Genomic DNA, 112,845 nt, shown 5'->3' with positions numbered 1-112,845 from the left:
TCAGGACGTCTTCGTACACGCTTTCTGCGTCGATCAGGACTTCGCCGATATCCTGGCGGAGGTAGTCGCGCACGGCGCGGATGATCACGTTGCTTTCCTGGTGAATCAGGAACGGAGCCTTGCGCTCACCGGCCGCCTGGGTAATGGCTTCCCAGAACTGCACCAGGTAGTCGAGGTCCCACTGGAGCTCTTCGGTGGTACGGCCGATGCCGGCAGTACGCACAATGATGCCCATAGACTTGGGCACCTGGACGCCGTTCATGGCTTCTTTCAGCTGGGCCCGCTCTTCACCTTCGATACGGCGGGAAATGCCGCCGGCACGGGGGTTGTTCGGCATCAGCACCAGGTAGCGGCCGGCCAGGGAGATGAAAGTGGTCAGGGCTGCGCCCTTGTTGCCACGCTCTTCTTTATCTACCTGTACGATGACTTCCTGGCCTTCGGAGACCACATCTTTGATGTTGATCTTGCCTTCGATCTGGCCCGGGGACTTCTTGAAGTATTCCTTGGAGATTTCCTTCAGGGGAAGGAAGCCGTGGCGGTCGGCGCCGAAGTCGACAAAGGCAGCTTCCAGGCTGGGCTCTACGCGGGTGATGCGGCCTTTGTAAATGTTGGATTTTTTCTGTTCGCGGGTGCTGGATTCGATATCCAGGTCAAACAGCCGTTGGCCGTCTACAAGCGCTACGCGCAACTCCTCGGGGTGAGTTGCATTGATCAGCATTCTTTTCATGGAAAGAAAGGGTTCCTGTCGTTTGTTAGTGACAGAAAACCGGAGGGTTCACATCAGCGAAGCAGGATGTGCGTGCCGCAGGCCCTGTTACAGCAGGGAGGGGCCGGCGGCCAGACGGATCATACCCTTATGGGGAGAGATCCTGTAAGTCTGAGACCACCGCCTGTGATTCGCCTGCCTGTGGGCAGGGAGAGTTCGTTCAGGTTGAGTGTCTGTTGACGCATAATATCCGTTTTCAGGTTCACACAAACTCCTGGGTCTCACGTCGTATTGGTTTGCAGACGGCCCGGGTTCGCGTGGCAATGATTCTTCGCGATGTCGCCCGACGGTTTTCCGTTCGGTTGTTTCAGCTCCCGGTCAGGTGCAGCCTCTCTGGGTCTGGCCTGTGAGTCCGGAAGTTTGTCTCCCGCCGTGCCCGGTAATGATTGGGCTTGCGGCGTTCAATCTCTTAATCAGTGTCGGTATACTGCTGCCGCTCCGGCTTCTGACCAGAGTTCGTCAGGCCGTAGACAAACGGCAGAGCACGCCGGAATATAACAGTAAAGGGCTGATCATTCAATCCTGCATTCATCCACCGCAAAAGGTTTCCCATGGCGCGTAATTCTGGTTCCCGTAACAAGCCGTCCAGGGCTGGCAAACCGGGCCGGCCGGGCTCTTCCCGGGCAGGGCAGGGCAGGGCTGCGGCACCTGCGCCGGCTGCCGCGCCGGCGGAGCGCGCGGTGCAGAAGGGGGTGCAATGGATCAGCGTAGATGAGGATATGGCCGGCCAGCGGGTGGATAACTTTCTGATGGCCCGCTTGCGGGGTGTGCCCAAAAGCACGGTGTACCGGATTGTCCGCAAGGGCGAGGTGCGGGTTAATAAAGGGCGCGTGAAGCCGGATACCCGCCTTCAGGCCGGTGATGTGGTACGTATTCCGCCCATGGTGCAGCAGGCGAAAGCGGAGCAGCCAAAGCCCGGTGACCGGGTGCAGGGCGTCATGGAAGCAGCCGTGGTGTTTGAAAACGACGATATGCTGGTGGTGAACAAACCCTCCGGTATTGCCGTGCACGGCGGCAGCGGTTTGAGCTTCGGGCTGATCGAAGTGCTCCGTTCTTCCCGGCCACAGGCGAAGTTCCTGGAACTGGTGCACCGGCTTGACCGTGATACTTCCGGGCTGGTGATGGTGGCGAAGAAACGATCAGCCCTGCGTTTTCTGCAGGATGAACTGCGCCACAAGCGGATACGTAAACACTACCATGCGCTGGTGGCGGGCACCTGGCCGGAAAAGCTGGCGCGGGTGGCCGAGCCGCTGTTGCGTTACGAGATGCCTAACGGCGAGCGCCGGGTGAAGGTGAGTGGCGAGGGCAAGGAATCGCTCACGCTGTATCGGTGTTTGCAGCGGTTTGAGGGTTATTCGCTGGTTGAGGCTTCGCCGGTTACCGGCCGTACCCACCAGATTCGCGTACATTGTGCCTGGGCGGGCCACCCGATTGCCGGAGACGACAAGTATATGGATGACGCCAGCCTGAAGGCGTTTCGGGCCGTGGGTGGTGAACGGTTGATGCTGCACGCCCGGGCACTGGAGTTCACATTGCCCGGTTCAGGTGAAGCAATGCGGCTGGAAGCTCCGTATGATACCCCTTTCGGCAAGCTGGTTGATGCGCTTGCCCGTCGCAGTAAAGGTAAGTTCTGATGAATGTAAAAGTAGTGATTTTTGACTGGGACGGAACCCTGATTGATTCCGTAGACCACATTGCTGACAGCCTGCACCAGGCCGCCACCGAGCTTGGGTATCCGGAACTGGAGCGTGAGGCCTATCGGGATATCATCGGCCTGGGCATGATCGAGGCTCTGGAAAAGCTGTATCCGGGGCTGACCCGCGACGAAATGCAGCGCATCCGCGATGGTTACGCAGGGTATTTCTTCCAGAAGGTGACCACCCCGCAGAACGTATTTGACGGTATGGCCGACGTGGTTACCGATATCCGGCGTTCCGGGCGCGGCTGCTCTGTGGCGACCGGCAAAAGCCGGCGCGGCCTGGCGAGGGCCCTGACCTCCAGTGGCTTGGGCCCGCACTTCGATATCACCCGGTGTGCGGACGAAACCCGTTCCAAGCCGGATCCGCTGATGCTGGAGGAGATCCTGGCGTTCTACGGCTATGAGCCGGAAGAGGCGGTGATGATTGGTGATACCCGCTACGACCTGGATATGGCCCGGCGTATCGGTATGCCGTCCATTGGCGTTGAGTGGGGTGTGCACCAGCGGGATGTGCTGCAGGAATACGACCCCCACGCGGTCGTCACGTCGGTAGACGAATTGCGTCGGGTTCTGGGGCTTTAATGGTTTTGTTACCGCATTGATCGGTTAAGGGATAGCGGATGAGCGAGTGGGATTCGGACAAGCAGCCCGGCTGGGGCGATGAGCCGGCGCAACCTGAAGAAAAGGGGCAGGGTGCGTCTTCCGGTAAGAAAGGCTGGTTTGGCAGGAAGCAGCCGGCTATGCCGCCGGAGTCTGGCCGGGACTGGCGGCTGATCGAGAAGCTGGTGATGTCGTTGCAGGCGGAGCAGCGACGCAGCCGGCGCTGGGGCATCTTTTTCAAGTTTCTGACCTTCGGTTACCTGTTCGCGTTGCTGTTCCTGATCCGGTCTCCTATCGGTGATGGCATGGCGGGTGCCACCGGTGCCCACACGGCATTGGTAGAAGTGAATGGCACCATTGCGGCGGATGAGCTGGCCAGTGCCGACAACCTGGTGGGTGCGCTGCGCTCGGCTTTCGAGGCCGAGAACTCCAGGGCGGTTGTGCTGCGCATCAACAGCCCGGGTGGCAGCCCGGTGCAGTCCGGGTATGTCTACGACGAGATCAAGCGCCTGCGGGAAGAGTACCCGGATAAAAAGCTGTATGCGGTGATTTCCGATATTGGGGCTTCCGGTGCCTATTACATTGCCGCGGCGGCTGATGAAATCTACGCCAACCGGGCAAGCCTGGTGGGTTCTATCGGCGTGGTTGCCGGTGGTTTCGGTTTCACCGGCCTGATGGAGAAGCTGGGTGTTGATCGGCGGCTTTATACCGCTGGCGAAAACAAGGCGTTCCTGGATCCGTTCTCACCCGAGCGTGAAGGCGAGGTTGCCTTCTGGCAGAGCGTGCTTGAAAACACCCACAAGCAGTTCGTGGAAGCTGTTAAGGCTGGCCGGGGTGACCGCCTGGCGGATAACGAAGAATTGTTCTCCGGCCTGGTGTGGAGCGGCGAGCAGGCGCTGGAGCTTGGCTTGATTGACGGGCTGGGTAGCACCTCCTGGGTGGCTCGCCAGCTGGTGGGCGAAGAAAAACTGGTGGATTACAGCCGCAACCGTTCGCCGTTCCAGGAGCTGGTGGACCAGCTTGGTGTTGCGGTGGGTGAGGGCGTGGCCAGCCGCATGCTGGAGTCCCGCCTGGAGATTCGCTGAGCCAGGCTTTTCGGGTGAAGCAGTCCTGGTCCGGCTTGATCAGGGCTGCAGCAGCGGATTAACGCCCAGTTCCCTGAGTAGGTCGATCAGCGCAATCAGTGGCAGGCCGATCAGGCTGTTCGGGTCTCGCCCTTCCATGCTTCGGAACAGGGCAATACCGAGCCCTTCCATCTTGAAGCTGCCGGCGCAGTCGTAGGGCTGTTCCTTATTCAGGTAGTTTTCGATTTCTTCAGCTGTCAGTTCCCGGAAGTGGACCTCGAAAGGTTCGCACCGGGTTTTCAGGGTGCCGGTACGGGTGTCCAGTACCGCAAGCCCGGTCAGGAATCTCACGCTGTTGCCGCTGCTGAGGCCTAGTTGTTCCCGGGCCTTCCGGTGGCTGCCGGGTTTGTTCAGTAAGGTGCCGTCCGGTAGTGTGGCCACCTGGTCGGAGCCGATGATGATTGTGTCCGGGTAGTGTTCTGCCAGCGCCCGGGCCTTGCCGGTGGCCAACCGGAGCGCGAGTTGTTCGGCGGATTCGCCGGGAGCCGGCGTTTCATCAATGTCCGGGCTCGCACTGTTAAAGGGTAGCCCCAGCCTTGCCAGCAGCTCTTTGCGGTAAGGGGAGGATGAGGCGAGCAGCAGGGGCGGTTGGTTCATGAATGCCTTCTGGTTCCGGTGTATGGTGCGGTGATTCAGGCGGAAACGCCGGAGGTTATCGTAAAATACCCCTACTTAAACGGGAAGGGGTGGGTTAAAAGCGATTAAGTCTTTGACAGCAGGCGGTCTCGCCCCTAAAATTGCGCGCCTATGTCTGAAGCACCGAATGCTCAACTGCCAAAATCCGTAGACCCTAACCGGCTGGCGGAACAGAACACGACCCTGGAGGGAATTATTCCGCTCGCGGGGCTTGTTCGTTTCTCCGAAGCGGTTCCGGGGTTGCCGGAAGGCAGCGAGTGCCACGTTAAGCTTTCCTTTTTTATGGATAGCGAACGTCGCCGGTTGGTGTCGGGTGAAGTATCCGCACCGGTGATACTGGAATGCCAGCGTTGCATGAATAACATGCAGACAACGCTGGAATCCCGTTTTGATTTGGGGCTTGTGCTCAACGATGAGCAGGCTCAGAGGTTGCCCAAGGCGTTGGAACCCTTCCCGATGGAAGACTACAACGCAGATTTGTGGGCCATGGTGGAAGATGAACTGTTGCTGGTTCTGCCGCCGTTCCCCCTGCATGAACGCCAGGATTGCCCGGCGAGCAAGGAACTGGAAGCACTGGAACCACAGCAGGCCACCGAGAAGCCCGAGGCAAAGAAACGCGAGGATAACCCGTTCAGTGTTCTGGCGGGCCTCAAGAACACCAAGCACTAACGTTTTCGTAATCAGGTCAGGAGCATAATCATGGCTGTACAGCAAAATCGCAAGACCCGTTCCAAGCGCGGCATGCGCCGTTCACACGATGCCCTGAGCACTGCTGCTCTGAGCACCGACGCAACTACTGGTGAAGTGCATCGTCGTCACCACGTATCTCCGGACGGTTTCTACCGCGGCAAGCAGGTTGTTGAAGCTCGCGACGAGTAAGATCGTCGGGAAACTCTTCTGACCTGTGTCGCATGGACCCGTGGTGAGTAAACCAGTCACCATAGCCATTGATGCCATGAGCGGTGATCGTGGCGCTTCAGTGGTGGTCCATGCAGCGCTGGAAGCAGTGCGCGAAAATGAGGCCTTGAGTCTCGTTCTGGTAGGTATCCGGAGCGAGCTCGAGGCCTTGTTGCGTGATGGGCATGCCAGAATCCGCATTGTTGAAGCGGCGGATGTGGTGCGCATGAACGAGCGCCCCTCCCATGCGCTGCGACACAAGAAAAACTCCTCTATGGCCATTGCGCTCTCCCTGGTGCGCGACGGCGAAGCCCAGGGCTGTGTCAGTGCCGGAAATACCGGTGCGCTGATGGCTTTCGGGCGATCTATTATCCGCATGTATCCCGGCATTGAGCGGCCGGCCATTGCCAAGCTGGTTCCCTCGTTGCGGGGCCGTTGCCACGTGCTCGACCTTGGCGCCAACGTGGATTCCAGCGCCGAAAACCTCTACCAGTACGCCTTGATGGGATCGCTGATGGCCACCGCCATCTGTAGCCTGGCCGAACCTCGCGTGGCCCTGCTGAACGTGGGTGAGGAAGAGATCAAGGGCAACGAACAGGTTCGCCTGGCCTCCCATATGCTTGCCCAGTGCGACACTCTGAACTACATAGGGTATGTCGAGGGCAACGACCTTTTCCGTGATGTGGCCGATGTTGTAGTGTGTGACGGCTTTGTGGGCAATATTGCCCTGAAGACCGGTGAGGGTGTTGCGGGGTTGCTGATCGAACTGCTGGAGCAGGCCTTTACCCGCTCGCTATGGGGGCGCTTTGTGGGGCTCCTGGCCAAGCCGATTATCGGCCGGCTTTTGCAGCTGATGGACCCTTCACGGCATAACGGTGCCAGTTTGCTGGGGCTTCAGGGAGTCGTTATCAAGAGCCACGGCAACGCCAACGAGCGTGCGATGCTGGCGGCAATCCGGCAGGCAGTTCGCGAAGTGGAGCTGGAAGTGCCCCGTCGCATCAACGAACGGCTCGATGACCTGATGTTATAGGTCGCCAACGGCTGCTGAGACTAAAGTCTGCCCGCATTTGCGCCCTTATTCGCGGATAATTGGCCTGAGTTGTACTATTGGCTAATCTCCACCCACCCTTCAATGACGATAAGATTCCGCCCATGAAATCAGCGTTTATTTTCCCCGGACAAGGCTCCCAGTCGGTAGGCATGCTTTCTGCTGCTGCCGAGGCGTGGCCTATGATCAGTGAAACCTTTGATGAAGCGTCTAATGTTCTGGGCTATGACTTGTGGCACCTGTGCCAGCATGGGCCGGCTGAAGAGCTGAATCAGACCATGGTAACCCAGCCTGCGTTGCTGACCGCCAGTGTCGCCTTGTGGCGCCAGTGGTGCGTGTCTGAAGGCCCGCGCCCGGACTTCTTGGCTGGCCACAGCCTGGGTGAGTACAGCGCCCTGGTGGCGGCTGAGAGCCTCGACTTCATTGAAGCTGTAAAGCTTGTTCAACTGCGCGGCGAGCTGATGCAGGATGCCGTGCCTGCCGGTGAAGGCAAGATGGCAGCCATCCTGGGCCTGGAAGACGCCGATGTGGTTGCGGCCTGTGAAGAAGCCGCCCAGGGCGACGTGGTTGCAGCAGTGAATTTTAACGCACCCGGCCAGGTGGTGATTGCCGGTTCCGCTGCGGCGGTAGAGCGCGCAATCGAGGCTTGCAAGGCAAAGGGTGCCCGCAAGGCTATGCCGCTGCCGGTCAGCGTGCCTTCCCACTGTTCCCTGATGAAAGGCGCTGCCGAGCAGCTGGCTGAAGCACTGGAAGATGTCCGCTTTAACGATGCTGTCATTCCGGTGGTTCAGAATGTGAATGCGGCCGTGGTTAAAGATGCCGATACGCTCAAGGCAAACCTCCTGAAGCAGTTGTATTCTCCGGTGCTTTGGACAGACTCTGTGCGGGCGTTGGTTGCCGAGGGCGTTAACGTGTCGGTTGAGTGTGGTGCCGGCAAGGTTCTGGCCGGGCTGGCCAAGCGCATTGATCGCCAGTTGGCGGTGAACAGCATCGAAGATCCCGATTCTCTGCCAGCCGCCCTGAAGGCGTTTGGCCAGTCCTGATAAACGGAGTTGTTTATGTCTTTGGAAGGCAAAGTTGCACTGGTAACCGGTGCTACCCGGGGGATTGGCAAGGCCATTGCCCATGAGCTGGCCCGGCAGGGCGCGGAAGTTGTGGGTACGGCTACCAGTGCTGAAGGTGCCGAATCCATTACCGAAGGCCTGAAGTCTGCTGGCTTCAAGGGCTACGGCATTGTGATGAACGTGGCCGATGCCGACAGCATCGAGGCGGGCCTGAAGCAGCTGACCGAACAGTCTGGTGCTCCGCAGATCCTGGTCAACAATGCGGGTATCACCCGTGATAACCTGTTGATGCGCTTGAAAGACGACGACTGGACGTCGGTGCTGGAAACCAACCTTTCCAGCGTTTACCGTACCAGCAAGGCCGTTTTGCGTGGTATGGCCAAGGCCCGCTGGGGCCGGATTATCAATATCAGTTCCGTGGTTGCCGGCATGGGCAACCCGGGGCAGGGCAATTATTGCGCTGCCAAGGCCGGGGTTGAGGGCTTCACCCGCAGCCTGGCCAAAGAAATGTCTAACCGCGGCATTACCGCTAACTGTGTAGCGCCCGGTTTTATTGACACCGATATGACCAAAAAACTGGACGACAAGCAGCGTGACGCTATGCTGGAAATTATTCCGGCAGGGCGTTTGGGCGAGCCGGAAGAAGTAGCTTCTGTGGTGGCTTTCCTGGCCTCTGAGGGCGCAGCTTACGTTACCGGAGAAACCATTCATGTGAATGGCGGCATGTACATGGGTTGAGCCCGTTTCGGGCTGTAGTGCAACCCCTTGTCGCACAACATGTTTAACTGAATCCCTGCTTGTTTGCAGGTAGGGTTTAAACTAAACTGGCAGCCATTGAGTTGCTTGGTTGACACTAAAGTGAGGACATTATGAGTACAGTTGAAGAGCGCGTGAAGAAGATTGTTTGTGAGCAGCTGGGCGTTAAAGAGTCCGAAGTTCAGAACACATCTTCTTTTGTAGAGGATCTTGGCGCTGACTCACTGGACACTGTTGAGCTGGTTATGGCCCTGGAAGAGGAATTCGAAACTGAAATTCCTGATGAAGAGGCTGAGAAGCTGGGCTCCGTTCAGGACGCAATCGACTATATTGTCGCGCATACCTGATACTCAGCAGATCAGATAGCCAGGCTAAAAGCCGTCCTTTAGGCTTCTTGAAGGACGGCTTTTTTATTGGCTGAATATCAGCATTTCGGTTAAAAACGACACGGAATATTCAGGTGAGTGGGGTTATGAGCAAGCGACGGGTTGTCATTACAGGCATGGGGATGTTGTCCCCGGTAGGGAACGATGTCAGTACCTCCTGGAACGCAGTGTGTGCCGGGCGCAGTGGCATTGGCCAGATCGACCGGTTCGATGCCAGCGAGTATGGCACGCGTATCGGCGGGGCGGTGAAGGACCTGGACATCGAACCCTGGCTGTCTTCCAAGGAAGCCCGCAAGCTTGACGCCTTCATTCACTATGGCCTGATTGCCGCCCAGCAGGCGGTGGACGACAGTGGCCTGGAACAGTTCGACAAGCTCGACAAGGAGCGGGTGGGCATTGCCATCGGTTCCGGTATTGGCGGCCTGGAGTACATCGAAAAGAACATTATCCAGATGGAAAAGGCCGGCCCCCGCAAGGTATCTCCGTTCTTTGTGCCGGCGTCTGTAATCAATATGATTTCCGGTAATGCGGCTATCCGGTTTGGCTACAAAGGCCCGAACATCGCCATTGTGACCGCCTGCACCACCGGTACCCACAACATTGGCTATGCGGCCCGCACCATCGCCTATGGCGACGCTGACGTGATGCTGGCCGGTGGTGCCGAAATGGCCACCACCCGTTCCGGCATTGCGGCATTCTCTTCCGCCCGTGCCCTGTCGACCCGCAATGATGAGCCGGAAAAGGCCAGCCGCCCCTGGGACAAGGAGCGCGACGGCTTTGTGTTGAGTGATGGGGCTGGCGTGCTGGTCCTGGAAGATCTGGAACATGCAAAAGCCCGTGGCGCGACGATTTACGGCGAAGTGGTCGGCTTTGGCATGAGCGATGACGCCCACCACATTACCGCACCCCCTGCAGACGGCGACGGCGCTGCCCGGTCCATGGCCAATGCCTTGCGGGATGCGGGCCTGAAGCCGGAAGAAGTGGATTACATCAACGCCCACGGCACATCGACCCTGGTGGGTGATGTAGCCGAAGTGGCTGCTGTTAAATCGGTATTTGGTGGCCATGCGGAAAAGCTGGCCATGAGCAGCACCAAGTCCATGACGGGCCACCTGCTGGGCGCTGCCGGTGCCGTTGAGGCCATTTTCTCGGTGCTGGCCCTGCGCGAAGGCATTCTGCCGCCAACCATCAACCTGGATAACCCGGATGAAGGTTGCGACCTGGACTTCGTGGCCAATCAAAGCCGCCAATCCGATGCCCGGGTAGCGCTGTCCAACTCCTTCGGCTTTGGCGGTACCAACGGTACGTTGATTTTCCGCCGTTACGAAGGCTGAGACCTCTGTGGTAAAGCGCTTCTGGGCTGATGAAGCCGGTTTGCCAGCGGCAGACCGGGGCCTGGCCTACGGTGATGGCCTGTTTGAAACCATTCGTGCAGAAGGGAGTTCAGCCCCCTGGCTGGATTACCACCTGGCCCGGCTGGTGCGGGATGCTGCCCGGCTGGGAATTGAGGTGCGGCTGGACGAATTGCTCGCGGCTAGCGGCGAAGCCCTTGAGCGTTACGGAAGCCCCGGGAAGGTGTGGGTCCTGAAACTGATCCTGACCCGTGGCGCGGGTGGGCGAGGCTATCGCCCGGGGGCCGGCATGGAGCCCAACCTGCTGGTTTCCTGTTCCGATGCGCCGCCGATGCCCGATTCTGCCGGCGTGGTGGCGGAGTTCTCGTCAGTACCCCTTACGGTCAATCCCTTGCTGGCCGGTATCAAATCCCTCAACCGCCTCGAACAGGTGATGGCAGCCCGGGAGCTCTCCGGCGACTGTTTTGAGGTGCTGATGGCAGATGCCGCAGGGCATATTGTCGAGGGCACCCGAACCAATCTGTTTGTACTCACTGATGAGGGCTGGATAACACCCCCCGCGAATTCGGTGGCCGTGGCCGGTGTTATGCGCCAGCTGGTTATCGAGCGCTTGCAGCAGGCCGGGGAGGCGTTCCAGGAAACACCCATCACCAGGGAACAGTTGCAGCCGGAAGTATGCCGGGGCCTGTACCTCACCAACAGCGTGCTCGGGGTAGTGAGGGTTCGCAACCTGGCGGGCCAGGATTTGCCTGCAGAGCGGTGCCTTGCGACAATCTGCCATCTCTCCACAACTTTGGAATAATGCGTGTGTTCAGGAAGTTACTGATTCTGATTGTGGCCCTCGCGGTTCTGGCGGCGGCTGGCGCTGGTTTGTGGCTATGGCAGGGCCTGCAGACCCTGAAGCAACCGGTTGCCCTGGATGAGCCGGTGTTGTTCAGTGTAGAGCAGGGCACCTCCTTTGGCCGGCTGGCGCAGAAGCTGTCGGACGACGGCCTGGTCAGCGATCCGCTCTGGTTAAAGCTATACGGCCGCCTGAACCCGGAACAGACCCGTATCAAAGCCGGTGACTACGAACTTCAACCGGGGATGACGCCACTGGCCATGCTCGACACTATGGTTGAGGGCAAGGTGAAACTCTGGTCCGTCCAGTTTATTGAAGGCTGGACCTTCTCTGACATGAGAACCGCCCTGGCCAACTCCAGGCAGCTCCGGAAAGAAACCACAGACTGGACTGACGAGCAGGTTATGGAAGCCGTTGGCGCCGAAGGCCAACACCCTGAGGGTTGGTTCTTCCCGGATACCTACATGTTCAGTGGCAGCGAGACCGACCTGGATATCCTCAAACGCGCCTATAAGCGGATGACGGCTGTCCTTGAAGAAGAGTGGGAGAACCGGGAAGAAGGCTTGCCCTATAGCTCCCCCTACGAAGCATTGATCATGGCCTCGATTGTCGAGCGGGAAACCGGTGTAGCCTATGAGCGGCAGCAGGTGGCCGGTGTGGTTGTGCGCCGCTTGCAGAAAGGCATGCGCCTGCAGACCGACCCGACGGTGATCTACGGCATGGGTGACAGCTACGATGGCCGTATCCGTACCCGGGACCTGCGCGCCTACACGCCCTATAACACCTACCGGATTGACGGCCTGCCACCCACGCCCATTGCCTTGCCCGGCCGGGATTCGGTACATGCCGCCTTGCACCCGGACGACGGCGACGCCCTGTACTTCGTAGCCCGTGGTGACGGCAGCCACACGTTCTCCCGCACCCTGGCCGAACACCAGAAAGCGGTCCGGGAGTTCCAGCTGAACCGCAGAGAAGATTACCGATCCTTCCCGGCACCGGATGCCGGCGCAGATGACAACGAGGAAAACTGATGGCTGCCAGAGGCCGCTTTATTACCTTTGAGGGCACCGAGGGGGTTGGTAAATCCACCCAGTTGCAGAACGCGGCAGACACGCTGACATCGCTGGGGATTGATGTGGTGGTTACCCGTGAACCGGGCGGCACGCCCATGGCGGAAAAGATCCGGGAGCTGTTGCTGGCCCCCAGGGAAGAACCGGTGCATGAAACCACCGAACTGCTGCTGATGTTCGCCGCCCGTGCGCAGCACCTGCACAACCGGATTCTGCCGGCACTGGCCGCAGGCAAGTGGGTGCTGTGTGATCGCTTTACCGATGCCACCTTCGCCTATCAGGGCGGGGGCAGGGGAGTGCCTGAGGAGCGCATAGCGCTGCTGGAAACCCTGGTGCAGGGCGATGTTCGGCCGGACCATGTTGTCCTTCTGGACGCACCGGTAGAAACCGGCATGGCCCGCGCAAAGAAGCGGGGCGAACTGGACCGGTTCGAGCAGGAAGAACTGGCCTTTTTCCAGCGGATTCGCGATACCTACCTGGCCCGGGCGACCGCTGCACCCATGCAATACCATGTTGTGAATGCCGCCTTGCCCCTGGCGCAGGTTTCGGAAAGTGTGACGGGATTGCTGTCGGCCCTTGCCCGCGTTGATAGTTGATTTCGTGCACTTTCTGTCGCGATCTGCTTTAATTGCAACACATTCTCGATTAAAGGCGTGCAGCTTGAATGCTTGACGCAAAGCTTCTGAAACTGCCGGTCAATTCACACCAACACCATCACGAACATCACCAGATTGTGGTGGGCGTGCGTGGCGCTGCCGAACTGAGTGTCGACGGCGTGGGTTCGTTTCTGGACACCTGGAAAGCCTGCCTGGTGCCAACCGAAGCCCGGCACGACTACTGCGGGGACCACGAGAACCACGTGCTGGTGATTAACCTGGACCCGCTGAGCCCTGTCCTGGATTCCCCGGCCCATGCCGACTACGAACGCATGGCCGGGGTCTTCGAGAGGCCCCGCACTATCCAGATGGACAACCGGCTGCAGGGCCTTGTGCAGTTTGCCGCCGGAGAATTCGACCGCTCCCCAGATAACGAACCCCTGCACCGGCACCTTGCGGCCAGTATCCTGTATTCCATGGCCGACCGGATTGTAGACGGGCAGGCCACCCGTGCCAGCCGGCACAGCATCAGCCCGGACGCCATTCGCCGGTATATCGTCGATAACCTGCACCGGAAGATCACCGTGCAGGACCTGGCCCGGGAAGCCTGCCTGAGTACCAGCCGTTTCCACGAAGTGTTCCGAGAAGTGTCGGGCATTACCCCGCATCAGTTTCTGATACAGACCCGACTCGACCAGGCCGTGCGCCTGTTGTCGTCAACGTCCCTCTCGGTGTCTGAAATCAGTTACCGGACCGGCTTTTCCTCCCAGAGCGCACTCACCAATGCCCTGCGCAAATACAAGGGAACGACCCCGTCCCGGTTACAGATTGGTGACCGGGTAGCTTGATCTGCCCGTAAAACCGACAGTCCCGTAGGATTGTGCAAAACAATCGTAGGATTTTGTAAGCCGGGAATCCGTAGTAATACTAACTTATAGCGTCTGTATTCCCGCCTTGCGGAAGCAGGGTAGGCGATTGTCGCAAACCAGCGGCGGTCGACTATAGTGAAGGAGTATCCGTGCGGGTAAGTCCCGCTCCAGTCAGGAAGATTTCAGGTAAACAAGAAAAACAGTGCAGTCCGCAGGCCGGGTGCCGGCGCTGTGCTCTGAGAGCGGACCGAGGTCCGACTCACTTAAACCGGAGGAGCCTTATGGCTATTGGCGTTTGGATCAGTCTATTTGCGTACTTTGCAATCATGATTGCCATTGGCATTTATGCAATGCAGAGATCTACGTCTTCATCTGAAGATTACATGCTCGGTGGGCGGGCACTCAGCCCGAAAGTAGCGGCACTGTCTGCCGGTGCTTCCGATATGAGTGGCTGGTTGCTTCTGGGTCTGCCCGGGGCATTGTATGTATCCGGTCTGGCTTCAGCCTGGATCGGTATCGGCCTGTTTGTGGGCGCATTCTTTAACTGGGTTCTGGTGGCACCCCGCCTGCGGGAACAAACCGTTCACTACGGTAACGCCATCACCATCCCGTCTTTCCTTGCAAACCGGTTCCCGACTCAGGCTCTGTCCCTGAGAACCGTGTCTGCCATTGTTATCGTTATCTTCTTTGCGGTTTACACCGCATCCGGCCTGGTTGCCGGTGGCAAGCTGTTTGAAAGTGCCTTTGCCGGCATCTTCAACTTCGGCGGCCTGAGCGATTATGCAGTGGGTATTGTAATCACCCTCGGCGTGGTTCTGGCCTACACCGTAGTAGGTGGCTTCCTGGCAGTGAGCATGACCGACTTCGTGCAGGGCTGCATCATGATGCTGGCACTGGTGATCATGCCGGCAGTTGTGCTGTTCGGTGAAGGTGGCGGTGGCTTTGCTCAGGCGTCCCAGACCTTGAATGAAGTTGATCCGACCTTGCTGTCCTGGACAGAGGGGCTCACCTTTATTGGCTGGCTGTCGGCCGTCACCTGGGGCCTGGGCTATTTTGGCCAGCCGCACATCATCGTGCGCTTCATGGCTATACGTTCCCTGAAAGACGTTCCGACCGCCCGTAACATCGGTATGGGCTGGATGGCGATCTCCCTGATCGGTGCCATCTCACTGGGTATCTTCGGCCGTGCCTACGCCGTTCGTAACGGTATGGACATCGCAGACCCGGAAACCATCTTCATCATCCTGTCTGATCTGCTGTTCCACCCGCTGATCACCGGCTTCCTTTACGCAGCCCTGCTGGCGGCGGTCATGAGCACCATCTCCAGTCAGCTGCTGGTATCGTCTTCCTCACTGACTGAGGATTTCTACCGCCTGTTCCTGCGCAAAGAAGCGACCGACAAAGAGTGCGTCAACGTCGGCCGTGCCTGCGTTGTTGCAGTTGGCCTGGTGGCGGCAGTTATCGCCTCTGACCCGAACTCCCAGGTTCTGGCCCTGGTCAGTAACGCCTGGGCAGGCTTCGGTGCCGCCTTCGGCCCGCTGATCCTGCTGTCCCTGATGTGGTCCCGCACCAACGGCGCCGGTGCCATTGCCGGTATGGTCGTGGGTGCTGCGACTGTAATGATCTGGATCTCCCTGGGCTGGAACGGCAGCTTCATGGGTGGCCCGGGCGTATATGAAATCATCCCTGGTTTCGTTGCCGCCTTCATTGCCATCGTAGTGGTCAGCCTGGCCACCAAGGATTCTGGTGAGTACCAGCATATCCAGCGGTAACAGAATCCACTGATTCACATCAGTGTTCTGACAAGGGCTCCCCAAGGGGAGCCCTTTTTTGTACCTGAAACCCACACATGGTTCTGCGCTGGCCACGGGGTGGGGGAGTCTTTTCTGCAGGGAAAAAGATGTCTGAGCGAAGCGAGTTGTTTTTCCCTGCAGAAAAGACTCCCCCGCCGCGGGGCCGGCAAAACTCCCGAGCCTGAGTTTAGGGCCGGTAATAGCGGCACTGGGTTTCCTGAAAAAGGTAAACCTGAGGCATAAAAAAACGCCAGCCCGAAGGCTGGCGTTTCAGATCAGAGGTAAAGCTACCTCAGAGGGTCTCAGGCTACGGAAGCCTCAGATGCCTTCTGGGTGTACTCTTCCATCTGGTCGAAGTTGAGATACTTGTAGATCTCTTTGGACATGCTGTTCAGGTCCTTGGCGTACTCCATGTACTCCGCAGGAGTCGGGAGTTTGCCCAGTACCGCGCCCACAGCTGCCAGTTCCGCAGAGGTCAGGTACACGTTGGCACCATCACCCAGACGGTTCGGGAAGTTACGGGTAGAGGTAGACAGAACCGTAGACTTGGCAGCTACACGTGCCTGGTTACCCATGCACAGGGAGCAGCCCGGCATCTCGGTGCGAACACCGGCGGTGCCGTAGGTGTTGAAGTAGCCTTCTTCCATCAGCTGCTGCTGGTCCATCTTGGTGGGCGGAGACATCCACAGACGGGTCTTGAGCGGCTCTTTGTTCTGCTCAAGCAGCTTGCCGGCAGCGCGGAAGTGACCGATGTTGGTCATGCAGGAACCGATGAACACTTCGTCTACCTTGTCGCCAGCCACTTCGGACAGGAACTTGGCATCGTCAGGGTCGTTCGGGCAGCACACGATCGGCTCTTTGATGTCGGCCAGGTCGATTTCGACCACGTGGGCGTATTCTGCGTCTGCATCAGCACGCATCAGCTTCGGATTGGCCAGCCACTCTTCCATCTGCTGGGCGCGACGCTCCAGGGTACGCGGATCGCCGTAACCTTCGGCAATCATCCAGCGCAGCATCACGATGTTGGAGCGCAGGTACTCGGCAACAGACTCTTCAGACAGGTTGATGGTACAACCGGCAGCAGAGCGCTCAGCAGAAGCGTCAGACAATTCGAACGCCTGCTCAACGGTCAGGTGCTCCAGACCTTCGATTTCCAGGATGCGGCCAGAGAACTCGTTGATCTTGCCTTTCTTCTCAACGGTCAGCATGCCGTTCTTGATGCCGTACAGCGGAATGGCGTGTACCAGGTCACGCAGGGTGATGCCCGGCTGCATTTCGCCTTTGAAGCGAACCAGAACGGATTCCGGCATATCCAGCGGCATAACGCCGGTGGCTGCAGCAAACGCTACCAGGCCAGAACCGGCCGGGAAGGAGATGCCCATCGGGAAACGGGTGTGGGAGTCACCACCGGTACCCACGGTGTCCGGCAGCAGCATGCGGTTCAGCCAGGAGTGGATGATACCGTCGCCCGGACGCAGGGAAACACCGCCACGGGTACGGATGAAGTCCGGCATGGTGTGCTGCATTTTAACGTCAACCGGCTTCGGATAAGCGGCGGTGTGACAGAAGGACTGCATAACCAGGTCAGCCTGGAAGCCCAGACACGCCAGGTCTTTCAGTTCGTCACGGGTCATCGGACCAGTGGTGTCCTGGGAACCAACAGTGGTCATGTGCGGCTCGCAGTAGGTACCCGGGCGCACGCCCTGGCCTTCTTCCAGACCGCAGGCCTTGCCGACCATCTTCTGGCCCAGGGTGAACCCCTTGGTGCCGGCTTCCGGATCTTTCGGCAGGCGGAACAGGTCTGTCGGGCCCATGCCCAGTGCAGTACGCGCCTTGGCGGTCAGGCCACGGCCGATGATCAGCGGGATACGACCGCCGGCCTGAACTTCGTCCAGGATGACGTCAGACTTGAACTTGAACTCGGAGATGGTCTCGCCGGCTTCGTTCAGGATCTTGCCTTCGTACGGGCGGATTTCGATCACGTCGCCCATGTTCATGTTGTCTACAGGTGCTTCGAAAACCAGGGCGCCGGCATCTTCCATGGTGTTGAAGAAGATCGGGGCAACCTTGTTACCGATACACACACCGCCGGCACGCTTGTTCGGCACGCCCGGGATGTCGTCGCCGAAGAACCACAGAACAGAGTTAGTGGCAGACTTACGGGAAGAACCGGTACCGACTACGTCGCCTACGAAGGCAACCGGCAGGCCCTTGGACTTGATTTCTTCAATCTGGCTCATCGGGCCAGTTACGCCGGGCTCTTCCGGCTTCAGGCCGTCGCGCTCCATCTTATAGGCGGCGCGGGCGTGGAGCGGGATGTCCGGGCGGGACCAGGCATCCGGAGCCGGAGACAGGTCGTCGGTGTTGGTTTCGCCGGTTACCTTGAACACGACCATCTTGGTGCTCTCGGGAACCTTGTTCTTGTTGGTGAACCACTCGGCATTGGCCCAGGACTCAACAACAGACTTGGCAACGGCGTTGCCGGCGTCCATCTTTTCTTTAACGTCGTTGAACGCGTCGAACATCAGCAGGGTGTGCTTGAGTTCTTCACCAGCCAGTTCGGCCAGCTCGCTGTCGTCCAGAAGGTCGACCAGAGTAGCGATGTTGTAGCCGCCCTGCATCATGCCCAGCAGCTGGACAGCCTTCTTCTTGTCGATCAGCGGGGAAGCAGCTTCGCCTTTAACGATCGCGGTCAGGAAAGCAGCTTTTACGTAAGCGGCTTCGTCCACTCCCGGCGGAACGCGGTTTTCCAGCAGGTCAACCAGGGTGGCTTCTTCACCGGCCGGCGGGTTCTTCAGCAGCTCGATCAGACCAGCAGTCTGCTCGGGGTTCAGGGGCTTGGGCGGGATACCCAGGGCTTCACGTTCAGCAACGTGTTCACGATAGGCTTCTAACACGATATGGACCCTCATCAGTTGGAATGTTCCGCGCTGTGGGCGTGGTGCCCGGCGGGAGTTTTTTGGCGAAAAGGCCGCAGGAGCCTCTGAATAAGGCCTCAAATCACCGATGGGGTTTCAGGATTTATTCAGAGACTCCTTGATCTGGCGCTGCATTCTATAGGAAAGCCCTTATAAAGTTAAGTTGGACAGAGGTCGGAGAGATCTGTTAGGTGCGTTATACTCCCGCGCTTGTTGAACCGGACGGTTGCCAAAGCCATGAACGAAGCCCTGCAAGAGATACACGATTTCCTGCCCTGCCGAACGCCATCGCGCTGGATCGAGAACGCCCTGGCCAACCAGGACCTGATGCTGATTGACCACGCCCATTGCGAAAAGAAAGCAGCCTCTACGGCCCTGAGCCTGATGTACCGGTATGTGGACAACACCGACCTGCTGAACAAAATGTCCCGCCTGGCACGGGAAGAACTGCGGCACTTCGAGCAGGTGCTGGCGATCATGAACAAGCGGGGAGTGGCCTACACCCACCTGACGCCGGCCCGCTACGCCGCCGGCCTGCGGGAAGCCGTGCGTAAGGACGATCCGGGCCGCCTGGTGGATGTGCTGATTGTCGGCGCCATCATCGAAGCCCGCTCCTGCGAGCGCTTCGCGGCCCTGGCACCGCACCTTGATGAGAAGCTGGCGGAGTTCTACAACAGCCTGCTGAAATCCGAAGCGCGGCATTACCAGGATTACCTGAAGCTGGCGGTACAGGCCAACGGCGGTCCGGTGGATGAGCGGGTGGCGGAGTTTATGGCCATCGAGCAGCGGCTGATTGAAGAGCCGGATTCGGAGTTCCGGTTTCATAGCGGGCCTTTGGTTAACTGAAATTTTTGCCACGGAATCCACGGAAGGACACGGAAAAAGGAAAATGATTTGCCACTAAATCCACGAAAGAACACGAAAAAATAAGAACTATTTTGCCACGGACACTCACGGACGCTCACTGACAACAGATAAAATTCTCTGTGTTGTTGTCCGTGTAATTCCGTGAGTGTCCGTGGCTAAAAATCTTTAAAGCTTTTCTTTTCGTGTCCTTTCGTGGATTTAGTGGCAAAAAATTCTTTAATCTTTTCTTTCCGTGTTTTTCAGTGGATTCCGTGGCAAAAAAACAGTCTTTAAAGCTCCTGGCACAAGGCCATCCACCGGGCAATCCCCGCACTCCGGTACTTCTGCTTGTGCAGGATGAAGTAGAAGTGCCGGTCAAACTGCCGGTGGGGCACTTTCAGGGGCACCAGGCTGCCGCGTTTGAAGGCATCGGCCAGTACCACTTCTGACAGACATCCGATGCCCAGGTCCGCTTCCACGGCGCGCTTGATGGCTTCGGTGTGTTCCAGTTCCAGCAGTACGTTCAGGTCTGGCAGCAGGCCGTGCATGCCGCGCTCGAAGCTCTGGCGGGTGCCGGAGCCCTGTTCCCTCAGAATCCAGGTGGCGGCGCGCAGGTCGTCGTCGGTCAGTTCGCCCTTTGCTGCCAGCGGGTGGGTAGGGGAGCAGAAGGCCACCAGCCGGTCTTCCCGCCAGGGGATCACCTCCAGTTCCGATGCTTGTAGCTCGCCTTCAATCAAACCGATGTCCAGCTCAAAGTCCCTGACCCGCTTTGCGATGGTGCTGGTGTTAGCCACTTCCAGCGATACTTTCGGCCGGGTAGGGGTATTCATGTATTGGGCCATCACGCCAACGGCCAGATAGTTACCTATGGTCAGTGTGGCACCCACTTTCAGGGCGCCTACTTCCGAGTGCTTGCTCAGGGCCTGTTCCAGTTCGGTGGCCTGGGCCAGCAGGGACTCGGCCTTGGGCCGGTACAGCCTGCCCAGCTCGTTCAGCTGCAGGCGTTTGCCTACACGGTCGAACAGCTGGATGTCGAACTGGTTCTCCAGTTCCTTCAGGGCACTGCTGGCAGCCGACTGCGACATGGCCAGGGATTCCGCAGCCCGGGTGATGTTCTGGAAGTGGGCGGCGGCAAGGAAGACTTCGAGCTGACGGAAACTGTATTTCATGATTGGTCCGGCACTGTTGGGGCTTTTTAATGGGTGGGGCCATATTATCGATAAAATCGAACAGGTTTATGAGAACAGCCTGTTTTGTCGATTTCAAGCAAAAGGTTAAACTGGTTACCAATTGATGACTGACCGCAAATAATCTGGCGAGGGCTCCATGAGCAATATGATGAAAGAAACCGTGACCAGTGTGCATCACTGGAACGACACCTTGTTCAGTTTCAAAACCAGCCGGGACCCGGCCTTCCGTTTCAAGAACGGCCATTTTGTGATGATCGGTCTGGAAACCGATGGCAAGCCGCTGATGCGTGCCTACAGCATCGCCAGTGCCAATTACGAGGAAGAACTGGAGTTCTTCTCTATCAAGGTGCCCGATGGCCCGCTGACTTCCCGCCTGCAGCAGATCAAGGTAGGTGACGAGATCCTGGTCAGCCGCAAGCCCACCGGCACCCTGGTGCTGGATAACCTGCTGCCGGGCCGCAACCTTTGGCTGATCAGCACCGGTACCGGACTGGCGCCGTTTATGAGCATAATCAAAGACCCGGAAGTGTACGAAGCCTTTGATAAGGTGATCCTTACCCACGGCGTGCGCTACGTGTCTGAGCTGGCGTACCAGCAAGAGATCGACGAATTGCCGGAGAATGAATTCTTTGGCGAGATGGTGTCCGGCAAGCTGCTGTACTACCCGACCGTTACCCGGGAGCCGTTCCGCAACCAGGGCCGCCTGACTGAAGCCATGAAAACCGGCAAGATCACGCGGGATCTGGGCCTGCCGGACTTCGATATCGAGCAGGACCGCTTCATGATTTGCGGCAGCCCGAGCATGCTCAAGGATACCTGCAACATCCTCAACGACATGGGCTTTAAAGAAGCCCGTGGCGGCGACATGGGCCACTATGTCATCGAACGGGCATTTGTAGAGCAGTAATGAAGCCACTGATTTCGCTGTTGCTGACGGCCATGCTGCTGGCCTTGTCCGGGTGCGATGCGGACCGGGACCCGGTGACGGCGGACTCGCTGGCCCTCAAGCCTGCCCAGCTGGACTGGGTGGGCCAGAAAATCTTCGCCAACGAATGCGCCAGCCGGTTTGACTGCCTGGTGCATTGGAATGAAGGCGAAGCCTTTCCGTCTCTGGGTATCGGGCATTTTATCTGGTATCCGGAGGGGGTGGAGGGTCGATTCACAGAAAGTTTCCCTCAGCTTATCCGCTACATGGTGCAACGCCAGGCCAAGGTGCCGGACTGGTTGCGCAACCTCGAGCCCTTCGATGCGCCCTGGCCCGACCGGGCTGCGTTTCTCGCCCTGGAAGATTCTTCCAGGGTTGCCGAGTTGAGAGAGTTTCTGGCCGGAACCCAGGGGCTTCAGGCGGAGTTTATTTTTCGGCGGGCAGCGGAATCTCTGGGCAAGATCGTGGCGGCGGCTCCGGAGAATCGCCAGCAGCAGGTAAGTGCTCGCCTGGAAGCCTTGAGTGCCACCCCCGGCGGCGTATACGCCCTTATGGATTATGTGAACTTCAAGGGCGAGGGGCTGGCGGAAGGTGAGCGTTACCAGGGTCAAGGCTGGGGGCTGTTGCAGGTATTGCTGGAGATGGACGCGGCAGGCGATAAAACCGAACTGCAGTCGTTCCGGGAAGCCGCCGGCCGGGTGCTTACCCGGCGGGCAGAGAATGCCGAGAATCCGATTGAGCGGGAACGCTGGCTGCCAGGCTGGCTGAAGCGGCTGGAAACCTATCGGGAGCCGGCGGGCGGCCCCGAATCATAGCGGGACTTTCTTCAGTTCCGGTTCCTGTCCTGAACGGGCTTCCAGCCACCAAACGTGCGTGTCCCAGTCACCCAGAACAATCCTCCAGGCGGGTTCGCCGTTGGCTTCCAGGTCATGGATGGCCGGGCGGTGAGTGTGGCCGTGGATCATCAGCTGTACGCCATGATGTTCAAGCTCTTTCACCACTTCTTCGGGCGTGACATCCATGATGTCTTCGGCTTTGCCCTGATTCTTGGCCATGGACATCTGGCGCAGCTGTCGCGCCATCTGCTGGCGGTCTTCCAGTGGGCGGGCCAGCATCATTTTCTGCATCTGCGGATTACGCATGTTGGCCCGGAACTTCTGGTATTCCACGTCGGCGGTGCACAGGCTGTCGCCATGCATCAGCAGGGCAGGGGTGCCATACAGGTCGACCACAGTAGGGTCGTCCAGCAGGGTGGCGCCGGCCCGTTCGCAATAGTCATTGCCGATCAGGAAGTCACGGTTGCCGTGCATCAGAAAAATCTCTGTGCCGCTATCCCGCACTTCACGGAGAGCAGCGGCTACCTGTTCCTGTAGCGGCGTGCGTTCGTCATCGCCAATCCAGGCTTCAAAGAAGTCGCCCAGAATGTACAGCTGCTCCACACCCATGGCGTGGGTTTTCAGGAACCCGAGAAAGGCGCCCGTGATGTCCGGGCGCGATTCTTCCAGGTGCAGGTCGGAGATAAACAGCGTGGTCACGCGTCCTCCAGAACCTCGGCCTTCTCGATAACCACGTCCTCGAAGGGAACGTCCTGGTGGCCGGCGTTCATGGTGGTGCGAACGGCGCGGATCTGATTCACCGTGTCCATGCCGTCGACAACCTTACCGAACACGCAGTAACCCCAGCCTTCGGCGTTCTTGGCGGTGTGGTCCAGGAAGCCGTTGTCCTGCACGTTGATGAAGAACTGGGCAGTTGCGGAGTGCGGGTCCATGGTGCGGGCCATGGCGATGGTGCCGGTTTTGTTGCTCAGGCCGTTATCGGCTTCGTTCTGGATAGGCTCGCGGGTTTTGCGCGGAGTCATGCCCGGCTCGAAGCCGCCGCCCTGGATCATGAAATTGCTGATTACCCGGTGGAAGATCAGGCCATCGTAGAAACCTTCACGAACATACTGCTCGAAGTTCTTGGCGGTTTCCGGCGCGTTTTCGTAGTCCAGTTCCAGTTTGATATCACCGAGGTTGGTTTTCAGCAGAATCATCAGGGCTTCCTGTAGTTTGAGGTCGGAATGATCAAAGTCGCTATTGTACTGAAGAGTTTCGTTGTGTGCATGAGTCCTGAGACTATTTGTGAGTATAATAGGCGGTTTCACGGAGCCTTCGGATTGCTCCCATGTTTCATCCCCCGTTGACAGAGATTGTATGAGCGCCGAGTCGAAGAAAGCCCACAACTTTATTCAAAGCCTGATCGAAGATGCCATCGCCAAGGGCGAGCACACCGGCACGGTCGTTACCCGTTTTCCGCCGGAGCCCAATGGTTATCTGCACGTTGGTCACGCCAAGTCCATCTGCCTGAATTTCGGCATTGCCGAAACCTTCGGTGGCGAATGCAACCTGCGCTTTGATGACACCAACCCGGAAAAAGAAAGTCAGGAGTATATCGACGCCATCAAGCAGGATGTCGAGTGGCTGGGTTACAAATGGGCAGACGAAGTACTCTACGCTTCCGATTACTTTGACCAGCTGTATTTATTCGCTGAGGAGCTGATCCAGAAGGGCAAGGCCTATGTGTGCGCGCTGAATGCCGAACAGATGGCTGAGTACCGGGGTTCCCTGAAAGAGCCTGGCAAGAACAGCCCTTACCGTGACCGTCCGGTGGAAGAGAGCCTGCAGCTGTTCCGGGATATGCGCGACGGCAAGTTCCAGAACGGCGAACTGGTGTTGCGGGCCAAGATTGACATGGCCTCTCCGAACATCAACATGCGGGACCCGATCCTGTACCGCATTCGCTATGCTGACCATCATCAGACCGGCAGCAAGTGGTGCATCTACCCGATGTACGACTTCACCCATCCGATTTCCGATGCCCTGGAAGGCATTACCCATTCCCTGTGCACCCTGGAGTTCGAAGATCACCGGCCGCTGTACGACTGGGTGCTGGATAACATCACTATTCCGTGCCACCCACGCCAGATCGAATTTGCCCGGCTGAACCTGAACTACACCATTACCAGCAAGCGCAAGCTGAAGCGGCTGGTGGACGAAAACGTGGTAGACGGCTGGAACGATCCCCGGATGCCGACCATCTCGGGCATGCGTCGCCGCGGTTACACCCCGGAATCCATCCGGAGTTTCTGCGACATGATCGGTGTGAACAAGGCCGGCGGTACCGTGGATGTGGGCATGCTGGAATATGCCATTCGCGAAGACCTGAACGACCGGGCGCCCCGCGCCATGTGCGTGATGCGCCCGCTCAAGGTGACCCTGACCAACTACCCGGCCGACCAGGTTGAAACCCTGACCCTGCCGGTGCATCCGCAGAAGCCGGAGATGGGTGAGCGGGAAGTGACCTGGAGCCAGACCCTGTACATCGACCGGGAAGACTTCGTGATCGAGCCGCCACGCAAGTGGAAGCGGCTGGCCCCGGACCAAGCGGTGCGCCTGCGCGGTGGTTACGTGATGACCTGCAAAGAGGTTGTGCGTGATGACAGTGGCGAAATTGTCGAGCTGAAGTGCGAATACGATCCGAACACCCTGGGCGTGAACCCCGAAGGCTACAAGCCTAATGGCGTGATTCACTGGGTGTCGGCCACTGATAGCGTTGAGTCAGATATCAATCTGTACGACCGTCTGTTCAACCACGAGAACCCGGACAGCGACAAGGAAGGCGACTTCCTGGACCACCTGAACCCGGAATCCCTGGTGGTGCTGAAAGGCGCGCGGGTAGAGAAAAGCCTGGCCGAGCCGCGTACCGACCTGCCTTACCAGTTCGAGCGGGAAGGCTATTTCTTCTGCGACCAGGAACTGACCGCCAAGGCCGGCAAGCCGGTGTTCAACCGTACCGTGACCCTGAGGGATTCCTGGGGTAAGGGAGGCAAGTAATGCGCATCTACAACACGCTGACGCAGCAAAAGGAAGAGTTCAAAACCATCGAGCCGGGCAAGGTGCGCATGTATGTGTGCGGCATGACGGTTTACGACTACTGCCACCTGGGCCATGCCCGGGTGCTGGTGGCCTTCGATGTGATTACCCGGTACCTGCGCCACCGTGGTTATGATGTGCACTACGTGCGCAACATCACCGATATCGACGACAAGATCCTGCGTCGGGCGGACGAAAACGGTGAGGTCTACACCGACCTGACCGACCGCATGATCCACGCGATGCACGAAGACGAAGCGCGTCTGGGCGTGCTGGCGCCCAATGACGAGCCCCGGGCAACAGCTTACATCGACGACATCATCGCCATGATCCAGACCCTGATTTCCGGCGGCCACGCCTATGCGGCGGACAACGGCGATGTGTACTTTGCGGTGGATTCGTTCCCGGATTACGGCAAGCTCAGCAAGAAGAAGCTGGAGGACCTGCTGGCAGGTGCCCGGGTGGACGTGCAGGAAGCCAAGCGCAGCCCGGCGGACTTTGCCCTGTGGAAAGCCGCCAAGCCGGGTGAGGTGAGCTGGCAGTCGCCCTGGGGTGAAGGTCGCCCGGGCTGGCACATCGAGTGCTCTGCCATGTCCACCAAGTGTCTGGGTGATACCTTCGATATCCACGGCGGCGGCCCGGACCTGCTGTTCCCGCACCACGAGAACGAGATTGCCCAGTCCGAGTGCGCCACCGGCCACAAGTTTGTGCACACCTGGATGCACGCCGGCGCCATTCGTGTAAACAAAGAAAAGATGTCCAAGTCTCTGGGCAACTTCTTCACCATTCGCGAGATCCTGGAAAAGTACCCGGCGGAAGTGGTGCGCTATTTCCTGGTGTCCAGCCACTACCGCAGCCAGGTCGACTATTCCGAAGACAACCTGGCCGAAGCTGGCCGCACGCTGACCAAGCTGTATCACGCCCTGCGTGGCATCACGCCGGCGAAAGAAGCCGATGTGCCGGAATCCGACCATGATCGTCGGTTTGCCGAGGCTATGGACGACGATTTCAACACCGCAGGCGCCATTGCTGTGTTGCACGCGGTAGCTAATGACATTAATCATCAGCGCCGGGAAGGTGACGAAGAGGCTGCCAAGCGCAGTGCGGCCGTGCTGGTGCGTTTGGGTGCGGTGCTGGGCTTGCTGCAGCAGGACCCGGAAGCGTTCTTCCAGGCGGATACCGGCAGTGAGCTGACGGCGGAAGATATCGAGGCGATGATCCAGGCCCGCGCCGACGCGCGCAAGGGAAAGGATTTTGCTGAAGCAGACCGCATTCGCGATGAACTGCTGGACAAGGGCATTATCCTGGATGACAGCCGGGAAGGAACCACCTGGCGCCGCGCCTGAGATCCGGTTGATACACATAAAGTCGCATTGTGCTGAGTGGGAATGACCTTGTAGGGATTTTCACGTACAATGCGCCGCTCAAATACTAATGCCCCCGCACCTGGTGCGCTAAGGGGGAGTCGGGAAACATAACCCATCGAGGCAAGCAACGATGACAGAACGCGTTCAAGTTGGCGGCATTCAAATCGCCAAGAATCTGTACGATTTCGTAAACAACGAAGCGATCCCGGGTACCGGCGTTGACGCTGAAAAATTCTGGGCCGAGTTCGACAAGATTGTGAACGAGCTGGCTCCGCGCAACCGCGACCTGCTGGTCAAGCGCGACGAGATCCAGGAAAAAATGGACACCTGGAACCGTGACCATAAAGGCCAGAAGCTGGACATGGCCGAGTACAAGGCCTTCCTGAAAGAAATCGGTTACCTGGTTGACGAGCCGGCGGATTTCAAAATTTCTACCGCCAACGTAGACCCGGAAATCGCCACCATGGCCGGCCCGCAGCTGGTTGTGCCGATCATGAACGCCCGTTTCGCGCTGAACGCTGCCAATGCCCGCTGGGGTAGCCTGTACGATGCCCTGTACGGCACCGATGCTATTTCCGAGGAAGGCGGTGCCGAGAAAGGCCGTGGTTACAACCCGGTTCGTGGTGCCAAGGTTATCGAGTGGGCCCGCAAACTGCTGGACGGCTCCGCGCCCCTGGCTTCCGGCAGCCATAACGATGCTGCCAGGTACTACATCGACGGCGGCAAGCTGGCGGTGAAACTGCAGAACGGTGAAGTGACCGGCTTGAAAGACGAGTCCGGCTTTGTGGGTTACACCGGCGCTGCCGATGCACCTACCGGTATTCTGCTGGTGAAGAACGGCATGCACTTCGAAATCCAGGTCGATGCCAGCCATCCGATCGGTAAAGACGACGGTGCCAACGTTAAAGACGTTCTGATGGAATCAGCCCTGACCACCATCATGGACTGCGAAGACTCCGTGGCTGCCGTAGACGCGGATGACAAGGTGCTGGCCTACAAAAACTGGCTGGGCCTGATGAAGGGTGACCTGGAAGAGTCCTTCGAGAAAGGCGGTCAGATGATGACCCGTCGCATGAATGGCGACCGCAGCTACACCGGCGCTGACGGCAGCGAAGTTACCCTGAAGGGCCGCAGCCTGCTGTTCGTTCGTAACGTCGGCCACCTGATGACTAACCCGGCTATCCTGCTGAAAGACGGCAGCGAGATTCCGGAAGGCCTGATGGACGGCCTGGTTACGTCCCTGATTGCCATCCACGACCTGAAGGGTGACGGCAAGTTCCAGAACAGCACCAAGGGTTCTGTGTACATTGTTAAGCCCAAGCAGCACGGCCCGGAAGAAGTGGCCTTCACCAACGAATTCTTCGGCCGCGTTGAAGATGCCCTTGGCCTGCCGCGCTTTACCCTGAAAGTCGGCATTATGGACGAAGAGCGTCGCACCACGGTTAACCTGAAAGCCTGTATCCACGCTGCCAAAGAGCGCACCGTGTTTATCAACACCGGCTTCCTGGACCGTACCGGCGACGAGATTCACACCTCCATGGAGCTGGGTCCGTTTATCCGTAAGGGTGAGATGAAACAGGCGGCCTGGATCAGCGCCTACGAGCAGTGGAACGTGGACATCGGCCTGGAAACCGGCCTGTCTGGTGTTGCCCAGATCGGTAAGGGCATGTGGGCCATGCCGGACCTGATGGCTGGCATGCTGGAAGCGAAGATCGGTCATCCGAAAGCGGGTGCCAACACGGCATGGGTTCCGTCTCCGACTGCCGCTACCCTGCACGCCACGCACTACCACCAGGTGAATGTGTTCGACGTACAGAAAGAACTGGCTAACCGCGAGCGTGCGTCCCTGGAGGACATCCTGACGGTGCCGGTGATGGAAGATCCGTCTGCCCTGACTGCCGAAGACATCCAGCAAGAACTGGACAACAACGCCCAGGGCATTCTCGGCTACGTAGTTCGCTGGATCGATTCCGGTGTTGGCTGCTCCAAGGTGCCGGATATCAACGACATCGGCCTGATGGAAGACCGCGCAACTCTGCGTATCTCTTCCCAGCTGCTGACCAACTGGCTGTACCACGGTATCTGCACCGAAGAGCAGATCATGGAAACCATGAAGCGCATGGCAGCCGTGGTCGACAAGCAGAACGCCGGCGATGCCGGGTACCGCAACATGGCGCCGAACTTCGACGACAGCATTGCCTTCCAGGCGGCTGTGGACCTGGTTCTGAAAGGTCGCGAACAGCCGGCCGGCTACACCGAGCCGCTGCTGCACGCCTATCGTCAGAAGGCAAAAGCCAAGTACGGTCAGTAAGACCGGACACAAAAAAACCCCGCCTCGGCGGGGTTTTTTATGGGCCTTGCAGGCTACAAGGGGGTCGTACCCCCGGCGGGGGTACGACCCCACCCTTCTGTAAGCGCCGGTCTCCGAAGAATCTAGACCTCCGAATGCAGCACATCCGCCGCATACAAGGTGTTCTCCAGTAGCGTGGCAATGGTCATGGGCCCCACACCACCGGGAACCGGGGTGATGTAAGCGGCCCGCGCGGCTGCCGCCTCAAAGTCCACGTCGCCACACAGTTTTCCGTTGGCCATCCGGTTAATGCCTACATCAATCACCGTAGCGCCGGGTTTTACCCATTCGCCCTTGATGATGCCCGGTTTGCCCACGGCGGCGACCAGGATGTCTGCTTCGCTGACAAACTTTTCCAGGTTGTCGGTAAAGCGGTGGCATACGGTGGTGGTGGCGCCTTTGAGCAGCAGCTCCATGCACATGGGGCGGCCGACGATGTTTGAAGCACCCACAATCACGGCGTGCTGGCCTTTATAGGGTGTGCCAACGGAGTCCAGCAGGGTAATCACGCCAGCCGGTGTGCAGGGGCGCAGGGCGGGCTTGCGCTGCATCAGGCGGCCGATGTTGTAGGGGTGGAAGCCGTCCACATCTTTATCCGGACGGATTTTTACCAGGATCGGGTCTGCGTCCAGGTGTGAGGGCAGGGGAAGCTGTACCAGGATGCCGTCTACCGTCGGGTTTTCGTTCAGCTCGTCTACCAGGGCTTCAAGGGCCTGCTGGGAGGTGTCTGCGGGCAGGTCGTAAGACAGTGAAAGGATACCGGCCTGTTCGCAAGCTTTGCGCTTGTTGCCTACATAAACTTGCGAGGCGGGATCGTTGCCGACCAGTACCACGGCCAGGCCTGGTACACGAAGCCCCTTCTGTTTGCGGGCTTCCACGCCGGCAGCAACACGCTGCCGGACCTGTGCGGCAATGTCTTTTCCGTTAATCAGTTTGGCGCTCATGTTTCCGTCTTGTCGGTTGGGCATGAATAGTGGTGAAGTGAGGCCGCGCATTGTCTCATGCTTCGGCGTGAACGCCAATGTAGCTTCCCGGAGGGAACTTTTGCCGGGGCAGGCAGTCTTCTGAATCAACGTTATACGCAGGTTTTTTAAAATCCGTGTTGACGGATGCCTCAGGCGCCGGTAATATGCGCGCCAACTTTGCTGAGGCACTTGTTGTTCAGTTAACGGGGTATAGCGCAGTCTGGTAGCGCGCCTGCTTTGGGAGCAGGATGTCGGGAGTTCGAATCTCTCTACCCCGACCATTTTTCTGGATGTTCAGGTGGGCGAACGGTCAAGCGCCCGTAGCTCAGCTGGATAGAGCATCCGCCTTCTAAGCGGATGGTCGCAGGTTCGAGTCCTGCCGGGCGCGCCATACTGCTCGAAGCAGGTTGGCACCGGACTCGCCGAACCAGCAAAGTTGAAGTAAGCAGATGCGTACCGTAAGGTACCTCCCTGATGTGGTGGACGTAGCTCAGTTGGTAGAGCTCAGGATTGTGACTCCTGCGGTCGAGGGTTCGAACCCCTTCGTCCACCCCACTTTTCCCCTTGTTTGTTTCCGCGGTTCTGACCTTCCCGTTCCGGGATCGGTGCTGCGACGGATATGCGAGAGTGGCGGAATTGGTAGACGCACTGGATTTAGGTTCCAGCGGGGCAACCCGTGAGAGTTCAAGTCTCTCCTCTCGCACCACCCTTTCTTTTTCTGATTTGTCCCCATCTTTCGTCCAGTCCGGTTGTGGTACTGGTCTCAAACCGTTATTCCGTCGTGTCGGGTGATTCTCTCGGCAGGGTAAACCGTGATAAACTACCGGCTTTTAATTTTGCGTCCCTTTGAGGTGAACCGCTTCATTAGGGATTTTGTTTTAATTTTCATTCACATACAGAATCTGTAATTTGAGGATCTTCCATGCAAGTGTCTGTTGAAACGACCTCCAACATCGAGCGTCGCATGACGATTGGTGTGCCCGCCCAGGAAATCGACCAGGCGGTCCAGAAACGCCTGCAGGAAACTGCCCGTACTGTTCGCCTGAACGGTTTCCGCCCTGGCAAGGTGCCCATGAGCGTGGTCAAGCGTCGTTTCGGTGACAGCATCCGCCAGGAAATTGTTGGCGAGGTTATGCGCGACAACTACATCAAGGCACTGCAGGAGCAGGACGTTAACCCGGCTGGCTGGCCGCGGTTCGAGCCGAAGACCATGGAAGAGGGCAAAGACCTCGAGTTCGTGGCTATCTTCGAAGTGCTGCCGGAAATCGAACTGGGCGACCTGAGCAAGGTTGAAGTCGAGAAGCCGGTGTCTGAAGTGACTGACAAAGACATCGATACCATGATCGATAACCTGCGTCGTCAGCAGGCCACCATGAAGGAAGTGAAGCGCAAGTCCAAGAACAAGGACGTTGTGACCATCGACTTCAAAGGCTCCATCGACGGTGAAGAGTTTGAAGGCGGCTCCGCTGAAGGCCATCGCCTGACCCTGGGCTCCGGCCAGATGATTCCGGGCTTCGAGAAGGGCATTGTTGGCGGTAAGGCCGGCGAAGAGCTGGAAATCGACGTGGAATTCCCGGCGGATTACCACAACGAAGACCTGGCCGGTAAGCCTGCCAAGTTCGCTATCACTATCCACAAGGTTGAAGAGCCTCAGCTGCCCGAGCTGGACCAGGAGTTCTTCAAGCGTTTCGGTATCGAAGCCGAAGACGAAGCCGCCTTCCGTGAGGAAGTGAAGAAGAACATGGAGCGCGAGCTCAAGCAGGCGGTTTCCAACAAGGTCAAGAACGACGTTGTTGAAGGCCTGCTGGCTACCACCGAGCTGGACATTCCGTCTGCCCTGGTAGACCAGGAAATCGACCGTCTGCGCCAGGACGCTGTTCAGCGTTTCGGTGGCCAGGTTGACTTCCAGCAGCTGCCGAAGGAAATCTTTGAAGACCAGGCCAAGCGCCGCGTGAAGACCGGCCTGCTGTTCCAGGAAGTGGTCAAGAAGAACGACCTGAAAGCCGACGACGCCAAGGTTGAAGAGAAGATCCAGGAAATCGCTTCTACCTACGAGCAGCCGGACGAAGTTATCGCCCACTTCAGCAGCAACCCGGACCAGAAGGCCCAGGTTGAGTCTTCTGTACTGGAAGATGCCGTGGTTGACCACGTCCTGGCCCAGGCCAAGGTGAGCGAGAAGAAAATGAAGTACGAAGAAGCGGTAGCCGCTGGTCAGCAGCAGCGCTGATCAGGCCCGGGCCTGGTGCCCGGTGCCGCTTTCTGGAAACAGCCGGCGTGTCCGGCTGTTTTCATCTGGGCTTACTGCTGGCAGAGTATAAGTATTCAGGGGTGTCCTGATCGCCGATTCAGGATATCCTCCGCAGGAGTCCATGCCCATTGTCCATAAGGAGTTCAGGCGCACATGACGCAGAAACCGTTTGATGGCCCTACAATGATAACCAGCGCCGGTCTGGTGCCGATGGTAATTGAACAGACGGCACGTGGAGAGCGTTCCTTCGACATTTATTCACGTCTGCTCAAGGAGCGGGTGATTTTCCTGGTTGGCCCGGTTGAAGATCACATGGCGAACCTTGTGGTTGCCCAGCTGCTGTTCCTGGAATCCGAAAACCCGGACAAAGATATCCACCTGTACATCAACAGCCCGGGTGGCTCCGTAACTGCGGGTATGTCGATCTACGACACCATGCAGTTCATCAAGCCGGACGTTTCTACCCTGTGTATTGGCCAGGCGGCCAGCATGGGTGCTTTCCTGCTTGCCGGTGGTGCCAAGGGCAAGCGTGCCTGCCTGCCTAATTCCCGTGTGATGATCCACCAGCCGCTGGGCGGATATCAGGGCCAGGCAACGGATATCGAGATCCACACCCGCGAGATTCTGAAGATTCGCCATACCCTGAACTCCATTCTGGCCCACCATACCGGCCAGGACCTGGATACCATCGCCCGTGATACCGACCGTGATAATTTCATGGACCCGGTCCAGGCGAAGGAGTACGGGTTGATCGATACAGTACTTGATAAGCGCGTATCGAATAACTAATACTGAAAGTCATCGCATCATCCCTGGTCGGCGTACTGTTTGATTGCGCCGACCAACGAAGAACAGAGGTATTTCAATGGCAGATGAAAGAAACGGCAGAGGCGACGATAACGGCAAGTTGCTGTACTGCTCGTTTTGTGGAAAGAGCCAGCATGAAGTCCGTAAGCTCATTGCAGGGCCCTCGGTGTTCATCTGCGACGAGTGTGTAGACCTGTGTAACGACATTATTCGGGAAGAAATCCAGGAAAATGCCCAGGAAGAGGCCAGCGACCGGCTGCCCACTCCTGCGGAAATCCGGGAGACCCTGAACGAATATGTGATCGGCCAGGATCGCGCCAAGGTGGTTCTGTCTGTAGCGGTATACAACCACTACAAGCGTCTGCGTTATGGTGAAGGCAAGAGCGACGTTGAGCTGGGCAAGAGTAACATCCTGCTGATCGGGCCGACCGGTAGCGGTAAGACCCTGCTGGCTGAAACCCTGGCCCGCATGCTGAACGTGCCGTTTACCATTGCCGATGCCACCACGCTGACCGAAGCCGGTTATGTGGGTGAGGATGTTGAAAACATCATCCAGAAACTGCTGCAGAAGTGCGACTACGATGTCGACAAGGCCCAGCGCGGCATTGTGTACATCGATGAAATCGACAAGATTTCCCGCAAGTCTGACAACCCCTCCATTACCCGGGACGTATCCGGTGAGGGTGTGCAGCAAGCACTGCTCAAGCTGATCGAAGGCACGGTAGCATCGGTTCCGCCCCAGGGTGGCCGCAAGCATCCGCAGCAGGAGTTCCTGCAGGTTGATACCACCAACATGCTGTTTATCTGTGGTGGTGCCTTCGCTGGCCTGGAAAAGGTGATTCAGGAACGGTCCGAGCGCAGCTCCATCGGTTTCTCCGCTACGGTGAAGAGCCCGGACGACAGCAAGAACACCGGCGACATCATCCGTGATGTGGAAACCGAGGACCTTGTGAAGTTCGGCCTGATTCCGGAGTTCGTCGGTCGTTTGCCGGTTGTGGCAACCCTGACCGAGCTGGACGAAGAGGCCCTGGTGCAGATCCTGACCGAGCCCAAGAACGCACTGACCAAGCAGTACCAGAAGCTGTTCGATATGGAAGGTGTGGAGCTGGATTTCCGGGAAGACGCCCTGCGCGCGGTGGCCAGAAAGGCCATGGAACGCAAGACCGGTGCCCGGGGCCTGCGCTCCATCATGGAAGCCACTCTGCTGGATACCATGTACCAGATTCCATCGGAGCACGATGTGTCCAAGGTGGTGATTGATGAAAGCGTGATCAAGGGCGATTCCGAGCCCTTCAAGATCTACGCCAGCAGCGATCACGCCAAGGCAGTACCGGAAGACTGATTTCCGGACCGTCATGGTGCATCAGAAAAAGGGGCGGCAACGCCCCTTTTTCATTGGCCTGCTTTCACAAAACCGCATCATCCCGCCCGTGCTTTCCTTTCGTAAAAAGATTGCAATTTTTGTCTGTGCCCCAATGATGGGTGATATGCTGAAAGAAACGCTGTCAGAGGATTCCCTATGACCCGTATACCTGAAGAAACCGTGCAAGAATATCCGCTGCTCCCGCTGCGGGATGTGGTGGTATTTCCGCACATGGTGGTGCCACTGTTTGTGGGCCGAGAAAAATCCATCCAGGCCCTGGAAGCCGCGATGGAGGGCAGCAAGGAAATCCTTCTGGTCGCCCAGAAAGACGCTTCTACCGACGAGCCGGGCCCGAAAGATGTGTTCGACATGGGCACGCTGGCTACTGTGCTGCAGATGCTCCGGTTACCGGACGGCACCGTTAAAGTGCTGGTTGAAGGTAATGCCCGGGCCAGCATTACCGGCATTGAAGAAGCCGACTTCCTGACCGGCCAGGCTGTTCTGATGGATGAGGAGTCTTTGCCCGAGCGCGAAGAAGACGTTCTCACCAAGACCCTGATGGGCGAATTCGAGAAGTTCGTAAAACTGTCCAAGAAAGTGCCTTCGGAAGTGTCCAATGCACTCACCGGCATCAATGAGCTGGAGCGCCTGGTAGACACCATGGCCGCGCACCTGGATATGCGCATTCCGGAGAAGCAGGAACTGCTGGAAGCCCTGGATGTACGCAAGCGGGTAGACCTGCTGCTGGGCAAGCTGGACGGCGAGATCGACCTGATCGAGGTTGAAAAACGCATCCGTGGCCGCGTGAAGAAGCAGATGGAGCGCAGCCAGCGGGAGTATTACCTGAACGAACAGATGAAGGCCATCCAGAAGGAGATGGGCAATCTGGGTGAGGGTAACAACGATTTTGAAGAGCTGGAGCAAAAGCTCGAGCAGGCCGGCCTGCCGGAAGAAGCCCGCAAGAAGACCGAAGCGGAGCTGAACAAGCTGAAGATGATGTCGCCCATGTCTGCCGAAGCCACGGTAGTGCGGGGCTACATCGACTGGATGCTGGCAGTGCCCTGGAAAAAGCGCAGCCGCGTTCGCCATGACCTGGAAAAAGCGCGCGAGATTCTCGACCGGGACCACTACGGCCTGGATGAAGTCAAAAAGCGCATTCTTGAGTACCTGGCGGTGCAAAGCCGGGTGAAGAAGGTCAAAGGGCCGGTATTGTGCCTGGTAGGGCCTCCCGGTGTGGGTAAGACCTCGCTGGGGCAGTCCATTGCCAAGGCTACCAACCGGAAATACACCCGCATGGCCCTGGGTGGCGTGCGTGATGAAGCGGAAATCCGTGGTCACCGCAAAACCTATATCGGCGCCTTGCCGGGCAAGCTGTTGCAGAAGCTGGCCAAGGTAGAGGTGAAGAACCCGCTGTTCCTGTTCGATGAAATCGACAAGATGGGTATGGATCATCGGGGTGACCCGGCGTCGGCCCTGCTTGAGGTCCTGGACCCGGAACAGAACCACACCTTCAACGACCATTACCTGGAAGTGGATTACGATCTTTCGGATGTGATGTTCGTGTGTACCTCCAACTCCATGGATATTCCGCCGGCGTTGCTGGACCGTATGGAGATCATCCGGATTCCGGGTTACACCGAAGACGAGAAGGTCAACATTGCGCTGCGTTACCTGCTGCCCAAGCAGATCAAGGCTAATGGCCTGCGTAAGGACGAGCTCAAACTGCCGGAAGAGACCCTGCGCGACCTGATCCGCTACTACACCCGGGAAGCTGGTGTGCGCGGCCTGGAGCGGGAGATTGCCAAGATCTGCCGTAAGGTGGTGCGTGAGCACGTAGAGAGCAGTGATAACGCTTCTATTACCCTGACGCCGGACATGCTGGAAGATTATTCCGGCGTGAAGAAGTTCAAGTACGGCCTGGCCGAGGAGAACAACCAGGTTGGCCAGGTGACGGGCCTGGCCTGGACCCAGGTGGGCGGCGAACTGCTGACCATCGAATGCGCCCTGACTCCGGGTAAGGGCCGGGTGGTGAAAACCGGTTCTCTGGGTGATGTGATGCAGGAGTCTATCCAGACTGCGCTCACCGTGGTTCGCAGCCGTGCAGCAGGGCTTGGAATTGCTGACGATTTCCATGAAAAGCACGATCTGCACATCCACGTTCCGGAAGGTGCAACCCCGAAAGACGGCCCGAGCGCCGGTATCGGCATGTGCACCGCGCTGGTTTCTGCACTGACCCGAATTCCTGTGCGGGCCGATGTGGCCATGACCGGTGAGATCACATTGCGGGGCAGGGTACTGCCGATCGGCGGACTGAAGGAAAAGTTGCTGGCAGCCCACCGTGGTGGCATCAAGACCATTCTGATTCCTGATGAAAATGTCCGTGATCTCAAGGAGATACCGGATAATATCAAGGAGTCGCTGGAGATTCGTCCGGTGAAGTGGATTGACGAGGTGCTGGACATTGCCCTGGAATACGCACCGGATCCGTCTGCCGAAAATGCCCCTGGCAAAGCGGCGTCTTCGAAAGCAAAAGAAGATGCCAGTGATGTTACCGAGCGCATAAATACTCATTAATGACGGGATGAGTTGTTGACACGTCGGAGAGCCCATTGGTATAACTGTTTCGCCGTGAAGCAGCCAATACCAAGGGCTCCCGCGCAGTATGTGCCTATTCCGATCACCGGTGAAACACCGCAAGGAATAAAAAAACAGAAGAATGGAATTCTCCGACTGCTTATGCGATAGTCGGAAAAGTCCGCTAAAAAAATCCGACCTATAACATCTTCAACCTGAAATCGAAGGGGTTTAGTGTGAACAAGTCCGAACTGATCGACGCAATTGCAGAATCCGCAGATATTTCCAAAGCAGCAGCTGGCCGTGCGCTGGATGCAATGACCAGCTCCATCACCGGTGCTCTGAAGAAAGGCGACCAGGTTACCCTGATCGGTTTCGGTACCTTCTCTGTGAAAGAGCGTGCAGCCCGTACCGGCCGCAACCCGCAGACCGGCGCTGAAATCAAGATCGCGGCCTCTAAAGTACCTGGCTTCAAAGCAGGTAAGGCCCTGAAAGACGCCGTTAAGTAACGGTTCTTTCTTTGGCGGCTTTCGCACGCGGGAGCTGCCGCAGGAACTCGAGGCGCATTCCGTAAAGGGTGCGCCTTTTTGCGTTAAGAAGGGGCTGCCAGAACAGCTTCTCGCCAACAAAACATCCGCACGACCTTGAACAGGGATTCAGGAATAACATGCTTCAAGATATTCGGGATAATGCCCAGGGCACCATCGCAAAGGTTATTATCGGCCTTTTGATCATTTCCTTGTCGATCTGGGGGATGGACGCGATCATTGGCGGCTTCACCGGTGAACCGGAAGTGGCCACCGTTAACGGCAACGACATTACCGAACGGGAGTTCCTGCGCACCGTTCAGCTGGAAACCCAGCAACGTCTCATGCAGATGGAAAACCCGGATCCGTCACTGGTGGATGAAGACCAGGTTCGCCGGGATGTTCTGGAGGCTTTGATCCAGGAAGCCGTGCTCACCCAGGACGCTGCCAACCAGGGCCTCGAACTTTCCGATGCCGACATCGATTCCCTGATTACCCAGATGCCCCAGTTCCAGGTGGATGGCCAGTTCAACCGCGACCGCTTTGTGGCCACTGTGCGTAACCTGGGTATGGGTGTTGCTGAATTACGTGAAAGCCTTCGCAAGAACTACGTGGTTAACCAGATCCGTGCGGCGATTGCCCAGACCGGCCTTGCCGCTCCCGCCCAGGCGGAACAACTGCTGGCTATCCAGAACCAGACCCGGGACTTCCGCGTACTGACGATTGATGCCGATACGGTAGCTGACCAGGTGTCGGTATCGGATGCAGACATCGAGGCTTACTACGAAGACAACAAAGACCAGTTCCGTAAACCGGAACAGGTTTCTGCCGCCTACATCACCCTGTCACTGGATGCGCTGGCAAGTGCCATCGAAATCTCCGACGAGGAAGTGCGTGGCTACTATGACGAGCGCGCCGAAGACTTTGCCCGTGAAGAGCGTCGTGCCGCCCATATCCTGATTGAAGCGGGTGCCGAGGCAGAGCAAACCATGGCAACCATCCAGCAGCGTCTGGAAGAGGGTGAATCCTTTGCTGCGCTGGCGGAAGAGTTTTCGGTTGATACCGTTTCCGCCCGTGAGGGTGGCGACCTGGGCTTTGCCGGTCGTGGTGTTTATGACGAAGCTTTCGAGCAAGCGCTGTTTGCACTGGAAGAAGGTGAAACCTCCGGCCCGGTGGAAACCAGCTTTGGTGTGCACCTGATTCGCCTTGTAGAAGTGCGCCGTGCTGATGTGCCGGCATTTGCAGAGCTGGAATCCGAACTGCGTGACGAGCTGGCCCGTGCCCGGGCAACCGAGCGTTTCGCTGAAGTGCGGTCCCAGCTGGCTGATGCTGCCTATGCCGCGGATGACCTGGCGGGCCCGGCCTCCGAACTGGGGCTGGACGTTCAGGAAGTCTCTGGTGTAACCCGCGACGGCGGCCCGGGGCCGTTTGACCACGCCGGACTGGTTCGCCAGCTGTTCTCTGACGACGTGCTGACTGGCGGCTACAACACCGAACTGATCGATGTTGAAAATAATCGTGCGGTGGTGGCCCGGGTTCGCGAGTATCAGGAGCCGCGCCAGCTGGAGTTGGCGGATGTTGAAGGCCAGGTTCGTGACCTGCTGACCAGCCGTGCAACCCGCAAGGCCCTGGATGACCGTGCGGCCGAGCTGGTGGCTGCGGTAGAAGCCGGTGAGCAGCCGATGGCTGACCAGTGGCAGGGTTTTGAAGGCGAGGGCCGTAACGTGGCAGGACTGGATCCGTTCATTGCCCAGGCTGTGTTCTCCCTGCCGCATCCTGAAGGCGAGCAGCCGGTTGTCGGCAAGGCGCTGGGTGGTAGCGAGGCTGCGGTGATCGTGCTGAGCGCGGTTAACCCGGGTGAGGTTCAGGATGATAATCCTGAGTACCGCCAGCTGCAGCAGTTCCTGGCACAGCTTGAGGGACAGCGTGAGTACCAGGCCTATCAGCAGTACCTGAGAAACACCGCTGAAGTCGAGCGGAATTAAGGTCAGGCTTCAGACCGTAAAGGGTGCCCTCGGGCACCCTTTTTCGTATCCGGGGATCAGTTCTGGGGGAAGCGGGTAGCCTTCAGGCTTTCCTTGATCTTTTTCAGGTGATCCAGGAAATCCGGGCCGCGCTTGAGGGTGACTCCGGTAGCCAGGATATCGATGACCGTCAGGTGAATGATCCGGGAAGACATGGGCATGTAGACCTCGGTATCTTCCGGTGCAGTGACACCCACAACCGCGGTGCAGGCTTCCGCCAGCGGCGACTCCGGATTGGTAATGCCGATAACCGTAGCACCGTTGGCCCGGGCCAGGTGTGCAATCTCCACGGTTTCCCGGGTACGGCCGGTAAAGGAGATCAGCACGATGGCGTCGCCAACCCCGGAACCGGCGGCCACCATGCGTTGCATCAGGGCGTCGTCGTAAGAGGTTACCGGGATGTTGAAGCGGAAAAACTTGTGTTGGGCATCCAGGGCGACCGAGGCCGAACCGCCCATGCCGAAAAAGGCAATCTGCTTGGCCTGGATCAGGTAATCCACCACTGTGGCAATGGCCTGTGGGTCCAGCGCCTGCCGTGCCTTGTCCAGGTTGGCGATGGTGCTGAGCATGATTTTTTCGCCATACTCCGCCGGGCTGTCGTCCGGCTCTATATCCTGGCCCACGTAGGGGGTGCCGGTGGCAATGCTCTGGGCCAGCCGGATTTTGAAGTCCGGAAAGCCGGTTGCGGAGAATCCGCGGCAGAACCGGTTGACCGTCGGCTCGCTCACATCCGCTGCGCGGGCAAGGGCAGCGATGGAGTAACGGGTTGCCGCACTCGGGTCTTTGAGAATGGCTTCGGCAACCTTGCGCTCGGATTTATTCAGCGATTCCAGGCGATTCTGGATCTGCTCAAGCAGGTTGTCGTCTCTGCGTCCCGGGTTATCCGCCATGCAGCTATACTCCCTTCTGTTCTGGTGGTAAGGCGTCATTATACCTGCTGCGGGCAAACAAAAGGGTAGTAAATATGTCATATATCGGAAGTGCCCTTGGCTTGGCCCCGGGACAGTGCCATTATTTGGCTAAAGTTACGAAAAATCCGGCCTTGCGGTACGCCGGGCGAAGGAGACGCTGATGGTGGATCAACCTGTGTGTGCCTGCGATCTGATGCTGTTCGGAGCCTCGGGAGACCTGGCCCAGCGCAAACTGTTCCCGGCGCTGTATCAGCTTGACCGGGCCGGGTTGCTGGCGTCGGACAGCCGGGTGCTGGCCATTGCCCGGCGCGACACAGACACCGCAGCCCTGCGCAAAGCGCTGTTGGCCAGGCTGGAAGAGCAGATTCCGGAGCCGGAGTTCGACGCCACCGTAGCGCAGGGATTCGTCAGCCGTGTGGAATACCTGGAGCTGGATTTCACCGATACCGATGGTTTCCTGGTGCTCAACGACTGGCGCCATCCCGGTAACCAGTTAATTGTCTATATGGCCACGCCGCCATCCATGTATGGCGTGATTGCCCGGAATCTGAGGGCCGGTGGTTGCTGTACCGAACGTACCCGGGTGGTGGTGGAGAAACCCATCGGCCACGACCTGGAATCTTCGAAAGTGATCAATGACGAGCTGGCTGAAGTGTATCGGGAAAGCCAGCTGTTCCGGATTGATCATTACCTGGGTAAGGAAACGGTCCAGAACCTGATTGCCTTGCGGTTTGCCAACAACCTGTTTGCCTCCCAGTGGGACCAGAACCATATCTCCCACGTGGAGATCACGGTGGCAGAAAGCATGGGCATTGAAGGCCGCTGGGGTTATTTCGACCAGGCCGGCCAGATCCGGGATATGATCCAGAACCACCTGCTGCAGCTGCTGTGCCTGATTGCCATGGACCCGCCATCGGACCTGTCTGCCGACAGTATCCGGGACGAAAAGGTAAAAGTGCTGAAGGCGCTGAAACGGATTACCCCGGATATGATGGCGGAATACGTGGTGCGTGGGCAGTACACCTCCGGCACCAGTGAAGGCAAGCCGGTGCCCGGTTACCTGGACGAAGAGGGCGCCAACAAGGCCAGCGAAACCGAGACCTTTGTTGCACTGAAGGCAGAAATTGATAACTGGCGCTGGTCTGGCGTGCCCTTCTATATCCGCACCGGCAAGCGGCTGCCGGAGAAAATGTCGCAGATCATCATCCACTTCAAGCCGGCACCCCATTACATCTTCGATCCGGACCAGAAGCACCTGGCCAACAACAAACTGATTATCCGGCTGCAGCCCGATGAGGGCATGGCCCTGAAGATCCTCACCAAGGACCAGGGGCTGGATAAGGGCATGCGGTTGCGCCAGGGGCCACTGGAGCTGACGTTCTCCGAAACCTTTGATACCGATCGGATTCCGGATGCCTACGAGCGGTTGCTGTGGGAAATCATGCGGGGCAACCAGTACCTGTTTGTCCGCCGCGATGAGGTGGAGCATGCCTGGCGCTGGGTAGACCAGATCATCCGTAACTGGCACGACAGCGGCGAACCGCCGAAGCGCTACGCCGCAGGCACCTGGGGGCCGGTGGCATCGATTGCCATGATCACCCGGGATGGCAGGAGCTGGTATGAAGACGTGTGACCTGCCGCTACCCGAAGGGGTGCAGGCATTTTTCAGTGAGACAGCGCAGGAATGTGCGGGCCAGCTGGCGTTGCACGTAGCGGAAAGCCTGCGTGGCCGGCTCCGCCGGGGCGGTCGGGCTTCGCTGGTGGTTTCCGGTGGCTCTACGCCGGTACCCTTCTTTCAAACGCTGGCACAGCAGGAGCTGGCCTGGGCCCGGGTTACGATGCTGCTGGCCGACGAGCGCTGGGTGCCGGAAGGGGACCCCGCCAGCAACACGACCCTGGTGCGGCAGAGCCTGCTGCAGGGCAGGGCAAAGGACGCACGCTTTCTCAGCCTGCGGCAGCCGCTGTGCAGCGCCGAGCAAGCCTTGCCTGCTATCGAGCAGCTGCTGGCCGAGTTGAAGTTGCCGCTGGATGTGGTGGTTCTGGGTATGGGCAACGATGGCCATACGGCGTCGCTGTTCCCGGATGCGCCCCAGCTGCCGGAGGCAATGTCCATGCAGGCACCAGGGCGGGTGTGCGTGATGACACCGCCGTCCCAGGCCCATACCCGGGTAACCCTGACCCGGCCGGTGCTGGCGGGCGCCCGGTTCCTGGCGTTGCATCTCAGGGGTGAGGACAAGCTGGAAACCCTGGAGCGGGCCCTGAAGGCCCCGGATGACTGGCGGGAAATGCCAATCCGTGCTTTTCTGAAACCAGGCTTGCGAATTTACTGGAGCCCGTAACGGGCTGTTGTCCGGTTAGCGCCGGGGGAGACTTGAATGCCATTGCTGTCTGTGGAGCACCAGGAAAAGATCGAGTTTGTGATGGCGCAGTCGCCATTGATACCCGTGATCACCATCCGTCATCCGGACGATGCCATCCCGCTTTGTCGGGCGTTGTTTGACGGCGGTATTCGTGCGCTGGAGATCACCTTGCGCACAGAGCATGGCCTGGATGCCATCCGGCGGGTTCGGGAAGCGCTTCCGGACGCGATTGTGGGGGCGGGTACGGTGATCAGCATCGATCAGTACCGGGACGTCGAGCGAGCCGGGGCCGAGTTTGTTATTACCCCTGGTGTAACTGATGCCATCCTGGATTTCGGTGTGACCTCGGAATCCCCCCTGCTGCCGGGCATTGCCACCGCCTCGGAACTGATGATGGGGTACAGCCACGGCTACCGGCACTTCAAGCTGTTTCCCGCGGAAGTATCCGGGGGTGAAAGGGCACTGAAGGCGTTTGCCGGCCCCTTCCCGGATGTCTGCTTTTGCCCGACCGGCGGGGTTCGCCAGCAGACAGCCGCAGCCTACCTGGCTCTGGATAATGTCTCTGCGGTGGGTGGCACCTGGCTGACGCCGGATGAAGCCGTGGCCAGTAAGGACTGGCAGACCATTACCGGCATCGCCCGGGCCAGCCTGGCGGCCATTGGCCACCGGGGCTGACCGGCGCAGGCTACTGGATGTCGGACCCTACACGAACGATTTTCATGGAGTTGGTGCCACCCTGGGCGTTCACATAGTCGCCCTTGGTGATCACCACCAGGTCGTTATCCTGCACAACACCCCGGCTCTTCAGTTCGTCGACGGCCAGTGCATTGACCTTTTCATTGGCGTGGTTGGCAGAATCGAACGGAACCGTCTGCACGCCCCGGAACAGAGCCACCCGGTGCTGGGTGGAGTGGTGCCGTGAGAAGGCAAAGATCGGCAGGCTGGATTTGATCCGTGACATCAGGCGCGGAGTGGAACCGGTTTCTGTCAGGCAGATAATGGCAGACACACCCTGTAGGTGGTTGGCGGCGTACATGGCAGACAGGGCAATCGCCTCGTCTACCTTTTCCATGCTTTCGTGGATCCGGTGCTGGGACTGGTGCATGGACGGGTGCCGTTCCGCACCGGTGCAGATGCGCACCATGGCTTCCACGGCTTCTTTCGGGTAATCGCCTACGGCAGTCTCGGCGGACAGCATCACGGCATCTGTGTAATCCATCACCGCGTTGGCAACGTCAGACACTTCCGCCCGGGTGGGCATGGGGTTGGTGATCATCGACTCCATCATCTGGGTGGCGGTGATCACGGCCCGGTTCAGTACCCGGGCCCGTTTGATGATGTGTTTCTGAACCGCCACCAGTTCGGCATCGCCGATCTCCACGGCCAGGTCGCCCCGGGCGACCATTACGGCGTCTGACGCTTCGATAACGGCATCCAGTGCGTCGGTATCGTGGGCCAGTTCGGCCCGTTCAATCTTCGCCACCAGGCCGGCATCGGAGCCGGCTTCTTTCAGCAGCTGACGGGCCACGTGCATGTCGTCGGCTGTACGGACAAACGAGACGGCCACGTAGTCGGCGTCCAGCCGGGCTGCGGTTACGATGTCCTGCTTGTCTTTCTCGGTGAGGGCGTCCGCTGAGAGGCCGCCACCGCGCTTGTTCAGGCCCTTGTTGTTGGACAGCGGGCCGCCGATCAGCACAGTGGAGGTAATGCTGTGGTCGTCGACCGCAGTCACTTCCATTTCAATCCGGCCGTCATCCAGCACCAGGATATCGCCTGGGCTGACGTCGTTGATCAGTTGTTCGTAATCAATGCCAACTTGCTCCGATGTGCCAGCCTCTTTGTCCATGGTGGCGTCGAGCACGAAGGTCTGGCCCCGTTCCAGGGTGACCTTGTTGTCGGTGAAGCGGGCGATGCGCAGTTTCGGGCCTTGCAGGTCGGCCAGGATGGCCACAAAGCGACCCTGGGCGGCGGCCGCTGCACGAACCCGGCGGGCCCGTTCCATATGCTCTTCGGCGCTGCCGTGGGAAAAGTTGAGGCGGGTAACATCAACGCCGGCGGCGATGATACCTGCCAGCGATTCCTCACTGTCGGTGGCGGGGCCGAGGGTGGCGACAATCTTGGTGCGCCTGAGCATAGTGCGTGTCCTTGTCTGTAAAATTTGAGTGTTCAATTGAACCTGAAAGCCTCCGGTAAAGAAAGTACACTTAGGTCTGGAATAACCACGATACAGGGAGAAAGCCCATGCACTCCACGGTTCAGAAGGTGACCAACCGCATCATCGAACGCAGCAGGGCTTCCCGCGCGGATTATCTCGAGAGGATGGCCGGGCTGGCGGCAAAGGACCCCCATCGTGGCACCTTGTCTTGCGGTAACCTGGCCCATGGCTTTGCGGCTTGTAGCCAGGGCGATAAAGATACCCTGAAATTTCTGAACCGGGCCAATGTGGCCATGGTTTCCGCCTACAACGACATGTTGTCTGCCCATCAGCCTTATCAGCGCTTTCCTGACCTTATCCGCGAAGCGGCCCATGGCATGGGCTCGGTAGCCCAGTTTGCCGGCGGCACTCCCGCCATGTGTGACGGGGTCACCCAGGGCCAGCCGGGAATGGAGCTGAGCCTGTTCTCCCGGGACACCATCGCCATGAGTACGGCAGTGGCGCTGAGCCACAACATGTTCGACGCGGTTATGCTACTGGGTATATGTGACAAGATTGTGCCAGGGTTGCTGATTGGTGCCCTGAGTTTCGGCCACCTGCCGGCCATTCTGGTGCCATCCGGCCCCATGCCGTCCGGGCTGCCGAACAAGGAAAAGCAGCGGATTCGCCAGCTCTATGCCGAGGGCAAGATCGGCCGGGATGAATTGCTGGAAGCCGAAAGCCAGTCTTACCACAGCCCGGGCACCTGTACCTTTTACGGCACCGCCAACAGTAACCAGTTACTGGTAGAGGTAATGGGCCTGCACCTGCCCGGTGCGGCTTTCGTAAACCCCGATACGCCCCTGCGGGATGCCCTGACCCGCGCGGCGACCGAGCAGGTCATCAAGTTGTCCCGGCCCCACGGCGGCGAGTTGGGGCTCGGCCATATGGTGGACGAGAAAGCCATTGTGAATGCCCTGGTAGCCCTGCTGGTGACCGGTGGCTCCACCAACCACACCATCCACTGGATCGCCATTGCCCGGGCGGCCGGGATCCTGGTTGACTGGAACGACTACGCCGAGTTGTCGTCGGTGGTGCCCTCCATGACCCGCATTTACCCGAACGGCCAGGAAGACATCAACGCCTTTCACGAAGCCGGTGGCACGCCGTTCCTGATTCGGGAATTACTGGCACAAGGCTACCTGCATAACGACGTCAACACAGTGATCGGTAAGGGGCTGGACGCCTACGCCCGGATGCCGGAGCTGGAAGGGGAAAGCCTTCGCTGGCAGCCGGCGGTTACCAAGAGCCAGCGCCCGGATGTGCTGAGCAGCGCCGCAGAGCCCTTCGCCCCGGATGGCGGATTGAGGGTGCTGGATGGCAATCTCGGGCGCGGAGTGATCAAGGTGTCGGCGGTGGCGCCGGAACACCATAGGGTTGAGGCGCCGGCGGTGGTGTTCAACGACCAGAACGAACTGAAAGCCGCCTTTGAAGCTGGCGACCTGGACCGGGATTGCGTGGTGGTGGTGCGCTTTCAGGGGCCGAAAGCCAACGGCATGCCGGAGTTGCACAAGCTGACCCCGTATCTGGGCGTGCTGCAGGACCGCGGCTATCGGGTGGCGCTGGTGACCGATGGCCGGATGTCCGGTGCCTCCGGCAAGGTGCCGGCGGCTATCCATGTATACCCGGAAGCACTGGCGGGCGGCCCGCTGGCCAGGATTTGTGACGGCGACATTATTTGCGTGGATGCCGTTAGTGGCTTGCTGTCGGTGCAGCTCGGCGAGGCGGAACTGGCTGACCGCAGCCCGGCCAGTGCAGACCTGGCAGCGAACCATACCGGCTATGGCCGTGAACTGTTCGGCTGGATGCGCCAGGGTGTCTCGAATCCGGAGCAGGGTGCCAGTGTGTTCTGGAGCGCCGGCTGATGACGGAAGCTGTTCCGCACGCCATGGCGCTGGTGGGCGATGTTGGCGGCACCCATGCCCGGTTTGCGCTGGTGGTGCCGGGATCGGTGCAGTTGCAGTTGCTGAAGGTTTTCCGCTGTGCTGATTTTTCGGGGCCCGGGCAGGCCGTTGCGGCGTACCTGAAGCATGTAGGGCCGGTGACTGTCTGCGAAGCCTGTGTGGCCGTTGCCGCCCCGGTTACCGGTGACGTTGTTACCCTGACCAACAACCGCTGGCAGTTCGATACCGGGCACCTGGCGCAACGCTTCGGCCTGGACCGGTTCCGGCTGGTGAATGATTACACCGCCATGGCGCTGGGCGTAATGCACGTGCCGGCCAGCCAACGGGTGCCGGTGGGCGGGGGTGGCGCAGACCCGTCGCGCCCGGTACTGGTTCTTGGCCCGGGCACCGGCCTGGGCATGTCGGCACTGGTGCCGGCGGCGGATGGCTGGATACCGCTGGCAACCGAAGGGGGCCATGTGGACTTTGCGCCGCTGGATGACCTTGAGTGCGAGATTGCCCGCCGTCTTCGCGCCACCTATGGCCGGGTTTCTGTGGAACGACTGCTGTGTGGTGCGGGTATCATGAACCTGTATCGAACGCTGGCGCAGATTACCGGCAGTAAGCCGGTACACGAAGCCCCGGAGCAGGTTTCCGCAGCGGCCATGGCAGGTAATGACGAGCTGGCAGCCCGGGCGCTCAGCCTGTTCTGTGACATTCTGGGCCGGGTAGCCGGCAACAGCGTTCTGACCCTGGGCAGTTACGGCGGTGTCTATCTTTGTGGCGGCATTGTGCCGGCGATTCTCGACTTTTTCATGGCCAGCGGCTTTCGCGCCGCCTTCGAAAACAAGGGCCGTATGCGGCCATTATTGGAGGCCACGCCGGTTCAGGTGGTGCTGGATGGCAACACCGGGGTGTACGGCGCTGCAGCTGCCCTGACTAATGCCGGGAGGTGACCATGACTCAGACGGCTAATCATCTGGATAGCCTGGACTTTGACCAGCTGGTGCAGCAGGTAAGGGCCTGTACCCTGTGTAAAGATGTCTTGCCGGAAGGGCCGAGGCCGGTTGTCCAGCTGTCCCGGTCGTCCCGAATCCTGGTGGTCGGCCAGGCGCCGGGCCGCAAGGTTCACGAAACCGGAATTCCGTTCAACGATCCCAGCGGTGACCGGCTTCGGCAATGGATGGGCGTGGACAGGGAGCAATTCTACAACGAGGAACAGGTGGCTATTCTGCCCATGGGATTCTGCTTTCCCGGCACCGGAAAATCCGGCGACCTGCCGCCCCGGCCGGAATGCGCCGAAACCTGGCGCGAGGCCTTGCTGGCGCGGCTGGGCAAGGTTGAGCTGACCCTGGTAATCGGCCAGTATGCCCAGGCCTGGCACCTGCCGGACAGCCGAAAATCGGTAACGGATAATGTCAAAGCCTGGCGGGAATACTGGCCGGGGCTATTGCCCATGCCTCACCCGAGCCCTCGCAATATCCGCTGGCTGAAAAGCAATCCCTGGTTCGAGCAGGAGGTGATTCCCCGGCTTCAGGCCCGGATCGGGGAATTACTCTGACCCGGCGGCGGTGAACAGGCTCTGGTGCCGGGTTGCCGCCCGATGGATGTAGCTGTCCAGCTGCTCCCGTTGCTGCTCCGTGATATAGAGCCCCTGCTTGGTACGCCGCCAGAGCACATCTTCCGCGCTCAGTGCCCACTCGTGGGCAATCAGGTAGTCCACTTCACGCTGGTACAGGGTGGCGGTGTAGGCGTGGCCAAGATCCTCTGTGCCGGTACAGCCTTTGAGGATGTGGTGGCTGTCGGTGCCATAGCTGCGCACAAACCGGCGGATAATGGCGCGGTCCAGCCAGGGGTAGTGCAGTTGCAGCTCTTCTGCGAGCTGTTGCTGGCTGGCAAAGTCGGCCCCCGGTAACAGGGCGTTCCGGGTCCAGGATTTGCCCGCTCCGGGGAAGTAATCGCATACGGCATCGGTGACCGCCTCGGCCAGCTTCCGGAAGGTGGTGATCTTGCCTCCGAACACGGAAATCAACGGCGCCTGGTGATCCTGGTCGTCGACCTCGTAGGAGTAATCGCGGGAAGCGCTCTGGGCATTGCCGCCTTCATCGTCCATCAGCGGCCGGACCCCGGAGTAACTCCATACCACATCGCCGGGTGTCAGTTGCCGGCGGAAATACTGGTTCACCACGTCCAGCAGGTAGCGGGTTTCCTCTTCGGAAATTCGTGCTTCAGACGGGTTGCCCTCGTAGTCCACATCGGTGGTGCCGATCAGGGAGAACTCATCTTCGTAGGGGATGACGAACACAATGCGCTCGTCGGCATTCTGGAGAATGTAGGCTTCGGTATCTTGGTTAAGGCGGGGCACCACAATGTGGCTGCCCTTGACCATGCGGATCTGTTTGGGCGCAGCCATGCCCAGGCTTTCACCGAACAGACGGCTGACCCAGGGCCCGGTGGCATTCACTACCACCTTGGCGCTGAGGGTTCGTGTGTGCCCGGTGAGGGTATCTTCGAGTACCGCCTGCCAGCCAGAGCCCTTGCGTTCGGCCCGGACGCACCGGGTGCGGGGCAGGATACTGGCGCCTTTTTGCTGGGCCTTGCGAGCTGAGAGTACCACCAGCCTTGCGTCGTCTACCCAGCCATCGGAGTATTCAAAGCCCCGGGTGATGTCCGGTTTCAGGGGGGATTCTTTGCCGAAGTTGATGGCCCGGGAGCCGGCCAGCAATTCACGCTTGGCGAGGTGGTCGTACAGAAACAGGCCCGTGCGGATCATCCAGGCCGGTCTCAGGTGGGGCTGGTGGGGTAAGCGAAAACGCATCGGCCACATGATGTGGGGAGCGTTGCCCAGCAGGGCCTCCCGTTCCGCCAGTGCTTCACGCACCAGCCTGAACTCGTAATGCTCCAGATAACGCAGGCCGCCGTGGATCAGCTTGCTGCTGCTGGACGACGTCGCCGAGGCCAGGTCGTTCATCTCACACAAGACAACCCTTAGCCCGCGGCCGGCGGCGTCCATGGCAATGCCTGTGCCGTTTACGCCGCCACCGATAACAAGTAAGTCGCAGTGGTCCGGAAATCCGCCGAGCGGTGATGTTTCTGTGCTGGTTTTTGGTGCTTTCCGAACCACTGTCTGCTCACTCCTTGTGTCAGAGCCGGACTGGCTTGCCGGCCTCGCGGCGGCGCTCCTCCCACTCTTCCTGGGTTTGTGCGGCCTGTTCTCCGGCCATGGAACCGATGATCTCGAAATAATCCGAGGCAAATTCATCGGCCATCACCTGGTCACGGGGTTTTACCTTCACCACGTAAACGCTTTGTACGTTCTGGTGATCAAACTCGCGCCAGTACTGCTCGTCTTTCAGGAAACTGTAGCGGTGGCCTTCCAGTGCCCGGATCACATCGGCAGTATTCGTGGTGCCGGCACGCTCAACCGCTTCCTTGTACTGGTACACAATACTGTAGGCCGAGGCCGCAGAGGAAGAGGGACGCATTTCATAGCGGGCAGAGAAGGCTTCAACAAACTCCTTGCCGCGGGGGTAGTTGTTCTCGTACGGCAGGGTCCATACCCAGGGTGCGCCGCCAATCACACCTTCCATCATCGCCGGGCCCACCTGCCGGGCCATGCCCAGGGTCAGGTTGGGAACCACCACCTGCATGCGCTTGGTCAGACCCATTTCATAGGCCACCTGCAGCGCGCGCACCATGTCGTCGCCAAACAGTACCATCATCAGCACCTTGGCGTCAGATTCGGCAGCCTGTTCCAGGGCCTTGCGGAAATCGGTAATCAGTGCCCGGGGAAACGGGGTTTTGACGCCCGGGTGGCGTTCGGTCTCCTGGGTATTGGAAAACTGGCGAACGGACTCTTCCACTGACCAGCCCCAGGTGTAGTCCGAGGTGATGTAGAAGTAATCGTCGTTTGCGTGGTTCTGGTTCAGGTAATCGCCCAGTGCCTTGGCGGTCATCCAGGCATTGTATGGCTCCCGGAACATGAACCGGTGGCCTTCACTGCCGGTGGTGGCGTTGGAATAGGTGAGGGTGCCGAAGTAAATGCGGTTCCTGTCGCGGGCGGCCTTGCCGGAGGCGATGGCAACGGCGCTGGATACACCGCCAAACACCATCTGAACACCTTCCTGGTCAATCATTTCGGCGGTGTTGCGGGCGCCTTTTTCCGGCTCGCCGCGGGTGTTGCGGATGACCAGTTCCAGTGGTTGCCCCAGCACACCGCCGGCCTGGTTGATTTCCTCAACCGCAAGGTAGGCAGCCAGGCGTTGTTGCAGGCCCTGGTTTTTGTAGCGTCCCGTTTCCGGGTAGTTAAGACCGATCTTGAGAGATTCGGCGGAAACAGTGGCGCTGCCGAGCAAAAGCAGACATGCCGAGAGCAGGAAAGTCCTGAAAGTCATTGCAGATTGGCCTCCGGTTTAGGGTTCGCACAGCCTATTCTTGTTTTATGTCAGGCTGAAGTAATAGCGTAGTTTCTGCCCGGGGCTTTCAGGCAACAATGGGACTAAAGTGTAAAACGCCCGCTAATTCGCGGGCGCTTGATTTGCGTCAGTTTACGGGGTTATTGCCGTTGCCGGTTTGCGGGGTTATCGACGGCTTTCGGGTTGAAAAGCTGGTATCCGTCACGGCCACTTTGCTTGGCCTGGTACATGGCAATGTCTGCGCCATTAAGTAATTCTTCGCTGGTCTTGCCGTCACCCGGATACAGGCTGATACCGATACTGGTGCTCACTGCAAGGTGGTGGCCATTGATAACGTAGTCTGGGGCAGACGCCCTGACCAGCCTTTCTGCAACGTTCAGGACGGCTTCGGGGCTTTTTACCTCCGGCAGCAGGATAATAAACTCGTCTCCGCCCAGCCTGGCGAGGGTATCGTCTTCCCGAAGGCAACTACGCACCCTTGCAGTGAACTGTACCAATAATTCGTCACCTGTCGCGTGGCCGAGGCGATCGTTCACGTCCTTGAATTTGTCCAGGTCCATGAACATGACAGCCAGTAACTGTTTGGTTCGATGAGCATGTCGGATGGCGTGGTCCAGGCGGTCTTCAAGCAGCCGCCGGTTGGGGACCCCGGTCAGGGCATCGTAATAGGCAAGCTGGCGGATTTGTTCTTCGTTTTTGCGGTTCTGGGTAATATCCGTAAACAGGCCGGCATAATGGGTAGCGTTGTCGTTGTCATCGGTGATTGCGGTAATGGTCAGCAATTCCAGGTAAAGCTCGCCGGTTTTACGCCGGTTCCAGATTTCACCGCGCCAGTATCCGTGGTGTTCAAGAGACTGCCACAGACGTGTGTAAAATTCTGAATCGTGGCGGCCGGAGGAAAGAACTTCCGGTGTGCGGCCGATCACTTCTTCCGGGCTGTAGCCTGTGAGGTGCGTAAAGGCCGGATTCACGAACTCGATTCGGGCATTTTTGTCGGTCACCATGATGCCTTCGAATGACGATTCAATAACACGTTCTGCCAGCTGCAGGGTCCGGCTCGACCGGGCAAGGGCTTTGTCGCGCTGTTCGAGTGCCTGCCGAAGGTCATCCAGGTACATTTGCTCGGCACCCGACAGCATATCGTTGTAACCGATCAGCCCGATGATTGCCCCTGTTTGGTCCAGCACACCGAGATGGCGAATGCGGTGGTCCAGCAACAAATCACGGGCGTGGATGAGCGGATCTTCTTCCTTCGCGGTAACCAGCGGGCGGGACGCTAATTCGCCAATACGGGTATTGCTGGTATGCCTGGCGATGAAGCGAACCATATCGCGCTCGGTGACAATACCAAAGCCGTCCTCACCGAAATTGACCACCACTGCGTCGGCTCCCCGGCGGTGCATCAGGTCGGCCACCTGGGCCAGGGGCAGCGATTCAGGTACGACTGCCGGTAAATGCGGAATGGCTGCGCCAACTTCCCTCAAGCGCAGATAGGGTTCCAATCCCTGATTCAGGGCCAGGTCTGTACGGGAAATAATGCCCACGGGTTGGCCGTCTTCGTCGGTAACCAGGGCATGTCGCTGGCTCTGGTTTTTTAGCCTGATTGCCGCCTGGGCAGTATCCATGGTGGCAGGTAACGACAGCACCGGCGATCTCATCACCGAGCGGACCGGTTGGCTGAACTGGTCCGGATCGGCGAAGTTGATGGCCAGGGCATCCCGTTCCGTCCATATTCCGACCACGGTGTTGTCCTGGCTGATCAAAATGGAACTGACCGAATTCTCCGCCATCCGCGCTGCGGCTTCGGAAATCACCGTTTCCGGACTGCATTGAAGCAGGAGGCCACTGTGCATGATCTGGGATACGGGAATTGGTTGCCCCATGTGTGCTCCTGTTGTCGATGCCGGAAGTTCCTGAATTATATCAATGTCCGGCGTCGGCTGCTTTTACTTTCACGTAACTGCCAGGGGCATCTTCAATGACCTCGAGTTTTCCTTCGCCGGGCTGTCGGGCCGGCACCTGGTCGCCTTCATAGCCGACAATCCATTCCCGCCAGTATGGCCACCAGGAGCCCGGATGCTGCTCCGCGCCGGAGAACCAGGCGTCCGGATCTTCCGGCAGGGTGTTGTTGGTCCAGAAGCCATATTTTTCTTTGTAGGGCGGGTTGATCACACCGGCGATGTGGCCGGAACCGGACAGGACAAAGCGGACATCGCCGCCGTAAGCGTATGCCCCGTGGTAAGTGGTTTTCCACTTGGCGATGTGGTCCTGTCGCGCCGACAGGAAGAACGATGGCACCCGGATTTCCGACAGGTTGATGGTTTCGCCGTTCATGGTCAGGGCATCTGGCTGCACCAGCCGGTTATGCAGGTACATTTCCCGCAGGTAGTAACTGTGCATTCTGTACGGCAGGTTGGTGCCGTCGGTGTTCCAGTACAGCAGGTCAAAGGCGGCGGGTTTCAGGCCTTTGAGGTAGTTGTTGGTCCAGTACGACCAGAACAGGTCGTTCTCGCGCAGCAGGTTAAACGTGAAGGCCATGGCCCGGCCGTCCAGGTAGCCCTTGCGCTCCATGGCCCGCTCGATGCCACGGATGGAGTGATCGTTGATGAATACGCCGATGCCGCCGGGATCCGAAAAGTCCAGCAGGGTGGTCAGATAGGTGGTGCTGATGATCGGGTTGCGGTTCTTCTTCTCCAGCCAGGCCATGGTAGAGCCCAGCAGGGTGCCGCCAATGCAGTAGCCGATGGCGTTCATCTGCTCTTCGCCGGTGGCCTCTGTTACCGCATCGATCGCCGCGAGGGGGCCGAGCTTCATGTAATCATCCCAGCCGGTCTCTTTCTGGGCCGGGCCCGGGTTACGCCAGGACACCACGAACACCGTCTGGCCCTGGCTCACGAGCCAGCGGATAAACGAGTTGCGCTCGGTCAGATCGAGTATGTAGAACTTGTTGATCCAGGGCGGGATGATCAGCAGCGGCTGCTGCGCTACCGTCCTGGTGGTGGGTGTGTACTGGATCAGCTGTATCAGTTCGTTCTGGTACACCACCTTGCCCGGTGTGGTGGCCAGGTTGCCGCCGACTTCAAAAGCCGAACGGTCGGTCATGCCAACATTGAACAGGCCGGGGTTCTGGCGCAGGTCTTCCACCAGGTTACGGGCGCCATCCACCAGATTCATCCCCTTGCGTTCCCAGGTAATGCGCAGTACTTCCGGGTTGGTCAGGGGGTAGTTGGAGGGCGACAGGGCACTGGTCAGTTGCCGGGCATAGAACATCATCTGGTCCCGGGCGGGACCGGGCAGGCCTTCCATGTTCTCTACCCAGTTCAGGAATGCGCCGGAATTGATCAGGTATACCTGCTGAAGCACATCGAAAGGCACATGCTTGCGCCAGTCGTCAGCCAGGAAACGACGATCGTCGGATTCCGGAACGGCTACCGGCTCGGGCTGTTTGCCGGTCAGCCGGCTGAACGTGTAACGGGCGAGGCCCAGATGCTTTTTGCCCAGCTCGATCTCGGCGCTGGCAAAGCGAAGCGGATGCAGCAGCAAGTCTTCGGCCATGGCACGATAGGCGTCTGACATTTCGCTGAGGGTGGACAGCTTAGCGTGGTCTACCATGCCGGTGTCGCCCAGCCATTGTTCCAGTTGCTGCTGGCCCTGACGCACGTTGTCGTCAAAGGTTTTCATCATCTGCTTTGCGGTTTTACTGATGTAGTCCATACCCAGCATCGGGGTTCTCCTTGCCTCGGATACAAAAAGGCCGGAGCGTCGCAGACGTTCCGGCCCGGCCGGTCATTCAGGGTGTCAGGCAGCGGTTTTGCCGTTGCTGCCTTTACCGGTGGCCGGTGTTTTTTCCGCTGTGTTATCAGCCGGTTTTGCCTCGAACACCTGCTGCAGTTGCTCGCGGGTTTCGTTGGCGTAGTCCTGCCAGGCCTTCCAGTCTGCAGATACCTGCTCGCTGATGGTTTTCAGGGTTTCGGCCTGGTCTGTGGTCAGGGTTTTCAGGCTTTCGAGGTCGCGTACCTCGGCCATCTTCCGGGCCTGTTCCATGGCAACATCGGCATACCGGCGGAACGCTTCCATCTGCATTTCTGCAGCTTTGCCGAACTGGTTGAACAGGGTTTCATTGAGGCGGTTGGCTTTTTCGAGCAGCTCATTGTTCATGGGGTACAACTCCTTTGTAGTTGGAATGACTGGAATCCTCAGTCTAACTTTAGATGCGTGACATCATTTTGACAGGCATCAAACGCCGTTCCAGCATATTCTTTAGTCTGGAATTTGTAACCTTACAGTGGAGAAAACCATGAGCAGTCGCAAATCCGAACTGGAAACCCTGAAAGCGGAACTACAGGCCCGCCTGGCCCGGTATGAAGCGCACCAGCACCGCGAGGCGGGTGCATTGGATAAGGATTTTGAAGAGCAGGCCGCGCAAACCCAGAACGACGAAGTGGTCGATTCACTGGAAGTGGAAACCCGCGCCGAACTGGTACAGATTGCCCATGCACTGGAGCGGATCGACAGCGGAGCAGGGGACGAATGCGAAAAATGCGGTGAGCAGATCGATCCGCGCCGGCTTCAGGTGTTGCCTTACACCACCGTTTGTGTAAATTGCGCCGACAACTGAATTCTGACAAACACTGAGTGGTAAAGATGACACAGAACCCCGCTGGATCAGAACCGAAGCAAGGATTGCCCAAAAGCCAGGTAATTGGTTTGTTTCTTGGCGCCGCTTTCCTGCTGGTTACCCTGCTGGTGCCGGCGCCGGAGACGATGGGTCCGAAGGCCTGGGCTGCCCTGGGCATGATGCTGATGATGGCCACCTGGTGGTCTACCGAAGCCATTCCCATTCCGGCTACCTCCCTGTTGCCGATTGTGCTGATACCGGCGCTGGGGTTGGGAAGTATCAGCCAGGCCACATCGCCCTACGCTAATCCGATCATCTTCCTGTTCCTGGGCGGGTTTACCCTCGGCCTGGCCATGCAGAAGTGGAACCTGCACCGGCGGATTGCGCTGCTGACCTTGCGGGCGATGGGGGACAAGCCGAAACGGCAGATTGCCGGGTTCATGCTGGCAACGGCCTTCCTGAGTATGTGGGTGAGCAACACTGCCACGGCGATCATGATGCTGCCGATCGGCTTGTCGGTGATCGGCATGATGGATGACAGCAATCCGGACGGGGTTCGCCGTTATGCCACGGCCTTGCTGCTGGCCATCGCCTATTCCGCCAGCGTGGGTGGTATTGCCACCCTTATTGGCACGCCGCCCAATGCCTTGCTGGCGGCTTACCTGAGCGAAAACCAGGGCATTTCCGTGGGCTTTGCCCAGTGGATGCTACTCGGTGTGCCTGTGACGGTGGTGATGCTGACATTGACCTGGTGGTGGCTGACCCGCAAGGACTTCGGCATTGAAGGCGCCCAGGAAAGCGGCCAGATGATCCGGGACGAACTTGCCGCGCTCGGCCCCATGAGCAAGGGTGAAAAGCTGGTTGCACTGGTGTTTGTGGTGACGGCGTCGCTGTGGATTTTCCGGCCCTTGCTCTCTGGCAGCATTGCGCCCTGGCTGAGTGACACCGGTATTGCCATTGCTGCAGCGATTGCCATGTTCCTGATTCCGGTAAGCACCCGGGACAGGACCTTCGTGCTGGACTGGGATTCGGCTAACCGCCTGCCCTGGGGCGTGCTGCTGCTGTTTGGTGGCGGCCTGGCCATGGCGGGCGTGATCAGCAGTTCCGGACTGGCCGAGTGGATTGCCGAGAGCATGGGCGTGGCTGGCACCTTGCCGGTACTGGTGATGATGATCCTGGTGGCTGGGGTGATTATCTTCCTCACCGAGGTGACCAGCAACACCGCCACAGCGGCGGCGTTCCTGCCGCTGCTGGGTGCCCTGGCGATGTCGCAGGACGTCTCTCCGCTGCTGTTGACGGTGCCGGCTGCCATTGCCGCCAGCTGTGCCTTCATGATGCCGGTGGCCACGCCGCCGAACGCCATCGTGTTCTCCAGTGGCCACATGAAGATTTCCGATATGATCAGGGCCGGTTTTGCGCTCAATATCATGGGTATTGTGGTGGTAACCCTGATTACCTACGCGCTGCTCGGAACCGTTTTCTCAATGTGATTCAGGGCCGGATGCTGTCCGGCCTTTCCCTCCCTTGAACCAGTTCTCAGTACTGTCGCTGCTGGCCCCGCCTGCAGCGACAGATTTGAGGCACAGTTATCTTTAAGCCCGATTCGATTTCGGTATCTTACGGTTACAACATGTAACGCCGACGTTGCACATCCAATAAAAACAGGAACTTTGCAAAATGCTGCTGGTGCTGGCCGGATCCCTTCTCACATTTGCCATGGTGCAGGAAGCCACCGAGGTAGAGCCGTTCGAGCCAGGCACCATCGTGCTGGAGCACAAGGTGGATGCGAGCCCGGTTGAGCAACGCTCTGATGTGCGGGTGGAGCCCCTGGTCGAGCAGAAGTTCCGGAACATTGTGCGCCAGGCCTACGACTACAGCTGTGGCAGTGCGGCACTGACCACGGTCCTTAATTTCTATCTTGGCCGGACCCTCTCTGAACGGCAGGTGATGGAAGGGTTGCTGCATTACGGCGAGAGCGATCGCATCGTCCAGCGCCGGGCCTTTTCCATGCTCGATATGAAGCGCCTGGTGACGGCTTTGGGTTATCCCTCTGGCGGCTTCAAGGCCGAGATTGACGACCTGATGGAGCTGGATCACCCGGCTATCGTGCCCATCGACCACGCCGGCTTCAAACACTTCGTAGTGCTCCGGACCATCCGGGATGACCGGGTTTACCTGGCCGACCCCGCCGTCGGCAATATTTCCTTTACCGTGGCCCAGTTCCAGGAGAAGTGGGACGACAACGTGCTGTTCATTGTCTTCCCGGGCAGCGACAAGCCGCTGGACAACCTCGAACTGAAAGAGGAAGACCTGCGCTTTGTAGACGACCAGTCCATGACACTGCTGGCTATCCAACAGATGCCGGCGTTCGCCGAATCCACAGAAAGACGCGTCCAGAACTTGCTGGAACGCCAGAAGAACAATCCTGACGGTAGCGTTGAGAATACCCGTAAACAGCTTTACTACCGTCGAAACTAATTTTCCGGGCGGTTTTCCCCGGATCAGGAATAAAACCAATAAGAGTAGGGAGTCAGGATGAATCGTTGGTTAGTGCGAGGTTTTATCCTTGTTTCCGCGGCCGGTGTGCTTCCGGGCATGGCGATGGCCCAGGACGGAAATGTTGACCAGGCGCGGGAAGCCCTGTCACGCCAGGAAGGTGATGAAGATTCCACCAAGCAGCTCGAGGAAGTGTTCCAGGCTGCCGAGAAGAACTATTCGTTGCAGAAGAAGGGATCTCACTCCCTGAACTATTCCTTCGACTATTCCTACACCGGGGATCAGCGCCTGGACCTGGCCATTACCAATGGTTCGGTGCGCAATCTGGATGTGGTGCCGTCAGCTACCCATAACTTCACCAATGCCTTTTCCTACGACTACGGCTTGCTGGACAACCTTACGGTTGGTACCCGGGTACCGCTGGTGGTCAAGTACGATACCGAGGACGAGCTGAATGTTTACGACTTCGGCGACATCTCCTTTACGGCCCGCTGGCAGCCCTTTGCCTACGTACCCGGCAAGGCTTCGGCTACCTTCTTTGGCACCCTGAACAGCAAGACTGGTGTCAGCCCCTACGAGATCGACATCAAGGAACAGCTGTCTACCGGTAGCGGTTATTACTCCGTTGGTGGCGGCCTGAGTATGTCCAAGGTGCTGGACCCGGTGGTGGTGTTCGGTTCGCTCAGTGCAACCTACAACCTGACCGAAGACGGCCTGGAACAGGTTCGTGGTGCCCGCCTGCTCGAGAAGGTGGAGCCCGGCTTTGGTCTCTCCGGCTCCGCGGGCTTTGCCTATTCACTGTCTTATGACATTTCCCTGAGTATCTCGGCCCAGGTCAGCTACAGCGACCAGACCGTTCTGACCTTCTCCAACGGCGACCAGGCCGTAGCCCAGGACCAGATGACGGGCTTCCTGAGCATGTCGCTGGGTACCCGGGTCAGTGATATGACCATCGTAAACACCAGTCTGGGGATTGGCCTGACCGAAGATGCCCCGGATTTCTCCCTGGGTATATCCCTGCCCATTAATTTCTCCGGCCTCAAAGAGTGATTGGAGCTGCAGACGTTTCACGGGAAGGGAAGATTTTCATGGGACAACCTAGTCACAAGCGACGTATTCTGGGAGCGCTGATCGCGGCAAGCCTGTCCTGCGGTGCCCAGGCGCAGATGACCCAGAACCTGACGCTGCACCCCAAGGCACTGGCACTGGGGAACGCGGTAACCGCCGATCCCCCGGGTTTGATGGCCATTCATTACAACCCGGCAGGCCTCACCAAGCTGGATGGTCGCCAGCTTGAAGTCAACGTGTTGAGTATCTACCTGGATATTGATGCCGACTTCATTGCGGATGAAGACTACGAGATTTTCGGTATCAAAGGCCTGGAAACAGACCCCCTGACCGGCAAGCAGCGGGACCCGGTGGCCAATACTCACAGCCACACCAACAACGTCGCCCTGTACGTTCCCGGGTATGGCATTCTGCGGTTGCCGCCGGGGCCGGCGGTAGCGCCCTCTGCGGGTATCAGTATCAAGCCACCCGGCTCAAAGCTGACCTTTGCCAACGCGTTCTATATGCCGATGGCCGCGGGTTTTTACCGGGAGAAAGACGATCCCGGCCGTTACCAGCCCCAGGCCGCAACGCTTCAGCGGACAACCTATCTTTCCCCGACGGTTGGCTATGAGATAAACGATGAATGGTCGGTAGGTGCCGGTATTCACCTGTCCCATTTCGGGTTTGCGGCAGACCAGTACATGCGGGCGCCGAACATGCTGATCGGTGTGGCAGAGGTTCTGCAAGACGCCTTCAACTGTGAAAGTGGTGACGAACCCCTGCAACCCTGGCTGGCCCTGTGCGGCGGTAACGTTGGCCCCTGGGACGATATCGGCGCGATGAACCTGAACCTGCAGGAAACCATCTCGCCCACCTACGCCCTGGGTGTCATGTGGGAGCCCACGGACTGGTTCCGCTGGGGTGCCAGCTACACCTCCGAAGCGGACATGAACCTGAAAGGCCAGTTCGAGATCCAGTACACCGATGACTGGTCCGGGTTCTGGCAAAGCGTTAACGGCTCAGTGCTGGGGGCCATCACCTCGGCTATTCTGAGTCTGCCCTCCGGTGCCCCCCGGGAGGCCGGTAACGTCAGTATGGACCTGGTGTATCCGCAGCATTTCCAGACCGGGATCAGCGTGGATGTGCACCCGCTGCTCACCCTGAATGCCGACATTGGCTGGACCGATTTTGCCCAGTGGGACGCCTTCGAATTCAAGTTCGACCGCAAGCTGGAGTTCCTGAACGCTGCCCGGATTTTGTCGCCGGATAACGCCACGCCAGACAGCCTGCGCCTGCCGCTGGGCTTCAAGAGCCAGTGGAACTGGGCCTTTGGTGCGGAGCTGCATGTGTCGTCCCGACTGGACCTGCGGGCGGGTGTCGAGATCCGGGATTCGGTAATTCCGGACGATCAGCGTTCCATCATGGCGCCGTTTGGCGGAGCCAACCTGTACAGCGTAGGGCTGGGGTATCGCTGGGACAAAGACACGGAAATCGACCTGAACCTGTCTTACCTGCAGTCTATCGAGACTATTCCGGCAGACAGCAGCTGTAACGTAAACTGTGACAACATCACCAATATCATTTACAACCCCTATGCGGACCTGGAGATCAAGACCTCGCTGCGGGTTGTGATGGCGGGGCTGAGTTTCCGCACCAAATTCTGATGCAGTCCGGGGAGTAGTTTGTCATGGTTCTGATGCGATCCGTCCGGTTGGCAGGCTGTGTCCTGGCAGTGGCCCTGTCGGCGGGCTGCCAGTTGGGTGGAACCCCCATCGAGCAGCGGGACGGTTACTTCACCTGGGTAGACGAACAGGGCCAGGTACGCTACTCCCGCATTCCCGAAACAGAATCAGAATCCGAAAGCCCGGAAAGCGAAGATGTTGCCGAGACTGCGGGCTTACCTCCCAAGAGGGCACTGGGCGAGCCCGATGCTGCCAGCAAGCTTGAGGATGCCGGCGACTACACCACCGAAAACTACCCGGATGGCGAAGAGCTGGCCCGGGACGGTTTTATCCGGCCGGGGCAGCGGCAGCCCTATTACACCTGGCGAGATGCCGACGGCATTGTCCGGGTCAGCTATTACAAGCCGGATACCCGCACCGAGCGGCAACGTAACCCGGACATGGCGCCACTGAACCTGACCCCCGCCAGCGTTTACCTGCCCCGGCAGGAATCCGGAGAGGCCGAGCCCGTAGCCGGCCATGACCCGGATGCCTTTGCCGTCCTCGGCATCGAGCGCGAACCGGAGAACGTGTTGACCACCTTTGCCGGCAACTGCTGTGAAGCGTTATCCAACAAGGAGTTCGAGCACTGGCAGGAGGGAAGGGAGTTCGGGGTTCGTATCACCGAAGATTCCCCGGTTTATGATTTCAGCAGTGGCGAGTCCGCCTTCCAGTTGGTGGCCTTGCCCTCCGGTGAGTTTACCCATGGCTTTGTAACGCGCCTGCGCTCCTACGCCCACAAGGGCGTGTTCGTGCCCACACTGGCGTTTCTGGATCGGGATTTTCGCCCGGTTCGCCTGATTACCGACCTGGTGATGGATTATTACCCGGAAACCTGGCGTAAGCGGGGCTACCTGGAAGCCTGGGTGCCGGTATTTCCGGGGCAGGGTGAGCGTTGGTTATTGGTGCTCACCCGTAGCGAAGACCTGCGCGCGCAAACCGTGTATGACGCCGATCACGGCCCCGTGGCGATTCCCCATGTGCCTTACGGTGAGCTCGGGTTGACCACGTTCGAAGAGTAAGGGATCAGTCTTCCGGAGCGTCCAGGTTCAGCCATTGCTGGGATAGCCAGTAGTAGCGGCCATCACCTGCCGGGTGGGTACAGTTATAGCGAAAACGCCGGCTGTCGAATGCCTTTGGTGCCTTCACCGAGACCCGGTTGCCGGTTGTCCGGAATTCGATGCGGCCCTGACCGGAGGCAAAGCAGGTGAGCCGGTCCGCAGTCAGTTTTTCCCCCAGTTCGAACACCAGTTCCGGCGGGTTGGCTTCCAGTACGCCGTCGGGTAACTCGCTGGCGGGCACCGGGAAGGCCTTGCTCAGCAACTTGTCTTTCAGGCTTCCAAGCTGGCCAAAGCTGTTCGCCATGGGAAAACGGGGCAGTCGGGTGCTGTGGGAATAGCGGCCAATCGCCCCGGACTGTTGCCCGAATCCCAGCCAGCCTCTGGCTTCCAGTTTGCCCTCCAGTTTTTCGTCGAACTCACCGTAGGGGTAGGCAAACATCGGCTCCTCCACCCCGAGCCTGGTTTTCAGCGTGCCCTGGGCCTGGTCCAGGCTGTGCTCTGTCCGCTTGTGCCATTGCGCTTCGGGTTCACCGGGCTTGCGCGCCAGGTGGCCGTGGTCAGTGCTGTGGTTGGCAATGGTCACCTGTTCACCGGTGGCCAGCTCCTGTAACTGTTCCCAGCTCATGTAGCCCCGGCTGCCGATGGCGTCGGTGTTCACGAAGATGGTGAAGGGCAGGCCATGACGTTCAAGCAACGGGGCGGCATTTTGATAGACTGACTCGTAGGCATCGTCAAAGGTGATGGCAACACGGTTGCTGTCATCCTCACCGGCCAGCGCCTGCCGGGTTGCGGGCAGCAGTGGCACAACCTCAAGGTTCAGGTCCCTGATCATGTCCAGCTGGGCTTCAAACAACGAGCGGGAGGTGCTGGTGGCCGGAGGCGTATGGTCCGCCACATGGTGATACTGCAGCACAACAAGGTCGGCAAGGGCGTGGGGTGCGGAGGCAGTCAGGCCAAGAATGGCCGCGGCTGCGAATCGGTTGAGTCGAGTCATGTCAGTCTATTGCCGGGTAAAGTGACGTTTGAGGACGGAAAACGCCCGGTTCAGCTCCTGGATATCTTCTGTGCGCCCGCCGCGATCCGGATGGGCTTGCATCACCCGCCGGCGGAATCGCTGCTTCACGGTATCGAAGTCGCCGGGCAGTGTATCAAAGCCGAGCACCTGCGCGGCTTCCTGAACGTCCTCCGGGCTGCCGGCCAGTGTTACGCCAGCCAGGAAACGCTCCATCATGCCCCGGATATCGTGGCCGGACAGGAAGTACCGGGACAGATTCAGGTAAAAGCTTCTGAGTGGATCTTCTTCTGCCGGCAGGGCCCGGGTATTGCCGGAGCCGGTGGTCAAAATACATAATCGAAGCGGGGAAATCACCAGTGTTTCCCCGGCCTGGGCCAGCTCCGATTGCAGCCGGTAAAGGGCATGGAACAGCAGGAAGTGCACAGGATAGAGCGCGGTCGGGTCGCTGAAGGTGACGGGCTCGATGAGTTGCCAGCGCGGGCTTTGTAAGGCACGGATCAAAGCCAGTTCTGTCAGCCCGGAAGCCCCCGCCGCCCGAAGTTCATGTTCGGCAGCCACCTGCAGGTGATCGGCCTGCTGCTCAAGCCAGGCGAGCTGATCGCGGCTGATCGGGGATTGATCCGGTCGGGCGGAGGGTGCGGGTGTAATCATGGCGGCCATGGTATGACACTCTGCCAGCACGTGAAAGCACAGGAGTTGAGGGAAGTGGCGTGCGGCGCACTTAGGAAAGTACCGAGCCCGGGGCCCCTGTCACTCGGCAATCGGGGCGCGTATAATTGCCGCCTCATTTACCTTGCAAGTGTGCCAACAGAATGTCCGAAGCCATGATCGCCAATGCCGAGCAGGCGCCGATGTCCGAGCAGGAGCGTCGCCAGAAACTGGAGCTGAACAAACTGCAGAAACGGCTGCGCCGGGACGTGGGGCAGGCCATTGCCGACTTCTCGATGATCGAAGCAGGCGACAAGGTGATGTGTTGCCTGTCTGGCGGCAAGGATTCCTACGCCATGCTGGATATTCTGCTGAACCTGCAGAAAAGTGCGCCGGTACGTTTCGAGCTGATTGCCGTCAACCTGGACCAGAAGCAGCCGGGCTTCCCGGAAGAGATCCTGCCTGAGTACCTGAAGTCGCTAGGTATCGAATACCACATCATCGAGAAAGACACCTACAGTATCGTTAAAGAGAAAGTGCCTGAGGGCAAGACGACCTGTGGTCTGTGTTCCCGTCTGCGGCGAGGCATTCTCTACAACTTTGCCGAAGAGCACGGTGTTACCAAGATTGCCCTGGGCCATCACCGCGATGACATGCTGGAAACCCTGTTCCTGAACATGTTCTATGGCGGCAAGCTGAAATCCATGCCCCCGGTTCTTCACAGCGACGACGGCCGTAACACGGTCATCCGCCCGCTGGCCTATGCCCGGGAGAAGGATATTGCCCGCTATGCGGGACTGCGGAATTTTCCCATCATTCCCTGCAACCTGTGCGGTTCCCAGGAAAACCTCCAGCGGCAGGTGATCAAGGAAATGTTCCAGACCTGGGACAAGCAGCATCCGGGGCGGCTGGAAACCATGTTCCGGGCCCTGTGCAACGTCGAGCCATCGCACCTGGCGGATCCGAACCTGTACGACTTCAAGGAAGGTAAGCGGCTGGGCGGCAAGCGCCAGGCGGTGGTGCAGTCTGCGGAGCCGGAACAGGACTTTGGTCGGCTGGACGTGCTGAATCTCTGATCGGCCAGCAACCGCCGGCTGTTGGATCAGTGCATCAACAAGGCCTGGAACGGTAGCGTCCACAAGCCGAACAGGATCAGCAGGACACCGCTGATCTTGCGGAAGCTCTGATTGCTCTTGATGCCGCGAATCCAGTTGGCGGCGTAGCCGGTGGCCAGCATCGAGGGCAGGGTGCCCAGGCCGAAGAAAAACATGGTCAGGGCGGCGGCCGGCACTGTTGGCTGAAGCGCCGCCCAGCCCAGCGTGCTGTACACCAGTCCGCAGGGCAGCCAGCCCCACAGGGCCCCCAGGGCCAGCGCCTGGCCGGCATTATTGACCGGAATAAAGCGTTTGGTCAGCGGCGATAACGCCTTCCAGACCGGCGCCCCCACTCTTTCAACAAAGCGTATGCCCTGCCACCACTGGCCCATGGAAAGGCCCATGAAAATCAGCAGAAGGCCGGCTATGGTCATCAGCAGCAAGCCGGCCCAGCGCCATTGGCTGGCGGCCTGGGTGCTCAGCAGGGCCACGAGGGTGGCAATCAGGGCGTAACTGCCTATCCTGCCGAAATTGAAGGCCATCAGCAGCAGTGTCTGGCGCAGGCGAAACCCCTTGCCGACCGGCAACGCCATCGACAGCGAAGCGCTGATTCCTCCGCACATGCCCAGGCAATGGGTACTGCCCAGCAAGCCGATAACAAAGGCGCTCGAATAGCTCAGGTAAAGTTCCGGCTGCATGGTTCTGGTCAGGCCTTGTTATCGGGCTTTTGGTCAAAATCCCCGGTGCTGGCCTGTCCTTCCTTACCCGCTTTTTTGTCCGTGCGGGCATCATCCGGAATCATGTCTTTATCGTCGTCATACAGAATGCGATGGGCCGGCCCGTCCAGGTCGTCATACTGGCCATTCTTGACGGCCCAGGAGAACAGGAACACGCCCAGGGCCACCAGAAGCAGCATCAGGGGGACCAGGAACATGACAATATGCACGACAACCTCCTTGCATGGGGAATGCGACAGGTGTTTCAGGCCTTCCGGCTAAGGCGCAGGGCGTTTAGCACCACAATGAGTGAGCTGGCGGACATGCCGATCGCGGCCAGCCAGGGTGCCACCAGGCCTGCGGCAGCCAGGGGCAGCGCACAGACATTGTACCCGAAAGCCCAGATCATATTCTGGCGGATAATCCGGCGCGTCTGCCGGCTGGTGTTGAGAGCCTCCACCAGCTGGTAAAGCTGGCCGTTCAGCAGGACCGCATCGGCTTTGAGCTGGGTCAGGTCGGCGGCAGTGCCCATGGCCACCGAAATACCGGCGCCAGCCATGGAGGGCAGGTCGTTCAGGCCGTCGCCCACCATCATCACCCGGTGGCCCTCGGCCCGCAGCTGATCCAGCACCTCCAGTTTCTGCTCCGGCGAGGCTTCTCCGATTGCCCGGTCGATCCCCAGCATTTGCGCAACGGTCTGCACGTGGCCGGAGCGGTCACCGCTGAGCAGGATGGTCTGGATACCGGCGTCCTGCAGGGCGCGCACGGCTTTGCCGGCATCATCCCGAACCTGGTCATCCAGCTGGAAGCTGGCCAGCCACTCGGTATCGCTGGCAAGCCAGATCTCCATGCCCCTGGTGGGGGCCGACTCCGGCTCGGGTGCCCGGGTGTGGCCGGCTACAAAACTCTTGTGGCCGATATACACCGGCTGGCCATTGAAGATGCCGGATAAGCCGCCGCCCAGGTGGTTGGTTACATCGTTAACAGCTACGGACGCCAGGCTGTGAAACACCTTGGCAATCGGGTGTTCCGAATGCTTCTCCAGCCCGGCTGCAAGTTTCAGGGCGCTTGCCTGGTCCATGCCGCCGAACTGTTGCTGGCCACTGAGGCTGAGTTCGCCCCGGGTCAGGGTACCGGTTTTGTCGAACACCACCGTGTCGATGGTGTTCATGGATTCCAGGGTGTGGCCCCGGGTAGGCAGGAAGCCGAGTTTGCGCAGGCGCACTGTGGCCGAGGTAATTGCCGTGGGCGTAGCCAGTGACAGGGCGCACGGGCAGGTGACCACCAGAACCGACAGGGTGATATCGAACGCGTTATCGGCGCCGGCCAGCCACCATCCGATCCAGACGACCGGCGCCAGGATCAATACACGGCCAACGAATTTGCCGGCAATGCGGTCGGCCATCCGGGCCACCGGCGGTTTCTCGGACTGGACCCGGTCCAGCACCCGCAGGATTCCGGACAGCCGCGTTTGGGCACCGGCCTTGATTACTCGGACATCCAGCGGATTCTCGCCGTTGACGCTGCCGGCATGGACTGCGTCACCCGGGCGACGGGTTTCGGGCAGATACTCGCCGGTCAGGGCAGCTTCGTTCAGGGTCGATTCACCGGAAACTATTTCACCATCCACCGGCAGGGTTTCCCCGGGGCGTACCCGGACAATGTCGCCGGCCTTGACCTGGTGCATCGGCACGATATCGGCGTGGCCTTCCTTTACCAGGGCAGCGACTGATGGCTGGAACCCGGCCAATGCGTTTCCCGTGAGCCCCGCCCGGTATCGCGCCTGCACTTCCACGTACCGGCCCAACAGCAGGAAGAAGGTAAACATGCAGACCGATTCGAAATACACCTCGTGGCCGCCGAACACGGTAATCCAGGCGCTGGCGGCATAGGCCAGGCCGATGGCAATGGCCACCGGCACGTCCATGGTCAGGTGTCGGGATTGCAGGTCGCGACGGGCGTTTCGGAAAAACGGCCGGGCGCTGTAGAACACCACGGGGGTGGCCACCAGCAGGCTGAACCAGCGGAAGAAGCTGACAAAATCGTTGGACAGGTCGTTGATCAGTTCGAAGTACAGCGGAAACGCGAGCATCATGCTCTGGAAGGTGCCGATGCCTGCCACCGCAAGCCGGATCAACATGGAACGGTGTTCGGCCTTCAGGGCCTGTTCTGCTTCGTCCGCCTGGTAGGGACGGGCGGTGTAGCCCAGCTCATGGATGGCGATGAGCAGGTCACTCAGGCGGGTCTGATCCTGCGCCCAGACCAGCCTGGCCCGCTGGGTGGTGTGGTTAACAGTGAAGCTCAGCACGCCCGGTTGCTGCTTCATGTGGTTTTCCAGCAGCCAGATGCAGGCTGCGCAGGTAATCCCGCCAATCAGCAGCTGGGCTTCCTGTCCCGCTTTGACGGGCGAAACAAAGGATTGTTGTACCAGCGGATGGTCCAGCTCCCTCAGGCGCTCAACCTCTGCACGGGTGAGTTCCCGGGGTGTGACCGCTGGTTCGGTACGGAAGTCATAAAAACCGGTCAGACCTTCCTGGTGGATGGTCTGACACACGGCTTTGCAGCCCTGGCAGCAGAAATGCTGTTGTGTTCCGTTCAGGTCCAGCGTGATCGGAGGGTCACCGTCCGCTGGCTCTCCGCAATGGAAACAATTCAGGGCGGTCACCCTTGGGCGTTGCCTTTCGCATCAATGGTGATTGGGGAGGAAGAGGGCAGGCGCACTTCGCCTTTTACCCGCCAGTCGTTGTCCGGGCCCTGCAGGTCGTAATACCAGCGGCCACTGACCTGCTCAAACAGCTGGCCACGGTACTCTCCGGGGGCCACACGGGTGAACTGAACGGTTTTGTCCTGGCCGGACAGGGTCGGGTGATACAGGTTGAACACCAGGTACGGATAGTCTGCCGCACCGTCAGCGGTATCCAGCATCAGGGTGGCAGATTTGTCCTGCAGGCTCAGTTCGCCGGCCAGCTGCAGTTCAGCGGCGCGCTCGTCCCGGGCGATGGACATATTGATGCCCCGGCCTTCCTTGGAGTAATCGTCTGACACCATGGAGTTGTCCAGGCTGGAAGACACTACCAGGGTGGTGATCCCCCACATGATCGACGCCAGCGGGAAAATGGTCAGAAACCAGAACCAGGGCTGGCGGTACCAGGGTGCAACAGGTGCGTTATCAGTCATTACTCTTCAATCTCTGATGATGGCTTTAGACCCGCGCACGGGTCGTTAACGGGGCCTTGGACCAACAAAACGGCTTTCAGTTTCCAGGTTCAGGGACGGATCTGTCTCTGATTCTGCATAAAAGCGAATGGTGTTGTTGGATTCGACAATAGACGCCGGCGGAACGTCCACAACCGTCGGCAGGGAGCGGTTCTCGCCACTGCTGATGGTAAAGGTGGTTTCGGTCAGGATACGGATGCCTTCCATGCCGGCAACGCTCAGTTCGAAGGTCTGGGGCACTTCCGACATGTTCTGGATCTTCACCGTGTAGGAGTTCTCTACGCGGCCTTCACCGTTAAAGCTGAACAGCGCGCCACGGTCCCGCAGTACGTCCATCTTGGCCGGTACACGGGTAGCCACGGTAAAGATCACTGCACCGATCATCAGCAGCAGTACCGCACCGTAACCAAAGGTACGCGGACGCAGCAGCTTGGAGGTCTTGCCTTCCAGTTCGTTCTCGGTGGTGTAGCTGATCAGCCCTCTCGGGTAATTCATCTTGTCCATGACTTCGTCGCAGGCATCAATACACAGCGCGCAACCGATACACTCGTACTGCAGGCCATCGCGGATATCGATGCCGGTAGGGCACACCTGCACACACTGCTCGCAATCGATACAGTCGCCAAGGCCCACTTCATCAGGTGCAACACCTTTCTTGCGCTTGCCGCGGGGCTCGCCCCGGTTCGGGTCGTAGGAGACTACCCGGGTGTTGGGGTCGAACATCACTGACTGGAACCGGGCGTACGGGCACATATACAGGCAGACCTGCTCACGCATCCAGCCGGCGTTCAGGTAGGTGGCGACGGTGAAGAAGGCAACCCAGAAGTAGGCCCAGCCGTTGGCCTGCAGGGTGAACAGGTCCACGATCAGTTCGCGGATCGGATAGAAGTAGCCGACAAAGGTGACGCCGGTGGCAAAGGCAACAAACAGCCACAGCGCATGTTTGATGGTTTTCTTGGTGACCTTTTCCCGGGAGTTGGGGGCCTTGTCGAGTTTCATCCGCTTGTTGCGGCTGCCTTCCACCTTTTCTTCAATCCACATGAAGATAAAGGTCCACACGGTTTGCGGGCAGGTGTAACCACACCAGACACGTCCAAACAGGGTGGTGATGAAGAACAGGCCGAAGGCGCTGATAATCAGCATGCCCGAGAGCAGGAAGAAATCTTTCGGGAAGAAGGTGATGCCGTAAAGGTGGAACTCGCGGGCCGGCAGGTCAAAGTGGATCAGGGGCTGGCCGTCCAGGGTGAGCCAGACAAACAGGAAATACATGCCCATGAGCACGGTCAGGCTGACGTTCCGGATTCTCTGGAAAAAGCCTTTTACCTCTTTCACGTAAATCTTTTCGCGACTTGCGTAGAGGTCAACGGTCTCTGTTTTCTTGTTTTTATTGTTCGAGGGATCGGAGGATGGGTCAACCTGCTTGACAGGAATCTCGTTACTCATGGGTACCTCCCGGTATAGGGTAAAGCTGGGAGCGGGCCTCGGCGGGTCTGCTGATCTTCTCAAGCCTGTACCCGCGAGAGGGCAGATACAGGGTTGAAAAGACCGGGCCAGGACTAGCCTGGCCGGGTCTGACTCAGTTTGACAGGCTGTAAACGTAAGCCGCCAGAATCTGAATCTGGTCGTCGGTCAGACGACCTTCCTGTGCGGGCATCTGGTTCTGGCGACCGTTAACCACGGTCTCCTTGATCCACTCGTAGGTGGAACCATACAGCCACACGTTATCGGTCAGGTTCGGCGCACCCATGGCTGCCATGCCGGTACCATCGGCACCGTGACAAGCCGCACACGCCTGGGCGAACACCTGCTCACCGGCCTTTGCTGCTTCGGCGTCGAGTTCACGGCCGCTGAAGCTCAGAACGTAGTTAACCACCTGGTCAACCTGCTCGTTAGTCATGTTCGGCATGACACCTTTCGGCGTCATGTTGCCGTTACGACCCTTGGCGATGCTGTGCAGGATCTGGTCCGGCTCGCCGCCCCACAGCCAGTCGTCGTCAGTCAGGTTGGGGAAGCCCACCTGGCCGCGAGCGGCAGTACCGTGGCATACGGAACAGTTGTTGGCGAACAGGCGCTGGCCGATTTTCATGGCGTCTTCGTCCTGGGCCAGTTCCGGGATGGCGGTGTTGCCGTACTGGGCATAGATTTCGCCGTATTTCTCGTCAGCCTCGGCAACTTCTGCTTCCCACTGGTTAGTAGAAGTCCAGCCCAGCAGGCCTTTGTAGTTACCCAGGCCGGGGTACAGGGCCAGGTAGCCCAGGGCGAATACGCAGGTCGCGATGAAGAGGTAGAACCACCACTTCGGCAGCGGATTGTCGTATTCCTCGATGCCGTCAAAGGCATGGCCCATGGTGCGGTCAGTTTCAGTGTCGGTTGTCTGGCCCTTGCGGGTTGCCCAAAGCAGCCACCAGCAGCCGAACACAGTACCGAGCACGATCACAGTGACCCAGATGCTCCAGAAGGTACTCATTGTTTTTTCTCCGTTTTATCCTGTTCGAGAGTACGCTTGTCCACTTCTTCGTCGTCGAAGGGGAGGTGAGCCGCTTCCTCATTGGCCTTCTTGCGGTGGGCGCTGTAGGCCCACCACACGATGCCGAGAAAAACGGCCATTACCAGAAAGGTGTGAATTCCGCGTAACTCATTGATATCCATTGGCTCACCGTTTCTCTGAAATCACAGTGCCCAGCTGCTGCAGGTAGGCAACCAGTGCTTCGATTTCAAACTTGCCTTCGATGTCGGCAGAAGCCTTGGCAACCTGTTCGTCGGTGTAGGGAACACCCAGAGTCTGCAGCGTAGACATACGCGCTTCGATGCTCTGGTGATCTACACGGTTTTCGAACAGCCAGGGGAACGCCGGCATGTTGGACTCGGGAACAACGCTGCGCGGATCGTACAGGTGCTGGCGCTGCCAGGCATCGGAGTAACGACCGCCTACGCGGGCCAGGTCCGGACCGGTACGCTTGGAGCCCCACAGGAACGGACGGTCGTAAACGAACTCGCCCGCAACGGAGTAGTGGCCATACCGCTCGGTTTCCGCACGGAACGGACGGATCTGCTGGGTGTGGCACACGTGGCAGCCTTCGCGGATGTAGATGTCCCGGCCTTCCAGTTCCAGCGCAGACAGAGGCTCAAGGCCTTCTACCGGCTCATTCACCTGCTGGTGGAAGAACAGGGGCACAACTTCTGCAAGGAAACCGCCACTGATGGTGAAGATGATCAGTACGATCATCAAACCAAGGTTCTTTTCGACTATTTCGTGTCTCATCTGGTCTCTCCCCTTACGCCGCCTGAACCGCAGCATTGTCCTCTGCAACGGCTTCTTTCTGACGTACGGTCATGTACACGTTGTAGGCCATGATCAGCATACCGGTCAGGAAGATTGCGCCACCGATGAAGCGGACGAAGTATCCCGGGTACGAGGCTTCCAGAGCTTCCACGAAAGAGTAGGTCAGGGTGCCGTCTTCGTTCACAGCACGCCACATCAGGCCTTGCATGATGCCGTTAACCCACATGGCCGCGATGTACAGTACGGTACCAACGGTAGCCAGCCAGAAGTGCACGTTGATCAGGGATACGCTGTGCATTTCTTTCAGGCCCCACAGTTTCGGAACCAGGTGGTAGATCGCACCGATACTGATCATGGCAACCCAGCCCAGGGCACCTGAGTGCACGTGGCCGATGGTCCAGTCAGTGTTGTGGGACAGGGCGTTTACGGTCTTGATGGACATCATCGGGCCTTCGAAGGTAGACATACCGTAGAAGGACAGGGATACCACCAGGAAGCGCAGGATCGGGTCAGTGCGCAGTTTGTGCCAGGCACCGGACAGGGTCATCATGCCGTTGATCATACCGCCCCAGGACGGAGCCAGCAGGATCAGGGACATCACCATACCGGCAGTCTGTGCCCAGTCAGGCAGGGCAGAGTAGTGCAGGTGGTGGCCGCCGGCCCATACGTAGGTGGCGATCAGTGCCCAGAAGTGCACGATAGACAGACGGTAGGAGTAAACCGGACGGTTGGCCTGCTTGGGTACGAAGTAGTACATCATGCCCAGGAAGCCGGCGGTCAGGAAGAAGCCTACGGCGTTGTGGCCGTACCACCACTGCATCATGGCGTCGGTAACACCGGCGTATGCAGAGTAGGACTTGAACGCAGTCGCTGGCAGCGCCATGTTGTTACCGATGTGCAGGGCAGCAACGGTAATGATGAACGCGCCGTAGAACCAGTTAGCCACATAGATGTGCGGCGTGCTGCGCTTGGTGATGGTGCCAAAGAATACCAGGGCGTAGGTTATCCACACGATTGCAATGGCGATGTCGATCGGCCACTCCAGCTCGGCGTATTCCTTGGTGGAGGTCAGGCCCATTGGCAGGGTGATGGCTGCAGCCACGATAATGGCCTGCCAGCCCCAGAAGGTGAATGCCGCCAGGCCATCGGAGAACAGGCGGGCCTGACAGGTCCGCTGAACTACGTAATAGGAGGTAGCAAACAGGGCACTACCACCAAAGCCGAAGATAACGGCGTTGGTATGCAGCGGCCGCAGTCGGCCGAAGTGGGTAAAGGGCAGGTCGAGGTTGAGGGATGGCCAAACCAGCTGCGCTGCAATCAGCACACCCAGAGCCATGCCTACAATACCCCATACCACTGTCATGATGGCGAATTGTCTCACCACCTTGTAGTTGTATGTCAGGTTTGCATTTACTGTGCTCATAGCCTTACCAATGGGTTCAGGATGGGGAATTATGCGGGCGCAAGTATGGAGAAACCGTTAGTTGTTTGCAATGATTCAGGTCAACTCCTGATATCCGTCAAATTCGCCGGATTCCGGAGTTTTACCAGTAAGTTGCAATGACAATCATTCCGGGTTCAGAAGCCCTGAAAGGGCAACAGACACCCACTTGCGCGTGGCCAAATGATACCCCTTCAGAGGTAACAGGTGAACGATGTGAAGCTGATTAAGACCAAAGGCTATGGCAAACAGGCCGAAATGGTAATAATTCTGGCCCACGGGGCCGGTGCGCCGATGGATTCTCCCTTTATGGAAGCGCTGTCCGAAGCCCTGGATGATCAGGGCATTGCCTGTGTCCGTTTCGAGTTTCCTTATATGCAGAAACGCCGGGAAGACGGCAAAAAACGCCCGCCGGACCGGCAGCCGAAATTGCTCGAGTGTTTTTCCGAAGTGGTGGCGGCCGTCCGGCAGGAAGTCGGGCCCGGAGCCAGGCTGCTGATCGGGGGCAAGTCCATGGGCGGGCGCATGGCTTCGGTGCTTGCCGGCGAAGCCATGGCGGGTATCCGTGGTGTGGTGTGTTATGGCTATCCTTTCCATCCCCCGGGCAAGCCAGACCGTTGGCGTATTGATCACCTGTCGCAGGTTTCCTGCCCGCTGATGGTGGTGCAGGGCACCCGGGATCCGTTCGGCAAGCCGGATGAGCTGGCAGCCCAGGGTGAGATTGCGGGGATTTCGAAGCTGGTCTGGCTGGATGGTGGTAACCACGATTTCCAGCCTCCGGTGCGGCATCCCGAAACCCAGGCCAGCCTGATTCAGCAGGCGGCCGGCCATACCCGTCAGTTTGTGGCGGATTTTGTCGCAGCCTCGTGAGTGCCCGGCGCGCCCCTGACCTGGTCCCGTCCCGCCGCCTTGGCAGTGTAAAGCGCTTCGTCGGCCCGGCGGAACAGCTCTCTGGGGCCTTCGCCCGGTTGCAGGGCGGCAATGCCGGCGCTCAGGGTCAGGCACAGGTCGGCGCCATCGGGCGTTCGGATTACTGTGGTTCGCATGGCCTGGAGGATGGACTGGCACAGAGTGTCGGCGCCATCGGGCGTTGTCTCGGGTAACAGAAGGGCAAATTCTTCACCACCAAACCGGATGGCGACATCTCTGGGGCGTTTAACGTGGCCGGCCAGGTTGTCGGCGATCTTCTTCAGGCACTGGTCGCCAAAATCATGGCCCCAGGTGTCATTGATCCGCTTGAAGTGGTCGGCGTCGACCAGCGCCAGCGTCAGTGGCTGGCCGGTGCGCCGGGCCTCGGCACAGAGTTCCGGCATGATGTTATCCATGTGCCGGCGGTTGTGCAGCTCGGTCAGGGCGTCGTTGAGGCTCAGAGACGCCAGTTTCCGGTTTGCCTGTTCCAGTTCCTGCATGGTGTTGCGTAACTGGGTGGTGCGCTCGTGTACCTTGAATTCCAGTTCGGTCCTGGCTTGCTGTTCGATATCCAGCAACTTCTGGTTCAGCAGACGCCACCGTTGCACCATGGCGTAGTTCAGCAGCACCACCTGGGCACCGATGGCCGCCTGCATCATGACTTCCCGGGCCTGGTAGTCGCCCAGGTGGCCGAAGGCGGCCAGGGCGTACAGCAAGGCGCCAACCACCATCACCAGCCAGGCGCCGAGATACCAGAACGCGGGCTGGTAACCCTGGCGCCAGCGAATGGTGGCAATCACCGACAGGCTGGCAATCACCGACAGGATCAGGAAAGTATTCAGCAGGATGCTTTTCGAGTAAGGCAAAATAAAGCTGGCTCCAAGGAAGCCGACTGAAGTCCATGCCAGAATTTGCATGGCCTTTCCCGCAAGGGTGCCCGATTCGATTTCCAGGAAAGAACCGCCAAACAGCACCATGGCCAGGGAACACAGGGCCAGCCCCAGGGGGATCGACTGATTGGCCAGTTCAGTGCTGTCGGGCCAGAAGTACTGGTTAGCCAGCCCGCCCATGGCAAACAGGAACAGGGCCATGGAGACTATGTAGAACGCGTTAAAAAAGTAGTAGCGGGTACCGGAGCTGAAGAACAACACCAGGTTGAATACGGCCAGCACCAGCAGTGCACCGTAGAACAGCCCGTGCACCAGGGTCAGGTGGTTGCTCTCGGCAACGGCTTCACCGGGTGTGACCAGCGACAGCGGTACATTGAGCGCACCGCTGCTGTGAATCCGGAGGGTAATGGCGCGTTCTTCCTGAGCATCCAGTGTGACGGGCAGCAGGTAATAACGGTAATCTATGCCCCGGCTGGCAAACGGGAAGCGGTCACCGGTTTGCAGGGGTGGTTCCAGTTCGGTGTACTGCCCGGGATTGTCCGGGGTGTGTTGCCAGAAGGTGATTTCATCCAGCAGCGGATAACTGAGTTTCAGGAACCAGAACGCCTGTTGCGGGCTGCTGTTACGGACCGTGAGCGTCACCCAGTACACCGCGTCGGTATGGCTGAACACCAGGTCATGGCCCTGCGCCGCCTGCCATTGCAGGTTCTCGGGCAAGGCGCCCGGAAACTTGGCGCTGTGGGCCGGGTCGCCGGGACGGGCGCTGTAAAAGCACAGGTGATCATTGATGCGCTGTCGGGCGTCTGCGCTGGCAGCATCAAGCACCGTGCAGCGCTCGGCGGCAAAGGCCTGCTCCGGGCCGAACAGGGCCAGGGCCAGCAAAGCCACTACAAACAGGGCACAGGCTCGGTTGAGCATAGACAACATCCCGTAAAAGCAAAGCGGGAAGTGTAGCCAGAATAAACCAGAGCGACCGTTAAACAGGTTCAACTTTCGTGGCCGGCCAGGTGCCATTTTCCTGACGGCCCCCGGGAAACACTTTATATGCAACAGATCATGCTGATATGCCGGCCAGGGTTCGAGACCGAGGCAGGTCAGGAACTGACCGACCAGGCTGCGGCGGCCGGTATTTTTGGTTATTTCCAGCCCGGCAAGAACACCGGGTTACTCCGCTTCACCATTGGTGGCAACGAGCCGGCCGAAGAACTGATGCGCCGCGTGGCCCTGGATAGCCTGGTCTTCACCCGGGACTGGTTTGCGCTGCTGGGCGATTGCGAATTGCCGGCCAGCGATCGGGTAGGGGCGATCCTGGCGTTCCTGAATGATCAGGAGTGGCAGGGCGACCGCTGTGCACGCCTGGAGGTACGGCTGTCAGAAATCAATGACGACCGGGACCTTGGCAACTTCGCCCGCAAATGGGTGGCGCCCCTGTCAAAAGGTCTGCGCGGTGCCGGCCTGTTAAAGGACGATCAGGAGGCCGAGGCACCGGTAAGGCTGGAAATTCTGCTGACGGATTTCAGCACGGCTGTGGTGGGTTACAGCCTGGCCGGCAACCGGTCACCCTTTGTCGGTGGCGTGCCCAGATTGCGTTTGCCGGCGTCAGCCCCCAGCAGGTCGGCGCTCAAGCTGGAAGAAGCCTGGAAAGTGTTTCTGCCGAAGGAGCGCTGGCTGGATTATCTCGGCGGCGGCAAAAAGGCGGTTGACCTGGGCGCCGCTCCCGGCGGCTGGACCTGGCAGTTGGTGCGGCAGGGCATGATGGTAACGGCGGTAGACAATGGCCCCATGAACCCGGAGCTGATGGCCAGTGGCCATGTGGAACATGTGGAGGCCGATGGCTACGCCTGGCGGCCGAAGCGGGCCGTGGACTGGATGGTGTGCGATATTGTTGATAAACCCCGCCGGACGACGCGGATGGCGGTGGACTGGATGGGTGAGAAGCTGTGCCGCTACACGGTGTTCAATCTCAAGCTGCCGATGAAAAAGCGATACGAGGAATGGCTGGTGTGCCGGGAAATCCTGGTTCAGGGCCTGGAGGATGCGGGCCTGCATTGTCAGCTGAAGGCCCGCCACCTGTACCATGACCGTGAAGAGATCACCTGTTTTATCGAGCGGCTCGACTAGCCTCTCAAGGCATGGGGCTTTGCTCGAGCACGGTGATGGCCTCATCCTGGTCCATCATCGGTATCAGTTCGGCCATCAGGTTCTTGCGGGTTTCCGAGTGGAACCAGCGTTGCCAGTCGGCTTCGGAGCGCCAGTTGGCCAGGGTGATGCGATGGTTGGGGTCGTGGCTGTCGACCAGGGTTTCGCCGGAAATAAACCCCGGCGCTCCCACCGCCTGTTGCAGCACCAGTCGGGACCGCTCTTCATAGGCAGTTTCGAGTGTTTCGGCAATATGGCGTTCAATCAGAACCCGGATCATTAAAATCTCCTTTATTTTCGATGCTATAAACAATAATTTAGCACCGAATTCTGAAAAATCACGAGAACTTCTGGAGGCAATGTTGGCAGGTTCAGATTTTGACGCGGAACTCGATGCCCGGGGGCTGTTTTGCCCGGAACCGGTGATGATGCTGCACAACCGCATTAACGATGTGGAGCCCGGGCAGGTGCTGCGGGTACTGGCCACAGACCCGTCGACGACCCGCGATATTCCGCGTTTCTGCCAGTTCCTTGGCCATGAGCTGATAGGTGAACACGAGCAGGATGGGGAATACGTATACCTGATCCGGCGCAGCGAAGGCTGACGCCGGCCAGGTCAACGCAAGTCAGCTCAGCTTTCCCGGGCGACCTTGCCCAGATGATCCATGAACTGCTCCCTGTCCATTTCTCCCAGAATCCGGGCCTGGCCCAGCTCCTCGCCATTGTTGCGGTAAAACAGGATGGCCGGCGGGCCGAACAGGCCCAGTTCGTCCAGAAGGGCCTGCTGCGCCCGGGTGTTGTCTGTCATATCAATCTGCAACAGGGTGTAGGGCCGTAATGCCTGAATCACATCCGGCTTGCTGAACACGTTGCGTTCCATCACTTTGCAGGAAATACACCAGTCGGCGTAGAAGTCGAGCATTACGGGCTGCCCGGCGCTGCGGGCATCCGCCAGCATGGCGCGAATCTGCTCCGGGTCTTCTACCCGCTCGAAAGGCGCGTGGGCTTCGGCAGCGCCAGCCGCTGACACGGTACCGGCGGTGGCTACAAAGGGATCCAGTGGGCGCAGGGGATCACTGGCTCCGCCGGCCGCGCCGGCCAGCAAGGCCAGGCCGTAGGCAAAAAACACCAGGCCGAAGCCTTTGCGGGTGCGCTCCCAACCGGCCCTGGCGGCATCAAAGGCGCCCAGTTGCACGCCGGTGATGGCAATCAGCAGACCCCAGAGCGTCAGCCCGGCCCAGGCCGGAATCAGCCGCTCGACCAGCCAGATGGCCACGGCCAGCAGCATCACACCATAGAAGTGTTTGACGGTAGTCATCCAGTGGCCCGAGGTAGGCAGCAGCTTGCGCCCGCCCACGGCTACCAGGATCAGTGGCACGCCCATACCCAGGCCGAGGGACAGAAGGGCAACGCCGCCGATGACCGCATCCTGGGTGGTGGAAATATAGAGCAGGCTGCCGGCAAGGGGAGCCGACACGCAGGGTGAGACAATCAGGGCAGACAGCGCGCCGATACCGAACAGGCTCAGTACCCGGCCGCCGGTCATCTTCTGGCTGGCATTGTTCAGGGGCTCTCGGATAAAGCGCGGCAGCTGGATTTCAAACATGTCGAACATCGACAGGGCAAAGACAACAAACATCGCCGCAAAGACCCCGAGCACCCAGGGCGATTGCAGGTGCGCCTGCAGGTTGAAGCTGGCTCCCAGCAAACCGGTGATCACCCCGGCGGCGGCATAGGTAATGGCCATGCCCAGCACATAACTGCCGGACAGCATTAGCGCCTGGCCGGTGGAGCGGGTGTTATGGCCCGAAACCATGCTGGAAATGATCGGCACCATGGGCAGCACGCAGGGGGTAAAGGTCAGGCCCAGCCCCAGCAGGAAAAACAGGCCGGCGATCATCCAGATGGTCTGGCTGGACAGGAAGCTGGCCAGGCCGCTGGCGCTGGAAGTGTCTGCGCCCTGCACGGAGCCCGGGCCGGTATTTGTGCCGGCAGCGCTGCGACTGCTGTTGCTGGTTGCGGCAGCGGCGGATTCACCACCGTTTCCGCCCGGATAATACAGCACATCCCGGGTCTGTGGCGGGTAGCAAAGACCGGCTTTCGCGCAGCCCTGGTAGGTCACCTGGAGTTCTGCTTCGCGGACACCATCCGGCAGGTTTACCGGCACCCGGGCTTCTACGGGATCAAAGAAGACTTCCATTTCACCGAAGAAGTCGTCTTCGGTCAGGGTGCCCGGCAGGGAAAAATCGGGTTCTCCGAGGGTGACACCCTCGGTGACGGGGTTAATCCTGATGCGGGACTTGTACAGGTAGTGTCCGGGGGTGATATCCCAGGACAGCACAACAGCGCCCTGATCGGTGGAGAAGTTAAACGGGAGGGCTTCATCCACGGGCAGGAAGTCGCCGTTTCCGCCGCCGAACAGAGAGTTTCCGGAGTTGCCGAAAGCCTGCGCGGGCGAGGACGCCAGCAGGCCCAGCATAGCGAGCAGGAGCAGTGCTGGCAGCAACAGGGCGTGGCGGCGGACGCCGGGATCAGAGAGCGTTGTCATGAATTTGTGATAATCCTGTGTCGTAAATGCATGAAGTCGTTCTGCCGGGGGTGGACACGGGGGCCCCGCTAAAGTTCCCTCTGGTATTGGCCGGAGTAAAGTCGCACAATAGCCAACCGATGAACCACAATCCAGACGATCTTATCATTCTGTTCAATGACCTGTTCCGGGAAAGCTGCCGGACGCTACTGGTCAGGGGCAGCGACGAACCGGAATACATTCCTGCCAGCGAGCCCGAGGGGTTTGCCCGGGTGGTCTTTGCCCACGGATATTTTGCCAGCGCCCTGCACGAAATTGCCCACTGGTGTATTGCCGGTGAGCACCGCCGCACACTGCACGACTATGGTTACTGGTATTGTCCGGATGGGCGTACCCCGGAGCAGCAGCAGGCCTTCGAGAACGTTGAAATCCGGCCCCAGGCCATCGAGTGGCTGTTTTCGCTGGCGGCCGGTTCGCGGTTCCATATCAGTGTGGACAACCTGGCAGGCGACGGCGCAGCCGACGAACAGGCCTTCCGGCGTAACGTTTGCAAACAGGCTGCGGATTACCTCGAGCATGGCCTGCCGGAACGGGCCCAGCAGTTTTTTGACACACTCAAGCAGTTCTACAACACTTCAACCCGCATCGGCCACGACTGGAACCACGACAAGGTTCGCATAGCGCCCGCGGGGAATGAATACCTTAAATCAAGGACAGCAGACACTCTATGACATCTGAAATCAAACATACGGGCGACCTACGCTTCGGTGACCTTAACCTGGATCAACGCCTGCTGGATGCCATTACCAAAATCGGCTTTGAATACTGCACGCCTATCCAGGCGGAAACCCTGCCCTGGACCCTGGCCTGTGAAGACCTGATCGGCCAGGCTCAGACCGGCACCGGCAAAACCGCGGCCTTCCTGATTACCGCCATCCAGACCCTACTGGAAACCCCGATCGACGAGAAAGACCGCTTTGCCTCGGAACCGAGGGTCCTGGCCCTGGCGCCGACCCGTGAACTGGCCATGCAGATTGCCAAGGACGCCGAGCAGCTGTGCCAGTACACCGGCCATAACGTGGTGACCGTGGTGGGCGGCATGAACTACGACAAGCAGCGGGAACAGCTGCAGAACGAAATCGTGGACATCCTGGTGGCTACCCCGGGCCGGCTGATCGACTTCCTGGGCTCCCAGGATGTGTTCCTGGACCAGCTCGACATCCTGATCCTGGACGAAGCAGACCGGATGCTCGACATGGGCTTTATCCCGGACGTAAAACGTATTATCCGCAAATGCACGCCCAAGGATGAGCGCCAGACCCTGCTGTTCAGCGCCACCTTCAACCAGGACGTACTGAACCTGGCCTCCATGTGGACCCGTAACGCCGAGTTTGTGGAAATCGAGCCGGAACAGAAAACCGCCGAGCGGGTTGAGCAAACGGTCTACCTGGTGTCTGACGACGACAAGCTGCCAGTACTGGTGAATTACCTGAAGCGTCCGGAAGTGGACAAGGCTATTGTCTTCGCCAACCGCCGTGACCAGTGCCGTGACCTGGAAGAAGACCTCCGTAACCAGGGCGTTAAAGTTTCCCTGATGTCCGGAGAAATTGCCCAGAACAAGCGCCTGAAAACCCTGGACCAGTTCAAGAAAGGGCAGATCCAGGTGCTGGTGGCAACCGACGTGGCGGGCCGGGGTATTCACGTAAACGGTGTCACCCACGTGTTCAACTACAACCTGCCGGAGAACGCCGAGGACTACGTGCACCGGATCGGCCGTACCGGCCGGGCAGGCAGTACCGGTGTTTCGGTGAGCTTTGCCGGCGAAGAAGATGCGTTCGCGCTGCCGGAGATCGAGAAATACATCAGCCAGAAGCTGAAGACCGCGGTGCCGGACGAGGACCTGATGGCGACCATGGAAAATCCGCCGATCACCCGCAAGCGCGGAGGTCGCCGGCCTCAGGGCAACCGTGGCTCCGGTGGCCGTGGTGGCCCGCGCCCGCGCCGCAACTGATCGGGAGCCCGGAGACAGGTTATGTTGATCGTTGCAGATGAGAATATTCCGTTACTCGATGCCTTTTTCGGGGATATCGGGGAGATTCGCCGGGTTACCGGAAGAACCCTGAGCCGGGACCAGGTGGAAGATGCCGACATCCTGCTGGTGCGGTCGGTAACCCCGGTCGGGCCCGGGTTACTGGAAGGCACCCGGGTAAAGTTTGTCGGTACCACCACCATCGGCACCGATCACGTGGACCTGGACTGGCTGGAACAGCAGGGCATTGCCTTCGCGGCTGCCCCCGGCTGTAATGCCAGCAGCGTGGCGGAATACGTGTTGTCGGTGCTTTCGCTGTTTGCCGAGCGCCAGGGGCGTGATGACTGGAGCTCTCTGAGTGTCGGGATTGTCGGCGTTGGCAATGTTGGCGGAACCCTCGCCCGGGTTCTTGACCGGCTCGGTTTCGAGGTTCGGTTGTGTGATCCGCCGAGGCAGGACGCCGAGCCGGAGTCAGACGAAGCCTTTGTGAGCCTGGCGGAAGCGCTGGAGTGCGATGTCGTCACCCTGCACACGCCGCTGACCCGAACCGGTGCCCATGCTACCCACCATAGGATTTCCTCAGCGGAGCTTGCGGCACTTCGGCCCGACCAGCTGCTGATCAATTCTGGCCGTGGCGAAGTCATCGATAACCAGGCCCTGAAACATCGCCTCGAACAGGCTGATGCACCACTGGCAGCGCTGGATGTCTGGGAAGGCGAGCCCCGTATCGATCCCGAACTGGTGGCGCTGACCTGGCTGGCGACGCCCCATATTGCCGGTTATAGCCTGGAAGGCAAGGTTCAGGGCACAGAGATGATCTACCAGGCTCTGAGTCAGTTTCTGGGGTTGCCGGTGCGCAAGAAGGCCGGCCAGTTTTTGCCGGAACCGGCCATGAGCAAGGTCTCGTTTACCAGCAATGCCGCCGAGGATGCGGCGATCCGCATTGCGCTCCGGGCTTGTTATGACCCCCGCCAGGACGACGCCCGCCTGCGATTGGCGATGACAGGAGCCCCGGAAGAGAGGGGCATGGCTTTTGACCAGCTGCGCCGGGACTACCCGGTACGGCGGGAATGCTCCAGCCTGAAGGTTCAGCTCAAAGGCAGTAGCAAGTCCCTGCAGGACAGTTTCAAGGCCATCGGTTTCAAGCTGAAAATCTGACCAGGATGCTTGCCTGGTTGGCGAAAAGCAGAAGGGGCGCATAGTGCGCCCCTTCTTCGTTATGGCCTGGCTGATCCGCTTACAGCTTGGCGTTCTGCAGTGCGGCAATCCGGTCTTCCAGCGGCGGGTGGGTCATGAACATGGCCGCCAGGCCGGAGCGGGCTCCGCGGTTGATACCGAAGGCCTGCAGGGTATCCGGCATCTGGTCCGGCACCTCGCTTTCCTGTTTCAGGCGGGCCAGGGCATTGATCATGGCGCCGCGCCCTGCCAGCTGTGCGCCGGCAATATCAGCACGGAATTCCCGGCGACGGGAGAACCAGAACACAATAGTGCTGGCCAGGATACCCAGGACGATTTCCGCAACGATGCTGACCACAAAGAAACCAAGCCCGTGGCCGTTTTCGTTCTTGAAAATCACCCGGTCGACAAACGAGCCGATCACCCGGGATGCGAAAATCACGAAGGTGTTCACCACGCCTTGAATCAGGGTCAGGGTCACCATGTCGCCATTGGCCACGTGGCCGATCTCATGGCCCAGCACCGCCCGGATTTCATCCTTGTTGAAACGGTGCAGAAGGCCTTCGCTAACGGCGACCAGCGAGTCGTTCTTGTTCCAGCCGGTGGCAAAGGCGTTGGACTGGGACGCCGGGAAAATCGCGACTTCCGGCATGCCGATGCCGGCATTCTTCGCCAGTTCCGCGACGGTATCCACCAGCCAGCGCTCGGCAGGGGTGCGGGGCGACTCAATCACCTGCGCCTTGGTGCTCCACTTGGCCATGGGTTTGGAGATCAGCAGGGAAATGATCGCACCGGCAAAGCCGAAGACGGCGGCAAAGGCCAGCAGGGAACCGTAATCAATGCCTTGCCCGGCCAGGTAGCTGTCGACCCCGAGCAGGCGCAGGGTAAAGCTTGCCACCAGAATAACGGCCAGGTTAGTGGCCAGAAACAACAGAATGCGCATAGAGTTTTCCTGTAGTGACGTACGCTGAATCGTGTTGGCTGTCTGACCGTTATATGTGGCCCGGGTTCACTGCTTCAAGATCCTTACCGCGATTTAATGCAGCCCTTCGGCACTGAAATCCGTAAAGAAAGCGGCCTGCACGGCCAGGCTGATACGGGTGGAACTGCCGTTTTTCAGGGCGGCCCGCAGCAGGTGGATATAGGTAGAAAGGTTCTGCTGGACTGAGGCCGGAAGGTTCGCTTCCTCGGGCAGGGCATTCAGCTTCCGGGCCAGTGATTGTGGTGCTGGTGCGCTGAGGCGAACGAAGGCTTCCCGGGTCAGCACCGCCTGGTCCAGGGCTTCCTGGCGGATGGTGTCGACATATCGCAGCAAACCTTCTTCCTGCAGCCACAGCAGGGCGCCGAAGCAAGCCATGTGGCGTTTGCTGTGCAGCCCGAATTCGTCCGGCTCATCCGGGCCGGCAATGTCTTCCACAAACAGGTTGGTGCGCCTGGGGAAGGCAGCGTACAACTGCGCCAGGGCGATGGCTACGTCCTTGTAGAATTCCTCGACATGAATGTCGGCCATGATAGATCCCGATTATTGGCGGTAGTGTTCCAGGAAGTTGGCCAGCCGTCCCATGGCGTCTGCCATGGTGTCCTGGCGGGGCAGGAACACCACCCGGAGGTGTTGCTTGTCGTCGATGTTGAAGGCGGACCCCTGTACCAGCAGGATTTTTTCCTGCAGCAGCAAATCCAGCACCAGTTTTTCATCGTTGGCGATGGGGAAGTGCTTCGGGTCCAGCTTCGGGAACATGTACAGGGCGCCTTGGGGCTTCACGCAGCTGACGCCCGGAATGTCGTTGAGCATGCGCCAGGTGGTTTCGCGCTGTTCATAGAGCCGGCCGCCGGGTGCCACCAGGTCGTTGATGGACTGGTAGCCGCCCAGGGCGGTCTGGATGGCCAGCTGGGCCGGCACGTTGGCGCACAGGCGCATGTTCGACAGCATCTCGATGCCTTCGATCAGGTCCCGTGCCCGGTGCTTGGCGCCGCTGATGATCATCCAGCCGGAACGGTAGCCGGCAGCCCGGTAGTTTTTCGACAGGCCGTTGTAGGTAAAGAACAGCACGTCTTCGGCCAGGGAGGCGATGGACGTGTGCACGGTGCCGTCGTACAGAATCTTGTCGTAGATTTCGTCAGCCAGGATGATCAGGTTGTGCTTGCGGGCCAGTTCGATCACCTGGCGCAGCAGCTCATCCGAATACACCGCGCCTGTGGGGTTGTTCGGGTTGATCAGAACAATGGCCTTGGTGCGACGGGTGATCTTCTTCTTGATGTCGTCGATATCCGGGAACCAGTTCTGCTGCTCGTCGCAACGGTAGTGGACCGGCTTGCCGCTGGACAGGGTGACGGCTGCGGTCCACAGCGGGTAATCCGGGGCCGGTATCAGCACTTCGTCGCCGGTATTGAGCATGGCCTGCATGGACATCACGATCAGTTCACTGACGCCGTTACCCAGGTAGATGTCATCGATGTCTACCCGGGGAATGCCGCGCTGCTGGCTGTAATGCATGACCGCCTTGCGGGCAGAGAACAGGCCCTTGGACTCCACATAGCCCTGGGCCTGGTGCATGTTGTAGATCACATCTTGCTGGATCTCTTCGGGCACATCCAGTTCGAAGGCGGCCGGGTTGCCGATATTGAGCTTGAGTACCCGGTGGCCTTCTTCCTCGAGCCGACGCGCCTCACGCAGAACTACGCCACGAATTTCATAACATACGTTGTCGAGTTTGGCGGATTTGAAATAGTTCTGCATGGCGTGATGCGTCCTTAACGAAAAACGGGAAAAGTTTCCGGATAACGGAAGCTTACTATTCTAGCGGAGGGATGTACCGGGGTAACAGGGGCAATTGTGACCAATTGTGGCGAATTACGGATTGATCACATAGCAGCTCTGGTTTTAAGCAATTAAATTGTGCACAATTGATATTCATTCGGCTCACAACAGGACAGGTGATTTATGTCGGAAGCAACCGTTTACGATTTCAGTGCCACGGACATCAAGGGCAACGAAACGTCCCTGGCGGATTATCGGGGCAAAGTTTTGCTGATCGTGAATACCGCATCCAAGTGCGGCTTCACGCCCCAGTTCGAGGGGCTGCAAGCCTTGCACAAGGACCTGGGAGAAAAGGGCTTTGAGGTGCTGGGATTTCCCTGCAACCAGTTTTTGAGCCAGGACCCGGGTGACGATAACGCTATCAGCCAGTTCTGCTCGCTAAACTACGGCGTGAGCTTCCCGATGTTTGCCAAGATTGAGGTGAACGGCGAGGGCACCCATCCGCTGTTCCGGTTCCTGAAAAAAGAAGCCCGGGGTGTGATGGGGTCGGAGAAGGTCAAATGGAACTTTACCAAGTTTCTGGTAAACCGTGATGGTGCTGTAGTCCGGCGCTATGCACCCACCGCCAAGCCGGAGGATATCCGCGCTGACATTGAGAAGCTGCTCTGAATCCATGACGGACCAGAGCCCGATGCTGGCACTCGATAACCAGATTTGTTTTGCGCTCTATGCGGCCAACCGGGCTGTGACGGCCCGGTACCGTCCTTTATTGGCCGGGCTCGGGCTCACCTATCCGCAGTACCTGGCGATGCTGGTGCTGTGGGAGCTGGATGACGGTGGAGCCGGGCCAAGGGTGTCTGACCTGGGGCAGCGGTTGCGGCTGGATTCCGGAACCCTGACACCCTTGCTCAAGCGGCTCGAAGAACGCAAATTGCTGTTGCGTACCCGCCGGGGGGATGACGAGCGGGTGGTGCGCATAGCCCTGACCGATGCTGGCCGCGAACTGAAGGCCCGGGCCGCGGGCATACCGGAACAGTTGTTGTGCGGGCTTGACGTGGAGCCCGCTCAGTTGGTGGCGCTGCGCCAGCAACTCAGGGGGCTGCTGGCGGTTCTTGAGCAGGCGGAGCCCAGCGCTCAATAACCGCCCTGAGCTCGTCCCGTTTATAGGGTTTGGTGATGTAATCGTTCATGCCGCAGGCCAGGCAATGTTCCCGGTCGCCCTGTAACACGTTGGCGGTAACGGCAATAACCGGAAGTTCGGCCCACTCGGGGTTCTGGCGAATGGTCCGGGTTGCCTCGAAGCCGTCCATGACGGGCATCTGGCAATCCATCAGGATGATGTCATATTGCTGGCGCTGCAGTGCAGCCAGCGCCCGCTCGCCGTTCTCGGCCATGTCAACCCGGTGCCCGAGTTTTCTCAGCAGCCCGCTGGCAACCAGTTGGTTTACCCGGTTATCTTCCACCAGCAGAATCTTCAGGGGTGACACCTTTGAAGATTCGTCTGCTGGTTCGGAGGCTGGCATCCGGGGTTCGGTCTTCGCCACTGCCAGGGGCAGGATGACGGTGAAATGGGTGCCAGCGTCTATGCGCGAATCGACCAGGATCCGGCCCTTCATGTGTTCCACGAGCTGCCTGCACAGGGCCAGGCCCAGACCGGTTCCGCCATAGAGCCGGGTTGTGCCGGTATCCGCCTGAGAAAATGGCGAGAAAATTCGGTCAAGGCCTTCGTCAGACATGCCGATGCCGGTGTCTATCACTTCGATACGCAGGCTGCCCCCGGTCCAGCTGGTGCGCACTTTCACGCTACCGTTGTCGGTGAATTTGATGGCATTGCTCAGAAGGTTATTGATGACCTGTCGGGTGCGGGTCGGATCACCAAGAAAGCAGTCGGGTAAGTCCGGATCGGTTTCGCTGATCAGCTGGATCTGTTTGCCTACGGCCTGTTGACGATGCAGTGTGGTGCATTCGTCGACCAGCTCGCGCATGCTGAACGGTATGGTTTCCAGGCTTAGCTTTCCGGCTTCCACCTTGGAAATGTCCAGGATGTCGTTAAGCAGGCCAAGCAGGTTTTCCCCGGCATTCAGGGCAATTTCCAGGCGATTGCGCTGGCCCTGGTCTTTCTCGCTATCCAGCGCCAGCCCCAGCATCCCAAGCACGCCGTTCAGGGGGGTGCGGATTTCATGGCTCATGCTGGCCAGGAAGTTGGCCCTGGTGCGGGCACGCCGTACCGCATCTTCCTTCGCCTTGACCAGGGCCCGGTTACCCCGCTGAAGGGCGTCGTTTTTCTCGGAAATTTCCCGGGTCCGGTCCGCAACTTCCTGTTCCAGCTGGCTGGAATAGTTCTTCATGGTAGCTTCAGCCGTTCGCAGTTGCGAAACGCTGTTGTCCATGTTTTCCAGGTGTTCATTGATAATGCCCACCATGGTACCGATCTCGTCTTCCCGGTGGTTTTCCGGAACCGGCAGGCGAACTTTTTCCGGGGAGCTGGCGTTTACCTGGCTCAGGGCGTTGATTACGTTGAGCATGGGGCGGGTGAGCACAAAGTAGAAAATGGCCAGCAACACCCCGGATAACGCCAGGCTTTTCAGTAGCCCGATAACCAGGGTGTAGGTGGCACGCTCAAGGAACCTTATGCCGTAGTGGTAGGTATCGATGGTGACCACTAGCTGGCCCAGGGGCAGGTCTGCCAGCTGGGGTACCCGAAGGTTTTCCCGGAACACCCGGTCTGCGCCGAACAACAGGTCGCTGGCCCAGCGGTAGCGGGATTCCGGGCTGCTTTCGCTGGAGGCCGACATGGTCTGGCCTTCGTTATCGATCAGCCGGGCATCGATGGCGGCCGGGTGCTGCAGCAGGCCGTCGAGGAGTTCATCGGCCAGCCGCATGTCTATGTTGTAGGCAATCTGGGACGCGGGGCTGTGGCTGGTTTCAATCAGGGCTTTGACTTCCCGCTCCATGGAATCGCGGGCGTCAAAATAATCCAGGGTAATCTGGATCAGGTTCAGCACCAGGCCTACGGCCATGGCAACCAGAACGGTGTCCCGGGTAAGGCGGTAGGAGAGCCGTTGCCTGAAACTTTTGAACACGGTGGTGGTGGATCCCTGGATAAGCGCGGTGTTTTGCGCCAGAGCGTAGCAGAATTCTCCGGATCAGTCCGTTAACCTGCGTAACCGCATTGGCCATTCATTTAATGAATCATGTGATTCCTGTATATTGAAGCGGTGAATAGTCGGCCGGTTGTCGGGCCGAGAACCCCTGATGGAGTTGCCCATGGATATTTCCCGCGTAGACCTCAACCTGCTCGTATACCTGGATGTGTTGCTGCGGGAGCGCAATGTAACCAAGGCCGCCAACCATCTGGGCATTACCCAGCCGGCCATGAGTAACGGCCTGCGCCGCTTGCGGGACTTGTTCGGCGATCCCTTGCTGGTTCGTACCAGCGAAGGCATGACCGCGACTGAACGGGCCCGGGAGCTGCAGCCCCTGGTGCGGGGGATCTTGTCGAACATCGAACAGGCGGTGCAGGAAAAGACGCCGTTTGCGGCCCACGACAGCCAGCGCGTGTTCCGGATCATGGCCAGTGACTACGCAGAATCCTGCCTGATGCCGAGGGTATTGCGGCGGATTCGCCAGGAAGCGCCCCATGTGACCCTGGATGTCCTGACCCCCAGTGATGTCAGCTTCCTGGACGTGGAGCAGGGCCGGCTCGACATGGCCATCAACCGCTTCGACAAGATTCCCCAGTCGTTTCACCAGAAAACCCTCTGGACCGAATACTTTGCCTGCCTGATGAATTCCCACAATCCGATCCTCAAGCAGCCGTTCACCCTGGACACCTACCTGGAAGCCAGCCATATCTGGGTCAGCAAAACCGGTTTTGGTGTGGGTGTCGGGGTAAACCCGAAAGATGTCCAGCGTTTGGGGTGGGTAGACGAAGCCCTGGGGCGGATGGGGCGCAAACGCCAGATTTCCGTGTTTACCCGCCATTACCAGGTGGCCATGTTGCTGGCCGAGCAGCACGACCTGATTGCAACGCTGCCGTCACGGGCGGCCTGGCTGCAGAAAGATAATCCGAACCTGGTGGTAAAGGTGCCGCCGTTCGAAATCCCGCCGTTCGAACTGAAAATGGCCTGGAGCCCCTTGCTGCAGCACAACAGCGACCATCAGTGGTTGCGCCGGCTGATTATCGAAGTGGCCGAGGAGGTGGATGAGGAATTTGCGCCGTTCGGTGCCCGTTTCGAATCGCCCCAGGCAATCTACGGGCAACACTCAGAGCGGTAGTTCCCGCAGTTCCATGGAGGGACGGGCGGCGTCCCACATGCGCTGGAAGGATTCTTCCATCAGTTTTACCCGGCCTGATGCGGCGAAGCCTGCAAAGCCGTCGGGTTTGTTGAAGTGATGGCGGTACAGAACCCCTTCACGGTCAACCAGCATGAACGGCTGGTCTTCCATCGGGTAATCGGTGTTTACCAGCCTTAGCTCCATGCGGCTGCTCAGGCGACGCATCAGCTCAACCAGCTGGTGCCGGCGTTTCACCAGGGGTTTGTCGTCGTGGATCAGCAGGCGGACTTCGCTCAGGCGGTGTCGGCGGGCTACCGCAGAAATCAGTTCCCGCAGCCGGTAACGGTCATACAGGTCGTGGTCCAGCAGGTTGTCATACAGCCACAGGCGCTGGCCGGCCTGGCCCACCAGCGAATCCATCAGGCCGAGCATGGTGCCTTCGTCGTGAAACAGCCAGCTTTCGGTGTCGGCCCCGAGAATCAGTGGTTGGGTGCGGTCAGCAAGTGCCTGGTGGGCCAGCGAGGGCGCAAGGCAACGCATATCCAGGTGCGGGATGCCGGCGTCATCGTAGGGCTCGGAGCAGATGTGGAAGCCGAAGCGCTCGTAGAATCCGGTGGCGTGGTTCTGGGCCGATAGCCGAAGCTCCTGGAAGCGCCCGGCAGATTCTGCAATCAGGTGCCGCAGCAGCGCCTCGCCCACACCTTTGCCACGGGATTCCGGAAGCACAGCCATTCGCCCGATAAAACCGGTTTCTTCCATGGTGGAAAACAGCCGGGCCGTGGCCATGGGGGTATTGCCCTGATCGACTGCCAGGTAATGGTCGGCAATCTCGTCAGTGTCGTCCCACTCAAGCTCCGGCGGCACCTTCTGCTCATCGATAAACACCCGCTGGCGGATGTCGCGGATGGAGGCAGGGGCCAGTTGCCAGCTGTATTTGCGAAATCTTGGAGTCATAGCTTACTCGAAGTACAACGAACCCTGGTTATACAGGTTGGTCAGCAGGCCCAGCAGGGCCTCGTCACCGGCAAATTCGGCCAGGGCTGACATATCAATTCGGGCTCCGGCACACAGCAAGGGCGCCAGTGGCTGGGCATCGCCTTTCAGCAGGTATTGCTCACCATCCACAAACAGGGCGGTTTCACCAGCCAGTTCATGGTAGGCAAAGCGGGAGCCTTCGTTCCAGCGCAGCTGCTCGCCGGCGCGGATGGCTTCCGCCAGGTCTTCTGCTTCAGCGGGTTCCTCTGCCGGCACCACGATGTCCATGCTCTTGGGAGCGGTGGTGAACTGGCCGAACCACAGGGCCAGGTTGCGGCGGTCGCCCAGCTGTTCGCGGATTACCGTATCCAACCGGTCGATAACCTCCGCACCGATGGTGCCCGGGTTGTCCTGAACCTGCAGGTCCGGGTCGTCCAGGTGTTCGGCGGCCTTTTCTTTCTGGCTCAGGAAATCGGTAAAGCTGGTCAGGATGTCGTCGATGGTGGGCGCACGAAAACCAACCGACAGGGTGATGCAGTCGTCTTCCGCCACACCGTGGTGGCCGATACCCGGGGGCAGGTACAGCATGTCGCCCGGTGCCAGTGTGACGGTTTCTTCGCCATCCCAGCTGCTCAGAATGCGCAGGGGCGTGCCTTCTACCCGTGGCGATGCATGGTCGCAGTGGCCGCCAAAGGTCCAACGGCGATGGCCCTGGGCCTGCAGCAGGAAGACGTCGTACATGTCGTAGTGAGGGCCAACGCTGCCACCTTTCGGGGCATAGCTGGCCATGATGTCATCCAGGCGCCAGTTGGGGACGAAACGGAAGTTGTCGAGCAAGTCGGCAATTTCCGGTACCCAGTGGTCCAGGCCCTGAACCAGCAGGGTCCAGTCCTGTTCCGGCAGGTCGCTGAAGCGATCCGGGTTGAACGGGCCGTTGTGCAGTTGCCAGGGCTTGCCGGCATCGTTCTCGATGACGATGCGGGATTCCACGGCTTCTTCGCAGGCCAGGCCGGCCAGTTCGTCCGGGCTGACCGGGCACTGGAAACCGGGAAATGCCTGACGGATCACCAGGGGCTTTTTCTGCCAGTAATCCCGCAGAAATTCAGAAGCTGTCAATCCGCCAAGCATGTCCATGGTGTTGCTCCCGTTTAAATGTTGCCGGCCTGTTCGACGGCATTACCGATGTAGGTGTCCGGAGTCAGGGTGCGCAGTTCGGCCTTGGCTTCTTCCGGAATTTCCAGGGTCTCCACGAAATTCTTGATGACTTCCGCGCTCATGGTTTTGCCGCGGGTCAAGTCCTTGAGTTTTTCGTAGGGCTTTTCGATGTTGTAGCGGCGCATCACGGTCTGGATCGGCTCGGCCAGTACTTCCCAGGCGTTGTTCAGGTCTTCGTTCAGGCGGGCCGGGTTGATTTCCAGCTTGCCCAGGCCTTTCAGGGAGGCTTCGTAGGCAATCAGGCTGTGTGCGAAACCAACGCCCAGGTTGCGCAGTACGGTAGAGTCGGTCAGGTCACGCTGCCAGCGGGAAATCGGCAGCTTGGCAGACAGGTGGCCGAAGATGGCGTTGGCGATGCCCAGGTTGCCTTCGGAGTTTTCGAAGTCGATGGGGTTCACCTTGTGGGGCATGGTAGAGGAGCCGATTTCGCCGGCCACCGTCTTCTGCTTGAAGTAACCCAGTGAGATGTAGCCCCAGATGTCCCGGTCGAGGTCGATCAGGATGGTGTTGAAGCGGGCAATGGCATCATACAGCTCGGCAATGTAGTCGTGGGGCTCGATCTGGGTGGTGTACGGGTTCCAGTCCAGGCCGAGGCTCTCGACGAACTCTTCGGCGTTGGCGGCCCAGTCTACAGCCGGATAGGCAGACAGGTGGGCGTTGTAGTTGCCCACGGCGCCGTTGATCTTGCCCATGATTTCCACTTCACGAATCTGCATCAGCTGACGGCGCAGGCGGTAAACCACGTTGGCCAGTTCCTTGCCCACGGTCGTGGGAGAGGCGGTCTGGCCATGGGTGCGGGACAGCATCGGCTGCTCGGCGTGTTCCTTGGCCAGTTCAGCCAGCTTGTCGACCACCTTTTCCATGCCTGGCAGCAGGCCATGGTCCAGGCCTTCGCGCAGCATCAGGGCGTGGGACAGGTTGTTGATGTCTTCGGAGGTGCAGGCGAAGTGCACGAATTCGGTCACTGCGTGCAGCTCGGGCACATCGGCGATCTTTTCTTTGATCAGGTATTCGACCGCTTTCACATCGTGGTTGGTGGTGCGTTCGATTTCCTTGATGCGCTCGGCATCGGCCAGGCTGAATTCGCTGACCAGCTTGTCCAGGAAGGCATTGGCTTCGGCAGAGAACGCCGGCACTTCGGTAATGGCCGGGTGTGCGGCCAATTGTTGCAGCCAGCGGATTTCGACGGTTACCCGGTTACGGATCAGGCCGTATTCACTGAAGATGCTGCGAAATACGCTGACTTTACTGCCGTAGCGGCCATCGACCGGGGAAATAGCGGTCAGGGCGGTGAGTTCCATCGAAAACCTCTCAGTTCATCAAAGAAAAATCGGATCGGAAAAATGCGAAGGCGTTAATGATACACCAGAGGGCGCTGCGAATCAGCGCAGCAGCTCCCTGGCGTGCAGGATCACTTTCTTGCGCTTGAAGATCAGTTGCCAGCGGTGGCCGCCACTCTGGCGCCAGAGTACAGCCGAACGGATGCCGGCCAGCAGCAGGGCACGGACTTTGTGCTGGTTGTCTTCCCGCTGCAGCATGTTGGGGTTACCGCTGACCTGGATGCGCGGGCCCAGGGTACTGATGGTGTCGCTGTATACGGATGCCAGGTTGCTCAGCAGGTTGCTGTGGGTGTAACCGAAATGGCTGGCGGTGTGGCGGGCCTGCTCAATGCGGTTGCCGAGCACATCCATCACATCGCCCTTGCGCTTGAGCTTGGATTCCAGGTGAATCAGGTTCAGCACATAGCGCAGGACCTCTGCGTCCTGCGGGCGGGCTTGCTGGGCGAATACGGTCGACAGCACCTGCAGGCCATCGCGGATGTCGGACAACTCGCCACCGTAAACATCCAGCGTGGTCTCAGGATCTGTGGCAAACAGCGAGCGGATGCAGGTTTCCATGGCCGCTTCGTTGCAGTAGCCGGTATGGGCAATTTCCCGCACCAGCGCGGCTGCCTGAAAGATACCCGCCAGGGCCAGGGTCTGGTCGTGCAGGGAACGGCTCATGCGTCGGCTTCCGCAGCCAGGCGGGCGGGCAGGGGTTCGCCATCGCGCCAGGTTTCTTCAATCACGCCGCCGCCGAGACAGACTTCCTCCTGATAGAACACCACGGATTGTCCGGGAGTCACCGCCCGCTGGGCCTCGTCAAAGACCACCTGCACGCCACCGTCGATAACTGTGACTTCGCAGTTCTGGTCCGGCTGGCGGTAACGGGTTTTGGCCTTGCACCGGAACTGCTGCGCCGGCGGTTCGCCTGCGACCCAGTCGATGGGGCCGGAGACCAGGCCCCGGGAAAACAGCAGCGGGTGGTTCTTGCCCTGAACGGCGATCAGCACGTTGCGGGACAGGTCTTTTTCTGCCACGTACCAGGGTTCATCGCCAAACTCCGCCAGGCCGCCAATGCCCAGACCCTGGCGCTGGCCAATGGTGTGGTACATCAGTCCCTGGTGCTTGCCGATCACCTTGCCGTCCGGCGTTTCAATGTTGCCGGGCTGGGCCGGCAGGTATTGCTTCAGGAAGTCGGTGAACTTGCGCTCGCCGATGAAGCAGATACCGGTGGAATCTTTCTTGTCGTGGGTTACAAAACCCTGGGCTTCGGCAATGCGGCGAACTTCCGGCTTTTCCAGCTCGCCCACAGGGAACAGGGTGCGGGCGATGCGGTCGCCGGAGACGGCGTGCAGGAAGTAACTCTGGTCTTTGTTGGGATCCAGTCCCTTCAGCAGTTGCGCTTTGCCACTACCGTCGTTGAGGGGGCGCTGGCGGGTGTAGTGGCCGGTGGCAATGTAGTCGGCGCCCAGGGTGACGGCATAATCCAGGAAAGCGCGGAATTTTACTTCCTTGTTGCACAGGATGTCCGGGTTCGGGGTGCGCCCGGCGCTGTATTCGGACAGGAAATGCTCGAACACCCGGTCCCAGTATTCGGCGGCAAAGCTGGCGGTGTGCAGCTTGATACCGATGGCATCGGCCACCGCCTGGGCATCGGCCAGGTCTGTCATGGCAGTGCAGTACTCGGTGCCGTCGTCTTCATCCCAGTTCTTCATGAACAGGCCTTCCACCTGGTAGCCCTGGTCTTTCAGCAACCAGGCAGCTACGGAGGAGTCCACGCCGCCGGACATGCCGACGATCACGCGGGTGTTCTGGGGAGTCTTGGGTTCTGCAGTCTGGGTCATTGGTTTTCCGGGTTACCGCTGAAAAGGGGCGATTTTACCATCTTGTGGCGGTTACGTCTGTCCGTCGACCACCACTTCAAGGGGGAATCGCCGGCCGTTTCGGTAATCCTCGATGCACTGCAGCACCAGCGGGCTGCGCAGCCGGGTGCCCAGGTTGCGGATTTCGTCCAGGGTAAGCCAGTGCGGGGCGATAATGCCGGTATCCAGCTCGGTGGTGATTTGCCTGACGGCTTTGGCGGCGTAACAGAAGCGGTAGTAGGTAACGCCGTTGGCCGGGGCCTTGTAGGTGTAAACGCCAAGGAAGGACTCCGGCTCAACCTGCCAGCCGGTTTCTTCCAGTGCTTCGCGCCGGACTGCATCCAGAATGGCTTCGCCTTCCTCGATATGCCCGGCAGGCTGGTTGAAAACGACCTTGCCGTGGCTTTTCTCTTCAACCAGCAGAAAGCGGCCCTGTTCGTCTTCGGCCACAACGGCCACGGTGGCATGGGGTTTCCAGGTCATTTTCGGCTTGGCCTCCTGTTGGTCGTGCGGCGCCCGGGCTTGGCCTTGCGCGGGTTTTGCTTGCCAGCCGGCGGAGTGTCTGGCAAGTGAATGGTTTCAAGGCGGAAATGGCCGGGTTTCAGGCCATCCAGTGTCCAGTCCCCTATCCGGTAGCGGATCAGTCTCAGGGTAGGGTAGCCCACGGCGGCTGTCATGCGCCGCACCTGCCGGTTACGGCCTTCGGTAATGGTGAGTTCCAGCCAGCTGGTGGGGATGGATTCACGGTAACGCACCGGAGGTACCCGGGCCCAGACATCCGGTTCTGCCATCCGCCTGGCGCCGGCGGGGCGCGTCAGGCCATCTTTCAGTTCCACACCGCTGCACAGTTGTGCGATTGCATCGTCGGAGATTTCCCCTTCAACCTGCACCCAGTAGGTTTTCGGCATTTTGTTGGTGGGGGAGGCAATCCGGTGCTGCAGCGCGCCGTGGTTGGTCAGCAGCAACAGGCCTTCGGAGTCATAGTCCAGCCGGCCGGCGGGGTAGAAACCGGGCTTTTTAATCCATTGGGCAAGGGTTGCGCGGGGTTGTCCGGCGCGGTCATCGGTGAACTGGCTCAGCACCTGGAAAGGTTTGTTGAACAGAATCAGCTCGGCCATGCACGGTTCCTGTTGGTAATACGGAGGAGTGGCAAGCCTAAAGGATTCGGAATTCCGGAAAAAGCACAAAAAAACACGGCCTGCCGGCAACCCGGCAGGAATCGGGGGAAATAATCGCCGCGACTGTCTCAGCCGTTCACAGCTCTCGGAGGATACCCTGAGTGGCCCGACAGCCCGCTATCCGGGGACTCGCCGCCTTGCCTGGACTCCTGGCCCGGTTCCCGCTTTGCTGGCGCTTCATCGGGTACGATGTTGATGGCGTGAACGCCTTTTTCGACCGGCTTTTTGTCGAAGGTGACCGACTGGCCCGCCTTCAGGGTTTTATAACCCTCCATCTGTACCGAAGAAAAATGGGCGAACAGATCGTCACTGCAGCCGTCTTCGATAATAAAGCCGTATCCCTTGGCGTTGTTGAACCATTTGACTTTGCCTTTTGGCATGATGAACTCCCTTGTTCCCTGTCTGTCTTATTATTGGATTGAGCGTTGTGCGTGTGTTGCTTCTGGTTACATAAGTCTTGTGTTTATTTACATTGTTTTACAGTGCAGGTTAACTCTCTGCCAATCCGGCGTCTGAGTCAAGAGTTCTGACGGGGTGAATGAGTGGTTGAAGCAGGTCTGGAAGCTGTATCATGTCCGTATTGATAAATAACGCACGCTTGCTCCGCTTCCGGCTTGAAAAGCCGCAGTCGGGCAACCACATTTAGTCAGGAAACCGAATAACCGGTAAACAGAACCATGCGGACAATTAAGAATTCTCTACTAGTATTCAATCAGGGGGAGGACGAACAGCCAGGGCGCCATGAGGGGGTCAGTGTTGCGCCTGAAAAGCCTGCCCTGAAGCGCCCGGCCCGATTCAGGGTGGTGCTCCTGAACGACGATTACACACCCATGGACTTCGTGGTGGAAGTATTGATGAAGTTCTTCGGAATGAATGAGGAAAAGGCGACGCAGGTGATGCTGCTCGTCCATACGCAGGGAAAAGCCGTATGTGGGGTATATACCCGTGACATCGCAGAAACAAAGGCGGCACAGGTGAATCAGTATTCTTCGGAATGTGAGCATCCGCTCCTTTGTGAGATTGAACGTGCTGACTGATAGACGGCGGGGTGGCCCATGCTGAGCAAAGATCTTGAAATTACGCTGAATACGGCCTTCAAAAATGCCCGGGACAAGCGTCATGAGTTTATGACCGTGGAGCATTTGTTGTTGGCCCTTCTCGACAACGAATCGGCGGTGGGCGTTCTCAAAGCCTGTGGTGCAGACCTCCAGCGGCTCGAGGAAGAGCTGGTCGAATTCGTGGATTCAACCACACCTCTGATACCGAGCACCGACAGCGAACGCGAAACCCAGCCGACACTGGGCTTCCAGCGTGTGCTGCAGCGGGCGGTATTCCATGTGCAGTCTTCCGGCAAGAAAGAAGTCACCGGCGCCAACGTACTGGTGGCGATTTTCAGTGAGCAGGAAAGCCAGGCGGTGTACGTGCTGAAGAAGCAGAACATTGCCCGGATCGATGTGGTCAACTTTGTCTCCCACGGAATTTCCCGGGTACAGGGTGCAGAAGACCAGGACGGGATGGATCATTCCGCCCACGAAGAAGCCGGAGAAGAAGGCAGCCAGTCCAGCCCGCTGGACAGCTACGCAACCAACCTGAACGAACAGGCGCGGCAGGGCCGGATCGACCCGTTGATCGGCCGCGAGCACGAAGTGGAGCGGGTGGTGCAGATCCTGGTGCGCCGCCGCAAGAACAACCCCTTGCTGGTGGGCGAGGCCGGTGTCGGTAAAACCGCCATCGCCGAAGGCCTGGCCAAGCGCATTGTTGACGGCCAGGTGCCGGATATCATCTCCGATGCGGTGGTGTATTCCCTGGATATGGGCGCGTTGCTGGCCGGTACCAAGTACCGCGGTGATTTCGAAAAGCGCCTGAAAGGCCTGCTGAGCGACCTGAAAAAACAGGATCATGCCATCCTGTTTATCGACGAGATCCACACCATCATCGGTGCCGGTTCGGCATCCGGCGGTGTGATGGATGCCTCGAACCTGCTCAAGCCGATGCTCAGCTCCGGCGAACTGCGCTGCATCGGTTCGACAACGTTCCAGGAATTCCGGGGAATCTTCGAGAAAGACAGCGCCCTGGCCCGTCGCTTCCAGAAAATCGATGTGAACGAGCCGAGTGTTGAAGATACCTACCAGATTCTCAAAGGCCTGAAGCCGAATTTCGAGAAACACCACGACCTGACCTACACCGACCAGGCCCTGCGGGTGGCTGCAGAGCTGGCGGACCGGTACATCACCGACCGCCACCTGCCGGACAAGGCCATTGACGTGATCGACGAAGCCGGGGCCCGGCAGCGGCTGCAGCCGGAAGACAAGCGCAAGAAGACCATCGAGGTTTCGGATATCGAAGACGTGGTGGCGAATATTGCGCGCATTCCGCCGAAGAACGTTTCCACCAGCGACAAAGACCTGCTGCGTAACCTGGAGCGGGATCTGAAAATGGTGGTGTTCGGGCAGGATCCGGCCATTGAATCCCTTGCTACGGCCATCAAGCTGGCCCGCGCCGGCCTGAAAGCACCTGAGAAGCCGGAAGGTGCCTTCCTGTTTGCCGGGCCGACCGGTGTTGGTAAGACGGAAGTGACCAAGCAGCTGGCCAAGGTTCTGGGCATCGAACTGGTTCGCTTCGATATGTCCGAATACATGGAGCGACATACCGTATCGCGGTTGATCGGTGCGCCTCCGGGCTATGTCGGTTACGATCAGGGCGGCCTGCTGACCGAGGCGGTCAACAAGCATCCGCACTGTGTGTTGCTGCTGGATGAAATCGAGAAGGCGCACCCCGAGGTGTTCAACCTGCTGCTGCAGGTGATGGACCACGGTACCCTGACCGATAACAACGGCCGCAAGGCGGATTTCCGCCACGTGATCCTGGTGATGACCACCAACGCCGGCGCCGAGAGCATGGCTCGCCGTTCCATCGGCTTCAGCGAGCAGGACCATAGTACTGACGGCATGGAAGTGATCAGCAAGACCTTCACGCCGGAGTTCCGTAACCGCCTGGATGGCATTATCCAGTTTGCTGACCTGCAGAAGGCCACCATTACCCATGTGGTGGACAAGTTCCTCACCGAGTTGCAGGCGCAACTGGACGAGAAACACGTGGTGTTGCATGTGGATGAGGCTGCCAAGGTGTGGCTGGCCGAGAAGGGTTACGATGTGACCATGGGCGCACGCCCGATGGCGCGTCTGATCCAGGACAAGATCAAGCGGCCACTGGCCGAGCAGATCCTGTTCGGAAGCCTGGCAGAGAAGGGTGGGGATGTGTTCATCCACCTGAAAGGCGACGAGCTGGTGTTCGAGTACGAGAGCGAACCGGCAGAAGCCCTCTGAAGCAACAAAAAAGCCCCGCATTTGCGGGGCTTTTCAGATGTCACTCGAGCAGGTTAACGGGCGCGGTATACGATGCGGCCCTTGCTCAGGTCATAGGGAGTCAGCTCAACCTTGACCTTGTCTCCGGTCAGGATGCGGATGTAGTTCTTGCGCATTTTTCCTGAGATGTGGGCAGTCACAACGTGGCCGTTGGACAGCTCAACGCGGAACATGGTGTTGGGAAGGGTGTCGATAATAACGCCTTCCATTTCAATGACATCTGATTTCGCCATTCAGTAGAAACCTCGTTCGGAATGCTTTTCGGTGATTTTAAATTGCGCAATTCTGCCTGAATTCTTGCCGTTTGGCAAAAGTCAGTCTGATTGCAGTTCTCGCCAGTGCCCGTCGCGCAGCGCTTCGATGGGTTTGAAACGGGTTTTGTAGTTCATTTTACGGCATTCCCGGATCCAGTAACCCAGGTACAGATGGGGCAGGCCGCGGCGCCGGGCTTCTTCAATCTGCCAGAGTACGGCAAAGGTGCCCAGGCTCCGGTCTTCCAGTTCCGGAGCAAAAATGGTGTAGATGGCGGACAAGCCGTCATCCAGCAGGTCGACCGCTGCCAGGCCGGCCAGTTCGTCTCCCAGGGAAATTTCCAGGAACCAGGAGTCGGTGGCGCCGTCTACCAGGAACGATGTGAACTGCTCCCTGGAGGGCGGGTACATATCGCCATCCCGGTGGCGCTCTTCAATGTAGTGGGCGTACAGCCGGTAATAACGCTCGCTGAAAGCGGCGGGCACCAGGCGGCACGACAAGTCTTCATTCTTGCGCAAGACACGGCGCTGGTTACGATCCGGCTGGAACTGATCTACCTTCAGGCGTACCGGCACGCAGGCATTGCAATGTTCACAATGGGGGCGGTAATAGTGGGAGCCACTGCGCCGGAACCCCAGTGCCGTCAGTTGGCTGTAGAGTTTCTTGTCGACGTTGGCCCTCGGGTCCACAAACATGGTGGTGGCTTCGCGATCCGGCAGGTAACTGCAGTCGTGGGGCGGCGTTGCGAAGAAGACCAGCGTTCTGAGATTGCTCATTCATTCCTCCGGCCCGGGCCAGCGCCAGTTGAAGGCCCAGTCTTCCTTTTCCGGTTTTTGATCCACGTACTTCCCGAGTATAGATAAAAACTCGTCCCTGGGAATAGTGCTCGCACCCATGCTGAGCAGATGGTCGCTCTCGACCTGGCAGTCCATCAGTCTGTAACCCCATTGTGCCAGCTGACGGGCCAGGTGCACCATCAAAACCTTGGAAGCATTGGTTTCCAGGGAAAACATGGATTCACCGAAGAAGCAACGCCCCAGGGCAATGCCGTACATGCCCCCGGCCAGCTCACCCTTGCGGTTCCAGACTTCGATGGAGTGTGCGGTGCCGTGCCGGTGCAGGTCGGTATAGGCCTGGATCATGTCGTCGGTAATCCAGGTGCCTTCGGCGCGGGTGGTGGCACACAACCGGATAATGCGGCTGAAGCATCGGTCTGCGGTAACCTCGAACCGGTGCTGGTTCAGGGTGCGGCGCAGGCTGCGGGATACGTGGACTTCGTCCGGAAACAGGACGCAACGGGGATTGGGGGACCACCAGAGAATGGGCTGGTCGTCACTGAACCAGGGGAAGATGCCGTTCCGGTAAGCCAGCAGGAGCCGGCTCCGGGACAGGTCGCCACCCGCGGCGAGAAGACCGTCCGGATCGTCCAGTGCTTCGTCGGCCGGAGGGAACCAAAGTTCCTCCGGCTTCAGCCAGGGTAGAGAGGTCATTCCGTGATGGCCGTTTTAGTCCTGCTGGTCCAGGAATTTCTCGGCATCCAGGGCGGCCATGCAGCCGAAACCGGCGGAGGTAACAGCTTGGCGGTAAACGTGGTCCGCTACATCGCCGGCGGCGAATACGCCCGGAATGCTGGTCTGGGTGGCCATGCCGTTCAGGCCGGACTGGATACGCAGATAGCCGTTGTCCATGTCGAGCTGGCCTTCGAACAGGCTGGTGTTCGGCTTGTGGCCGATGGCGATGAATACGCCGGCTAGGTCGATGTCCCGGGTGCTGCCGTCTTCGGTGCTCTTGATGCGCATGCCGGTTACGCCGGTACCGTCGCCCAGTACTTCATCCAGGGTGTGGTTCCAGACGATCTTCACGTTGCCGTTCTCGGCCTTTTCGAACAGCTTGTCCTGCAGGATTTTCTCAGAGCGGAGCTTGTCGCGGCGATGTACCAGGGTGACTTCATCGGCAATGTTCGACAGGTACAGGGCTTCTTCAACGGCGGTGTTGCCACCACCGATCACAGCGACTTTCTGCTTGCGGTAGAAGAAACCATCGCAGGTAGCGCAGGCTGATACGCCCTGGCCCTTGAACTTCTCTTCGGATTCCAGGCCCAGGTACATGGCGGAGGCGCCGGTGGCGATGATCAGGGCGTCGCAGGTGTACTCGCCGCTGTCGCCCTTGAGGCGGAACGGGCGATTCTGCAGGTCCGCTTCGTTGATGGTGTCGTACACGATGCTGGTTTCGAAGCGCTCTGCGTGCTTCTGCATGCGCTGCATCAGTTCAGGGCCCTGAACGCCGTCGTTGTCGCCCGGCCAGTTGTCCACGTCTGTGGTGGTGGTGAGCTGTCCACCCACTTCAATGCCGGTAATCAGGGTCGGGTTCAGGTTGGCGCGGGCGGCATAGACTGCTGCGGTGTAACCTGCGGGGCCGGAACCAAGAATGATCAGTCGGGAGTGCTGTGTTTCGCTCATGGGAATCTCGCTGGTATGTGATATGTAATCTGGATGTATGAGGGCGGAGCCGGATTATTCAAGTACCGAGACCGTGGTCAGCAGCTGTCGCACCCGCTCTTTGCTCTTGCCGGATTCGCCCTGCTCAAGCCGGTGCTCGGCCACGGAGGGGAACACTGCCTGGACGTCGTCTGGCAGCACGTGGTCACGCCCCGCCATCAGGGCCCAGGCCTTGGCGGCCCTCAACAGCCCGAGGCCGGCTCGCGGCGACAGGCCGTAGACCAGGCCTGGCATGCGCCGGCTTTGTTCAAGCAGTCGCTGCAGGTAGTCCAGCAGGGCAGGGCTGGCGCTGACTTTTTCGACGGCGGCCTGAGCCGCTTCCAGCTCCGGCTGGGGCAGTATGGCCTGCAGCCGCCCGGTGATGGCCCGGCGATCTTCGCCTTCCAGTAGCTCCCGTTCCGCTTTCGGATCCGGGTAGCCCAGTTGCAGTCGCATCAGAAAGCGGTCGAGCTGGGATTCCGGCAGCGGAAAGGTGCCACCCTGTTCAATGGGGTTCTGGGTGGCAATCACAAAGAACGGCGAAGGCAGTGGCCGGGTTTCGCCTTCAATGGATACCTGGCGCTCTTCCATCGCTTCCAGCAGGGCACTCTGGGTGCGGGGCGAGGCCCGGTTGATTTCGTCTGCCAGTACCACCTGGGCAAAGATCGGGCCCGGGTGAAACACCAGGCTGCCGGCCTCCCGGTCGTACATCGAATAACCCAGAACGTCCGCGGGTAGCAGGTCGTTGGTGAACTGGATGCGTTGATAGCTCAGCCCCATGATCTTCGCCAGCGCGTGGGACAGTGTGGTCTTGCCCATGCCCGGTATGTCTTCGATCAGCAGGTGGCCGCGGGCCAGCAGGCCACACAGGGCCAGGCGGATCTGGTTGTCTTTGCCCAGCAAGATCTTGTTGAGCTCGGCAACCACGCTGTCCATTTTCTGTTTCATGCAGGCCTCAGTCCCGTACCCGTTTGAGAATGTCGTCGTAGGCATCAATGCGCCGATCCCGAAGATACGGCCAGATACGCCTGACGGATTCAGTCCGGTCGCGGTCCAGCGTGGCGGTCAGAATACATTCGCTTTCATCGTCGGTCCGGGCCAGGAATTCGCCCTGGGGCCCGCAGATAAAACTGTTGCCCCAGAAGCGGATGCCATCGCCCTGGCCGGACGGGTCGGGTTCTGTGCCCACCCGGTTGGGGGCAATCACCGGCAGGTTGTTAGCCACCGCGTGGCCCCGCTGAACGGTCACCCAGGCTTCCAGCTGGCGGGCCTGTTCGTCGGCTTCGTCGGTAATGTCCCAGCCGATGGCCGTGGGATAGATCAGGATTTCCGCGCCGGCCAGCGCCATCAGGCGGGCGGCTTCCGGGTACCACTGGTCCCAGCACACCAATACCCCGAGCTTGCCGACGGAGGTATTGATCGGGGTAAAGCCGCTGTCGCCATTGTTGAAGCGGGCGTCGCCCGGGGTGAAATAGAACTTTTCGTAGAAGCCCGGGTCGTCCGGGATGTGCATTTTCCGGTAGATCCCGGCCAGGCTGCCGTCGGTATCAAACACCACCGAGGTGTTGTGATACACCCCGTTCATCCGGCGCTCGAAGATAGAGCCTACCAGCACAATGCCCAGCTCCCTGGCCAGCTCCGACAGGCGGTTGCTGGTGGGGCCCGGAATGGGTTCGGCGAGTTCGAAAACGGCGGTGTCTTCGGTCTGGCAAAAATACAGGGTGGCGTGCAGTTCCTGAAGTACCACCAGTTGCGCACCCCCGGTGGCGGCTTCCCGCACCAGTTTTTCGGAGGTTGCCAGGCTGGCGGCTTTGTCGTTACTGCACTTTTGCTGGATAGCAGCGATTTTCAGCTGGCTCATAGGGAAACGACTCCGGCAGGAATCTGCATGGTGACACAGTGCAGGCTGCCATGCTGGTGGATCAGTGGACGGCAGTAAACGGGAATGATTTCCCGCTCCGGGAAGATCTCACCCATGATGCGAATGGCTTCCGGATCTTGCGGCACATCGTAGACCGGCAAAAGAACTGCATCGTTGATAATCAGGAAGTTGGCATAGGTGGCCGGCAGGCGCTCGCCCTCTTCGTCATAGATGGCATCGGGCCAGGGCAGGGCAGTCAGCCTGTAGGGGCTGCCATCCTGCTGGCGGAACTCCTGCAGTTCCTCTTCCATGGCGGCCAGGGCGCTGTAGTGTTCGTCTGCCACATCCGGACAGGTGACATAACAGATGTGGTCCGGGGCGCAGAAGCGGGCGAGGGTGTCGATGTGGCTGTCGGTGTCGTCGCCGGCCAGGTAGCCGTGGTTGAGCCACAATATGCGGTCTGCGCCCAGCAACTCGGAGAGCCGATGTTCGATGTCTGAGCGATCAAGGTCCGGGTTGCGGGTGGGGGTCAGCAGGCATTCGCTGGTGGCCAGGATGGTGCCCTGGCCGTCAGATTCAATGGAGCCGCCTTCCAGGACAAAATCCACCGCTTGCATCGGTGTCTTGCCGAATACGCCTGCATTGGCCAGGTGTCGGTTGAGGGCGTTGTCTTTCTCCCAGGGGAATTTGCCGCCCCAAGCGTTGAAGCTGAAATCCAGAAGCGTGGCGCTGTCAGCATCGGTAACGGTAATGGGGCCGTGGTCCCGTGCCCAGGTGTCATTGGCCGGGGCCGGTACGGCCACAACGCGGCCGGGGAGATGGTTGTCTTCAGCGTACTGGTTCAGTTCCTGCCCCAGCTTTTGCAGCCCGGCCACAAACTCGCAACTGATTACCAAATGTTCAAAGCGCAGTACCGCTTTGGCGATGTCGAGGAAGACCTGTTCTGCATCTGCCATCATCCGGGCCCAGTCGGTTCCGGGGTGAGGCCAGGTCAACATTACTGCGCTCTGGGGAGCCCATTCCGCAGGCAACACTCGTCTGGAAGTCACTGTTATCTGCCACCTTGGTTCGCAAAAAGCAGTCATTCTATCTGACCGCTAAGGCAACGTCAGGACATGGGCAATGAAAAACCGGTGTATTGCCCCCGACCGGTTATTTGCGGCGCTTCATGACCGCATGGATAACCCGGTCGTGTTCCAGGTACACCACGAAGTCCTGGTAGTGCCACTGGGTAATCGGTGGCTGGCCAACCGGGCCCCGAATCTCCATAGGGGCACCCCAGCGACTTTGCACGGACCCCCCGGTCATGCCGTTGGCCGGCAGCTTGACCAGGCTGCGGTCGGCCTGGCTGCCAACCGGGATGGTCAGTTGTTCTGCGTGGGCCTGGGGCAGGGCTGCAACCGCCACTGCTGCGGCTATGGTAAAGGCAGCGATCAGGTTCCGTTTGTTGTTCATAGATGGCTCTCCACTGATGCCGGAATGCTGTGGTGTGTCCACGGAATGTGTATAAAACGTAATATCCCGAAAATATTAGCAAAAGTCAGTATATTTTCGAGAGTTTATCCGGTTTGCCCCCGTGTTTTCAGTCATTGGATCACATCGGGGGCAAATTTGCGGGCAGCCTGCCGGCCATGGTGCGGCGGGTGGTGCGGTTGCAACGCATTTTGATCCAAGGCGATAATGCGCGCCGGCATCTACCCCTCTGAAAGTGGCGACAGGCACCTCCTAATGTTCAGACCCTTATCGTTTTATATAGGCCTGCGATACACGGCCGCCAAACGGCGCAATCACTTTATTTCCTTTATTTCCCTGACCTCCATGATCGGCCTTATGCTGGGTGTGGCGGTGCTGATTATTGTGTTGTCGGTGATGAACGGCTTCGACCGGGAGCTCAAGCAGAGAATTCTGGGCATGGTGCCCCACGCGACCATTCAGGGCGCCAATGGCCCGCTGGAAGACTGGCAGCAGATTGACCAGCTGGTGCAGGAACACCCCAGGGTGCTGGCGGCTGCGCCGTTTATCCAGGGGCAGGGCATGGTGACCGGTGGTGGCAATGTACGCGGGGTGATGCTCAGCGGTGTTCTGCCGGAACAAGAAGCCTCGGTTTCGATTATCGAGAACCACTTTATTGAAGGTGGGCTGGACGATCTCAAGTCCGGTGAATTCGGCATCATTATCGGTCGGTTGATGGCAAACAGCCTGCGGTTGGCGATTGGCGATAAGCTGACGGTGGTGTTGCCGGAAGCGTCGGTGACTCCGGCCGGTGTGTTGCCCAGGCTCAAACGCTTCACCGTGAAGGGTATTTTCAGTGTCGGCGCAGAACTTGATGGCAACTACGCCCTGATCCACATGGACGATGCTGCGCGACTGATGCGCACCGGTGGCAAGGCGGAAGGTGTGCGCTTGCTGGTGGATGATCTGTTTGCCGCGCCCCGGGTGGTTAACCAGGTGGCCCAGGAGCTGGGTGGCCGCTATTACGTATCCGACTGGACCCGCACCCACGGCAACCTGTTCCAGGCTATCCGCATGGAAAAAACCATGATCGGCTTGTTGCTGATGTTCATTGTGGCGGTGGCTGCCTTCAATATTGTGTCCACCTTGGTGATGGTGGTCACCGACAAAACTGCGGATATCGCCATTCTCCGAACCATGGGGGCGACTCCGGGCCGGATCATGCGCATTTTCATTATCCAGGGGGCGGTAATCGGCGTGTTCGGTACGCTGGTCGGTACCACCCTGGGCGTGCTGGGCGCACTCAACATCAGCGGCATTATTGCCTGGCTGGAAAGCGCCATGGGGCACCAGTTCCTGAGCGCGGATGTGTACTTCATCAGCTATCTGCCATCGCAGCTGCAGTGGCAGGATGTGTTTATTATCAGCGGTGCCGGCCTTGCCATGAGCCTGCTGGCAACGATTTACCCGGCCTGGCGTGCATCGCGGGTCGAACCGGCGGAGGCTTTGCGCTATGAGTAATGTCACAGCGAACGAGGCAGGCAAGCCTCTAGTGATCGACTGCCGGCAGGTGACCCGAACCTACAGTGAGGGCCCGGAGAAGCTCACGATTTTCTCTGACATCTCGCTGGAGGTGACGCCCGGAGAAACCGTTGCCATTGTCGGTAGCAGCGGTGCAGGCAAGACTACCCTGCTGAACCTGCTGGGCGGGCTGGACAAGCCCTCGTCCGGCCAGATCGAGATTTGTGGCCAGAACATTCACAAACTCTCGGAAGCCGGTCGGGCCCGCTTCCGTAATCGCCATCTGGGGTTTGTGTATCAGTTTCATCACCTGTTACCAGAATTCTCCGCACTGGAGAATGTGATGCTGCCCTGTGTGTTGGGTGGCTTGTCGCCGGCCCAGGTCCTTCCGAAAGCTGAAGCGCTTCTGGGGCGTGTGGGCCTGACGGAGCGGCTTCGTCATAAGCCGGGTGAACTGTCAGGCGGAGAGCGCCAGCGCGTGGCCATTGCCCGTGCCCTGGTGAACGAGCCGGATTGCGTGTTGATGGACGAGCCTACCGGTAACCTGGACCAGCACACCGGTGAGGGGGTTCGGGCTTTGATCGAGGAGCTGCGTGATCAGTCCGGCATCGCGTTCATCATGGTGACACACGATATGACCATGGCCCGGAGTCTGGGGCGGGTGTTGCGCCTGGAACAGGGCCGGCTGGTTCAGGAAGTCTGATTACCAGGGGCGCGGCCAGCGCGCCTGGCTATGCGTCGCTGGCGCCAGTCGGTGCGGATTTTTCGCCGCCACAGATACTGGATGCCCAGATAGGCGAGGCAGGCACAGAGGGTGGCGATGATCAGTGACCCCAGGTACAGCGGAATGCCGATGTCCACCAGGCGGTGGCTGATCCAGTGCCAGGTAAGTTCGAATTCAAAGTCGAGCACCGGGCGATCCAGCAGCCAGGCCCCGAGTTTGTAGTTGAAATAGAACATGGGCGGCATGGTCAGCGGGTTGCTGATCCACACCAGTGCCACTGACAGCGGCAGGTTGGCGTTGATCCATATGGCACAGAAGGCCGCGGCCAGCATCTGGAAGGGCATAGGAATAAAACAGAACCAGACGCCGACCAGGAACGCCCGTGCTACGCAATGCCGGTTGATGTGCCACAGGTTGGGTTCATGGAGGATATCGCCCAGAAAGTGCAGCGAACGCATGGCGCGCACTCTCTCGGGGCTGGGCAAATACCGTTTCATGAACTTCTTCGGCATTGGAAGTTCGGCCTGTTGCGTTGCAGTGAAACACCACTGACAAACGGAAATTGTCAGCTTTTACCAGAGGAGGACAGGGAGTGTCCGGGCAAGTTCATAACGGCTGTGAGCGGATAAAACCGGCGCTGGCCGCATCCTGCATGGTCGCCTTCTCTAGCGGCGTTATCTTACTGTATTGGCTGACAGTCTTACCACCTTATACATGGTTGTTTGTGCTTACCTTCATGGTTGGTGCCGCCGCGTTTTGGGGTCGGGGCAGCCGGTTCTCCAGTCTCTGTTTATTGGTTTGTTTCGGGTTGCTGGGCCTGCTCTGGGCTACCTGGCATGCCGATGGGCGCCTGGCGGAGCGGTTGCCCCAGGGGCTTGAGGGCGAGCGGGTGACAGTTTCCGGTCATCTGTGCAGCCTTCCTCAACCGGGCAGCTTTGGCAGTCTCCGTTTCAATTTCTGCGTCGAGCGCTGGCACGAACCTGAGACGGTGCCCGAAGGCACCCGCTTGCCGGAAACCCTGCGGCTGGCCTGGTACGGGCGTGACGGTAAAGACCTGCCTGACCACCGGCTGCGCCTGGAAGTGGTCCTCAAGCGCCCCCACGGCAACCTGAACCAGGCCGGCTTTCGTTACGAGGACTGGCTGTTCCGGAACGGCTTCCGGGCCACGGGCAGCGTCAAAAGTGTTGCCCCGGAGCCCGGGCTTGCCTGTGGCTGGCACTGCGAATACCGGGCCTGGCACCGGTCGGTGGCGGCTGTGGTGGAAGACTGGTTTGGTGAGGCACAACAGTTTCCCCTGATTGCATCGCTGTTGATCGGTAACCGCGGGCATTTGGAAAACGCCCATTGGGATACCCTGAAAGCCACCGGCACCATTCACCTGGTGGCTATTTCCGGCCTGCATCTGGGCTTGGTGGCGGTAGCAGTGGGGCTGCTCGGGCGCCGGCTGTTGTTGCTGGTGCCATCGGGGTGGGTGTCCGTTCATCAAGGCCGGGTGGCGGTGTTTGCATTGGTGATGCTGTGCAGCCTGGCCTATGCCCTGCTGGCGGGGTTTACGGTGCCTACCCGCCGGGCCCTGATCATGGTGGTTGTGGGTGGCTGGTATCTGTTGATGGCCCGGGAAGCCAGTGCCTGGCAACCCTTTGTGGCGGCGCTGTTCCTGGTGTTACTGCTGGATCCATTTGCGCCGCTGGATCAGGGCTTCTGGCTTTCCTTTGGTGCGGTGGCGGTATTGTTGCTGGTGTTTGCCGGCAGGGTGGCGGCTCCGGGCTGGCTGAAAGGCCTGGTGCTCGCGCAGTTTGCGGTGTTCGCCGGTTTGTGGCCGGTTCTGTCGCACTTCGGTCTGGGCCAGCCGGTGGCTGGATTGCTGGCCAACCTGTTGGCCATTCCCTGGGTGTCCCTGGTGGTGATGCCGGTGTTGTTTGTGGGTGCGTTGCTGTCGGCGCTGTCCGGCGGCGGGTTGTCGGGCTTCGCGATGGTGCTGATGGACGGGGCACTGGCATTGCTTTGGGGCTGGCTTGAGTGGGTCCAGGTTCTGGACTGGCCTGTGCCCGGAGGAGGCAAGGTTGCGCAATCCGGCTTGCTGGCGCTGGTGGTGGTTGTCATGATTCGGCTGCCGGTGCCCGGGTTCCGGCCCGTGGCATTCGCCGCCATCGCATTATGGAGTCTTGCGGCGCTGTACCATCGTGAGCCGGTGCTCTCGTCAGTGGCGGTTCCGGAAATTCGTATCCTGGATGTGGGGCAGGGGCTGTCAGTTCTGATCCGGGTGGATGACAAGGTTCTGCTCTATGACACCGGCCCGGAGGTGAAAGGCGTGTTTTCTGCGGCCGATTCGGTGCTGATACCGGAGCTGAGCGCCCGGGGTATCCGGCGGATAGACCACCTTGTGCTGAGCCATGCCGATAACGACCATTCCGGCGGCTTGCCTGTGTTGCTCGATACCTTCGATGTGGTGCGGATATCCAGCGGTGAAGCCGGGGAGTTATCCGGGAGTTTGGACGGCCTGCGCCTTGTGCGTGACTGCCCGGCCGTCGCTGAGCGCTGGGGAGGTCTTGAGCTGGCATTCTGGCAAGCGCCGGATGCAAGGGCGGGTAACGATGCATCCTGCGTGCTCCGGGTAAGCCATGGGTTGTCCGATACCGAGATCTGGCTGACCGGTGATATCAGCGACGGGGTAGAAGCCCGGATGCTGGCGGCCTCGGAGCTGGACTGGTTCCACCGGCAGCCGGCCCACCGCCTGGTGCTGGCACCCCACCATGGCAGCAAAACCTCGTCGTCAGAAAGCTGGGTGGAAACTCTGCGGCCCGACCAGGTCATCTACACCGCCGGATATCGCCATCGTTTCGGGCACCCCCATCCGGAGGTGACGGCCCGCTATCGCCAGGCCGGAGCCCGGGCGTTGAATACAGCCTGTTCCGGTCAGATTGCCATTACCTTGCCGGCGACAGGCCCGGAAATCGAAGAAATCCGCCATTCCGCACCCTTCTGGGTAGCCGCTCCGGGCCTGGCCCGTGACCAATGTAATATACCGTGACTGAGGTGGACCCCATCAGTTGGACAGCCTGAAGGTGCAGTTAAGCTCTGATCCGGCTGTATTCCCGGCTCAAGCTGCCAGGGTCATGGGTTGTTGGTAGTACACCTCATCCGGTGTTTGGTAATCAAGGGTTTGGTGGTACCGGGTCTGATTGTAATGCCGGAAGTACCGGTGGAGCGCCTGCTTCAAGTGTCGGCCATCCTCGAAGGCAGTGAGGTAGACGCACTCGTGTTTGACGCTGCGCCAGAGCCGTTCCACAAAGATGTTGTCATGGTAGCAGCCTTTGCCGTCCATGCTGATCCGGATGCCATGCTCTTTGAGAACGCTTGTGAAGGCCTCGCTGGTGAACTGGACGCCCTGATCGGTGTTGAAGACCTCCGGTGTTCCGTGGCGCTGTAGAGCCTCCTCCAGTGCATCGACGCAGAAGTCTGTGTCCATGGTGTTGGAGACTCGCCAGGACAACACCTTGCGGCTGTACCAGTCGATGATGGCAACCAGATACATGAAGCCCCGGGCCAGCGGGATATATGAAATATCTGTTGCCCACACCTGGTTGGGGCGGTCGATTTTCAGCCCTGTGAGCAGATACGGGTACACCTTGTGCCCATCGCCCGGAATGCTGGTTCTGGGGCGCGGATACACCGCCTGAATGCCCATGGTGCGCATCAGCCGCTGCACCCGCTTCCGGTTGACCCGATAGCCCTGGTGCTGCAAGTGGACCCGCATCTTGCGAGAGCCATAGTACGGCGTTTCCAGGTGCTGTTGATCAATCAGGTACATCAGATCCAGATCCTCCTGACACTGCTCACGAGGGACGTAGTACACCGATGAGCGGCTCAGCTTGAGCAGCTCACACTGGCGCGAAAGACTGACTTGGGGATGACCACGCTCGATCATCGCCAACCGCTGTTGACGGCTTACTGATCGAGCTTGCGCGACAAAAAATCGCGTTCCACCGTCAGTCGGCCAATCTCTCGGTAAAGTTCGTCTGTGCTGGGCTCATCGGATTGCTTGCCGGCTTTCTTCTTGCCTTCGAAGAGGCCCGGGGCATTCTCCAGCAGTTCGCGCTTCCAGGTGCTGACCATGGTGGGGTGGATCTGGAAACGGGCAGCAATTTCGGATGTGGTCTGGTCGCCCTTGAGGGCAGCCAGGGCGACTTTGGACTTGAATGATGCGCTGTATTGCTTGCGTTTCTTGCTCATGATTCTCCTCCTTATGGAGATGATGAATCAGAGCTTAGGCACCTGTCCAAAATTTGGGGTCCACTTCA

At 59.2% G+C, this 112,845-nt stretch carries 105 protein-coding genes and 4 tRNA genes (1 of these 109 only partly in view); 59 read left to right on the top strand and 50 right to left on the bottom strand.

Features of this window, described 5'->3' with window-relative positions; genetic code table 11:
• On the bottom strand, positions 1–727 hold the beginning of the coding sequence (gene rne, locus AQ621_RS02295; RefSeq protein WP_058340098.1) for a ribonuclease E. The gene continues 2,378 nt to the left of window position 1, outside the view; the window shows 727 of its 3,105 coding nt (coding positions 1–727); the start codon lies at positions 725–727; its stop codon lies off the left edge, out of view.
• Between the two features lie 590 nt (positions 728–1,317).
• Between rne and rluC the strand changes: the two genes are divergently transcribed.
• From rluC to AQ621_RS02280, 3 genes are read left to right on the top strand one after another with little or no spacing between them, the layout of a single operon-like run.
• Entirely contained in the window at positions 1,318–2,400 is a 1,083-nt protein-coding gene (gene rluC / locus AQ621_RS02290; protein ID WP_058340097.1) for a 23S rRNA pseudouridine(955/2504/2580) synthase RluC, read from the top strand.
• Positions 2,400–3,047, top strand: coding sequence for an HAD family hydrolase (locus tag AQ621_RS02285; RefSeq protein ID WP_058340096.1), 648 nt, complete (start codon positions 2,400–2,402; stop codon positions 3,045–3,047). Before rluC ends, AQ621_RS02285 begins: the two co-directional genes overlap by 1 nt.
• Before the next feature lie 38 nt (positions 3,048–3,085).
• The gene (locus AQ621_RS02280) at positions 3,086–4,150 is read left to right on the top strand and encodes a S49 family peptidase (protein WP_058340095.1); all 1,065 of its coding nucleotides are present in this window, start codon (positions 3,086–3,088) and stop codon (positions 4,148–4,150) included.
• Positions 4,151–4,189: 39 nt separating this feature from the next.
• On the opposite strand, the gene AQ621_RS02275 is transcribed toward AQ621_RS02280, so the two are convergent.
• Positions 4,190–4,786 carry a Maf family protein gene (locus tag AQ621_RS02275; RefSeq protein ID WP_058340094.1) on the bottom strand — a complete coding sequence of 199 codons (597 nt, stop codon included), beginning with the start codon at positions 4,784–4,786 and terminating at the stop codon, positions 4,190–4,192.
• A gap of 150 nt (positions 4,787–4,936) precedes the next feature.
• Here AQ621_RS02275 and AQ621_RS02270 point away from each other — a divergent pair, with 150 nt between their 5' ends.
• The 12 genes from AQ621_RS02270 (at position 4,937) to putP (ending at position 15,476) form a co-directional block, all read left to right on the top strand.
• Positions 4,937–5,494: a YceD family protein gene (locus tag AQ621_RS02270; RefSeq protein ID WP_058340093.1), complete on the top strand. Its 558-nt coding sequence runs from the start codon at positions 4,937–4,939 to the stop codon at positions 5,492–5,494.
• 30 nt (positions 5,495–5,524) lie between these two features.
• Entirely contained in the window at positions 5,525–5,704 is a 180-nt protein-coding gene (gene rpmF, locus AQ621_RS02265; protein WP_022988074.1) for a 50S ribosomal protein L32, read from the top strand.
• A gap of 43 nt (positions 5,705–5,747) precedes the next feature.
• Positions 5,748–6,752, top strand: a complete 1,005-nt coding sequence (plsX, locus tag AQ621_RS02260) for a phosphate acyltransferase PlsX (RefSeq protein ID WP_201785312.1) — start codon at positions 5,748–5,750, stop codon at positions 6,750–6,752.
• Positions 6,753–6,874: 122 nt separating this feature from the next.
• Positions 6,875–7,813, top strand: coding sequence for an ACP S-malonyltransferase (gene fabD / locus AQ621_RS02255; RefSeq protein WP_058340092.1), 939 nt, complete (start codon positions 6,875–6,877; stop codon positions 7,811–7,813).
• A gap of 15 nt (positions 7,814–7,828) precedes the next feature.
• On the top strand, positions 7,829–8,572 hold the full coding sequence (gene fabG / locus AQ621_RS02250) for a 3-oxoacyl-ACP reductase FabG (protein WP_022988071.1): 744 nt from the start codon (positions 7,829–7,831) through the stop codon (positions 8,570–8,572).
• Between the two features lie 131 nt (positions 8,573–8,703).
• On the top strand, positions 8,704–8,937 hold the full coding sequence (gene acpP / locus AQ621_RS02245; protein WP_022988070.1) for an acyl carrier protein: 234 nt from the start codon (positions 8,704–8,706) through the stop codon (positions 8,935–8,937).
• Positions 8,938–9,062: 125 nt separating this feature from the next.
• Positions 9,063–10,310: a beta-ketoacyl-ACP synthase II gene (fabF, locus tag AQ621_RS02240; protein WP_058340091.1), complete on the top strand. Its 1,248-nt coding sequence runs from the start codon at positions 9,063–9,065 to the stop codon at positions 10,308–10,310.
• Positions 10,311–10,317: 7 nt separating this feature from the next.
• Positions 10,318–11,130, top strand: coding sequence for an aminodeoxychorismate lyase (pabC, locus tag AQ621_RS02235; RefSeq protein WP_058340090.1), 813 nt, complete (start codon positions 10,318–10,320; stop codon positions 11,128–11,130).
• On the top strand, positions 11,130–12,200 hold the full coding sequence (gene mltG / locus AQ621_RS02230) for an endolytic transglycosylase MltG (RefSeq protein WP_082640848.1): 1,071 nt from the start codon (positions 11,130–11,132) through the stop codon (positions 12,198–12,200). Before pabC ends, mltG begins: the two co-directional genes overlap by 1 nt.
• Positions 12,200–12,835, top strand: coding sequence for a dTMP kinase (tmk, locus tag AQ621_RS02225; RefSeq protein ID WP_022988066.1), 636 nt, complete (start codon positions 12,200–12,202; stop codon positions 12,833–12,835). The genes mltG and tmk overlap by 1 nt, the downstream gene beginning before the upstream one ends.
• Positions 12,836–12,903: 68 nt before the next feature.
• Positions 12,904–13,683 carry an AraC family transcriptional regulator gene (locus AQ621_RS02220; protein ID WP_058340089.1) on the top strand — a complete coding sequence of 260 codons (780 nt, stop codon included), beginning with the start codon at positions 12,904–12,906 and terminating at the stop codon, positions 13,681–13,683.
• A 302-nt stretch (positions 13,684–13,985) separates the two neighbouring features.
• A complete protein-coding gene (gene putP, locus AQ621_RS02215; RefSeq protein WP_058340088.1) occupies positions 13,986–15,476 on the top strand; it encodes a sodium/proline symporter PutP in 1,491 nt (496 codons plus the stop codon).
• A gap of 323 nt (positions 15,477–15,799) precedes the next feature.
• Here putP and acnB read toward each other — a convergent pair whose 3' ends face one another.
• Positions 15,800–18,394: a bifunctional aconitate hydratase 2/2-methylisocitrate dehydratase gene (acnB, locus tag AQ621_RS02210; RefSeq protein ID WP_058340432.1), complete on the bottom strand. Its 2,595-nt coding sequence runs from the start codon at positions 18,392–18,394 to the stop codon at positions 15,800–15,802.
• Positions 18,395–18,652: 258 nt separating this feature from the next.
• Between acnB and AQ621_RS02205 the strand changes: the two genes are divergently transcribed.
• Positions 18,653–19,261 carry a MiaE family protein gene (locus tag AQ621_RS02205; protein ID WP_058340087.1) on the top strand — a complete coding sequence of 203 codons (609 nt, stop codon included), beginning with the start codon at positions 18,653–18,655 and terminating at the stop codon, positions 19,259–19,261.
• A gap of 290 nt (positions 19,262–19,551) precedes the next feature.
• Here the strand turns inward: AQ621_RS02205 and AQ621_RS02200 are convergent, their stop codons facing one another.
• Positions 19,552–20,430: a LysR family transcriptional regulator gene (locus AQ621_RS02200; protein WP_022988061.1), complete on the bottom strand. Its 879-nt coding sequence runs from the start codon at positions 20,428–20,430 to the stop codon at positions 19,552–19,554.
• 157 nt (positions 20,431–20,587) lie between these two features.
• Between AQ621_RS02200 and AQ621_RS02195 the strand changes: the two genes are divergently transcribed.
• Together AQ621_RS02195 and AQ621_RS02190 are read left to right on the top strand one after the other, a co-directional pair.
• Complete coding sequence (locus AQ621_RS02195) at positions 20,588–21,358, top strand: ferredoxin--NADP reductase (RefSeq protein WP_058340086.1); 771 nt, start codon at positions 20,588–20,590, stop codon at positions 21,356–21,358.
• 32 nt (positions 21,359–21,390) lie between these two features.
• Positions 21,391–22,191, top strand: a complete 801-nt coding sequence (locus AQ621_RS02190) for a hypothetical protein (protein WP_264753797.1) — start codon at positions 21,391–21,393, stop codon at positions 22,189–22,191.
• On the opposite strand, the gene AQ621_RS02185 is transcribed toward AQ621_RS02190, so the two are convergent.
• A complete protein-coding gene (locus AQ621_RS02185; RefSeq protein WP_058340084.1) occupies positions 22,186–22,911 on the bottom strand; it encodes a UDP-2,3-diacylglucosamine diphosphatase in 726 nt (241 codons plus the stop codon). The genes AQ621_RS02190 and AQ621_RS02185 overlap by 6 nt on opposite strands.
• Positions 22,908–23,408, bottom strand: a complete 501-nt coding sequence (locus AQ621_RS02180; protein WP_058340083.1) for a peptidylprolyl isomerase — start codon at positions 23,406–23,408, stop codon at positions 22,908–22,910. The genes AQ621_RS02185 and AQ621_RS02180 overlap by 4 nt, the downstream gene beginning before the upstream one ends.
• Before the next feature lie 160 nt (positions 23,409–23,568).
• On the opposite strand from AQ621_RS02180, the gene AQ621_RS02175 reads away from it, so the two are divergent.
• From AQ621_RS02175 to AQ621_RS02165, 3 genes are all read left to right on the top strand, one after another.
• Positions 23,569–25,248, top strand: a complete 1,680-nt coding sequence (locus AQ621_RS02175) for a glutamine--tRNA ligase/YqeY domain fusion protein (protein ID WP_058340082.1) — start codon at positions 23,569–23,571, stop codon at positions 25,246–25,248.
• Complete coding sequence (gene cysS / locus AQ621_RS02170) at positions 25,248–26,633, top strand: cysteine--tRNA ligase (protein ID WP_058340081.1); 1,386 nt, start codon at positions 25,248–25,250, stop codon at positions 26,631–26,633. The genes AQ621_RS02175 and cysS overlap by 1 nt, the downstream gene beginning before the upstream one ends.
• A 151-nt stretch (positions 26,634–26,784) precedes the next feature.
• Positions 26,785–28,965: a malate synthase G gene (locus AQ621_RS02165; protein WP_022988053.1), complete on the top strand. Its 2,181-nt coding sequence runs from the start codon at positions 26,785–26,787 to the stop codon at positions 28,963–28,965.
• A gap of 122 nt (positions 28,966–29,087) precedes the next feature.
• Here the strand turns inward: AQ621_RS02165 and folD are convergent, their stop codons facing one another.
• A complete protein-coding gene (gene folD, locus AQ621_RS02160; RefSeq protein WP_058340080.1) occupies positions 29,088–29,948 on the bottom strand; it encodes a bifunctional methylenetetrahydrofolate dehydrogenase/methenyltetrahydrofolate cyclohydrolase FolD in 861 nt (286 codons plus the stop codon).
• Between the two features lie 225 nt (positions 29,949–30,173).
• Between folD and AQ621_RS02155 the strand changes: the two genes are divergently transcribed.
• From AQ621_RS02155 to AQ621_RS02110, 11 genes are all read left to right on the top strand, one after another.
• Positions 30,174–30,250 (top strand) — tRNA-Pro (locus tag AQ621_RS02155).
• Positions 30,251–30,283: 33 nt separating this feature from the next.
• Positions 30,284–30,360, top strand: a tRNA-Arg gene (locus tag AQ621_RS02150).
• An 88-nt stretch (positions 30,361–30,448) separates the two neighbouring features.
• A tRNA-His gene (locus AQ621_RS02145) sits at positions 30,449–30,524 on the top strand.
• A 66-nt stretch (positions 30,525–30,590) separates the two neighbouring features.
• Positions 30,591–30,675 (top strand) — tRNA-Leu (locus tag AQ621_RS02140).
• A 216-nt stretch (positions 30,676–30,891) separates the two neighbouring features.
• Positions 30,892–32,196 (top strand): trigger factor, encoded by a 1,305-nt coding sequence (tig, locus tag AQ621_RS02135; RefSeq protein ID WP_058340079.1) that lies wholly within the window; start codon positions 30,892–30,894, stop codon positions 32,194–32,196.
• Positions 32,197–32,370: 174 nt separating this feature from the next.
• A complete protein-coding gene (gene clpP, locus AQ621_RS02130) occupies positions 32,371–33,006 on the top strand; it encodes an ATP-dependent Clp endopeptidase proteolytic subunit ClpP (RefSeq protein ID WP_022988050.1) in 636 nt (211 codons plus the stop codon).
• 76 nt (positions 33,007–33,082) lie between these two features.
• Complete coding sequence (gene clpX, locus AQ621_RS02125; protein WP_058340078.1) at positions 33,083–34,366, top strand: ATP-dependent Clp protease ATP-binding subunit ClpX; 1,284 nt, start codon at positions 33,083–33,085, stop codon at positions 34,364–34,366.
• A 13-nt stretch (positions 34,367–34,379) separates the two neighbouring features.
• The gene (locus tag AQ621_RS17625) at positions 34,380–34,547 is read left to right on the top strand and encodes a hypothetical protein (protein WP_022988048.1); all 168 of its coding nucleotides are present in this window, start codon (positions 34,380–34,382) and stop codon (positions 34,545–34,547) included.
• Positions 34,544–36,961 (top strand): endopeptidase La, encoded by a 2,418-nt coding sequence (gene lon, locus AQ621_RS02120; RefSeq protein WP_022988047.1) that lies wholly within the window; start codon positions 34,544–34,546, stop codon positions 36,959–36,961. Before AQ621_RS17625 ends, lon begins: the two co-directional genes overlap by 4 nt.
• Before the next feature lie 236 nt (positions 36,962–37,197).
• Entirely contained in the window at positions 37,198–37,470 is a 273-nt protein-coding gene (locus AQ621_RS02115) for an HU family DNA-binding protein (protein ID WP_022988046.1), read from the top strand.
• A gap of 158 nt (positions 37,471–37,628) precedes the next feature.
• Entirely contained in the window at positions 37,629–39,473 is a 1,845-nt protein-coding gene (locus AQ621_RS02110; protein WP_058340077.1) for a SurA N-terminal domain-containing protein, read from the top strand.
• Between the two features lie 56 nt (positions 39,474–39,529).
• Here AQ621_RS02110 and AQ621_RS02105 read toward each other — a convergent pair whose 3' ends face one another.
• Positions 39,530–40,402 carry a MurR/RpiR family transcriptional regulator gene (locus AQ621_RS02105; RefSeq protein ID WP_058340076.1) on the bottom strand — a complete coding sequence of 291 codons (873 nt, stop codon included), beginning with the start codon at positions 40,400–40,402 and terminating at the stop codon, positions 39,530–39,532.
• Positions 40,403–40,583: 181 nt separating this feature from the next.
• On the opposite strand from AQ621_RS02105, the gene zwf reads away from it, so the two are divergent.
• The 3 genes from zwf to AQ621_RS02090 are packed head-to-tail and all read left to right on the top strand — an operon-like array spanning position 40,584 to position 43,458.
• Positions 40,584–42,056, top strand: a complete 1,473-nt coding sequence (zwf, locus tag AQ621_RS02100; RefSeq protein ID WP_058340075.1) for a glucose-6-phosphate dehydrogenase — start codon at positions 40,584–40,586, stop codon at positions 42,054–42,056.
• A complete protein-coding gene (pgl, locus tag AQ621_RS02095) occupies positions 42,043–42,762 on the top strand; it encodes a 6-phosphogluconolactonase (protein WP_058340074.1) in 720 nt (239 codons plus the stop codon). The genes zwf and pgl overlap by 14 nt, the downstream gene beginning before the upstream one ends.
• 36 nt (positions 42,763–42,798) lie before the next feature.
• Entirely contained in the window at positions 42,799–43,458 is a 660-nt protein-coding gene (locus AQ621_RS02090; protein ID WP_058340073.1) for a bifunctional 4-hydroxy-2-oxoglutarate aldolase/2-dehydro-3-deoxy-phosphogluconate aldolase, read from the top strand.
• 10 nt (positions 43,459–43,468) lie between these two features.
• On the opposite strand, the gene pyk is transcribed toward AQ621_RS02090, so the two are convergent.
• Positions 43,469–44,917 carry a pyruvate kinase gene (pyk, locus tag AQ621_RS02085; RefSeq protein WP_058340072.1) on the bottom strand — a complete coding sequence of 483 codons (1,449 nt, stop codon included), beginning with the start codon at positions 44,915–44,917 and terminating at the stop codon, positions 43,469–43,471.
• Positions 44,918–45,024: 107 nt separating this feature from the next.
• On the opposite strand from pyk, the gene edd reads away from it, so the two are divergent.
• From edd to AQ621_RS02070, 3 genes are read left to right on the top strand one after another with little or no spacing between them, the layout of a single operon-like run.
• Positions 45,025–46,842 (top strand): phosphogluconate dehydratase, encoded by a 1,818-nt coding sequence (gene edd / locus AQ621_RS02080; protein WP_058340071.1) that lies wholly within the window; start codon positions 45,025–45,027, stop codon positions 46,840–46,842.
• Positions 46,842–47,816: a glucokinase gene (gene glk, locus AQ621_RS02075; RefSeq protein ID WP_082640845.1), complete on the top strand. Its 975-nt coding sequence runs from the start codon at positions 46,842–46,844 to the stop codon at positions 47,814–47,816. The genes edd and glk overlap by 1 nt, the downstream gene beginning before the upstream one ends.
• Before the next feature lie 2 nt (positions 47,817–47,818).
• Positions 47,819–48,421 (top strand): uracil-DNA glycosylase family protein, encoded by a 603-nt coding sequence (locus AQ621_RS02070; RefSeq protein ID WP_058340070.1) that lies wholly within the window; start codon positions 47,819–47,821, stop codon positions 48,419–48,421.
• On the opposite strand, the gene glpD is transcribed toward AQ621_RS02070, so the two are convergent.
• The 5 genes from glpD to AQ621_RS02045 all read right to left on the bottom strand — a co-directional run bounded on the left by glpD (position 48,413) and on the right by AQ621_RS02045 (position 55,433).
• The gene (gene glpD / locus AQ621_RS02065; protein WP_022988036.1) at positions 48,413–49,984 is read right to left on the bottom strand and encodes a glycerol-3-phosphate dehydrogenase; all 1,572 of its coding nucleotides are present in this window, start codon (positions 49,982–49,984) and stop codon (positions 48,413–48,415) included. The genes AQ621_RS02070 and glpD overlap by 9 nt on opposite strands.
• Before the next feature lie 19 nt (positions 49,985–50,003).
• Entirely contained in the window at positions 50,004–51,254 is a 1,251-nt protein-coding gene (locus tag AQ621_RS02060) for an ABC transporter substrate-binding protein (RefSeq protein ID WP_058340069.1), read from the bottom strand.
• Positions 51,255–51,415: 161 nt separating this feature from the next.
• Positions 51,416–53,158, bottom strand: coding sequence for a diguanylate cyclase domain-containing protein (locus AQ621_RS02055; RefSeq protein WP_058340068.1), 1,743 nt, complete (start codon positions 53,156–53,158; stop codon positions 51,416–51,418).
• A gap of 40 nt (positions 53,159–53,198) precedes the next feature.
• Positions 53,199–54,998 carry a PHA/PHB synthase family protein gene (locus tag AQ621_RS02050; RefSeq protein WP_058340067.1) on the bottom strand — a complete coding sequence of 600 codons (1,800 nt, stop codon included), beginning with the start codon at positions 54,996–54,998 and terminating at the stop codon, positions 53,199–53,201.
• A gap of 75 nt (positions 54,999–55,073) precedes the next feature.
• Complete coding sequence (locus AQ621_RS02045) at positions 55,074–55,433, bottom strand: phasin family protein (RefSeq protein WP_058340066.1); 360 nt, start codon at positions 55,431–55,433, stop codon at positions 55,074–55,076.
• 139 nt (positions 55,434–55,572) lie between these two features.
• Here AQ621_RS02045 and AQ621_RS02040 point away from each other — a divergent pair, with 139 nt between their 5' ends.
• The 6 genes from AQ621_RS02040 (at position 55,573) to AQ621_RS02015 (ending at position 62,182) form a co-directional block, all read left to right on the top strand.
• The gene (locus tag AQ621_RS02040) at positions 55,573–55,893 is read left to right on the top strand and encodes a TraR/DksA family transcriptional regulator (protein ID WP_058340430.1); all 321 of its coding nucleotides are present in this window, start codon (positions 55,573–55,575) and stop codon (positions 55,891–55,893) included.
• A 26-nt stretch (positions 55,894–55,919) separates the two neighbouring features.
• Positions 55,920–57,383 carry an SLC13 family permease gene (locus AQ621_RS02035; protein WP_058340065.1) on the top strand — a complete coding sequence of 488 codons (1,464 nt, stop codon included), beginning with the start codon at positions 55,920–55,922 and terminating at the stop codon, positions 57,381–57,383.
• Positions 57,384–57,570: 187 nt separating this feature from the next.
• On the top strand, positions 57,571–58,371 hold the full coding sequence (locus AQ621_RS02030) for a C39 family peptidase (RefSeq protein ID WP_058340064.1): 801 nt from the start codon (positions 57,571–57,573) through the stop codon (positions 58,369–58,371).
• Positions 58,372–58,428: 57 nt separating this feature from the next.
• Entirely contained in the window at positions 58,429–59,439 is a 1,011-nt protein-coding gene (locus tag AQ621_RS02025; RefSeq protein ID WP_058340063.1) for a hypothetical protein, read from the top strand.
• A gap of 38 nt (positions 59,440–59,477) precedes the next feature.
• Positions 59,478–61,103, top strand: coding sequence for an OmpP1/FadL family transporter (locus AQ621_RS02020; RefSeq protein ID WP_058340062.1), 1,626 nt, complete (start codon positions 59,478–59,480; stop codon positions 61,101–61,103).
• Between the two features lie 23 nt (positions 61,104–61,126).
• A complete protein-coding gene (locus AQ621_RS02015) occupies positions 61,127–62,182 on the top strand; it encodes a MalM family protein (RefSeq protein ID WP_058340061.1) in 1,056 nt (351 codons plus the stop codon).
• A gap of 4 nt (positions 62,183–62,186) precedes the next feature.
• Here the strand turns inward: AQ621_RS02015 and AQ621_RS02010 are convergent, their stop codons facing one another.
• Together AQ621_RS02010 and AQ621_RS02005 are read right to left on the bottom strand one after the other, a co-directional pair.
• Positions 62,187–63,215 carry a polysaccharide deacetylase family protein gene (locus AQ621_RS02010; protein ID WP_082640843.1) on the bottom strand — a complete coding sequence of 343 codons (1,029 nt, stop codon included), beginning with the start codon at positions 63,213–63,215 and terminating at the stop codon, positions 62,187–62,189.
• 6 nt (positions 63,216–63,221) lie between these two features.
• Positions 63,222–63,896, bottom strand: a complete 675-nt coding sequence (locus tag AQ621_RS02005) for a DNA-J related domain-containing protein (RefSeq protein ID WP_058340060.1) — start codon at positions 63,894–63,896, stop codon at positions 63,222–63,224.
• A 191-nt stretch (positions 63,897–64,087) separates the two neighbouring features.
• Here AQ621_RS02005 and ttcA point away from each other — a divergent pair, with 191 nt between their 5' ends.
• Complete coding sequence (ttcA, locus tag AQ621_RS02000) at positions 64,088–64,960, top strand: tRNA 2-thiocytidine(32) synthetase TtcA (RefSeq protein WP_227508228.1); 873 nt, start codon at positions 64,088–64,090, stop codon at positions 64,958–64,960.
• A gap of 26 nt (positions 64,961–64,986) precedes the next feature.
• On the opposite strand, the gene AQ621_RS01995 is transcribed toward ttcA, so the two are convergent.
• The 9 genes from AQ621_RS01995 to ccoN all read right to left on the bottom strand — a co-directional run bounded on the left by AQ621_RS01995 (position 64,987) and on the right by ccoN (position 73,616).
• A complete protein-coding gene (locus tag AQ621_RS01995; protein ID WP_058340058.1) occupies positions 64,987–65,676 on the bottom strand; it encodes a sulfite exporter TauE/SafE family protein in 690 nt (229 codons plus the stop codon).
• 8 nt (positions 65,677–65,684) lie between these two features.
• Positions 65,685–65,912 (bottom strand): cbb3-type cytochrome oxidase assembly protein CcoS, encoded by a 228-nt coding sequence (gene ccoS, locus AQ621_RS01990; protein WP_173637026.1) that lies wholly within the window; start codon positions 65,910–65,912, stop codon positions 65,685–65,687.
• A 47-nt stretch (positions 65,913–65,959) separates the two neighbouring features.
• The gene (locus AQ621_RS01985; RefSeq protein ID WP_058340056.1) at positions 65,960–68,359 is read right to left on the bottom strand and encodes a heavy metal translocating P-type ATPase; all 2,400 of its coding nucleotides are present in this window, start codon (positions 68,357–68,359) and stop codon (positions 65,960–65,962) included.
• On the bottom strand, positions 68,356–68,871 hold the full coding sequence (locus AQ621_RS01980) for a FixH family protein (RefSeq protein WP_022988019.1): 516 nt from the start codon (positions 68,869–68,871) through the stop codon (positions 68,356–68,358). Before AQ621_RS01980 ends, AQ621_RS01985 begins: the two co-directional genes overlap by 4 nt.
• Before the next feature lie 45 nt (positions 68,872–68,916).
• On the bottom strand, positions 68,917–70,353 hold the full coding sequence (gene ccoG, locus AQ621_RS01975) for a cytochrome c oxidase accessory protein CcoG (RefSeq protein WP_058340055.1): 1,437 nt from the start codon (positions 70,351–70,353) through the stop codon (positions 68,917–68,919).
• Between the two features lie 133 nt (positions 70,354–70,486).
• Entirely contained in the window at positions 70,487–71,377 is an 891-nt protein-coding gene (gene ccoP / locus AQ621_RS01970) for a cytochrome-c oxidase, cbb3-type subunit III (protein WP_058340054.1), read from the bottom strand.
• A complete protein-coding gene (locus AQ621_RS01965) occupies positions 71,374–71,559 on the bottom strand; it encodes a CcoQ/FixQ family Cbb3-type cytochrome c oxidase assembly chaperone (protein WP_022988016.1) in 186 nt (61 codons plus the stop codon). The genes ccoP and AQ621_RS01965 overlap by 4 nt, the downstream gene beginning before the upstream one ends.
• 4 nt (positions 71,560–71,563) lie before the next feature.
• Positions 71,564–72,172, bottom strand: coding sequence for a cytochrome-c oxidase, cbb3-type subunit II (ccoO, locus tag AQ621_RS01960; RefSeq protein WP_022988015.1), 609 nt, complete (start codon positions 72,170–72,172; stop codon positions 71,564–71,566).
• Between the two features lie 13 nt (positions 72,173–72,185).
• A complete protein-coding gene (gene ccoN, locus AQ621_RS01955) occupies positions 72,186–73,616 on the bottom strand; it encodes a cytochrome-c oxidase, cbb3-type subunit I (RefSeq protein ID WP_058340053.1) in 1,431 nt (476 codons plus the stop codon).
• A gap of 234 nt (positions 73,617–73,850) precedes the next feature.
• Here ccoN and AQ621_RS01950 point away from each other — a divergent pair, with 234 nt between their 5' ends.
• Entirely contained in the window at positions 73,851–74,504 is a 654-nt protein-coding gene (locus tag AQ621_RS01950) for an alpha/beta family hydrolase (RefSeq protein WP_227508201.1), read from the top strand.
• Here the strand turns inward: AQ621_RS01950 and AQ621_RS01945 are convergent.
• Positions 74,471–76,351 carry a sensor domain-containing diguanylate cyclase gene (locus AQ621_RS01945; RefSeq protein ID WP_145840234.1) on the bottom strand — a complete coding sequence of 627 codons (1,881 nt, stop codon included), beginning with the start codon at positions 76,349–76,351 and terminating at the stop codon, positions 74,471–74,473. The two genes, AQ621_RS01950 and AQ621_RS01945, sit on opposite strands and share 34 nt — an antisense overlap.
• Positions 76,352–76,477: 126 nt before the next feature.
• On the opposite strand from AQ621_RS01945, the gene rlmM reads away from it, so the two are divergent.
• The gene (gene rlmM, locus AQ621_RS01940) at positions 76,478–77,554 is read left to right on the top strand and encodes a 23S rRNA (cytidine(2498)-2'-O)-methyltransferase RlmM (protein WP_058340051.1); all 1,077 of its coding nucleotides are present in this window, start codon (positions 76,478–76,480) and stop codon (positions 77,552–77,554) included.
• Positions 77,555–77,558: 4 nt separating this feature from the next.
• Here the strand turns inward: rlmM and AQ621_RS01935 are convergent, their stop codons facing one another.
• Positions 77,559–77,852, bottom strand: a complete 294-nt coding sequence (locus AQ621_RS01935; protein WP_058340050.1) for an antibiotic biosynthesis monooxygenase family protein — start codon at positions 77,850–77,852, stop codon at positions 77,559–77,561.
• 82 nt (positions 77,853–77,934) lie between these two features.
• Here AQ621_RS01935 and tusA point away from each other — a divergent pair, with 82 nt between their 5' ends.
• Positions 77,935–78,177 carry a sulfurtransferase TusA gene (gene tusA, locus AQ621_RS01930; RefSeq protein WP_145840244.1) on the top strand — a complete coding sequence of 81 codons (243 nt, stop codon included), beginning with the start codon at positions 77,935–77,937 and terminating at the stop codon, positions 78,175–78,177.
• Between the two features lie 26 nt (positions 78,178–78,203).
• On the opposite strand, the gene dsbD is transcribed toward tusA, so the two are convergent.
• Positions 78,204–80,120 (bottom strand): protein-disulfide reductase DsbD, encoded by a 1,917-nt coding sequence (gene dsbD / locus AQ621_RS01925; protein WP_058340049.1) that lies wholly within the window; start codon positions 80,118–80,120, stop codon positions 78,204–78,206.
• Positions 80,121–80,239: 119 nt separating this feature from the next.
• Here dsbD and AQ621_RS01920 point away from each other — a divergent pair, with 119 nt between their 5' ends.
• Genes AQ621_RS01920 through pdxB form a run of 3 tightly spaced genes read left to right on the top strand, consistent with a single transcriptional unit; the run spans position 80,240 to position 83,286 of the window.
• Positions 80,240–80,830, top strand: a complete 591-nt coding sequence (locus AQ621_RS01920) for an elongation factor P hydroxylase (RefSeq protein WP_058340048.1) — start codon at positions 80,240–80,242, stop codon at positions 80,828–80,830.
• Entirely contained in the window at positions 80,827–82,110 is a 1,284-nt protein-coding gene (locus AQ621_RS01915; RefSeq protein WP_058340047.1) for a DEAD/DEAH box helicase, read from the top strand. Before AQ621_RS01920 ends, AQ621_RS01915 begins: the two co-directional genes overlap by 4 nt.
• A 21-nt stretch (positions 82,111–82,131) precedes the next feature.
• Positions 82,132–83,286: a 4-phosphoerythronate dehydrogenase PdxB gene (gene pdxB / locus AQ621_RS01910; RefSeq protein ID WP_058340046.1), complete on the top strand. Its 1,155-nt coding sequence runs from the start codon at positions 82,132–82,134 to the stop codon at positions 83,284–83,286.
• 79 nt (positions 83,287–83,365) lie between these two features.
• Here pdxB and htpX read toward each other — a convergent pair whose 3' ends face one another.
• The 3 genes from htpX to AQ621_RS01895 form a co-directional block, all read right to left on the bottom strand.
• Positions 83,366–84,247, bottom strand: a complete 882-nt coding sequence (htpX, locus tag AQ621_RS01905; protein WP_058340045.1) for a protease HtpX — start codon at positions 84,245–84,247, stop codon at positions 83,366–83,368.
• Positions 84,248–84,340: 93 nt separating this feature from the next.
• The gene (locus AQ621_RS01900) at positions 84,341–84,814 is read right to left on the bottom strand and encodes a hypothetical protein (protein WP_058340044.1); all 474 of its coding nucleotides are present in this window, start codon (positions 84,812–84,814) and stop codon (positions 84,341–84,343) included.
• A 12-nt stretch (positions 84,815–84,826) separates the two neighbouring features.
• Positions 84,827–86,041, bottom strand: coding sequence for a pyridoxal phosphate-dependent aminotransferase (locus AQ621_RS01895; RefSeq protein WP_058340043.1), 1,215 nt, complete (start codon positions 86,039–86,041; stop codon positions 84,827–84,829).
• Between the two features lie 204 nt (positions 86,042–86,245).
• On the opposite strand from AQ621_RS01895, the gene AQ621_RS01890 reads away from it, so the two are divergent.
• Positions 86,246–86,731 (top strand): glutathione peroxidase, encoded by a 486-nt coding sequence (locus AQ621_RS01890; protein WP_022988001.1) that lies wholly within the window; start codon positions 86,246–86,248, stop codon positions 86,729–86,731.
• Positions 86,732–86,735: 4 nt separating this feature from the next.
• Positions 86,736–87,203, top strand: coding sequence for a MarR family winged helix-turn-helix transcriptional regulator (locus AQ621_RS01885; protein WP_058340042.1), 468 nt, complete (start codon positions 86,736–86,738; stop codon positions 87,201–87,203).
• On the opposite strand, the gene AQ621_RS01880 is transcribed toward AQ621_RS01885, so the two are convergent.
• Positions 87,154–89,145, bottom strand: coding sequence for an ATP-binding protein (locus AQ621_RS01880; protein ID WP_058340041.1), 1,992 nt, complete (start codon positions 89,143–89,145; stop codon positions 87,154–87,156). The two genes, AQ621_RS01885 and AQ621_RS01880, sit on opposite strands and share 50 nt — an antisense overlap.
• A 184-nt stretch (positions 89,146–89,329) precedes the next feature.
• On the opposite strand from AQ621_RS01880, the gene AQ621_RS01875 reads away from it, so the two are divergent.
• Positions 89,330–90,340 carry a LysR family transcriptional regulator gene (locus AQ621_RS01875; protein WP_058340040.1) on the top strand — a complete coding sequence of 337 codons (1,011 nt, stop codon included), beginning with the start codon at positions 89,330–89,332 and terminating at the stop codon, positions 90,338–90,340.
• On the opposite strand, the gene AQ621_RS17890 is transcribed toward AQ621_RS01875, so the two are convergent.
• The 8 genes from AQ621_RS17890 to AQ621_RS17935 form a co-directional block, all read right to left on the bottom strand.
• Positions 90,329–91,294, bottom strand: coding sequence for a GNAT family N-acetyltransferase (locus tag AQ621_RS17890; protein WP_058340039.1), 966 nt, complete (start codon positions 91,292–91,294; stop codon positions 90,329–90,331). The two genes, AQ621_RS01875 and AQ621_RS17890, sit on opposite strands and share 12 nt — an antisense overlap.
• A gap of 3 nt (positions 91,295–91,297) precedes the next feature.
• Complete coding sequence (locus tag AQ621_RS01865) at positions 91,298–92,449, bottom strand: ribosomal protein uL16 3-hydroxylase (protein WP_058340038.1); 1,152 nt, start codon at positions 92,447–92,449, stop codon at positions 91,298–91,300.
• A gap of 14 nt (positions 92,450–92,463) precedes the next feature.
• Positions 92,464–93,831 (bottom strand): adenylosuccinate lyase, encoded by a 1,368-nt coding sequence (gene purB / locus AQ621_RS01860; protein ID WP_058340037.1) that lies wholly within the window; start codon positions 93,829–93,831, stop codon positions 92,464–92,466.
• Positions 93,832–93,912: 81 nt separating this feature from the next.
• The gene (gene hflD / locus AQ621_RS01855) at positions 93,913–94,533 is read right to left on the bottom strand and encodes a high frequency lysogenization protein HflD (RefSeq protein ID WP_022987994.1); all 621 of its coding nucleotides are present in this window, start codon (positions 94,531–94,533) and stop codon (positions 93,913–93,915) included.
• The gene (mnmA, locus tag AQ621_RS01850) at positions 94,530–95,696 is read right to left on the bottom strand and encodes a tRNA 2-thiouridine(34) synthase MnmA (protein WP_058340036.1); all 1,167 of its coding nucleotides are present in this window, start codon (positions 95,694–95,696) and stop codon (positions 94,530–94,532) included. Before mnmA ends, hflD begins: the two co-directional genes overlap by 4 nt.
• A 51-nt stretch (positions 95,697–95,747) precedes the next feature.
• Positions 95,748–96,197 carry an NUDIX hydrolase gene (locus tag AQ621_RS01845; RefSeq protein WP_058340035.1) on the bottom strand — a complete coding sequence of 150 codons (450 nt, stop codon included), beginning with the start codon at positions 96,195–96,197 and terminating at the stop codon, positions 95,748–95,750.
• Complete coding sequence (locus AQ621_RS01840; RefSeq protein WP_058340034.1) at positions 96,194–96,832, bottom strand: pseudouridine synthase; 639 nt, start codon at positions 96,830–96,832, stop codon at positions 96,194–96,196. Before AQ621_RS01840 ends, AQ621_RS01845 begins: the two co-directional genes overlap by 4 nt.
• A 128-nt stretch (positions 96,833–96,960) precedes the next feature.
• Positions 96,961–97,272, bottom strand: a complete 312-nt coding sequence (locus tag AQ621_RS17935; RefSeq protein ID WP_058340033.1) for a cold shock domain-containing protein — start codon at positions 97,270–97,272, stop codon at positions 96,961–96,963.
• A 297-nt stretch (positions 97,273–97,569) separates the two neighbouring features.
• On the opposite strand from AQ621_RS17935, the gene clpS reads away from it, so the two are divergent.
• Positions 97,570–97,929: an ATP-dependent Clp protease adapter ClpS gene (gene clpS, locus AQ621_RS01830; protein WP_022987989.1), complete on the top strand. Its 360-nt coding sequence runs from the start codon at positions 97,570–97,572 to the stop codon at positions 97,927–97,929.
• An 18-nt stretch (positions 97,930–97,947) separates the two neighbouring features.
• Positions 97,948–100,218 (top strand): ATP-dependent Clp protease ATP-binding subunit ClpA, encoded by a 2,271-nt coding sequence (clpA, locus tag AQ621_RS01825; RefSeq protein ID WP_058340032.1) that lies wholly within the window; start codon positions 97,948–97,950, stop codon positions 100,216–100,218.
• Between the two features lie 53 nt (positions 100,219–100,271).
• Here clpA and infA read toward each other — a convergent pair whose 3' ends face one another.
• The 8 genes from infA to AQ621_RS01785 all read right to left on the bottom strand — a co-directional run bounded on the left by infA (position 100,272) and on the right by AQ621_RS01785 (position 106,302).
• Positions 100,272–100,490 (bottom strand): translation initiation factor IF-1, encoded by a 219-nt coding sequence (gene infA / locus AQ621_RS01820; protein WP_014421226.1) that lies wholly within the window; start codon positions 100,488–100,490, stop codon positions 100,272–100,274.
• Positions 100,491–100,571: 81 nt separating this feature from the next.
• A complete protein-coding gene (locus AQ621_RS01815) occupies positions 100,572–101,285 on the bottom strand; it encodes an arginyltransferase (protein ID WP_022989145.1) in 714 nt (237 codons plus the stop codon).
• Positions 101,286–101,999 (bottom strand): leucyl/phenylalanyl-tRNA--protein transferase, encoded by a 714-nt coding sequence (gene aat, locus AQ621_RS01810; RefSeq protein WP_058340031.1) that lies wholly within the window; start codon positions 101,997–101,999, stop codon positions 101,286–101,288.
• A gap of 15 nt (positions 102,000–102,014) precedes the next feature.
• Positions 102,015–102,968, bottom strand: a complete 954-nt coding sequence (gene trxB / locus AQ621_RS01805) for a thioredoxin-disulfide reductase (RefSeq protein WP_058340030.1) — start codon at positions 102,966–102,968, stop codon at positions 102,015–102,017.
• 54 nt (positions 102,969–103,022) lie between these two features.
• A complete protein-coding gene (locus AQ621_RS01800) occupies positions 103,023–103,934 on the bottom strand; it encodes an AAA family ATPase (RefSeq protein ID WP_022989142.1) in 912 nt (303 codons plus the stop codon).
• Between the two features lie 7 nt (positions 103,935–103,941).
• Positions 103,942–104,847 (bottom strand): carbon-nitrogen hydrolase, encoded by a 906-nt coding sequence (locus AQ621_RS01795; RefSeq protein WP_058340029.1) that lies wholly within the window; start codon positions 104,845–104,847, stop codon positions 103,942–103,944.
• Positions 104,844–105,896, bottom strand: coding sequence for an agmatine deiminase family protein (locus tag AQ621_RS01790; protein ID WP_264753794.1), 1,053 nt, complete (start codon positions 105,894–105,896; stop codon positions 104,844–104,846). The genes AQ621_RS01795 and AQ621_RS01790 overlap by 4 nt, the downstream gene beginning before the upstream one ends.
• A 103-nt stretch (positions 105,897–105,999) precedes the next feature.
• On the bottom strand, positions 106,000–106,302 hold the full coding sequence (locus AQ621_RS01785) for a hypothetical protein (protein WP_058340027.1): 303 nt from the start codon (positions 106,300–106,302) through the stop codon (positions 106,000–106,002).
• Positions 106,303–106,575: 273 nt separating this feature from the next.
• Here AQ621_RS01785 and AQ621_RS01780 point away from each other — a divergent pair, with 273 nt between their 5' ends.
• Together AQ621_RS01780 and AQ621_RS01775 are read left to right on the top strand one after the other, a co-directional pair.
• On the top strand, positions 106,576–107,820 hold the full coding sequence (locus tag AQ621_RS01780; RefSeq protein WP_058340026.1) for a lipoprotein-releasing ABC transporter permease subunit: 1,245 nt from the start codon (positions 106,576–106,578) through the stop codon (positions 107,818–107,820).
• Positions 107,813–108,523: an ABC transporter ATP-binding protein gene (locus AQ621_RS01775; RefSeq protein ID WP_058340025.1), complete on the top strand. Its 711-nt coding sequence runs from the start codon at positions 107,813–107,815 to the stop codon at positions 108,521–108,523. Before AQ621_RS01780 ends, AQ621_RS01775 begins: the two co-directional genes overlap by 8 nt.
• Here AQ621_RS01775 and AQ621_RS01770 read toward each other — a convergent pair.
• Positions 108,511–109,056, bottom strand: a complete 546-nt coding sequence (locus AQ621_RS01770) for a DUF2062 domain-containing protein (protein WP_058340024.1) — start codon at positions 109,054–109,056, stop codon at positions 108,511–108,513. The genes AQ621_RS01775 and AQ621_RS01770 overlap by 13 nt on opposite strands.
• A gap of 140 nt (positions 109,057–109,196) precedes the next feature.
• Between AQ621_RS01770 and AQ621_RS01765 the strand changes: the two genes are divergently transcribed.
• The gene (locus AQ621_RS01765; RefSeq protein ID WP_082640837.1) at positions 109,197–111,575 is read left to right on the top strand and encodes a DNA internalization-related competence protein ComEC/Rec2; all 2,379 of its coding nucleotides are present in this window, start codon (positions 109,197–109,199) and stop codon (positions 111,573–111,575) included.
• 69 nt (positions 111,576–111,644) lie between these two features.
• Here AQ621_RS01765 and AQ621_RS01760 read toward each other — a convergent pair.
• A protein-coding gene (locus AQ621_RS01760; RefSeq protein WP_145840233.1) for an IS3 family transposase occupies positions 111,645–112,777 on the bottom strand; the annotation gives its coding sequence in 2 pieces (ribosomal slippage) (positions 111,645–112,507 and positions 112,507–112,777; 1,134 coding nt in all).
• Between the last annotated feature and the right edge of the window lie 68 nt (positions 112,778–112,845).

Origin of the sequence: Marinobacter sp. P4B1 (assembly GCF_001447135.1) — a bacterium.
Taxonomy (GTDB): domain Bacteria; phylum Pseudomonadota; class Gammaproteobacteria; order Pseudomonadales; family Oleiphilaceae; genus Marinobacter; species Marinobacter vinifirmus.
Note: the sequence above shows the minus strand (reverse complement) of the source record. Positions and strands in the feature narration are given on the sequence as shown.

What these genes read in the sequence shown, in the direction of transcription:
- rluC (WP_058340097.1), top strand. Translation starts at nt 1,318, where the DNA reads ATGGCGCGTAATTCTGGTTCCCGTAACAAGCCGTCCAGGGCTGGCAAA.
- AQ621_RS02285 (WP_058340096.1), top strand. Translation starts at nt 2,400, where the DNA reads ATGAATGTAAAAGTAGTGATTTTTGACTGGGACGGAACCCTGATTGAT.
- AQ621_RS02280 (WP_058340095.1), top strand. Translation starts at nt 3,086, where the DNA reads ATGAGCGAGTGGGATTCGGACAAGCAGCCCGGCTGGGGCGATGAGCCG.
- AQ621_RS02275 (WP_058340094.1), bottom strand. Translation starts at nt 4,786, where the DNA reads ATGAACCAACCGCCCCTGCTGCTCGCCTCATCCTCCCCTTACCGCAAA.
- AQ621_RS02270 (WP_058340093.1), top strand. Translation starts at nt 4,937, where the DNA reads ATGTCTGAAGCACCGAATGCTCAACTGCCAAAATCCGTAGACCCTAAC.
- rpmF (WP_022988074.1), top strand. Translation starts at nt 5,525, where the DNA reads ATGGCTGTACAGCAAAATCGCAAGACCCGTTCCAAGCGCGGCATGCGC.
- fabD (WP_058340092.1), top strand. Translation starts at nt 6,875, where the DNA reads ATGAAATCAGCGTTTATTTTCCCCGGACAAGGCTCCCAGTCGGTAGGC.
- fabG (WP_022988071.1), top strand. Translation starts at nt 7,829, where the DNA reads ATGTCTTTGGAAGGCAAAGTTGCACTGGTAACCGGTGCTACCCGGGGG.
- acpP (WP_022988070.1), top strand. Translation starts at nt 8,704, where the DNA reads ATGAGTACAGTTGAAGAGCGCGTGAAGAAGATTGTTTGTGAGCAGCTG.
- fabF (WP_058340091.1), top strand. Translation starts at nt 9,063, where the DNA reads ATGAGCAAGCGACGGGTTGTCATTACAGGCATGGGGATGTTGTCCCCG.
- mltG (WP_082640848.1), top strand. Translation starts at nt 11,130, where the DNA reads ATGCGTGTGTTCAGGAAGTTACTGATTCTGATTGTGGCCCTCGCGGTT.
- tmk (WP_022988066.1), top strand. Translation starts at nt 12,200, where the DNA reads ATGGCTGCCAGAGGCCGCTTTATTACCTTTGAGGGCACCGAGGGGGTT.
- AQ621_RS02220 (WP_058340089.1), top strand. Translation starts at nt 12,904, where the DNA reads ATGCTTGACGCAAAGCTTCTGAAACTGCCGGTCAATTCACACCAACAC.
- putP (WP_058340088.1), top strand. Translation starts at nt 13,986, where the DNA reads ATGGCTATTGGCGTTTGGATCAGTCTATTTGCGTACTTTGCAATCATG.
- AQ621_RS02205 (WP_058340087.1), top strand. Translation starts at nt 18,653, where the DNA reads ATGAACGAAGCCCTGCAAGAGATACACGATTTCCTGCCCTGCCGAACG.
- AQ621_RS02200 (WP_022988061.1), bottom strand. Translation starts at nt 20,430, where the DNA reads ATGAAATACAGTTTCCGTCAGCTCGAAGTCTTCCTTGCCGCCGCCCAC.
- AQ621_RS02195 (WP_058340086.1), top strand. Translation starts at nt 20,588, where the DNA reads ATGAGCAATATGATGAAAGAAACCGTGACCAGTGTGCATCACTGGAAC.
- AQ621_RS02190 (WP_264753797.1), top strand. Translation starts at nt 21,391, where the DNA reads ATGCTGCTGGCCTTGTCCGGGTGCGATGCGGACCGGGACCCGGTGACG.
- AQ621_RS02180 (WP_058340083.1), bottom strand. Translation starts at nt 23,408, where the DNA reads ATGATTCTGCTGAAAACCAACCTCGGTGATATCAAACTGGAACTGGAC.
- AQ621_RS02175 (WP_058340082.1), top strand. Translation starts at nt 23,569, where the DNA reads ATGAGCGCCGAGTCGAAGAAAGCCCACAACTTTATTCAAAGCCTGATC.
- cysS (WP_058340081.1), top strand. Translation starts at nt 25,248, where the DNA reads ATGCGCATCTACAACACGCTGACGCAGCAAAAGGAAGAGTTCAAAACC.
- AQ621_RS02165 (WP_022988053.1), top strand. Translation starts at nt 26,785, where the DNA reads ATGACAGAACGCGTTCAAGTTGGCGGCATTCAAATCGCCAAGAATCTG.
- folD (WP_058340080.1), bottom strand. Translation starts at nt 29,948, where the DNA reads ATGAGCGCCAAACTGATTAACGGAAAAGACATTGCCGCACAGGTCCGG.
- tig (WP_058340079.1), top strand. Translation starts at nt 30,892, where the DNA reads ATGCAAGTGTCTGTTGAAACGACCTCCAACATCGAGCGTCGCATGACG.
- clpP (WP_022988050.1), top strand. Translation starts at nt 32,371, where the DNA reads ATGACGCAGAAACCGTTTGATGGCCCTACAATGATAACCAGCGCCGGT.
- clpX (WP_058340078.1), top strand. Translation starts at nt 33,083, where the DNA reads ATGGCAGATGAAAGAAACGGCAGAGGCGACGATAACGGCAAGTTGCTG.
- AQ621_RS17625 (WP_022988048.1), top strand. Translation starts at nt 34,380, where the DNA reads ATGGTGCATCAGAAAAAGGGGCGGCAACGCCCCTTTTTCATTGGCCTG.
- lon (WP_022988047.1), top strand. Translation starts at nt 34,544, where the DNA reads ATGACCCGTATACCTGAAGAAACCGTGCAAGAATATCCGCTGCTCCCG.
- AQ621_RS02110 (WP_058340077.1), top strand. Translation starts at nt 37,629, where the DNA reads ATGCTTCAAGATATTCGGGATAATGCCCAGGGCACCATCGCAAAGGTT.
- AQ621_RS02105 (WP_058340076.1), bottom strand. Translation starts at nt 40,402, where the DNA reads ATGGCGGATAACCCGGGACGCAGAGACGACAACCTGCTTGAGCAGATC.
- zwf (WP_058340075.1), top strand. Translation starts at nt 40,584, where the DNA reads ATGGTGGATCAACCTGTGTGTGCCTGCGATCTGATGCTGTTCGGAGCC.
- pgl (WP_058340074.1), top strand. Translation starts at nt 42,043, where the DNA reads ATGAAGACGTGTGACCTGCCGCTACCCGAAGGGGTGCAGGCATTTTTC.
- AQ621_RS02090 (WP_058340073.1), top strand. Translation starts at nt 42,799, where the DNA reads ATGCCATTGCTGTCTGTGGAGCACCAGGAAAAGATCGAGTTTGTGATG.
- pyk (WP_058340072.1), bottom strand. Translation starts at nt 44,917, where the DNA reads ATGCTCAGGCGCACCAAGATTGTCGCCACCCTCGGCCCCGCCACCGAC.
- edd (WP_058340071.1), top strand. Translation starts at nt 45,025, where the DNA reads ATGCACTCCACGGTTCAGAAGGTGACCAACCGCATCATCGAACGCAGC.
- glk (WP_082640845.1), top strand. Translation starts at nt 46,842, where the DNA reads ATGACGGAAGCTGTTCCGCACGCCATGGCGCTGGTGGGCGATGTTGGC.
- AQ621_RS02070 (WP_058340070.1), top strand. Translation starts at nt 47,819, where the DNA reads ATGACTCAGACGGCTAATCATCTGGATAGCCTGGACTTTGACCAGCTG.
- AQ621_RS02060 (WP_058340069.1), bottom strand. Translation starts at nt 51,254, where the DNA reads ATGACTTTCAGGACTTTCCTGCTCTCGGCATGTCTGCTTTTGCTCGGC.
- AQ621_RS02055 (WP_058340068.1), bottom strand. Translation starts at nt 53,158, where the DNA reads ATGGGGCAACCAATTCCCGTATCCCAGATCATGCACAGTGGCCTCCTG.
- AQ621_RS02050 (WP_058340067.1), bottom strand. Translation starts at nt 54,998, where the DNA reads ATGCTGGGTATGGACTACATCAGTAAAACCGCAAAGCAGATGATGAAA.
- AQ621_RS02045 (WP_058340066.1), bottom strand. Translation starts at nt 55,433, where the DNA reads ATGAACAATGAGCTGCTCGAAAAAGCCAACCGCCTCAATGAAACCCTG.
- AQ621_RS02040 (WP_058340430.1), top strand. Translation starts at nt 55,573, where the DNA reads ATGAGCAGTCGCAAATCCGAACTGGAAACCCTGAAAGCGGAACTACAG.
- AQ621_RS02035 (WP_058340065.1), top strand. Translation starts at nt 55,920, where the DNA reads ATGACACAGAACCCCGCTGGATCAGAACCGAAGCAAGGATTGCCCAAA.
- AQ621_RS02030 (WP_058340064.1), top strand. Translation starts at nt 57,571, where the DNA reads ATGCTGCTGGTGCTGGCCGGATCCCTTCTCACATTTGCCATGGTGCAG.
- AQ621_RS02025 (WP_058340063.1), top strand. Translation starts at nt 58,429, where the DNA reads ATGAATCGTTGGTTAGTGCGAGGTTTTATCCTTGTTTCCGCGGCCGGT.
- AQ621_RS02020 (WP_058340062.1), top strand. Translation starts at nt 59,478, where the DNA reads ATGGGACAACCTAGTCACAAGCGACGTATTCTGGGAGCGCTGATCGCG.
- AQ621_RS02015 (WP_058340061.1), top strand. Translation starts at nt 61,127, where the DNA reads ATGGTTCTGATGCGATCCGTCCGGTTGGCAGGCTGTGTCCTGGCAGTG.
- AQ621_RS02010 (WP_082640843.1), bottom strand. Translation starts at nt 63,215, where the DNA reads ATGACTCGACTCAACCGATTCGCAGCCGCGGCCATTCTTGGCCTGACT.
- AQ621_RS02005 (WP_058340060.1), bottom strand. Translation starts at nt 63,896, where the DNA reads ATGGCCGCCATGATTACACCCGCACCCTCCGCCCGACCGGATCAATCC.
- ttcA (WP_227508228.1), top strand. Translation starts at nt 64,088, where the DNA reads ATGTCCGAGCAGGAGCGTCGCCAGAAACTGGAGCTGAACAAACTGCAG.
- AQ621_RS01995 (WP_058340058.1), bottom strand. Translation starts at nt 65,676, where the DNA reads ATGCAGCCGGAACTTTACCTGAGCTATTCGAGCGCCTTTGTTATCGGC.
- ccoS (WP_173637026.1), bottom strand. Translation starts at nt 65,912, where the DNA reads ATGTTCCTGGTCCCCCTGATGCTGCTTCTGGTGGCCCTGGGCGTGTTC.
- AQ621_RS01980 (WP_022988019.1), bottom strand. Translation starts at nt 68,871, where the DNA reads ATGACTGATAACGCACCTGTTGCACCCTGGTACCGCCAGCCCTGGTTC.
- ccoG (WP_058340055.1), bottom strand. Translation starts at nt 70,353, where the DNA reads ATGAGTAACGAGATTCCTGTCAAGCAGGTTGACCCATCCTCCGATCCC.
- ccoP (WP_058340054.1), bottom strand. Translation starts at nt 71,377, where the DNA reads ATGAGTACCTTCTGGAGCATCTGGGTCACTGTGATCGTGCTCGGTACT.
- AQ621_RS01965 (WP_022988016.1), bottom strand. Translation starts at nt 71,559, where the DNA reads ATGGATATCAATGAGTTACGCGGAATTCACACCTTTCTGGTAATGGCC.
- ccoO (WP_022988015.1), bottom strand. Translation starts at nt 72,172, where the DNA reads ATGAGACACGAAATAGTCGAAAAGAACCTTGGTTTGATGATCGTACTG.
- ccoN (WP_058340053.1), bottom strand. Translation starts at nt 73,616, where the DNA reads ATGAGCACAGTAAATGCAAACCTGACATACAACTACAAGGTGGTGAGA.
- AQ621_RS01945 (WP_145840234.1), bottom strand. Translation starts at nt 76,351, where the DNA reads ATGCTCAACCGAGCCTGTGCCCTGTTTGTAGTGGCTTTGCTGGCCCTG.
- rlmM (WP_058340051.1), top strand. Translation starts at nt 76,478, where the DNA reads ATGCAACAGATCATGCTGATATGCCGGCCAGGGTTCGAGACCGAGGCA.
- AQ621_RS01935 (WP_058340050.1), bottom strand. Translation starts at nt 77,852, where the DNA reads ATGATCCGGGTTCTGATTGAACGCCATATTGCCGAAACACTCGAAACT.
- dsbD (WP_058340049.1), bottom strand. Translation starts at nt 80,120, where the DNA reads ATGACAACGCTCTCTGATCCCGGCGTCCGCCGCCACGCCCTGTTGCTG.
- AQ621_RS01920 (WP_058340048.1), top strand. Translation starts at nt 80,240, where the DNA reads ATGAACCACAATCCAGACGATCTTATCATTCTGTTCAATGACCTGTTC.
- AQ621_RS01915 (WP_058340047.1), top strand. Translation starts at nt 80,827, where the DNA reads ATGACATCTGAAATCAAACATACGGGCGACCTACGCTTCGGTGACCTT.
- pdxB (WP_058340046.1), top strand. Translation starts at nt 82,132, where the DNA reads ATGTTGATCGTTGCAGATGAGAATATTCCGTTACTCGATGCCTTTTTC.
- htpX (WP_058340045.1), bottom strand. Translation starts at nt 84,247, where the DNA reads ATGCGCATTCTGTTGTTTCTGGCCACTAACCTGGCCGTTATTCTGGTG.
- AQ621_RS01900 (WP_058340044.1), bottom strand. Translation starts at nt 84,814, where the DNA reads ATGGCCGACATTCATGTCGAGGAATTCTACAAGGACGTAGCCATCGCC.
- AQ621_RS01895 (WP_058340043.1), bottom strand. Translation starts at nt 86,041, where the DNA reads ATGCAGAACTATTTCAAATCCGCCAAACTCGACAACGTATGTTATGAA.
- AQ621_RS01890 (WP_022988001.1), top strand. Translation starts at nt 86,246, where the DNA reads ATGTCGGAAGCAACCGTTTACGATTTCAGTGCCACGGACATCAAGGGC.
- AQ621_RS01885 (WP_058340042.1), top strand. Translation starts at nt 86,736, where the DNA reads ATGACGGACCAGAGCCCGATGCTGGCACTCGATAACCAGATTTGTTTT.
- AQ621_RS01875 (WP_058340040.1), top strand. Translation starts at nt 89,330, where the DNA reads ATGGATATTTCCCGCGTAGACCTCAACCTGCTCGTATACCTGGATGTG.
- AQ621_RS17890 (WP_058340039.1), bottom strand. Translation starts at nt 91,294, where the DNA reads ATGACTCCAAGATTTCGCAAATACAGCTGGCAACTGGCCCCTGCCTCC.
- AQ621_RS01865 (WP_058340038.1), bottom strand. Translation starts at nt 92,449, where the DNA reads ATGGACATGCTTGGCGGATTGACAGCTTCTGAATTTCTGCGGGATTAC.
- purB (WP_058340037.1), bottom strand. Translation starts at nt 93,831, where the DNA reads ATGGAACTCACCGCCCTGACCGCTATTTCCCCGGTCGATGGCCGCTAC.
- hflD (WP_022987994.1), bottom strand. Translation starts at nt 94,533, where the DNA reads ATGAGCCGTTCCCTGCACGACCAGACCCTGGCCCTGGCGGGTATCTTT.
- mnmA (WP_058340036.1), bottom strand. Translation starts at nt 95,696, where the DNA reads ATGACCCAGACTGCAGAACCCAAGACTCCCCAGAACACCCGCGTGATC.
- AQ621_RS01845 (WP_058340035.1), bottom strand. Translation starts at nt 96,197, where the DNA reads ATGACCTGGAAACCCCATGCCACCGTGGCCGTTGTGGCCGAAGACGAA.
- AQ621_RS01840 (WP_058340034.1), bottom strand. Translation starts at nt 96,832, where the DNA reads ATGGCCGAGCTGATTCTGTTCAACAAACCTTTCCAGGTGCTGAGCCAG.
- AQ621_RS17935 (WP_058340033.1), bottom strand. Translation starts at nt 97,272, where the DNA reads ATGCCAAAAGGCAAAGTCAAATGGTTCAACAACGCCAAGGGATACGGC.
- clpS (WP_022987989.1), top strand. Translation starts at nt 97,570, where the DNA reads ATGCGGACAATTAAGAATTCTCTACTAGTATTCAATCAGGGGGAGGAC.
- clpA (WP_058340032.1), top strand. Translation starts at nt 97,948, where the DNA reads ATGCTGAGCAAAGATCTTGAAATTACGCTGAATACGGCCTTCAAAAAT.
- infA (WP_014421226.1), bottom strand. Translation starts at nt 100,490, where the DNA reads ATGGCGAAATCAGATGTCATTGAAATGGAAGGCGTTATTATCGACACC.
- AQ621_RS01815 (WP_022989145.1), bottom strand. Translation starts at nt 101,285, where the DNA reads ATGAGCAATCTCAGAACGCTGGTCTTCTTCGCAACGCCGCCCCACGAC.
- aat (WP_058340031.1), bottom strand. Translation starts at nt 101,999, where the DNA reads ATGACCTCTCTACCCTGGCTGAAGCCGGAGGAACTTTGGTTCCCTCCG.
- trxB (WP_058340030.1), bottom strand. Translation starts at nt 102,968, where the DNA reads ATGAGCGAAACACAGCACTCCCGACTGATCATTCTTGGTTCCGGCCCC.
- AQ621_RS01800 (WP_022989142.1), bottom strand. Translation starts at nt 103,934, where the DNA reads ATGAAACAGAAAATGGACAGCGTGGTTGCCGAGCTCAACAAGATCTTG.
- AQ621_RS01795 (WP_058340029.1), bottom strand. Translation starts at nt 104,847, where the DNA reads ATGAGCCAGCTGAAAATCGCTGCTATCCAGCAAAAGTGCAGTAACGAC.
- AQ621_RS01785 (WP_058340027.1), bottom strand. Translation starts at nt 106,302, where the DNA reads ATGAACAACAAACGGAACCTGATCGCTGCCTTTACCATAGCCGCAGCA.
- AQ621_RS01780 (WP_058340026.1), top strand. Translation starts at nt 106,576, where the DNA reads ATGTTCAGACCCTTATCGTTTTATATAGGCCTGCGATACACGGCCGCC.
- AQ621_RS01775 (WP_058340025.1), top strand. Translation starts at nt 107,813, where the DNA reads ATGAGTAATGTCACAGCGAACGAGGCAGGCAAGCCTCTAGTGATCGAC.
- AQ621_RS01770 (WP_058340024.1), bottom strand. Translation starts at nt 109,056, where the DNA reads ATGCCGAAGAAGTTCATGAAACGGTATTTGCCCAGCCCCGAGAGAGTG.
- AQ621_RS01765 (WP_082640837.1), top strand. Translation starts at nt 109,197, where the DNA reads ATGGTCGCCTTCTCTAGCGGCGTTATCTTACTGTATTGGCTGACAGTC.